Genomic DNA, 110,716 nt, shown 5'->3' on the forward strand with positions numbered 1-110,716 from the left:
CAGCGCTTCTTCGGCGTCACCGCGCCTTCCGTCCATCAGATGGTGCTCACCCTCGAGCGCGCCGGATTGATCCGCAAGCAACCGGGCCTCGCGCGCAGCATCGAACTGCTCGTCGAACCCGACAGCCTACCCAGGCTACAACCCATCGAAACCGTCAAATCCTCTGTGCAGAGGTACTAGAGCAATTCCAGGAAAAGTGCGGAACGGTTTTCCGTCCGGAATTGCGTCAAAACAAAGAGATAGAGCCTGTCAGCGCATCGGAAGCGGTTTCTTCAGGGTCTTGAGCAGCGCGCGCTGGATGAGCTCGTTGCCGGCGACGACCGAGCCGCGTTCCAACATTTCCTGTCCGCCCTCGAAGTCGGAGACGAAGCCGCCCGCCTCCCGGATCAGCAGCAGGCCGGCGGCGATATCCCAGGCGGAGAGGCCCACTTCCCAAAACCCGTCCATGCGGCCGGCGGCGACATAGGCGAGATCGAGGGAGGCTGAGCCCATGCGGCGAACGCCGGAGACTTCGGCCATGACGTTGCGGAGTTCGATCAGGAAGTTGCCGTGCTGGCCGCGTCCGAGATGCGGCACGCCGCAGCCGATCACGGCATCGGTGAGCTTGGTGCGGCCGGCAACGCGCAGCCGGCGGTCGTTCATGAAGGCGCCGCCGCCGCGCTCGGCGGTGTAGAGCTCGTCCATCGCCGGATTATAGACGACGCCGGCGACGATCTGGCCCTGGCGCTCGAGCGCGATCGACACCGCGAAAAGCGGGATGCCGTGCAGGAAGTTGGTGGTGCCGTCGAGCGGGTCGACGATCCAGCGATGCTGGTCGTCCTCGCCAGCGACGGCGCCGCGCTCCTCCATCAGGAAGGCGTAGCCCGGCCGCGCCTTGGACAATTCGGTGAAGACGATCTCTTCCGCCTTACGGTCGGCCTGGCTGACATAGTCGCCCGGCCCCTTCATCGAGACCTGCAGGTTCTGCACCTCGCCGAAATCGCGCGACAGCGACCGGCCGGCCTTCATAGCGGCCTGGACCATGACATTGAGGATCGCGGAGCGTGCCATTTCTTTTTTCTTCCTGCTGTTGGTCGTCTACTCGGCGCGGCGCACGTAAGTGATCTCGTTGGTGTCGACGACGATGCGCTCGCCGGCCGAAATGAAGGGCGGCACCAGGACGCGGACGCCGTTTTCCAGCACCGCCGGCTTGTAGGAGGAGGCCGCCGTCTGGCCTTTCACCACCGGATCGGCCTCGGTGATGGTCAGCGTCACCTGGTCGGGCAGCGAGATGCCGATCGGCCGTTCCTCATAGAGCTGAACCGTCACCATCATCCCGTCCTGCAGGAAGGCTGCGCGCTCGCCGACAAAATCCTTGTTCAATTCGAGCTGCTCGTAGCTTTCGGTGTCCATGAACACCAGCGCGTCGCCCTGCTCGTAGAGGAAAGAGAAATCCTTCATCTCCAGTCTGATCTGCTCGACGGTCTCGGCCGAGCGGAAGCGTTCGTTGAGCTTGGTGCCGTTGATCAGGTTCTTCAGTTCGACCTGGTTGTAGGCGCCGCCCTTGCCCGGCTTGACGGTGTTGGTCTTGACCGCCACCCACAGGCCGCCATCATGCTCGATGACATAGCCGGGACGGATTTCGCTGCCACTGATCTTGGCCATGATGAACTGATCCGGAATGAGATTTTTCCGCGCGGAGCGCGCTTTGGCGCCTCCAAGACCACAAATTGCACCGAGTGGCAAGGGAGCGAGGCAAGGGAGCGTCACGGAGCCGGCCGCCGCGGCCAAGCGCCTTCAGGGCAGCCGGTTTGCCTTCTGCAGCGCCTGCTTGGTCTGGTCGTCGTCGAGGCCTTGCAGGAAATCGTCCATCTCAGGGTCGATCAACCCGGCGCGGCGGGCGAGAATGTACCAGGCTCCGGCCATGATCAGGTCCGGCTCGGTGCCGATACCGCCCATATAGAGCCTGGCGAGGCGGTTCTGGGCGGCGACATTGCCGCCCTCGGCCGCGCGCTTCATCCAGGCGAAGCCCGATTTCAGGTCGCGCCCGCCGCCACGGCCCTCGATCATCCAGCTGGCCAGATCGATCTGCGCGGTGTCGTAGTTCTGGCGGGCGGCCTGCGCCAAGAGGATGCGCGCCTTGGCATCGTCGCGCGGTCGGCCGCCGGCGCCGTTGGCGTAGATTTGCGCCATCGCGTATTCGGCGTCGGCAAGGCCGGTATTGGCGGCGCGCTCATAGTAGACCGAGGCCTTGCCGATACCGACATCGCCCGGATCCTGCTGGACGAGCAATTGCGCGAAGTTGAACTGCGCCAGGCGGTTGCCGGCCTCGGCGGCGGCCTGCATCAGGGCATAGGCTTCCCTGTCGTCCTTCTTCACGTAGCGGCCGTCGAGCAGCATCAGCGCATACTGGAACTGCGCTTCCGGCACGCCCTGCTCGGCAGCGAGTGCATACCATTTCGCCGCCTCGGCCGCGTTCAGCGGCACGCCGAGCCCGCGCGACAGGATTTCGGCGACCAGCGTCTGGGCCGCGGGGTCGCCGTTCTTGGCCCGGGCCATGGCGAGGTTATAGGCGGTCTTATAGAGCCCGCGCTGAAATGCGCCGTAGGCGGCGTCCGGCGGCTTGGCGCCGAAGCGGTCGGGATTGACGGTATCGGCCGATGGCGGTTGCAGCGTCGCCGGCTGGGGCAGCGGTGTCTCGATCGGCTTGTTTGTATGCGCTGCGTCCAGAGTCGGGACGCCTGTATTTGGAGCGCCAGTGCTCGGGGCACTTGCACCCGGCGCGGTCGTGTCGGGTGTGCTCGTGTCCGGTCTGGGCTGCGGCACCGGCACGGTCTCGGCGGCCGTAGCCGCGGCCGCCTGGATCGTCAAGGCAGCGGCCAGCGCCGCAAGGGGAAGCCGAGGCCAGCGCATGTCAGTCCTCGAAACGCGGCGCGGTTTCGTCGAGCAGGGCGTTGGCTGCGGCGACCGCGACGCGCGGGTCGAGCCTGTTGGCAAAGACTGCGCTGGAGAGCGCCACGAACTCGGCCCCGGTGGCCGCCACCGTCTCCACCGAGGCGAGATCGGACCCAGCCATGACGATGCAAGGGATCTGGATCATCTGCGCCCACCACTCGCCGAGCGAGAGATTGCGCGGATGCGGCTCCGGCTTGTTGTCGTAACCGAAACGGCCGAAGAACATATAGTCGGGCCGCTCCTCGCCGAGCTCCAGCGCCTCGTCGCGGGTCTTGGCGCCGCCGGCGCCGACCATCATCTTGCCTGCCAGGCGCTCGATCGTCTCGGCGAGGTCTTTCCGGCCGGCTTCGACATGGATGCCGTCGGCGTGAACGCGGCCGGCGATGCGGCTGTCGCCGGCAATGATGACGGCAATGCCGCAACCTTGCGCGACTGGCACGATCTTCTCGGCGAAGGCCTGGAAGGCGGCATCATCCATACCGTTGTCGGGCAGGATCAGCGAGGCGATGTCGCCACCGTCGAAGGCCGCGCAGATGTGGTCCGCCGACGCAAGCGGCGGCGCGATCAGCACGATACGGCAGCGGTTGGGCGGCGTTAAATCGTTCATTGGCCTTCGATCCCGGTTTTCGCCTATGCCGGGCGAAGATGGTTGCATTGCGGCATAGAGCAAAGCGTCCGGCTTGAACAGGAGGGCGAAGCAGGATCGTTGGGCTCCGGGGCCGCCGCCGGGGTCCCCCCTGGTCTAGACTTAGGGGTCACGCGTCCGGTAGGCCGAAGACGGCGCACGATCTGGCGATTCCGCGCAATTGATGTTCGCCCAAAGGGACCAAGGGCGTTGATGTTTCCGCCGCGACAGCCCCCGAGATCAGCACACTCCGTCCAAGCGGCCGGCACAGGCCTTCGAGCCTGCTGACGAGATTCACGGCCGGGCCGATCGCGGTGAAATCCAGCCGGTCGGCTGTGCCGACATTGCCCCACACCATGTCGCCCAGATGCAGCGCCATGCCGAACTGCAGCTGGGGCATGCCCTGTCTGGTACGGACCTGGTTGAGCTGCGCCATTCCCGCCCGCGCTGCTGCGATCGCGCGCAACGCTGCCTCGCAAGCCTCTGAAGCCGAGCGCTCGCCGACAGGAAAGATCGCCAGCACCCCGTCGCCGATGAATTTCAGCACCTCGCCGCCAAAAGCGTGAACGGCGCCGGCGATGCGGTCGAAGCTAGCGTTGAGCGCCGCCACGACCTGTTCGGCGTCCGTCTCCTCCGACAGGGCGGTAAAGTCGCGCAAATCGCTGTAGAGCAGGACGGCGCGGATCGTCTCGCCAACCTCGCGCCGAGAACGGCCGGCCAATACCTGCGCCGCGCTTCGCTGCCCGAGATAGGCCTGAAGCAGGGCCGACAGCGCCGACCTGGCGGCGAGAGCGGCAAGTGGCGGCGGCGAAGCGCGCCACATGGTCCAGTGTGTTCGTTTCGTGCTCCGCGAGAGGACGGGCCGCGACCCAATTCAGCTTTGGATTCTCGGATTGCGCATCCTCACGCTCAGGCCCAACCGTGTAATCGTACACAACACCGGTTCCCAGTCGCGCCAGCCATTCGCGTCCGAGATCGCCCTCCCCGGCTCCAGGCATCGTGCCGGCACCAAAACCCAGCGCCTCCATGACGACGCCTGTCTCGGCCCGCCACAGCCAGGCGCGGCGCGTTATGATCGGATGCGGCGCGGCGAGCGTCAGGGCTCCACCGGCGAGCGGCAGCCCATCGTCAACCAGCCGCGCGCCGAGGGTAGCCAGAAAATCATCCGGTTGGACGGCGCCGCCGGCGCAGTCGACCAGCCAGGCGAGAGTTGAGGAAAGCCGCATCGACACGATCATGCTTCGGCGTTCCGTTGCTGTCACCAGCGCGAATCAACCCAAGGAGATTTTTGTTGAACGGAAGGGCGATTTAGCTTCGAATCGAAAGCGCTGGTCAGGCGCCGCCTGTCGGGCGAGCCATGTTGCTGCACGCATACTCGGGAGATTTCGATGGCTGAACCCTTGATCGTTCGTCGTGAGGTGCAGATCGCGGCGCCGCCGGCGACTGTCTTCGCCTTCCTGACAGATCCCGACAAGATCGTGCGCTGGATGGGAACGGAGGCAACGGCAGAGCCCAACCCCGGCGGTCTTTACTTGTTGAATTTGGCGGGAAGAGCCGCGGCACGCGGCCAATTCACCGAGGTCGTACCCGTCCACCGCCTTGCCTACAGCTTCGGCTGGGAGGGCAACGACCGGACACCGCCCGGTTCGAGCCTTGTTGAAATCGATCTGGTCGAAGAGTCCGGCGGAACGCGGGTCAAGCTCACCCATAGCGGCCTTGCCAACCGAGAGATTTGCGACAGCCATGAGAAGGGCTGGACGCACTATCTGAGCCGGCTCGCAATCACCGCCGCCGGTGGCGACCCGGGACCGGACAAGATGTAGGGCTGCGGCCGCGATTGCCGACAGCCAACGACACCAACCGCTAGAGCTGCAGCTTGTAGCCGATATGACTGGCCTTGAAGCCGAGCCGTTCGTAGAAGCGGTGCGCGTCGAGCCGGCTCTTGTTGGTGGTCAGTTGGACGACCCTGCAGCCGCGCTCGCGGCATTTGCCGATCGCCCATTCCAGCAGGCGCTGCCCGAGCCTTTCGCCGCGCCGGTTCACGGCGATGCGCACCGCCTCGATCTGGCCGCGCCAGGCGCCCTGCGACGACAGCCCGGCGAGAAAGCTGATCTGCAGCGTGCCGATGATATCGGCGCCGTCCGTCATCACCGCGAGCAACTGATTCGGGTCGCTGTCGAGCGCCGCGAAGGCATCCAGATAGGCCTGCGCCAACGGCATGTTGGTGTCCTCGCGGGCGCGGCCAAGCATGTCATCAGCCAGCATTGCGACGATTGCCGAGAGATCGGCTGCTTCCGCGCGGCGGATATGGACTTCGCTCATCGTCAAACCTCATGCTGCGCCGGCGACCCCTTATGCATAGCCCTGGCCTTGCTGCAAATCGGAAAGGCCAGGTTACGGACAGTTGATCGTGCCGATCGGCTGGCGCGGCGCATTGGCTATCGCGGTGTTCCGCTTTGTGGTCTATTGCAGGTCTCCCGCCATCCCCAGCCGTTCTCAGCCATTCCAATGTCAGGTCTGCTCAGCGATCCCTGGTTCTATACCGCCGCGATACCGGCGGTCATCCTCGTCGGCCTGTCGAAAGGCGGCTTCGGCGGCGCCGTCGGCTTCGTCGGTGTGCCTTTGATGGCGCTGACCATTCCGCCGGTGCAGGCCGCAGCCATCCTGCTGCCGATCCTCTGCCTGATGGACATCGTTTCGGTTTGGACCTGGTGGGGCGTCTATGACCGCAAGATGCTGGTCGACATGATGCCAGGCGCCGTCATCGGCATTGGCCTCGGCTGGCTGACGGCGGCCCTGGTGACCGAGGAGATGGTGCGGCTGATCGTCGGCGTGGTCGCGCTGATCTTCGTCTTGCGCTGGATCTATCTGCAGTTCCGCCACGGCGCCGACCACGCGGCGGAGCCGAACCGGATCGCGGCCGCCTTCTGGGGCACGGTTGCCGGCTTCACCAGCTTCGTCGCCCATGTCGGTGGCCCGCCCTTCCAAGTCTACGCGCTGCCGATCCGGCTCGACCCGAAGGTGCTGTCGGGGACGGCGGCGATCTTCTTCGCCGTCACCAACGCGCTGAAGCTCGTTCCCTATTTCGCACTCGGCCAGTTCGACAGCACCAATCTCACCGCCTCGTTTGCGCTGATGCCGTTGGCGCCGCTCGCCACCATCGCCGGCGCCTGGCTGGTGCGCCGCATGCGGCCGGAAGTCTTTTATCCATTCACCTATGCGACAGTGGCGGTGGTGGCGGTCAAGCTGCTCTGGGACGGTCTTGCTGGCCTGATGTAAACGGCTGGGCGGCGCGACGGCCGCCCGGACCATTCGATGTCAAGCGGCGCTCGGCACCATCTGGCGGCTGCCGCCAAAGCCAAGCGCGGCGCCGGCCGCAACAACCAGCGCCATGACGGCCAGGATGCCGATATCGTGCACGGTGGGCTTCAGCACCATGTCGGCGATGATCACCAGCATCACCGCATAGTCGAGGCGCGCCCAACGCATCATGCGCTGGCCAATGGCGAGAGCGGCGGGCGTCACGCCCTCCTTAGCGATCATGGCGCCGATGCGCTCGCCGGTCGGCTTGAAGACCAGCATGCCGATCGAGAAGGTCGTGGCGTAGCCGGCGAGGCCGATGATGATCCACAGTTCCGAGAAGCCGACCCAGAAGCTGCACATGATGAGGCCGAAGGTCAAAGTGAGCATCGACATCGGCGCGAAGTAGCGGCCGCCAAGCTGGCCGCTGGCGCGCATCGCCTGCAGCTTGTCCTCGATGTTGCCGGCGCGCTCGGCAAGCACGCCGAGCAGGAACAGGACGAAGCCGCCGCCGACCCACAGAATGGCCGAGACGACGTGAAGGAATTTGACGATCGAGTACCAGTCCATGGTGTGCTCCTGAATGTCTTTCATGATCTGCGGCGCCGGTTTGCGCCGGCCGCTGCCAGGAGCGGCGTTTTGCGCGGAGCGTGTTTCGGAACGATGTCGCGAAGGACAGGTCTCTGTTTCATGTGGAACCTGGAGCGGCTGGCCGCGACCTCATCCTGAGCATTGCCTGGTCATCGACGCCGGGACCGGCGTGGAATCGCCTGACGATCGAGCCGGTTCAGCACCGCAACAGCCATTGCTGTTCGCCTTCATCGCCTTGCCCGCGGTCTGGAGGAGTTGAGGCGATCCGGGATCGCAAGGGCTGTCCTGTTCCGGCACAGGAAAGTCCGTTCGATCGAAAATTCCGCCCGGCGTTAAGACTTCATTAAGCTTTACAGGCGTTTACTGAGGCCATCCAGTTTTGCTGGATTCTTACCGAGTGGTTGGAGCCACTTTGTTTGACGCCTCCCTGTTAAACTCCTGAGAGCCGCCTTATCCGCGGCTCTTTTTTTGGCCCCTTGGCGGCCGGCAGGAGCGCCTCCCGGCGTTAACCGTTTGTTAAACATGCGCTTGCCTTCGTGGGCATCGAAGCGCATTTTCAAGCCTCAGTCGTTTAAGGGTGCAGGACGTATCGGCAAGGATGCCGAATCGGCTTGCGGCAGTGCAGGGGCGTATCGATGAACGAGCCTTCGAAGGGCAGCGCGAAAACCATCAAACTGGCGGAGCGCCGGGTTTTCTCCCAATCCTTCAAGCCGCTCTACCAGGAGGGCATGGGTCTGGTCGAGCAGGCGGCCGAATATCTCGACGGCAAGGGCAGGCTCGAAGCCAAGAAGCTGTCGCGCACAGCGGCGACGCTCTATGCGGCCGAATCGATGCGGCTGACAACCAGGCTGATGCAGGTCGCCTCGTGGCTGCTGCTGCAGCGGGCGGCGAACTCCGGCGAGATGACCCGCGACCAGGTGGCTTCCGAAAAATCCAAGGTCCGGCTCGACACCGCTTCCGCGCATGACGAAGCGCTGGGCTGGAGCGAGCTGCCGGCGGAATTCCTGGACCTTGTCAAACGCTCGCTCCGCCTGCAGGCGCTTGTGCGGCGCATGGACGAGGAAATCTATGGCGCCGCCACCAACGATAACCCGGCCGCCGGCCGCCGCGCCAACCCGGTCTCCGACCAGATCAGCCTGCTGAACACAGCCTTCGCCCGCGGCTGACAGGCCGCTTGATAACTCTGTTCCAATCGGCCGCGTAGGTCGCCCTGCGCAGGCCGTTTCTGGTTTGTTCACATTTCGCTGGCATCCCCGTGCGTCGAAGCTAGACTTGGCGCATGGGGGAAACGATTCGCATCATCGGCATCGATCCGGGACTGAGGCGCACCGGCTGGGGCATCGTCGATAGCCTCGGCAATTCGCTGCGCTTTGTCGCTTCCGGCACCGTGCGCTCCGACGACAAGGCGCCGCTCGCGGCAAGGCTCTGCCAATTGCATGACGGGCTGGCCGAGGTGCTGCATCAGGCGATGCCGCAGGAGGCGGCGGTCGAGCAGACCTTTGTCAACAAGGACGCGACGGCGACGCTGAAGCTCGGCCAGGCGCGCGGCATCGCCATGCTGGTACCGGCGCGCGCCGGGCTGGTGGTCGCCGAATACGCCCCCAACGCGGTCAAGAAAGCGGTGATCGGCGTCGGCCACGGCGAGAAGAAGCAGATCCACATGATGGTGAAGGTGCTGATGCCAAAAGCGGTCTTCGAAACCGACGACGCCGCCGACGCCTTGGCCATCGCCATCTGTCACGCGCATCACCGCCAGAGCGTCGCCTACCGGATGGCGATTGCCGGATAGGTATGTTCTTGACTTGTTCCGGTTGTTGGAATATTTCTTACTTGTAAGAAAGGATTATTCCATGCGTGTAACCAGCAAGGGCCAAGTGACCATTCCGCGCGATCTGCGCGAGACATTCGGCATTGTTGCCAACAGCGAAGTGATCTTCGGCATAGAAGGCGGAAAGATCACAATCACGCCCCGCCACGACAAGGGACGGCAGGCAGATCGCGAACGGCTCGCCCGTTTTCTCGCCGCGCTTGATCGGCTGGAGGGCAGCGGCGATCAGACGATGAATGCCGATGACGTCATGGCCATGACGCGGGATCGCTGATCTTGGCCACGCTTGTCGACAGCAATGTTCTTATCGATGTCGCCGTTCGCGATCCTGTCTGGCTGAAATGGTCGCGGCCGAAAATAGAGACTGCGCGCAAGCGAGGCAGCCTGATCATCAACCAGATCATCTATGCCGAGTTTTCGATGCGCTACGATACGATCGAGGAAGTCGACGACGTGTTGCCCGAGGATGAGTACCGACGTGAAGGGTTACCCTTCGAAGCGGCCTTCGCCGCGTCGAGAGCATTCTTGATCTATCGCCGGCAAGGGGGACCGCGGGAGAAGGTCATGCCCGATTTTTTGATCGGGGCGCATGCCGTCATCCGAGGCTATCCCATCCTTACGCGCGATCCGGTAGGTTTCAGAAAATACTTTCCGGATGTCGAACTTATCGCGCCTGACACCCATCCCTAAGAAAGCCCTCGGACATGATCGGTAAGCTGAAAGGCACGCTGGACGAGATCGACGAAGACTCCTGCCTCGTCGACGTGCACGGCGTCGGCTATGTCGCCTACTGCTCGGCGCGCACGCTGGCTTCCCTGCCGGGGCCCGGCGAAGCGGTGGTGCTGTTCATCGAGACCTATGTGCGCGAGGACATGATCCGGCTCTACGGCTTCCAGACCACGCTCGAGCGCGAATGGTTCCGGCTCCTGATGAACAATGTGCAGGGCGTCGGCGCCAAGGTGGCGCTGGCGGTGCTGTCGACGCTGGCGCCGGCCGATCTCGCCAATGCGATCGCGCTGCGCGACATCGCCATGGTTTCCCGCGCTCCTGGCGTCGGCAAGAAAGTGGCCGAGCGCATCGTGACAGAGCTGAAGAACAAGGCGCCGGCCTATGCCGGCTCCGCCAACGGCACGATCGCCCTCAAGCAGGAGCTTGGCGAAGGCGTGGCGGCGGCGCCCATCACGGACGCGGTCTCGGCTCTGGTCAATCTCGGCTATTCGCGCGACATCGCCGCCAATGCGGTGGCGGCCGCGCTGAAGTCGGCCGGCGAAGGGGCGGATGCCTCGAAACTGATCCGCTTCGGCTTGAAGGAGCTGGCGCGGTGAGCCAGCGCTTGTCCCGCCATCAGCCATATGCAAGGAAGGCCGCATGAGCCTTTCGCCCCGCCTCATTGCCCCCGACAAGCGCGGCGAGGATGCCGACCAGACCTTGCGTCCGCAGTCGCTCGACGAGTTCGTCGGCCAGGCGGCGGTGCGCGCCAATCTCAAGGTCTTCGTCGATGCCGCCAAGAGCCGCGGCGAGGCTCTAGACCATGTGCTGTTCGTCGGCCCGCCCGGCCTCGGCAAGACGACGCTGGCGCAGATCATGGCGCGCGAGCTCGGCGTCAATTTCCGCTCGACCTCGGGGCCGGTCATCGCCAAGGCCGGAGATCTCGCGGCGCTGCTCACCAATCTCGAGGAGCGCGACGTGCTGTTCATCGACGAGATCCACCGGCTCAATCCGGCGGTCGAGGAGATCCTCTATCCGGCGATGGAGGATTTCCAGCTCGATCTCATCATCGGCGAGGGGCCGGCGGCGCGTTCGGTCAAGATCGACCTTGCGCGTTTTACTCTCGTTGCGGCCACGACCCGGCTAGGGCTCCTGACCAATCCGTTGCGCGACCGTTTCGGCATTCCGGTCAGGCTCAATTTCTATACCGTCGACGAGCTGGAGCAGATCGTGCGCCGCGGCGCCCGGATTCTCTCGATGCCGCTCGGCGACGACGGCGCTCTGGAGATCGCGCGCCGCGCTCGCGGCACGCCGCGTATCGCCGGCCGGCTGTTGCGCCGGGTGCGCGATTTCGCCTCGGTCGCCGGCAACGGCCATGTCGACAAACACATTGCCGACGAAGCGCTGACCCGACTGGAAGTCGACGGGCTCGGCCTCGACGCGCTCGACCGCCGCTATCTTTCGATGATCGCCCGCAATTTCGGCGGCGGGCCGGTCGGCATCGAGACGATCGCCGCCGGGCTCTCGGAGCCGCGCGACGCGATCGAGGACATCATCGAGCCCTATCTCATCCAGCAAGGCTTCATCCAGCGCACGCCACGCGGCCGCGTGCTCACTGCCAATGCCTGGCGGCATCTCGGCCTCGATGCGCCGAAGGACCTCGCGCAGCAGCAGATCAGCCTGTTCCAGGAAGAGTAACGGATATTTGTTCTCCGGATGCGCGGGGAATAGCCCGTCTGCGCGAAAATTGCTTGCGTCCGCCAAGGTGAAGGCACAATTGCCGCGTCTAAGGCAAGTTGCTTGATGGAATCCCAAGGGGCTTGGGCTGACCGATGATCACCAGACGTGGCTTTCTGCGCCTTATCGGCGGCTCGTTCCTGTCGATGGTATCGCTCAGCGCCTATGCAATCGGCATCGAGCCGATGCTGCTCACCCATGTGAAGCGCTATTCCCTGACGCCGCCGCACTGGCCGGCGGGCCTCAAGCTGCGCATCGCTGCACTTGCCGACATCCATGCCTGCCGCCCCTGGATGACGCCCGAGCGGATCGGCTCGCTCGTCGAGCAGGCAAACGCGTTGCAGCCGGATCTTGTCGTGCTGCTTGGCGACTACGTCGACGGCATGCAGATGGTGACGGCCGACGTGCCTGCGCCGGAGTGGGCCTCCGCCTTGTCGGGGCTGAAGGCGCCGCTCGGCGTGCACTCGATCCTCGGCAATCACGACTGGTGGCACGATCATGCCGCGCAACTGGCCGAGGCCGGACCGACGGTCGCACGCCAGGCACTGGAGAGCGCCGGCATCCCGGTGCTGGAAAACGACGTCGTGCGACTGGAGAAAGACGGGCATGGCTTCTGGATTGCCGGACTTGCGGACCAGCTGGCAATCCGGCCGAGCAAAGCCTTGGGCCGCCACGGCTTCAGGGGCCTCGACGATCTCGACGGCACGCTCGCCAAGGCGAACGATGGCTCGCCCGTCATCCTGCTCGCGCATGAGCCCGATATCTTCCCGAAAGTGCCCTCACGGGTTTCGCTGACGCTTTCGGGCCACACCCACGGCGGACAGGTTCGGCTCTTCGGCTATTCGCCGGTGGTGCCGTCCGACTTCGGCAACCGCTACGCCTATGGCCATGTCGTCGAGGACGACCGCAACCTGATCGTTTCCGGCGGACTTGGCTTCAGCATCATGCCGGTGCGTTTCGGCATGCCGCCGGAGATCCTGCAGATCGATCTCGGGTAGTTCCAGGTATTTCTTACACGATTGCGGACGGAAGACCGCCGAGCACTTTTCCCGGATTTGCTCAGTGAAGTGACCTGATCGCGTCCATCACGTTGGGCTCGGCCTTGTCGCCGCCGAAGGCATCGACGATGCCGAAGGCGCCGCCATAGCTCCAGACCGACCAGGAAAAGCCATGCGCCTCGGCGCGCGCGATCATGTCCTTGACATAGGCGGCGCGGTATTCGGCGGGCATCACATAGGCGCTGCCGTATTCCTGGCGGATCATGCCAAACTCGCCGAGGGTGATGTCTTCCGGCTTCACTCCGTTGGCCTTGCCCCAATCCTCGACGGTCTTGAAAGGCGCATCCATCAGGCCGACGAGCTTATCGGGTGTGTCCATGTTGACGACCTGCTCATCGAGATAGGCAAGCATGCCGCTGCGGCGCGTCCATGGCGCCTCGGCCCTGATCCTGTCGCGGATCGTGTCCAGCACCACGTCGAGCCGGGCGCGCGGCACAGCGGTCAGCGGATAGGGCAGGCCGGTGACGTAGCGGATGAAATCGCCGGCCCAGGTCGCGCCCTGATGTGTCAGCAGAAACGGATCGTAGGAATGGAAGGCCCAGATGATGTTGTCGTCGGGGATCGCCTTCGGATCGATCTTGGCCAGCGAATCCGCATTCGAATAGCAGCCTCCGGTGAGGATCAAAGTCAGCCTGGTGGCGGAAGACCGCGCGGCCGCGAACAATTTCTTCTGGCGGTCCGGCCACAGGTTCGTGCCGGTCTCGTCGCAATCGACGATCGGCTCGTTCATCAGCTCGAAAGCAACCTGGCTTGGATCTTCTCCCGATAGCGTATGCGCCATCTTGCGCACGACCTCGACATAGGCGTCGAAGGTGGCGGGGTCGTCCATCACCTCGCTCATGCCGATCTTGCGGTTGCCGCCGGTCGGGATGAGATGCAGGTCGACGATCACTTTCAGGCCCGCGCGATTGATCATGCGCGCGGAATCCAGCACTGTTGTGTAGAGCTCGTCGCGCAACGCAAGCGTCTCGTCGGACAGGAAGGGCGAGGGGTCGACCGGCATGCGCAGGAAATCGAAGCCGGCATTCTTCAGCGCCTTGAGGTCAGCCTCCGTGAGGAACTTGCGCCATTCCGGATAGGGTAGGATGGCCTTCGGGTCGTTCCATTTCTCCTCGCCGGTCCAGGTCGTCCACTGGTCGAGATTGAGGCCGCGCTTCATCGAGAAGGTCGCCGCCTTGGCCGGCAAGGCCAGGGCGGCAAGCGCCAGCAGCGCCGCCGTCAGGGTCTTGATCATCGCGCCCAACAATGCCATCCGATTCCCGCGCCACGCGCGCACCGCATTGTTCTGTTCAGCGGTCTGGGAGCGCGCGCGAACGAACAGGTGCCCGTTCGGGCCTGAAAAGGAAAGCGCGATGGACGATCATGGTGAATCGGCGGCACTCGGCGCCGGGCTTTCCGGGACGCTGACGGAATTCGGCCATCGCCTGATGGCGCGGGTCTACTATGCCGACACCGACTTCTCCGGCGTCGTCTACCATGCGCGCTATCTCGAATTCTTCGAGCGCGGCCGTTCGGACTATCTGAGGCTCGCCGGCGTCCATCACACTGAGCTCGCCGAGGGCAAGCATGGCGAGCGCATCGTCTGGGTGGTGCGGCGCATGGAGATCGACTTCCGCTCGCCGGCCCGCATGGACGATATCCTCACCATCGACACGCGCACGCAGGACATTTCGGGCGCCCGCATCTTCATGGCGCAGCAGCTGAAGCGCGGCGGCGAGGTGCTGGTCGAGGCTAAGGTCGAGGCGGCGATCATCGGCGAGAACGGCCGGCCGCGCAGATTTCCGAAGGAATGGATCGCTGCCTTCATGCCGAAGGCGGGCGATTGATTTCATCTCGCGCCGGCTTCGGCTTAGGGCGTTAACCGGCTGCGTCCAGGCATGGCGCCGGCCGGGTGGGCGCGGCAATGCGCCGCGCTTCATATCCTAACCCATCCTTAACCATAACGGTTCATGAAGGAATTGGTGAAGATCGGCGCAATTCGTGCGCCTTCCTTTCACCAATATTTGCCCTGAAAAGGCCGCGAAACGGTGCATTCGGGGCTTGTGCCGCAAGCTTCAAGCTTCGCGCGATCGGACCAAAGGGATGCCCATGGGCCAGCCGCCAGCGATGCCCGGAAAATTCTTAAGGACGTAACCATGGAAAACATCGCACTCGCCGACCCGGGCGCGCATTTGTCGATATGGGGCCTGTTCATGCAGGCCAGTTGGGTGGTCAAGCTGGTGATGATCGGCTTGCTCTGCGCCTCGATCTGGACCTGGGCGATCATCATCGACAAGCTGGTCGCCTACAGCCGCATGCGGCTGGCGCTCAACCGCTTCGAGCAGGTGTTCTGGTCGGGGCAGTCGCTCGAAGATCTCTACCGCACGCTGTCGGATCGCAAGACCACCGGCATGGGCGCGATCTTCGTCGCGGCCATGCGCGAATGGAAAAAGAGCTTCGAGAAGGGCGCGAAATCGCCGCTGGCGCTGCAAACCCGCATCGACAAGGCGATGGACCTGGCGCTCACCCGGGAGATGGAAAGGCTGGAAGGCCGCCTCGGCTTCCTCGCCACGACGGGTTCGGCTGCCCCCTTCATCGGCCTGTTCGGCACCGTCATCGGCATCATGACCTCATTCCAGGCGATCGCGGCCTCGAAGAACACCAGCCTCTCGGTTGTGGCGCCCGGTATCGCGGAGGCGCTTCTCGCGACGGCCATAGGCCTGCTCGCGGCGATCCCCGCCGTCATCGCCTACAACAAGCTGTCATCGGATGCGAACAAACTCGCGGTGCGCATGGAAGGGTTCTCGGACGAGTTCTCCGCCATACTCTCGCGCCAAATCGATGAAAAAGTCGCGCAGAAGGCCTGAGGAACGATCATGGGTATGTCTGCTGCTAGTGCAGGTGGCATAGGGCGGGGCGGACGCGGCCACAGGCGGCGTGGCCGCCATCATGGCCTGATGTCGGAAATCAACGTCACGCCGATGGTCGACGTGATGCTGGTGCTGCTGATCATCTTCATGGTCGCGGCGCCGCTCTTGACCGTCGGCGTTCCGATCGATCTGCCGGACACGCAGGCCAAGGCGCTGAACGTCGACACGCAGCCGATCACCGTGTCGATCAACGCCACTGGCCAGATCTATCTGCAGGAAACCGAGATTCCGATCGAGGAGCTGGTGGCCAAGCTGCAGGCGATCTCGAAGACCGGCTATGACGAGCGCATCTTCATCCGCGGCGACAAGTCGACGGACTATGGCACCGCCATGAAGGTCATGGCCCGCATTTCGGCGGCCGGCTACAAGAATATCGGCCTGGTCTCGCTGCAGGAACAGGATCAGTAGACGCCAAATGCGGACCGGCCTCACCTCCTCGGTGATCTTGCATGCGGTGGCGCTGGCCTTCGGGCTGTTCACGCTGTCCTCGCCGCCTGCGATGCCGGCGACCGACGTGGAGTCGGTGGCGGTCGACATCGTGCCGATGGAGGCTGTGGCGCAGTCGCTGCAGGGCGACAAGAAGGCCGTCATGCATGAGAAGCCGGCGCCTGTTCCGACGAAGCGCCCGGATATCGTTCCCAATGCTCAGAAGGTCGGCGAAAACAGCGTCGACACCGACAAGCCGGTGACGGACGAGGCCAAGCCGAAGCCGGTCGAGAAGACATCGGCGCCGCCGCCGGCGCCGACGCCGACCGAGAAGCCGGCCGCCGAGGACGTGCCGAAGCCGCAGGAAAAGCCGAAGCCGGTGCCGGCAACCGAGGTCGCGCCGACGCCTGCGCCGAAGGAAGAGGTGAAGCCCGAGCCGGTCAAGCAGACGGATCCCAAGCCGACGCCGGCCAAGGAGCCGGCTCCGACACCGCCGAAGGACACGACCGCGGCCATCCAGCCGAAGGAAGAGGTCAAGCCGGACGCTGTCGCCCAGGCGATCGCCAAGGAGCAGCCGACCGAGGAAGCCAAGCTTCCTGACTCCGCTCCGGCGCCGGAGGCGCGGCCAAAACCGCAGCCTGCCCAGGCCGAGAGCGCCAAGGCGCCGGACCGCAAGGATGCGGAAAAGCCCGTCAAGGAGGCCTCCTCGAAGCCGAAGTCGGACGAGAAGCAGTTCAACGCCGACGAGATTTCAGCATTGCTCGACAAGCAGAAGCCGTCGGGCGGCGGCGCCAAGCGCTCGACGCAGCAGGCATCGCTCGGTGGCAACAAGGATCAGGGCCAGAAGCTTTCCAAGTCGGAGCAGGGAGCTCTCGAAGCTCAGCTCGGCGGCTGCTGGACCTTGCCTGTCGGGCTGGAAGGCTCGGAGAACTTCGTCGTCGTCGTCCGGTTCAATCTCGACACCAACGGCAAACTCGACGGCCGGCCATCGGTCGAGCAGTCGAGCGGCAACCGGCAGTTCGACGAAAGCGCCGTGCGCGCGGTTCAAAAATGCGACGTGGCCGGCCTGCAGGTTCCCGCCGGCAAGCAGGACATCTGGAACGATATCCGGGTCACCTTCGATCCACGGGAGATGCTTGGCCTCTAAGGCCGGTATCTGAACCATCAAAGAAGAAAAGCGAGAAGACATGAGATCTTTCCTCAAGCCGCTCCTGACGATCGCAGCCATGGCGCTGGGCATGACGGCCGTCGCCACCCTGCCGGCCCAGGCCCTCGTCGAGCTCAACGTCAACAAGGGCAATGTCGAGCCGCTGCCGATCGCCATTACGGATTTCCAGTCCAACGATGCGCTGGGCGCCCAGATCACGGAAATCGTTACGGCCGATCTCAAGCGGTCCGGCCTGTTCGCCCCGATCGACAAGAGCGCCTTCATCGAAAAGATCTCGAGCCCCGACGCCACGCCGCGCTTCGATGACTGGAAGGTGATCAATGCGCAGGCGCTGGTCACCGGCAGCGTCGGCAAGGAAGCCGACGGCCGCATCCGCGCCCAGTACCGCCTGTGGGACACATTTGCCGGCCAGCAGATGGCCGGCGAGCAGTTCTTCGCCAACGATGCCAACACCAGGCGGGTCGCCCATATCATCGCCGACGCCATCTATGAGCGGCTGACCGGCGAGAAGGGCTATTTCGACACCCGCGTCGTCTTCGTCGACGAGTCCGGCGCCAAGAACGCGCGCAAGAAGCGCCTCGCTATCATGGACCAGGACGGCGCCAATGTGCGCTACCTGTCGGACGGCCGCTCGATCGTGCTGACGCCGCGCTTCTCGCCGAACCGGCAGGAAATCACTTATATGTCGTACGAGAGCGGACAGCCGAAGGTCTATCTCCTGCAGATCGAGACCGGGCAGCGCGAGCTGGTGGGCAACTTCCCCGGCATGACGTTCGCGCCGCGCTTTTCGCCCGACGGGCAGAAAGTGATCATGAGCCTGCTGCGCGACGACGGCAATTCCAACATCTTCGCCATGGATCTGAGGAGCCGCTCGACCACCCGGCTCACCAATTCGACCGCCATCGACACCTCTCCGTCCTATTCGCCCGACGGCAGCAAGATCGTCTTCACTTCGGACCGCGGCGGCCGCGCACAGATCTATGTGATGGGCGCCGACGGCTCGGGCCAGACCCGCATCTCCTTCGGCGACGGCGTCTATTCGACGCCCGTGTGGTCGCCGCGCGGCGACCTCATCGCCTTCACCAAGCAGACCGGCGGCGAGTTCCAGATCGGCGTCATGAAGACCGACGGCTCGGGCGAGCGCATCCTTTCTTCCGGCTTCCAGCAGGAAGGGCCGACCTGGGCGCCGAACGGCCGCGTGCTGATGTTCTTCCGCGATTCGGCCGGCGGGCCGAAGCTGGTCACGGTCGATCTCACCGGCCGCAACGAACAGCAGATCTCGACCTCGAACTTCGCCTCGGATCCGGCCTGGTCGCCGTTGCTGGAGTGAGCTGGGGAACTGAGGAATTGAAGAACTGGGGAATTGAAGAATTGAAGAATGGAGAAAGCCGGAAGCTATATTAGGCGCGCGAAGGATCTAGAGGTCTATAAGCGCGCTTATGCGGTTTCTCTTGAGCTCCACAGGGCTACGCTCGCTTTCCCAAAAGTGGAGCAATACGCACTCGCAGATCAATTGCGTCGTTCCAGCAAGGCGATCTGCGCCAATTTGGCTGAGGGATTTGCAAAGCAGAGCCACTCAAAGCCAGAATTCGCGCGCTTCATTTCGATGGCGATGGGGTCATGCAGTGAAGTCGAGACATGGATTTCGTATGCGTTCGACCTTGATTACATCACGCAAGCGCAACGCGACGAATGGCTGCAATCCTACGTCCATATCTATGGACGTAGGATTGCAGCCATATCTATGGGATGCTGGTGAATCTGAGGGAGAAGTTGAAGTGACCCTTTTCTCCAATTCTTCAATTCTTCAATTCCCTCTTTTCCAACGCTTCGTCGCGTTTTGGCCGTATTTCCGCCTACGGTCCGCGCCCAATGTTCCGGGCAAAGATAGCCGAGGACGGCGGCTCGAAACGAAAAATTAACCGTGTTTCTTGAATGGCGGTTAACCCAAACGTGGTTACTGGGTGATCAACGAAATCACTCGAATGCTAAGGAGAGGGCGGCATGGGCCGTATCGCAGCACTTACCAGAAACCCGGCGATGATCGCGTTGGTGGCGGCTCTGGCCATCACCGGTTGCGCCTCCAAGAAGACCCCGAACAGCGCGGCCGATCTCGGCCTCAATGGCGCCGGCGCCGCCACGCCCGGCTCGGCGCAGGACTTCACCGTCAACATCGGCGACCGCATCTTCTTCGACACCGACTCCTCGTCGATCCGCGCCGACGCGCAGACCACGCTGGGGCGCCAGGCGCAGTGGCTCAACCAGTACAAGCAGTATGCCATCGTCATCGAAGGCCACGCCGACGAGCGCGGCACGCGTGAATACAATCTGGCGCTGGGCGCCCGCCGCGCCGCCGCCACCCGCGACTTCCTGGTCTCCAAGGGCGTTGCGGCCAACCGCCTGAAGACCATCTCCTACGGCAAGGAACGCCCGGTCGCGGTCTGCGACGACATCTCGTGCTGGTCGCAGAACCGCCGCGCCGTCACCACGCTTTCCGGCGCTGGCTCCTGACGCTCCGCCCGGCGGCAAAAATACAACATTGCGGAATGAAAGGCGGCCTCAGGGCCGCCTTTTTCGCATGCGACAGGTTGAAACAAAATTTGGCCGAAGTCTCGCGTCCTGCTAAGAGCGCGAGGGCGCTTCCTCCCATTCCGATTTGGAAAGGCGCATCAGGCCAACAGATTCACGGCGAGAGACATAATGCATTTCAGAACGGTCCTGAGCGGCACGCTTGCGCTGCTGCTCGTGTCAAGCATCCCGAGCGTCGCCGCCCCGGCAGGCAGCACCGGGCAGTCCTCGGACAGCGGGTTCACCTTCCACCTGCCGACGCTCGGCATCTTCGGCGACAAGAAGATGCCGGAGCAGTCCCAGATGGCGCAGCAGGACAGCGCCGGCGCGACCGGTCTGGAAGATCAGCTCCGCCAGATGAACGGCAAGATCGAGGAGCTCAATTTCCAGATCCTGCAAATGCAGGAGCAGATGCGCAAGCAGCAGGAAGACAACGAGTTCCGCTTCCAGCAGCTCGAAGGCGGCTCGCAGGGTACGAAACCGGCCGGCCAGAAGAAGTCCGAGGCTGCGCCTGCGAACGGCGATGCAAACAACGGCGGCACGAATATGGGCGCCGCGGGCACCGGCAATGCCGGCGCCGACACTAGCGTCGCCGATGCTCCGGCGACGCAAGGTCCGGCCGATACGGGGGCGCAGGGCGGCGGCGGCAAGAGCGTCGGCGAGGTCATCGTGGAGTCGCAGACCGGCGATCCGGGCAAGGTGATCCCCGGCGCGCCGCCGAAGACCTTCGGCACCATCACGGTCGACAAGAACGGCAATGTCGTCAATGCCGAGTCCAATCCGCAGGCGAGCGCGCCGACGCAAGCTCCTGCGGCCACGGCAAACGCGCCTTCCGCGGAGACCGGCAGCAACAGCGGCAAGGGCAAGTCCGGCGGTACGGTGATGGCTTCACTGCCTTCGACCAATAATCCCGACGAGCTTTACCGCAACTCCTATCAGTTCATCCTGTCGGGCGACTATCCCACCGCCGAGCAGGGTTTTCGCGATCATATCTCCCGCTTCCCCAAGGACGCCAAGGCGCCGGATGCTCACTACTGGCTTGGCGAGTCGCTGCTTGGCCAGCAGAAATACCGCGATGCCGCGGAGGTTTTCCTTGCCGCCAGCAAGGAGTATCCGAAGGCCAAGAAGGCGCCCGACATGCTCCTCAAGCTCGGCGTGTCGCTGGTTGGCCTCAAGCAGAACGACGTGGCCTGCGCCACCTTCAACGAGATCGGCAAGCGCTATCCGGATGTTTCCGGCACGCTGAAGGAACGCATCAAGCAGGAAAAGGCGCTGGCCTCGTGCTAGCCTGCATGCGTTGTCCCAAGACCGGGACCGCTTTTGGACGACATGCAGTGATGCTCGACGCCGAGGGTGACCTTTCGGATTGCCTTTTCGCAGACTTCGACTTCTCCCACGGCGCCGTTGCGGCCGTGTCCGGCGGCAGCGACTCGACCGCACTTCTCTTTCTCCTCAAAGATCATCTCGACCTGATTGCACCCGCGGCAAAGCTGCTTGCGGTGACGATCGATCACGGCCTGAGACCGAATTCGGCAGCGGAAGCGCGAACCGTGGCAAGCGTCTGCGCCGAGCACGGCATCACGCACCGCACGCTCGCCTGGTCCGGCCCCAAGCCGTCGACCGGGCTACCCGCCGCCGCGCGCGAGGCGCGCTACCGGCTGCTGGCCGAGGCGGCAGAAGAAGAAGGCATTCGCCTGATCCTGACTGGCCACACCGCCGACGACCAGGCCGAGACCGTGCTGATGCGGCAAGCACGCGACGAGGGGGTCCGCGACGCGGAGGTTCTCGAAGGCGGGCGCGGCCTCGCCGGCATGGCGCCGGCCACGCTCTACGACTGGCGGGTATGGATCGCCAGACCGTTCCTCGGCACGCGCCGGGCGGCATTGCGCGAGATGCTGAAGCGCCGCGGCATCGGCTGGATCGAGGATCCGACCAATGTCGACCAGCGCTTCGAACGGCCGCGCGTGCGGGCATCCCTTGCAGGCGCCGATGGCGAACGCCGTTTCGAGGAGGCGATCGCGCGAACCAGGCAGGCAGCCGCCGAGCGTGAAGCGCTCGGCCGCCGGGCGGCCGCGCTGATCGGCGCCTTCGCCAGCCGGCCGGCTTCCGGGCTCATCCGCCTCGACCGCGATTTCGTCGCCAGCGAAGACAGCGCCGCCGCCATCTATGCGCTGCGCATCCTGCTCGCCACGGTCGGCGGTGTTTCCTTCCTTGCGGATGAGGCGCGCTGCCGGGCGCTGTTTCAGCGTCTGCGGTCCGGGACGCTTTGCGCCACATTGTCGCGGACGGTGGTCGACGCGCGCCGGGCCGGCATCTTCCTTTACCGCGAGGCGCGCAATCTGCCCGTCGTTCCGGCAGAGGATCAGGCCATTTGGGATGGCCGGCGCCGGATCACATTGAGCGACAGATCGGCCGGCTTGGTGATCGGGCCCCTGGGGTCCGCCGCCGCCAAACGTCTTGTCGTAGAGGGCGGCGCGCCGGCAGCCATGCTGCGCAAGGCGCTTGCCGCCGAGCCCGCGGCGTGGCGCGGCGGCGAAGGCCTTGATTTTGCTGGCGCGGATGCCAGGCCCCGGCCAATGGCAGTCGCACCTGTTGTGTCACCGTTCGCCTGCTTCCTGCCATCCTTCGATTTACTGCCCGCGGCGGCCGTCGCGACGCTGATCGGCGCGCCGGCGCTGCCGGCTCTGCCTTGTCGCGGCCATGATCGCAGCGGAGCATGGGCGAAAGCTTAACCGAGGCGTGCTGTTATGCTTGGCAAGGGGAGCCGCTCTCCCTATGTTAGGCCAAGCCTCCATCATCATCGTGGGTCCGCGTGCGGACGCCAACAGGACAATAGATGAATCCGAATTATCGCAATCTCGCGCTCTGGGCGATCATAGCGGTCCTGCTCATCGCCCTCTTCAATCTTTTCCAGACGCCGCAGACGCGCGGCGCTTCCAGCGAGATTGCCTATTCGCAGTTCCTGCAGGATGTCGCCTCCGGCCGGGTCAAGAGCGTGACCATCGCCGGCGCCCGCATCTCAGGCAACTACACCGACAACGCCAACGGCTTCCAGACCTATTCGCCCGGCGATCCGTCGCTGGTCTCCAGGCTGCAGGACAAGAACGTCACCATCAACGCGCGGCCTGAGACCGACGGCTCCAACTCGCTATTCGGCTACCTGATCTCGTGGCTGCCGATGATCCTGATCCTCGGCGTGTGGATATTCTTCATGCGTCAGATGCAGTCCGGCTCCGGCCGCGCCATGGGCTTCGGCAAGTCGAAGGCCAAGTTGCTCACCGAGGCGCATGGCCGCGTCACCTTCCAGGACGTTGCCGGCGTCGACGAGGCCAAGGAGGATCTCGAGGAGATCGTCGAGTTCCTGCGCGATCCGCAGAAGTTCCAGCGGCTCGGCGGCAAGATCCCGCGCGGCGTGCTGCTCGTCGGCCCTCCCGGAACCGGCAAGACGCTGCTCGCCCGTTCGGTCGCCGGCGAAGCCAATGTGCCGTTCTTCACCATCTCCGGCTCGGACTTCGTCGAGATGTTCGTCGGCGTCGGCGCATCCCGTGTGCGCGACATGTTCGACCAGGCCAAGAAGAACGCGCCCTGCATCATCTTCATCGATGAAATCGACGCGGTCGGCCGTCATCGCGGCGCCGGCCTCGGCGGCGGCAATGACGAGCGCGAGCAGACGCTGAACCAGCTGCTGGTCGAGATGGACGGCTTCGAGTCCAACGAAAGCATCATCCTGATCGCCGCCACCAACCGGCCCGACGTGCTTGACCCGGCGCTGCTCAGGCCCGGCCGCTTCGACCGCCAGGTGGTGGTGCCGAACCCCGACATCGTCGGCCGCGAGAAGATCCTCAAGGTGCATGTGCGCAACGTGCCGCTGGCGCCCAATGTCGACCTCAAGGTCATCGCGCGCGGCACGCCCGGCTTCTCCGGCGCCGACCTGATGAACCTCGTCAACGAATCCGCGCTGATGGCGGCGCGCCGCAACAAGCGGCTCGTCACCATGGCCGAGTTCGAGGACGCCAAGGACAAGATCATGATGGGCGCCGAGCGCCGCTCGTCGGCGATGACGCAGGCCGAGAAGGAGCTGACCGCTTATCACGAGGCCGGCCACGCCATCCTGGCGCTCAACGTGCCGACGGCCGACCCGCTGCACAAGGCGACCATCATCCCGCGCGGCCGCGCGCTCGGCATGGTCATGCAGCTGCCGGAAGGCGATCGCTATTCGATGAGCTACAAATACATGATCTCGCGGCTCGCGATCATGATGGGCGGCCGCGTCGCCGAGGAGTTCAAGTTCGGCAAGGAGAACATCACCTCCGGCGCTTCCTCCGACATCGAGCAGGCGACCAAGCTGGCGCGCGCCATGGTCACGCGCTGGGGTTTCTCCGACAAGCTCGGCCATGTCGCCTATGGCGACAACCAGGAAGAGGTCTTCCTCGGCCATTCGGTGGCGCGCCAGCAGAACATCTCGGAAGAGACGGCGCAGATCATCGACGCCGAGGTGCGCCGGCTGATCGACGACGCCTATTCGACCGCAAAGACGGTGCTCACCAAGAAGAAGAAGGACTGGATCGCGCTCGCCGAAGGGCTGCTCGAATACGAGACGCTGACCGGCGACGAGATCAAGCAGCTGATCGCCGGCCACAAGCCCGCCCGCGACCTTGGCGACGACACCCCGCCCAGTCGCGGCTCGGCGGTGCCGAAGGCCGGCACCGGCGGCCGCCGCAAGAAGGGCCCCGAGCCCGAAGGCGGCATGGAGCCGCAGCCGCAGGGGTGACCTCGGGATAGATACGATTCGAGCAAAAACGCCGCGGCTCTGCCGCGGCGTTTTTGCTTGAGAGGTCGCAGAGGATTGTCGAGTCATTCGCGAATTGCACCTGCGGTGTTGGCGATTTGCGAGAGCCGGCAGGATGGCCAATCTCCCCCCTTGTGGGGGAGATGCCCGGTAGGGCAGAGGGGGGCGCTGTCCCGCCGGCATGTCAATGGTAAGCCTTGCGCCGACGGCTTTGCCCAGACTACCGAGCATATTTTCCTCTTCACAGTCACGGTTTTCGCCGAACCACCTTTCTCGCCGGCGTGAAGGCGAACCCAAGCTGGGGCCTTCGCGCCCCCCTCTGTCCTGCCGGACATCTCCCCCACAAAGGCCCACAAGGGGGAGATTGGCAGCGTCGGCGATCGCGCTTCCACTTTGAGCCGCAAACAAAAAGCCCGCGCACCTTGCGATGCGCGGGCTTTTCTTGAACCGCTGCTGCTAAGAGATCAGCCCTTCAGCTTGGCATTGCAGAGGCTGTAGAAGCCGCCGCCCTTCTGGATCCACTTCAGGCCGTTGAGCGTGTTGGCGTCCTTGTTGGCGTAGTACTGCTCGAGGCAGGTGTGCATGCGGCCCTTGGCTGGGGTCTCGGTGGCGAATTTCGGCGAGATGGCGGTCGGGAAGGTCACGCCCTTCGGCGCATCGACCGTCGGCTTCGCCGGTTCCTTGGTGAAAGTCGCTTCCGTCGGAGCCGGCACGGTGTCGTCGTCGGCAGCGGCCGCGCCGCACTCGGCCTTGCGGAAGTCGTTCCACTTCATGCCGTTCAGCTTGTTGGCGGTCTTGGCAGCCTGATATTTGGTGCTGCATTCGGCCATGGACAGGCCCTTGCCGGCGGCTGCCGCCGGCGCCGTGGTAGTGGTCGCCGTCTTGGTCGTCGTCGTGGAACCGGCGGCGGCAGCGGCGCTGGCGCCGGCCGCGCATTCGCTCTTGCGGAAGTCGTTCCACTTCATGCCGTTCAGCGTCCCGGCCGCCTTCGCGGCCTGGTACTTGGCGCTGCATTCCTTGGCGGTCAGGCCCTTGGCGGAGCTGTCGGCGGCCGCGGCGGTGGTCTCCTTGGCCTTCTTGGCGGGCTTGGTTTCGGCAGCCTTGGTTTCGGTCGCCGCCTTGGTGTCGGTCGTAGCCTTGGTGCCGGTCGCGGCCGAAGCGTCGCTGCCGCACTGCGCCTTGCGGAATTGGTTCCAGGTCTGGCCGTTCAGCGTCCCGGCGTCCTTGGCGGCGTTGTACTTGGTGCTGCACTCGGCCATGGTCAGCGCGTTGGCCGGCGCCGCCACGAAAAAGGCTGCGACGGCGAGGCCCGTCAATGTTGCAAGTCTATGAATAAGCATGGCGTTTTTCTCCCTTGCTGCCGCCAGGTGGTGTCCCTATACCGAATCAATAGCTCTCAACTTCAAACTGCGCCAGATGCTTCCGCGGCGGATGCCCTCACAAAGTGTGTTTCTCCCGATAAGGTGATGAATTGCTTGCGCCGGTTGCGCGAACAAGGTTTTTCCACGCCGCATTGAGCGGAAAAGCTCGCCTCGGCTGGTATATTGCCGCTAGAGTGAGAGGTCGTGGTAGGCTGTCGAATCACTTGACCCGCCCGCGACAATGATTTTCTAAGGAATGGTAATATATAATTACGAAATGTGATGATCGGGTGCGGCCCAATTGTGGCAATACGGGCGGCTGAAACCGACGGGGACATTGGCAGGCATGGCAGGGCAGTATTTCGGCACCGACGGCATCCGCGGACGCGCCAACAAGTTTCCGATGACGGCCGAGGTGGCCATGAGGGTCGGGATGGCCGCCGGACTCTCGTTCCAGCGCGGCAATCATCGGCACCGCGTCGTGCTCGGCAAGGACACGCGGCTTTCCGGCTACATGATCGAGAACGCGATGGTGGCGGGCCTGTGCGCCGCCGGCATGGATGTGTTCCTGCTCGGTCCCATCCCGACGCCGGCGGTCGCCATGCTGGTGCGCTCGCTTCGCGCCGACATCGGCGTGATGATCTCGGCCTCGCACAACCCCTATTACGACAACGGCATCAAGCTGTTCGGCCCCGACGGCTACAAGCTCTCCGACGAGATCGAGCAGCGCATCGAAGGCATGCTCGATAAGGACATCGAGCTTGCGCTTGCCGATTCCGACGGGCTTGGCCGCGCCAAGCGCGTCGACGGCGTCCATGACCGCTATATCGAATTCGCCAAGCGCACGCTGCCGCGCTCGATGTCGCTTTCCGGACTTCGGATCGTCGTCGACTGCGCAAACGGCGCTTCCTACAAGGTTGCGCCCGAGGCGCTGTGGGAACTCGGCGCCGAAGTGGTGGCCATCAATGTCGAGCCGAACGGCTTCAACATCAACAAGGAATGCGGCTCGACCCATCCGGCCGGCCTGCAGAAGAAGGTGCACGAGGTGCGCGCCGATATCGGCATCGCGCTCGATGGCGACGCCGACCGCGTGGTCATCGTCGACGAGAACGGCGACATCGTCGACGGCGACCAGATCATGGCGCTGATCGCCGAATCCTGGCACCAGAGCGGGCGGCTGGCCGGCGGCGGCGTGGTCTCGACCGTGATGTCCAATCTCGGCCTCGAGCGTTTCCTCGGCGACATGAAGCTGCATCTGCATCGAACCAAGGTCGGCGACCGCTATGTCGTCGAGCATATGCGCGCGCACGGCCTCAACGTCGGTGGCGAGCAGTCCGGCCACATCGTGCTCTCCGATTTCTCGACCACCGGCGACGGCCTGGTTTCGGCGCTGCAGGTTCTGGCCTGCATCAAGCGGCAGAACCGGCCGGTCAGCGAGCTGTCGAAGAAGTTCGAGCCGGTGCCGCAGCTTCTGAAGAATGTCCGCATCTCCGGCGGCAAGCCGCTGGAGGAGGCGCCGGTCAAGGCAGCCATCGAGGAAGGGCGCAACCGCCTGGGCAAGGCCGGCCGTCTCGTCATCCGGCCCTCCGGCACCGAGCCGCTCATCCGCGTCATGGCCGAAGGCGACGATCCGCAGCTGGTCGAGGCCGTCGTCAACGACATTGTCGGCATCATCTCGGAAACCCGCAGCGCCGCCTGACGGCCGCAGCGAACCGAGCCTCACCGCATCCCAAAAAGCCCGCCGCCCGGTTGGCTTTTTTCATGCGCTCACGGCCCGGACAAACGCCGTTCCATCTAAAATTGTAGAGATTCGTGGTTAATCGGTACGGTTAAACGGCCTTTAACCTTTGCGATTCATTATCCACGCCCGAGGCAACCATCTTCGGGCAGCGTCGTCCCGAGGCTTCTTAGGGGTGACAGCATGTTCAAAGCAAGAATGGCATTGTTTGCCGCGCTGTTCGCGGGGGTGGCCGGACCGGCGCTTGCCGCCGACCTCGCGGAACCGGCACCGGTCGAGGAGGCGCCGCCGCCGGTCGTCGAGGCACAGCCGGTCGATGTCGGTGGCTGGTACATCCGCGGCGACATTGACTATCACAAGTCGAGTTTGCGTGGCATCGACTACATCACATACGGCCCACCGCCCGGCACCAATAGTTTCGATTTCGGCAAGCTTAAGGGCGGCTTCTCGCTCGGCGGCGGCGTCGGCTACAAGGTCAACGACTACTTCCGCACCGACCTCACCGCCGACTACTGGTTCAAGTCGAACTTCAATGGCCAGACCTCGGATTCCAGCGGCGCGATATCGACCGAGGTGTCGAAGATGAGCGCCCTGCTGTTGCTCGCCAATGCCTATGTCGATATCGGCACCTATCACGGCATCACGCCTTATGTCGGCGCCGGCATCGGCGGCGCGCACGTCAAGTGGGACACGGTCCACGATCCGAACACTACCGAGACCAATCCGGGGTCGTCCAACTGGCGCTTCGCCTATGCGCTCATGGCCGGCGCTTCCTACTGCTTGACCGACAAGCTCATCCTCGACGCGGGCTACCGCTTCACCCATATCGAGGGCGGGCGCATGTTCGAGTTCGACACGAGCAGCTCCGGGCCGGGGTTCGACCACGGCATCAACACGCATGAGGTGCGCGGCGGCCTGCGCTACCAGTTCGGCGGCAACAACGGCTGCGCCGCTCCGGTGGTGGCCTATCAGCCGGAACCGATCTACACCAAGTAAAACTCTGCATTCGACAGTTCGACCGCCCGGCGTCAGCCGGGCGGTCTTTTCGTGTGTGCGCGGCCGGTAAAATAGTATCGAAATCAATTCGGTAACCGGCTGTTATCCTTAACCGGCACTTAACCACTATGGTTAACAATGCTCCTTGAAACGGCAGCTGTGCTCGCGTTCGCGACTGGCGCCAACTTCAGGAGCCGGGGACCATGACATCAAAATCGCGTATCGCACTGGCGCTCGCCGCAATCGTGCTGATGCCGGCGACACAGGCGGTGTCGGCCGACTACAATCCGCCGATCTACGTCGACCAGGCGCCGGATTATCAGCCGGTCGAGGTCGGCTCAGGCTGGTACCTGCGCGGCGACATCGGCTACGCCTTCAACAAGCCTTACGATTTCTCCGAGACGCCGGCCGGGGTCGTTACCGATGTCAGCGCGCTCTCGGGATCCATCGGTATGGGTTATCACTTCAACGACTATTTACGCGGCGAGCTCAATTTTGGCCTGCTGCCGACCAGTAAGTACGACAACAAATACGTCACCACCTGCGAAGGCACCGAAACCACGACAGTGACCGACAATATCTCGGGCACGATCACCAGCCAGGTATCAGGCCCGAGCACCCGCGCCTGCGACGGCTCGGACTATACACGGAACAAAGCGTATGACGTCATGGCAAGCGCCTTCGTCGATCTCGGCACCTATGTCGGCTTCACGCCCTATGTCGGCGGTGGTGTGGGTCTTGCCTACAGCACTTATACGCTGGCTCAGAGCGCCAGGAACTGCCAGGACGACACCGTCACGACGGTCGGCGGCGGCAACACGACGACGACGAGTTTCAGCTGCTTTGATTCGAGCGTCTATGAGGGCACGATCACGCGTGAAAGACAGTACAATCTGGCCTATATGCTGGGCGCCGGGTTTGCCTACCAGGTCAGCAAGAATGTCGCGGTCGATCTTGGCTACGAATTTGTATCGGTGCCGTCCTTGAAATACGCCACCATCGACGGTTCAGGCACGCCTTCGATCCACAAGGGTATCGACTATCACCAGGTCAAGGTCGGGTTGCGCTACGATCTCTGGTGAATGGCGCAACGCCCGAAAATGAAAACCGCGGATCCGGCGATCCGCCGTTTTCGATTTGCGCCACGTGGTCGCATGAGGCCGGTATCCCGGCAGCGACAAAAACTTTCCTCTTGACGCCGGAAGCCTGAGCGCATATCGCCGTCCGTGGGCCACCCCTCCCCAACGAGGGGCCACTATCTGGAAGGATAGAACCACGATGACGACGCTTACCAAGCCCGGACTCCGTCCGGCAAATCCCAATTTCTCCTCAGGTCCCTGCGCAAAACGTCCCGGCTGGTCGGCCGAGGCGCTGAAAGCCGCCGCGCTGGGGCGCTCCCATCGCGCCAAGATCGGTAAAGCCAAGCTCGAACAGGCAATCGAGCTGACGCGCGAAATCCTCAAGGTTCCCGCCGACTACCGCATCGGCATCGTGCCGGCGTCCGATACGGGCGCTGTCGAGATGGCGCTGTGGTCGCTGCTCGGCGAGCGCGGCGTCGACATGGTCGCCTGGGAAAGTTTCGGTTCCGGCTGGGTGACCGATGTCGTCAAGCAGCTCAGGCTCGCCGACGTGCGCCGCTTCGAGGCCGGCTACGGCGAACTGCCCGACCTGACGCAGATCGATTTCGACCGCGACGTGGTCTTCACCTGGAACGGCACGACCTCGGGCGTGCGCGTGCCGAACGGCGATTTCATTCCGGCTGATCGCAAGGGTCTCACCATCTGCGACGCCACCTCGGCGGCGTTCGCCCAGAGGCTCGACTTCGAAAAACTCGATGTCGTGACCTTCTCCTGGCAGAAGGTGCTGGGCGGCGAAGGCGCGCATGGCATGCTGATCCTCAGCCCCCGCGCCGTCGAGCGACTGGAAACCTACAAGCCGGCCTGGCCGCTGCCGAAGATCTTCCGCCTGACCTCGGGCGGCAAGCTGATCGAAGGCATCTTCAAGGGCGAGACCATCAATACGCCGTCGATGCTGTGCGTCGAGGATTATCTCGATGCGCTTCAATGGGCGAAGTCGATCGGCGGCCTGGAAGCGCTGATTGCCCGCGCCGACGCCAATGCCGCGGTGCTCGACCGGTTCGTGGAGAAGTCGTCGTGGCTCGGCCATCTGACGGTCGATCCGGCGACGCGCTCGAACACTTCCGTGTGTCTCTCTTTCACCGACGGCCAAGTCGCGGCGCTCGACGCCGACGGCCAGGCGGCTTTCGCCAAGGGCATCGTCTCGGCGCTCGACAAGGAAGGCGTCGCCTACGACATCGGCTCCTACCGCGATGCCCCGCCCGGCCTGCGCATCTGGTGCGGCGGAACCGTCGAGACCTCCGATCTCGAAGCGCTGTTGCCCTGGCTCGACTGGGCTTTTGCCACGCAGAAGGCGTCGCTGAAAGCAGCGGCCTGAGTTTCATGGCGGCCTGCGGGCCGCCATTTCCCGACACATCCATTTCCACGTCAAGGAGGCCGCAATGGCGCCCCGCGTTCTCGTCTCGGATAAACTTTCAACCACCGCCGTGCAGATATTCAAGAATCACGGCATCGAGGTCGACTACCTGCCCGATCTCGGCAAAGACAAGGAAAAGCTTCTCGAAGTGATCGGCCAGTATGACGGTCTCGCCATCCGCTCGGCGACCAAGGTCACCGAGAAGCTGATCAATGCCGCCACCAGGCTCAAGGTCGTCGGACGCGCCGGCATCGGCGTCGACAATGTCGATATCCCGGCGGCGAGCCGCAGGGGTATCATCGTGATGAACACGCCCTTCGGCAATTCGATCACCACGGCCGAGCATGCCGTCGCCATGATCTTTGCGCTGGCCCGCCAGATCCCGGAGGCCAACGCCTCCACGCACGCGGGAAAATGGGAAAAGAACCGCTTCATGGGCATCGAGATCACCGGCAAGACGCTGGGCGTGATCGGCTGCGGCAATATCGGCTCGATCGTCGCGACGCGCGGCGTCGGGCTGAAGATGCATGTCGTGGCCTTCGATCCGTTCCTGTCGGACAGCCGCGCCGAGGAACTCGGGGTCGAGAAGGTCGAGCTCGACGAGCTTTTCGCACGCGCCGACTTCATCACCTTGCATACGCCGCTGACCGACAAGACGCGCAACATCATCGACGCGGCTGCGATCGCCAAGATGAAGGACGGCGTGCGCATCATCAATTGCGCGCGCGGCGGGCTGGTCGTGGAGGCCGATCTGGTCGCTGCGCTGAAGAGCGGCAAGGTGGCCGGAGCCGGCGTCGACGTGTTCGAGGTCGAGCCGGCGGAGAACAACCCGCTGTTCGGCATGGAAAATGTCGTGGCGACCCCGCATCTCGGCGCCTCGACCACCGAGGCGCAGGAGAACGTCGCGCTGCAGGTTGCCGAGCAGATGTCTGACTACCTGATCAAGGGCGCCGTCTCCAACGCCATCAACATGCCTTCGATCACCGCCGAAGAGGCGCCGCGGCTAAAACCCTTCGTCAAGCTCGCCGAGGTGCTCGGCGCCTTTGTCGGCCAGGTCACCGAGGATCCGATCAAGGAGGTCGAGATCCTGTTCGACGGCTCGACCGCGACGATGAACACGCGGGCGCTGGTGAGTGCCGCCCTTGCCGGCCTCATCCGTCCGCAGGTCTCGGACGTCAACATGGTGTCGGCGCCGATCATGGTGAAGGAGCGCGGCATCATCGTCGCCGAGGTCAAGCGCGACAAGTCGGGCGTCTTCGACGGCTATATCAAGCTCACCGTCACCACCGAGCACATGACGCGTTCGATCGCCGGCACCTGCTTCTCGGACCACAAGCCGCGCTTCATTCAGATCAAGGGCATCAACCTCGACGCCGAAGTCGGGCAGCATATGCTCTACACGACCAATGCCGACGCGCCCGGCATCATCGGCCTGCTCGGCACCGTCTGCGGTGAGAACGGCGTCAACATCGCCAACTTCCAGCTCGGCCGTAACCGGCCGGGCGGCGATGCGATCGCGCTGCTCTATCTCGATGCGCCGTTCCCGGAGAAGGTGCTGGATCAGCTGCGGTCGCACAAGTCGATCGACTCGGCCAAGCGGCTGCGGTTCGACGTCGGCAACGATTGATGAGTCATCAAAAGGCCTCGTATGCCGCGGCATGCGAGGCCCTAATCTTAAGTCAATACCTGACCGGCAAGCGAAGCCGAGTTCGATCTCCCATTGCCATCGTCAATCGCTGCCCTGCGTATTCAGCAAAGGCCGTCGCGATGTCTGCAGGGTTGCCCTTCTGCCGCTGTATTCGGCTAGCGTGATGCCTCCGAGCACGAGCGCGAGCGCCAGGCCCTGATAGAGCTCAAACTGCTCGCCGACGATCAGCACCGAAAGCAGCGTGCCGAAGATCGGTACCAGATTGATGAACAGCCCGGCCCGGTTAGCGCCGATCAGCTCATTGCCCCTGATATAGAATATCTGCGAGACGACGGATGCGCCGAGCGCAGTGTAGAATGCGACCGCCCATCCGCGCGCATCCGGGACGATGACCCGGCCCGCCGCCACCTCCCAGACGAAGAAGGGCACCGAGGTCAGAAGCGCGGCGAGCGACAAAGCCAGCATGAGGCTTTGCCAGCGGATCGCCGGCTTCAGGCGAAGCCCCACCGAATAGAGGCTGTAGCAGACAACCGCGACCAGCATGATCGCGTCGCCGAAATTGAGCTCGAGCTTCAGCAACTGGCTGAGATCGCCATGGCTCGCGGTGAGGGCAACGCCGATAATCGTCATCGCCACGCCGACGATCTGCAGGCGCTGCACGTGCAGGCGGAACAGCACGAAATTGGCAAGAATGATGACGATCGGAATGGCGGCCTGCTCGATCGAGACATTGATGGCGGTCGTGTAGTTCAGCGCCGTGTAGAAGATGACGTTGAAGATCGTGAAGCCGCAGGCGCCGAGGCCGGCGAGCAGCAGCCAATGCCGGCGCAGCTCGGGCCAATCCTCGCGAAACGCCCGCGAGCCGACGGGCAGCAGGATCAGCACCGCCAACACCCAGCGCAGGAAGACCAGCGTCATCGGCGACACGTGATCGACAGCAAGCTTGCCGGCCACGGAATTGCCGCCCCACAGCAGCGTGGTGGAGAGAAGGAACAGATAGGCGGCTCGATGCATTGCTCAATCCGGTGCGGGGCGCGTTCGAGGATCGAAGTCGGCCTATTGTAGCGGCCAGGCCAAGTAAATGATGCGAAGGCCGGAATTTGTTGTGCCTGGATCAGGATGGCGCTTGGTCCGGGGCATGATCTCTTCCGAAAACCGGTTTCCACTTTTCACGTACGCGGTGCTTCGGTTCGGGATCATGCTCTGAGGTTTCGGCGGCAAAGAAAGGGTCGCATCGGCCGGCGCATGAGTCTATAGAGGCCTGTCGTTTCAAGCCGCCAGGGCGGCATCTCAAGGGAAAAGAACATGGCCAATGTGGTGGTCGTCGGCTCGCAGTGGGGCGACGAAGGCAAGGGCAAGATCGTCGACTGGCTGTCGGAACGCGCCGACGTGGTCGTGCGCTTCCAGGGCGGCCACAATGCCGGTCATACGCTGGTCGTCGACGGCAAGATCTACAAGCTGTCGCTCCTGCCGTCCGGCGTGGTCCGGCAGGGCAAGTTGTCGATCATCGGCAACGGCGTGGTCTTCGACCCGCATGCCTTCGTCGCGGAGGTCAAGAAGCTCAAGGAGCAGGGCGTTGATGTGACGCCCGAGCGCCTGAAAATAGCCGAAAACACCGCGCTTATCCTGTCGCTGCACCGGGAGCTGGACGGATTCCGCGAAGACGCCGCCTCGAATTCCGGAACCAAGATTGGCACGACCCGGCGCGGCATCGGCCCCGCCTATGAGGACAAGGTGGGCCGGCGCGCGGTGCGGGTGATGGATTTGGCGGATTTGGAAACGCTTCCCCTGAAGGTCGACAGGCTGCTGACGCATCACAATGCATTGCGCCGCGGGCTCGGCCATGCCGAGGCGACGCATGAGGCAATCATGCAGGAGCTGACCTCCGTGGCCGGCGAGATCCTGCCTTACATGGACCGTGTCTGGAAAGTGCTCGACGACAAGCGGCGCGCCGGCGAGCGCATCCTGTTCGAGGGCGCGCAGGGCACGCTGCTCGACATCGACCACGGCACCTACCCCTTCGTCACCTCCTCCAACACGGTGGCGGGACAGGCGGCCGCCGGCTCCGGAACCGGCCCAGGCGCGATCGGCTATGTGCTCGGCATCACCAAGGCTTACACGACACGGGTCGGCGAAGGCCCGTTCCCGACCGAGCAGAAGAACGAGATCGGCGAGTTCCTCGGCACGCGCGGCCACGAATTCGGCGTCGTCACCGGCCGCAAGCGCCGCTGCGGCTGGTTCGACGCCGTGCTGGTGCGCCAGGCCGTCGCCGTCAACGGCATCAAGGGCATCGCACTCACCAAGCTCGACGTGCTCGACGGGCTGGACGAGATCAAGGTCTGCACCGGCTACCGCCTCGATGGCGAGCCGATCGATTATCTGCCGGCCAGCCAGGGTGCGCAGGCGCGCGTCGAGCCGGTCTATGAAACGCTCGAAGGCTGGAAGGGGACGACGGCGGGCGCCAGGAGCTGGAACGATCTGCCGGCGCAAGCGGTCAAATATGTCCGCTACATCGAGGAGCTGATCGGCGCCCCGGTTGCGCTGCTTTCCACCAGCCCGGAGCGGGAGGACACGATACTTGTGACCGACCCGTTTCAAGACTAGTTTCACAGCCCTTCCCGGCGCTACGACTGATTTGCAGGCCCCGGGGAAAGAATGCAGGTCGACTGACGCATGGCGGATTTCGTTAGTGTTCTGAAAAAGCAGCTTGCGAAGCACGGCGAGCCCTCGCCCGAGCTGCGCAAGCGGATCTACGAGAACGCTCGCGAGATGCTGGCGAAGAAGCTTGCCGACTATTCCCCGCCACTCTCTGCCGACGTCATCAGCAAGCAGAAGCGTTCGCTCGAAGATGCCGTTGCCAGCGTCGAGCGGGAGTATGCCAAACCCGCTCCGGCCAAGCTCGCTCCGGCGGAAGATCCGCTGGCGGAACTCGAACACATCTTCTCGTCGATCGACCGCAACAGGAACCAGCCGAGCCATGTCCGGCAACCGGCGGTGACGAAGCCCGAGCCCGCCAAACCCGAGCCTGCCAAGCCTGAGCCCTTCAAGCCGGCGCCGGCACCGGCCAAGACGGAACCAAGCTGGCAAGGCGCTTCAAAAACCGAGCCAACCTGGCAGGGCGCAACGAAGACTGAGCCCGCCGGCTGGCACAAAGTGCCTTCGGCACCACCGCCGATGCCCTCGCCGCGCGAGGACGATGTCGGCCTGCCTGGCATGGACGCCGGCGATCCAGAGGATAGCAGCGATGTTTTCGCCAATGACGAGCAGCCCGCGGGCGAGACCTTCCAGCGGCTGCGGCCGCCGCCGCGCAGACGCAGCTATGGCAGTTTGATCGCGACCGTCATTGCGCTCTTGGTGCTGGCCGGCGGCGGTTACGGCATCTGGCTGAACAAGGATGCTTTCAGCTCGATGCTCGGCTTGAAGGGCGGCGGCAGCAAGACGGTCTCGACCGAGCCCTTGGTCAAGCCCGCCCCGGCAAAACCGGCTACCGAGACGGCGGCCGCCCCGCCCGCAGGGGCGGGCGCGAACGCAGCCGCCGCCAACGAGCCGGCTGAAGCAAAGTTCACCCAGCGCCTGACGCCCGAAGGCAAGGAGATAGATGCTGGCCCCGCCGGCGGGCAGGGCACCATTGGCGAAGGCGAGTCCGTCGCTGCATTGACCACGCCGCCGCCGGCTGCACCCGCGACGGCTGCTCCGCCGGCCGCCACCGGCACGCCGCCCGCCGCGGCCACCACTGGCACGCCGCCCGCCGCGGCCACGCCGGGCACGACCCCGCCTGCCGCCGGAGCAACGCCGCCGGCGCCCGCCGGTGCTGCAGCCAATCCGCCTGCGCCCGCTGCCGGGGCCACACCGCCAGCAGCGACGACGACACCGCCTGCGGCCGGCACAACGCCGCCTGCAGCAGGGACTGCGCCAGCGGCGGCGCAAGCGACCGTGCCGGTCGGCCAGAAGGCGATCTTTTATGAGGAGCGCACCAGCACGCAGCAGGGCACGGCCGAGCCCGGCAGCATTGTCTGGTCGCTGGTGCAGGAATCGCCCGGCGGCGACTTGCCGCCGGAGCCGGCAATCCGCGCCGAGGCGACGATACCGGGCAAGGACATCCAGCTGCGCATGACGATCCGGCGCAACACCGACCAGACGCTCCCGGCCAGCCATATCATCGAGATGATCTTTCTGACGCCGGAAGGGTTTGAGGGCGGCGGTGTCGACAACATCCTGCGCATCGCCATGAAGAGCTCTGAGCAGGATGCCGGCAGCCCGCTGATCGGCATCCCGGCCAAGATCGCCGACGGCTTCTTCCTCGTCGCGCTCAACGACACAAAGGCCGATCAGGACGCCAATCTGACGCTGCTCAGGGGACAGGACTGGATCGACGTGCCGGTGGTCTACAAGACCGGGCGGCGGGCGCTGCTCACGATGGAAAAGGGCATCCCCGGAGAGAAGGTCTTCGACGAGGCGCTGAAGGCCTGGGCGACGAAGACGTCGGGGTGAGGAAGCGGCGGTTCAAAAGCCCTGGAACAGCATATCAAGGGCGGCGACGATGTCGTCGTGATGCTTGGCGAGATTCCCTTCTGCCGCCCGCAATTCGGAACCCGTCAAAGCCGACATGAATTGAGTGACCATTACATGGTCCTCGCCATCAATCCTAAAGATTGGATTCAGCCTGCGAGCCGGCAACGGTGCCATGTTGGGCGGCAGAAGCGGAACGACGATCTTGGTGTCGAGGTGCTCCAACAGGTCGGACTGGACGTCGAGGAGATAACCGCCGCTTCCCGCATTTCGGTAGAAGTCATATCGGGCCATCAAAATAGCCGGTATTTGGCTAAAGGCAGACCGTTGCGCTTAACATAGTCGTTGGAGCTCTCGAGCGCTTGCTTGTTCTCCTCCTGCCAACGGCGGGTCTTTTCGGCAGAAATTGCCTTGGCGATTCCTTGCTCGGCAGCACGGGACATGTTGATGCCCAATGCCTTGGCCTCCTCGATCAATCTGGAATCGATCGAGGTGTTAACGGATTTACGCTGTGGCTTTGCAGTCGATTGGAGCATGGCCTACCTCTTATGCGCATAGAATAGGCGCATATGTGTGTGCAGGCAAGCTTGTCAGCCCTCCATCTCCTCCCGCATCATCTCCAGCTCGAGCCACTCTTCCTCAAGTGCGGCCAGCGTCGTGCGCTCCTTGTCGAGAGCGGCGATGGTCTTCTGAAACGAGACCGGGTCGCGTTCGTAGAAGGATGGATCGGCAATGTTGTTCTCCAGCCGTGAGATGGAGGCCGTCACCGCCTCGATCTTCTTCGGCAGGGCTTCCAGCGCGAATTTCTGCTTGAACGAGAGTTTCTTCGCCGGGCCTTTCGGCGCCGTTTGCTCGGCCTTGGCCGCTGCTTCGCCTGCTTCGGCCTTCGGCCTTGCCTTGCGCTCCTCCAGCCTCGAGCCGCCACGTTGCGCCAGCATGTCGGAATAGCCGCCGGCATATTCGATCCAGCGTCCGCCGCCGTCCGGCGCGATCACGCTGGTGACGGTGCGGTCGAGGAAGTCGCGATCGTGACTGACCAGGATCACCGTCCCGGCAAAGCTGGCGACCAGTTCCTGCAGCAATTCCAGCGTCTCCATGTCGAGATCGTTGGTCGGCTCGTCGAGCACCAAAAGGTTCGCCGGCCTAGCCAGCACGCGGGCAAGCAGCAGCCGCGCCCGCTCGCCGCCCGACAGCTCGCGCACCGGCGTGCGCGCCTGCTCCGGCTTGAACAGAAAATCCTTCATGTAGGAGACGACGTGCCGCTGTTCGCCATTGACCAGCAGGTTCTCGCCGCGCCCGTCGGTGAGATAATGCGCCAGCGTCTCCTGCGGATCGACGGCCTCGCGCTTCTGGTCGAGCGTTGCGATTTCCAGATTGACGCCCAGCCGCACCGTGCCGGCATCCGGCGCCAGCTCGCCGGTAAGCATCTTCAGAAGAGTCGTCTTGCCGGCGCCGTTCGGGCCGACCAGGCCGACGCGGTCGCCGCGCTGGATGCGGGTCGAAAAACCCTTGACCACGGTGAGATCGCCAAAATTCTTCTCGATGTTCTTGGCTTCAATCACCAGCTTGCCGGATTCGGCAGCGTCGCTCGCCACCATGGTCGCCGTGCCTTCGGCGCCGCGATGGCTGCGGAAGCGCTGGCGCATGGCCTGCAGCTCGCCGAGGCGGCGCATGTTGCGCTTGCGCCTGGCCGTCACGCCATAGCGCAGCCAGTGCTCCTCGCGCACGATCTGCCGGCCGAGCTTGTGCTGCTCGCGCTCTTCCTCTTCCAGCACCTGGTCGCGCCATTCCTCGAAATGCGCGAAGCCCCTGTCCAGCCGCCGCGTCTGGCCGCGGTCGAGCCAGACGGTGGCGCGCGAGACGCGTTCGAGAAAGCGGCGGTCGTGCGAGATCAGGATCACAGCCGAGGAGGTGCGGGCAAGCTCCTCTTCCAGCCATTCGATGACCGACAGGTCGAGATGATTGGTCGGTTCGTCGAGCAGCAGAATGTCGGGTTCCGGTGCCATGACGCGGGCAAGCGCGGCGCGGCGCGCCTCGCCACCGGAAAGGTCGCTTGGCCATTCCTCGCCGGTCAGGCCGAGATGCTCCATCAGATAGGTGGCGCGATGTGGGTCGTCGGCGGGCCCAAGGCCTGCCTCGACGTAGGCGCGCACACTGGCAAAGCCGTCCATGTCGGGCATTTGCGGCAGGTAGCGAACGGTCGCGGAAGGCTGGCGGAACACCTCGCCGTCCTGCGGCTCGATCAGCCCGGCGGCGATCTTGAGCAGCGTCGACTTGCCCGAGCCGTTGCGGCCGACCAGCGCGATCTTCTCGCCGGCGGAGGCACTGAGTGCCGCGCCATCGAGCAGCGGCGTGTCGCCAAAGGTCAGTTTTATGCCGTCGAGATTGAGAAGTGGCGGAGCCATGTCAGCTTTCGGGAAGAGGATAGGGATGGGCAAGCAGCAGCGCCCGGCCACGCTTGAGCGCGATCTCGAGCCGGCCCTTGACCTCGTTTGATATAGTGAGCGAGGAGCCGAACGCCACGTCGACGCGGTCGAGCGGCCATTTGGCGCCCGTGACCGTCAGGCCGGTGAGATCGGAGAAGCCGAGCACCGAGAACAGCATGCCATCGGCATAGTCGAAGCCGGCTTTGCCGGGCAGGATGGGCACGCCCTCCTGCGCGCCGCTGGATAACAGGACCGTCGTGCCTGCCTCGGCCAGCCGAAGCCCAAGCGCCAGGTGCAGGAAGGCATGGTCGGCGCGCTTACCGCCGAAGGCGCCGGCCAGCACCAGGCTGGTGGCGCCGCGCGCGAGCGCCTCGGCAATGGCCAGCTCGCCGTCGGTCATGTCCTTCTCGGCCGGGAAGATCTTTCGCGGCACGGCGGCCAGATGGTCAGGCAGGTCCGGCGGCACCGAATCGAAGTCGCCGACCCAGAGCTCGGGAACCAGGCCCAGCATGCGGGCATGGCCGATGCCGGCATCGGCGGCGATGACGCGGGAGCCTTCGATCTGGCGCTCGAGCCGAGGCGTGCGGACGAGCTCGCCGCCAAGCAGGATGGTGAATGTGCCCATGGGCGTCGCCCTTACCAGCCTCGCCCGCGAAACGGAAGCCGGGCCGCATCCAAACGGAACGGCGCTGCGTTCCAGAACAAGCCGCGATGCATCGGATGCCCGGCAACTTCCGCTTGCGCGCCGCTTCGGCCGGGCCTATGTCTCGAGACGCTCTAACGGGGTGCCGGACGCTGACTTTCGCGAACCGGCTGAGAGGCAGCAAAAGCCAACCCGCTGAACCTGATCCGGTTTGTACCGGCGGAGGGATTAGACGTTTCGGACCATCCGGCGCCTCAATTCCTTTAACATGAACGAAGGAGGCGCCGATGCGCTCGTTGTTGTCCCAGCTCATTTTAGCAACCGGCCTGGTTTCGCTTCTGGCAGGCGTCGGGCCAGCCGAGGCGAAGGACAAGCTCACCGTCTACACCTATGAAAGCTTCACCGCCGACTGGGGTCCTGGACCCGCGGTGAAGAAGGAATTCGAAGCCGAATGCGGCTGCGATCTCGAATTCGTCTCGGTGGCCGACGGTGTGGCGCTGCTCAATCGCGTCAAGCTGGAGGGCGCCGGCACCAAGGCTGACATCGTGCTCGGCCTCGACACCAACCTGACCGCGGACGCCAAGGCGAGCGGCCTGTTCGCGCCGCACGACGCGGTGTCCGGCATCAACGTGCCCGGCGGTTGGAACGACGACATTTTCGTGCCCTTCGATTACGGCTATTTCGCCGTCGTCTACGACACTGAAAAGCTGAAGAGCCCGCCAAAAAGCCTGAAGGCGCTGGTCGAGGGCAGTGCTGCCGACAAGATCGTCATCCAGGATCCGCGCACCTCGACGCCGGGCCTCGGCCTGCTGCTCTGGGTGAAGTCGGTCTATGGCGACAAGGCGCCGGAAGCCTGGGCCAAGCTCAAATCGAAAGTGCTCACCGTGACGCCGGGCTGGAGCGAGGCTTATGGCCTGTTCACCAAGGGCGAAGCGCCGATGGTGCTCTCCTACACCACCTCGCCGGCCTACCACATGGTGGCCGAGAACACCGAGCGCTACCAGGCCGCCTCCTTCGAGGAGGGCGAGTATCTGCAGATCGAGGTCGCCGGCGTCACCAAAACCGGCGCCAAGAACCCGTTGGCGGAAAAATTCATCGCCTTCATGACCGGACCGAAATTCCAGGATGTCATCCCGGAGACCAACTGGATGTTCCCGGCCGGCAAGACCGACAAGCCGCTCAACCCGGCCTTCGACAAGCTGGTGAAGCCGGCCAAGACCCTGCTGTTCAGCCCCGAGGAGGTCGCCGCCAATCGCAAGGCCTGGGTGGATGAGTGGCTGGCGGCGATGAGCAAGTAGCCGGATTTAGCTATCTATCGAAGATGATCGCTCTACGGCGCCCCCCTCTGTCCTGCCGGACATCTCCCCCACAAGGGGGGAGATCGGCAGCTTTGGCGCCCCGCACCGTCCTGCGACCTTGGAGATTGGCGAAAGCCGCGATGACAGCCAATTTCCCCCCTAGTGGGGGAGATGTCCGGCAGGACAGAGGGGGGCGCGAAGGAACACGGCGTTCGCTAGTTTCCGACCCTGCCCCGGCGGTGCAGCGTGCAGTCCGCGCCGCGCTCTGACTCCCGTATCACCGCCGGCATCATCGCCCTTGCGGCAATCGTCGTGCTCATCGGCGGCGCCTTTGCCGGCCTCGTCCTCGAAGGCGCGCGCGATCCGTCAGGTGCTTTCGCCGCCTTCGACGGCTATCTCTTGCGCGTCGCCCGCTTCACGCTCTGGCAGGCGCTGCTGTCGACACTGCTGTCGGTCGGGCCGGCGCTATTGGTGGCGCGCGCCTTGTCCAGGCATCCGGGCTTTCCCGGTCGTCGCCTGATCCTGCAGCTCTTCACCGTGCCGCTGGCGCTGCCGGCGATCGTCGCGGCGCTGGGCGTGTTGGCGCTCTATGGCCATGCCGGCTATTTCGCGGGTGTCCTCGGTGCGCTCGGCGGCGGGGAATGGCCGGGCGTCTACGGGCTTTCCGGCATCCTGGTCGCCCATGTCTTCTTCAACCTGCCGCTTGCCACGCGGCTGTTTCTGGAGGCGCTCGGCGCCGTGCCGACCGACCAGTGGCGGCTGGCGAGCCAGCTCGGCATGGGCGCCTGGCCGGCGTTGCGGCTGATCGAATGGCCGGCGCTGCGCGCGGCCTTGCCGGGCGTCGCCGGGCTGGTATTCATGCTCTGCATCACCTCCTTCACCATCGTGCTGACGCTCGGCGGCGGGCCGGCTGCCACGACTTTGGAGGTCGCGATCTACCAGGCGCTGCGCTTCGATTTCGATCCGGCCCGGGCGGTGGTGCTGACGCTGCTGCAGATCGGCCTGACCTTCGTCGTGGTCACGGCATTGATGCGGCTTGGCGCCAATACGGTCGGCGACGCCAATCTGCCGGTAGCGCCGCGCCGCTACCTTACGACGGGCAAGATCGAGGCCGCGCTGAACGCCGGCCTGATCGCGCTTGCCTTGCTGTTCGTTGCCGGGCCGATCGCGGCGACCGTGCTCGCCGGGCTGGATGCCGATCTTGGTAGGCTGGCCGGCGAGGAGACAGTGCGCCGGGCGACGCTCACCAGCGCCGGGCTCTCTTTCTTCTCGGCGGTGCTTTGCGTGATGCTGTCGCTCTCGCTGATCGCCGCCAGGCGCGCGCTGGCCTTGCGGCGCCGCCTGGGTAGCGCCATGTCGCTGCTTGAACATGCCACCGACACCGGTGCCGGTTTCGTCCTGGTCGTGCCGCCGATTGTGGTCGGCGCCGGCTGGTTTCTGCTCCTGCGCGGCGTCACGGATGTCTTTGCCGTCGCGCCCGTTATGGTCGTCACCGTCAATGCGGTGATGGCGATGCCCTTCGCCATCCGCGCCGTTCGTCCGGCCTATGATGCTGCGAGCGAGCGCCATGAGCGGCTCTGCCTGGCGCTCGGCATTTCCGGCTGGAACCGGCTGCGCCTGGTCGACTTGCCGTCGCTCAGGCGGCCTTTAGCCACCGGCTTCGCCTTCGCCATGGCGCTGTCGCTCGGCGATCTCGGCGTGATCGCGCTGTTCGGCAGCGATTCGGTGCAGACCCTGCCTTATCTTCTGCTTGCGCGCATGAGCAGCTACCGGACCGCCGACGCTGCAGGGCTCGCCTTGCTGCTCGGCCTTGTCTGCTTGATGCTGGTTGTCGTCGCCGACTGGCTGGGGCGGGAAGCAAAGGCATGACGACAACGAACAATGGCATGGCGGAGAAGGGGTTGGCCGTTACGCTGGACGATGTTTCGTTCAGCTATGGCGAGGCCTCGTTCTGCTTCGACGCCGAATTCGCCGCCGCCAGGATCACCGCCATCATGGGGCCGAGCGGATCGGGGAAGTCGACCCTGCTCAATCTGGTCGCCGGCTTCGAATCGCCCGGCGCGGGCAAGGTGCTGATCGGCGGCGTCGATGTCGGCACCACGCCGCCTTCCGCGCGGCCGGTGTCGATGGTGTTCCAAGAAAACAATCTGTTCGCCCACCTTTCCGTCGAGGGCAATGTCGGGCTCGGCCGCTCGCCAACGCTCAAGCTCACCGCCGCCGACCGCCATGCGGTCGCGCAAGCGTTGGCACGCGTCGGCCTTGCCGGCAAGGAGAAGCGGCTGCCTCGCGAGCTTTCCGGCGGCGAGCGGCAGCGCGTCGCGCTGGCGCGGGTGCTCTTGCGCGACCGGCCCGTGCTTCTGCTCGACGAGCCTTTCGCCTCGCTCGGTCCGGCGCTGCGCGACGACATGCTCGATCTCGTGGCCGGCATCCATGCCGAGCGGCGCATGACGGTGCTTTTCGTCACGCACCAGCCGGAGGACGCGCGCCGAATCGGGCAAGACCTGGCATTTCTGGATGAAGGGAGGATCGCGGCGATGGGGTCGGCCGCCGAATTCTTCAACCAGTCTGGACCGGATGCCTTCCGGCGCTATATCGGCGATCGAGGCGGCAGCGTTGCCGGATCACAACACATTGCCCGGAAGCGGACATAATTTACGCCCAAACCGGCAACGGGTGATCCGGCGTTTTGCTTGCCTTGTCCGGGGGAGTGTGGCTAGGTCCGGCCATGCTGGTCCAGGTGGGCCGTGATTTGCCGAAAGATTTCGAAAGGAGCCGATCTGACGACCGGCATCGAGAGAGTATGGACGAGGCCGCTGGCGCGATTTTTCGCGATGGCCGGCTTTGCCGTGGCGCTGGCGAGCTGCCAGATGTTCACGCCGCCGGACGTGCAGGAGTCCGGCTTCCAGCCCTCGGACAAGCCGATCACGGTCGACAATGTCGTCGCCAACGCCAAGCTCGCGGACATGGCGAAGGCGCAGCATCCGCGAATTCTCGCCACCTATGGCGGCGAATATTCCGATCCGAAGCTCGAGCGCATGGTGGCCAAGGTCGTCGGCAATCTGACGGTGGTCTCGGCCAACCCGACGCAGACCTATCGCATCACCATCCTCAATTCGCCCAACGTCAACGCCTTCGCCTTGCCCGGCGGCTATCTCTATGTCACGCGCGGGCTGCTGGCTCTGGCCAACGATTCGTCGGAGCTTGCCGCCGTCATCGCGCATGAGATGGGCCACGTCACCGCCAATCACGGCCTGCAGCGCCAGCAGTTGGAGGCCGAGGAGGGGCTTGCCACCAAGGTCGTCTCGGACGTGCTCGGCGACAATCCGACCGCCAAGGCGGCGCTGATCCGCGGCAAGCTGAGGCTCGCGCAATTCTCGCGCAACCAGGAACTGCAGGCCGACGCCATCGGCATCAAATCCATCGGCGAGGCGGGCTATGATCCGTACGCGGCCGGCCGCTTCCTGCAGTCGATGTCGGCCTATACCGATTTCCGCTCGGTCAGCGGCGCCACCGATGCCAGTCTCGACTTCCTGGCCACGCATCCTAACACACCGCAGCGCATCGAGTTGGCGCAGCGGCTCGCCCGTAACTTCGGCCCGCCGGGCGTCGGCACGCGCGACCGCGACGCCTTCCTCGCCGGCATAGACGGCCTGCTGTACGGCGATACGCCGCAAGAGGGCTATGTGCGCGGTCAGACCTTCCTGCATCCCGGGCTTGGCGTGTCGTTCTCGGTGCCGGACGGCTTCGTCATCGATAATTCGGCGGCCGCGGTGACCGCGACCGGGCCGGGCGACATCGCCATCCGCTTCGACGGCGTGGCGATCGACAAGTCGGTTTCGCTGACCGATTATATCCGCAGCGGTTGGGTCGCCGGACTGGATGACACCAGCGTGCGCCAGGAAACCATCAACGGAAATGACGCCGCTGTGGCGCATGCCGTCGCTCAAGGCTGGCAATTCGACATCGCGGTGATCCGTGCCGGCGGGCAGGTCTATCGGCTGCTGACCGCGGCACCTTCGGCAAGCGCCGCGCTGGAGCCGGTCGCGCGCTCGGTCAGCGGTTCCTTCCGCACGTTGAGCGCGGCCGAGAAAGCGGCGCTCAAGCCGCTGCACATCCGGGTGGTCACCGTGCAGCCAGGCCAGACCATGGGCTCGCTCGCCGCCCAGATGGTCGGCGTCGACCGCAAGCTCGATCTGTTCCGGGTGCTCAACGCAATGTCGCCCGGCGCCACCGTTTCGGCCGGCGACAAGGTCAAGATCGTCACCGACAAATAGGGTCGGCGTCCGCGTTCAGGCGGCTTCCACCAGGAAACGCTCGACGCTGCCTACTCGGTACCTCGCGCATGCCGTTGTTGCTGCCATCCGTCAGAACAACCCGGAGCTGACGCTATCGAAGCCGCCGGTGCTGCCCGTGTCAGTGCTGCCGATGCTGCCGCCGTCAGTGCTGCCGCCGTCAGGGCCGCCGCTGCCGCCGCCGCGGGGCTCGGGATGATCGCCGCTACTGCCGCGCCAGGGCGCCGGTCCGGTATCGTTCTGTACCGGCTTGACGGTGATCGGTGGCGTCGTTGGCGTTGGTATTTGGACCACCTTCACCTTCGTGATTACTTTCCGCACGATCTTGGGCTTGCATACCGCGACCGTCAGGGCGCTGCGCGCAGGAAGACCGAGAATGCTCATCGAGTACACGCCTTGCCGCTCGATGCCGGCCTTGAGGAAAGCCAAGGCGCGAGCCGGATCGGCGGGTACCCCATTGCGACCTTCCTGGAAGATCACCGCCAGATCGTTCATGGCATTGATCTGGCCCATCGCCGCTGCCTTGAGCAGCAGGTCCAACCCCTTGCGGGTATCACGCTGGACGCCGAGACCATTGAACACGGCGCGTCCCCAGGCGGCCATGGCGTAGGGATCTCCCTTGTTGGACGCTTCTGAATAGAAGCCGTTCGCTTTCGTGAAATCCACGGCCGTCCCTATTCCGGACGAGGCGACGTAGCCGAGCTCGAAGACGGCCCGGACATGTCCCTTGTCGGCGGCATCCTGGATGGCCTTCCTTGCCTCGTCGACCTTGCCGGCCGCCAGCAGCGCCCGCCCGAGCTCGTAGCGGAAACGGGCGACATCGGGGTAGGCCTTCACCGCTGCCTCGCAGGCGTCCGTTGCCTCGCCGCCGATCTCGTTCGGCAGCCGGCCGGGGGCGACGCCCTGCAGGTCGAGCGGCGCGCCCGCCGCCTGGTCGCAGGGATCGACGCTTGGCGACAGCTTCATCGTTGCCTGCTTGGATGCGTTGCCGGCGCGGATTTGGAAGCCAATCTCGACAGGAGCGGCCGAACCGATCTGCGGCTCGTAACGCAAATTGTCGACTTCACCGGCCATCAGGCTGGAATCCGGAGACAAGGTCCGGTCCGGCAGCGACAGCGTTCCCGTTGCCGGATAGCTGGCGAGCTTTAGGCTGACCGCGGGGTCCTTGGTCGGGAAATCGAGCTTCAGCGGAACCGGGCCGACGCCGACCGGGACGCTGACGTCGCGCTTCTCGATCGCCTCGGCGGCGCCGGTGATGTGGATGCCACTCTCCGGCTGCTTCTGCTCGGCCATGACCTGCTGATCCTCGGCGCCATCGTGGCGCATCAGCACCACCTCGTCGATCAGCGATGAGTTCTCCCACGGAACCTGCTTGCCGTTGGTGGCCTTGACCACATCGCGGCGAACCGCGGCCATAACCGTGCGTATCTCCTGGTTCGGCGCCAGCGCGCGGCGGGAAAAGGCGGACGAGAATGGGCTGAGGGCGCCGGTGCCGTCATAGGCGACCGCGCCCGGCTCGGTGGCGAAGGCAATCAGCGTGTTCAGCGAGCTTGTCACCTGGGCGAGGCCGGCGCCGCCGGTGACGATCAGCTGGTCTCGGAGCCAGTAATCCTTGCGCGGGAACGGATTGTTGCGGCAGGCATCGAGGATGATCACCTGGATCTTCGATTTGGCGCGCAATTGCTGCAGCACGTCGTCGAGCTTGATCGCCTGGACCTCGATGTCGGCAGCGTCCTTCAGCGAAGCATCGACGGGAATCAGGAAATTCTCGCCGCCGATCTGGAAGCCATGCCCCGAATAATAGACGACGGCGAGATCGGCGCCGTCCGCCGCGGCGAGATAGTTGCGGAATCGCTCCTCGAACTGAAGCTTGGTCAAGTCCTTGGCGAGGAACACGTCGAAGCCCGCGACCCGGAACGTGTTCGCCACATCCTGAGCATCCTTGTCCGGGTTCTTGAGAGCCGGAATATCTCGGTATTCGGAATTGCCGATGACAAAGGCAACCCTGCGATCGGCATGGGCTTCGAACGTCGTGAAGCCCACGAGGACCAAGGCTGCAAAGAACGCGTAGCACCGCAGCATGGCAAGCCCCCATCCGCTCTGATCTGGTGCATTTAAGAAGGACAGTTTACGACGCGAGGGTCTGTTAAAGAATTCACAATCCATAGATACGGATGAAGAAAAGCCGCCGGGATGGCTGACCGACGGCTTATCGGCGACGTCGAGTCGCTGCGTCAGCTCTCAGGCGGCTTCCGCCAGGAATTCCGGGTTCTGCTTGACCAGCGCCGCCCGCAGCTTCTCCATGGCGCGCGCTTCGATCTGGCGCACGCGTTCCTTGGAGATGCCGAGCGCCTCGCCAAGCGATTCCAGGGTGGCGCCGTCGTCGCTCAGCCGGCGCTCCTCGATGATCCTGAGCTCGCGGGCATTGAGCGCGCGGAGCGCGCTCTTCAGCCAGACCGCGCGGCGCTCGACATCGATCGTCTCGCCGACCACTTCGTCGGGAAGCGGATCCTCCGAGACCAGGAAATCCATCCGCTCGGCGGCGCCGTTCTCGTCGGCAAGCGGGGTGTTGAGCGAGCTATCCGGAGCCGAAAGGCGCGAGTCCATCATCGCTACATCGGCTTCCGGCACACCGAGCGCGGCCGAGACCTCGCGGTAGAGCGAGGCGTTGGACATCGGCTCGGCGCCGTTGGCCAGCCGCGCGCGCAAGCGTCTCAGGTTGAAGAACAAGGCCTTCTGCGCCGAGCTTGTGCCGCCGCGCACGATCGACCAGTTGCGCAGGATGTAATCCTGCATGGAGGCGCGGATCCACCAGGTGGCGTAAGTCGAGAAACGCACCTCGCGGGCGGGCTCGAAGCGGGCCGCCGCTTCCAGCAGACCGACATGACCTTCCTGGATCAGATCGCCGAGCGGCAGGCCGTAGTGGCGGAATTTCGAGGCCATGGAAATCACCAGGCGCATATGGGCAACCGTGATCCTGTGCAGCGCGTTGTGGTCATTCTCCTCCTTCCAGCGCAAGGCCAGAATGTGTTCCTCGTCGCGCTCGAGATAGGGTGCCTTCATTGCCGCCCGGACCAGTGTCCGTCCTGCCGCGTCTTCAATCATGCCGGCTCCTCTTGGCGGTCGTTTCGCTGATGACCCGTTGAAAATACGTCATCGCGCCCTACAACAGCCTGCAACGTGCCAGGAGCATGGATGGTTCCGTTACGGCAGAGACGCACAGCAAGTGCGCGGGGCATGGTGTTGTTATCGAACCGGGAAGCCGCGTGCCGGGATTCGGAGTGATTTCGAGAATCGGATTTCTGGCTGGGCCGATTTTTGAAATCTGGTTCCTTATTTCGCCGAGATCTATCTGTCAGTTTGCGGCTCTTCACGATGCGCCGGGGTACCGGCCAATACGGGATCACAGAAAAATGAAATGGCTCAAATCGCTCCTTGTCGCCGGAACGCTGCAGGTTCTGGCGGTCGCCACCGGCCACGCCGGCGCCAATCTCGACCAGATCAAGCAAGCCGGCATCCTGAAGGTCGGCACGGAAGGGACCTACGCGCCCTTCACCTATCATGACCAGTCCGGAGCGCTGGTCGGCTTCGATGTCGAGATCGCCAAGGCGATCGCCGCGAAGCTCGGCGTCAAGGTCCAGTTCCTCGAAGGCAAGTGGGACGGCCTGATCGCCGGTCTCGACGCCAACCGCTATGACGCCGTCATCAACGAGGTCGGCATCACCGATGCCCGCAAGGCCAAGTATGATTTCTCCGATCCCTACATCGCGTCCAAGGCGGTGCTGATCGTTCGCGGCGATGACGCCGACATCAAGACCTTCGCCGATCTCAAGGGCAAGAAGGCGGCGCAGTCGCTGACCTCGAATTTCGGCAAGCTCGCCGAGAAGAACGGCGCCGAGCTGGTCGGCACCGACGGTTTCGACCAGTCGATCCAGCTGCTGCTCACCGGCCGCGCCGACGCCACCATCAACGACAGCCTGTCCTTCCTCGACTTCAAGAAGCACAAGCCCGACGCCAATGTGAAGATCGCCGCGCAGGAAGAGAACGCCGACTATTCCGGCGTCATCGTGCGCAAGGGCGATCCGGAACTGGTCGCCGAGATCAACAAGGCGCTGGCCGACATCAAGGCCGACGGCACCTACAAGAAGATCGCCGACACCTATTTCGGCCAGGACGTTTCGCAGTAAGCCGCATCGTCTTGCATTTCGATGCCGGCGGGCCGTTTTGACGGCCCGCCGGTTTTTGCTTGATAGTCATCCGGCATTCCCGGCCTAGATTCGGCCGCGTCCGGGAAGGAGGAGGGCTCCGTGGGGCACTGGCTGCAACTGATGCTGGAATCCTTGCCGACGCTGTTGTGGGCGGCGCTGATCTTCACCGTGCCGCTGACGCTGCTGTCCTTCGCTCTCGGGCTCCTGGCCGGGCTGGTCACGGCGCTGCTCAGGCTGTTCGGCCCGAAGCCGCTGGTCGCGCTCGTGCGCTTCTATGTCTGGATCTTCCGCGGCACGCCACTGCTGGTCCAGCTCTTCCTGATCTTCTACGGCCTGCCGTCGGTCGGCATCCTGCTCGATGCCTTCCCAGCCGCGCTGATCGGCTTCACGCTCAATATCGGCGCCTACACGTCGGAGATCATCCGCGCCGTCATCGGCTCGGTGCCGAAGGGGCAGTGGGAGGCCTCCTATTCGATCGGCATGACCTGGAGCCAGGCGATGCGGCGCACGATTCTGCCGCAAGCAGGCCGCGTCGCGGTGCCGCCGCTTTCCAACACCTTCATCTCGCTGGTTAAGGACACCTCGCTCGCGGCGGCGATCACGGTGCCGGAGATGTTCCAGGCGGCGCAGCGCATCGTCGCCACCACCTATGAGCCGCTGATCCTCTATGTCGAGGCGGCCGCCCTTTACCTGGTGATGAGCTCGGTGCTGTCGGCGCTGCAGGCGCGGCTGGAAGTGCGGCTCAACCGCTATGGCGGCTTCCTGGAGGCCAATGCATGATCGGCCTCACCAATATCGAGAAGCGCTTCGGCGACAATCTTGTCCTGAAGGGTGTCACCGTCAGCATCGACGAAGGCAGCGTCACGGCGCTGGTCGGCCCCTCGGGCGGGGGAAAGAGCACGCTTTTGCGGTGCATCAACCTCTTGGAAATCCCGACCTCCGGTACCCTGCGCATCGGCGACGAGACGCTTGCGTTCTACCCAGGCGGCAAGGTGCCGGCAAGGGATGTCCAGCGCGTGCGCCTGCAGACGGGCATGGTGTTCCAGAATTTCCAGCTCTTTCCGCATCGCACGGCGATCGAGAATGTCATGGAGGGGTTGGTGACGGTGCTGAAATGGCCACAGGCGCGAGCGCGCGAGCGGGCGATGGCGCTGCTCGAGAAGGTCGGCATGGCGCACAAGGCCGATGCTTGGCCATCAACACTGTCAGGCGGCCAGCAGCAGCGCGTGGCGATTGCCCGGGCGCTGGCGCCGTCGCCGCGCGTGCTGCTTTGCGACGAGCCGACCTCGGCGCTCGATCCGGAACTGGCGCAGGAGGTGGTCGACGTGCTGGGGCAGCTTGCCCGAGAGGGCACGACCATGGTGATGGCCACCCATGATCTCAGGCTCGCCTCCAAGATCGCGCAGGAGGTGGTGTTCCTCGATGCCGGCGCGATCGTCGAGAAGGGCCCGGCTGCGGTCGTGTTCGACAATCCCGAGCGCGAGCGGACCAAGCGCTTCATCGCCTCGCTGCGGCAGGAGGAAGCGCGGAAAGAAGCTGGGGGCCCGTAGACGCTCGCTTCTACAGCAACAAAAAACCCGGCGCGGTGCCGGGTCTTTCGCTATTCGGTAGGCGGGAAAGCTCAGGCAGCTTCTTCCTGCTCGGCTTCCTCGTTGTCGGCCTTGGCACCGCGCTTCGGGCCCTTGTTGAGGTTGACCTCGATGAGGCGCACGGCTTCCGTCTCCGACATGCGGTTGACGGCAGCGATCTCGCGGGCCATGCGGTCGAGCGCGGCCTCGTAAAGCTGGCGCTCGGAATAGGACTGCTCCGGCTGGTTGTCGGCGCGGTAGAGATCGCGCACCACTTCCGAGATCGAGATCAGGTCGCCGGAATTGATCTTGGCATCATATTCCTGCGCGCGGCGCGACCACATGGTGCGCTTGATGCGGGCACGGCCCTGCACGACCTTCAGCGCGCGATCGACGTAATCCTCTTCCGACAGCTTGCGCATGCCGATCGAGGTCGCCTTGGCGACCGGCACCTTGAGCCGCATCTTGTCCTTCTGGAAATCGATGACGAACAGCTCCAGCTTGTGACCCGCAACTTCCTGCTCGTCGATCGCCACGATCTGGCCGACGCCATGCGCCGGGTAGACGATGAACTCGCCGGTCTTGAACCCGTGACGGGCCGCGGTCGACTTCTTCTGCGGGGTGATCGTTGCCATTACGCCCTGAACTCCTTAGTTGTGCCGCCGGCATCATGCCGGCCCAAACTCGTGCGATCGGCGAAAGCCGACCGTCAGCCGCGCAACATGATGAACCCACCGGATAGGCCGAGGCTGGCTAACCGCACAAATGCGACAGCCTGCCCCAGATCACTCTGGTCCGGATTGAGAAGCTCACCTTTCAGTGATTTGGGGCGTTAGCGCCATAAATCGACGTTGTGTCACCGGCATGTTGCGCTCATATAACACAAAAAGTCGGAAGAATCAAGGTTTTGCTGCATTCGCTAAGGCTGAACTCCATCGCTGCCTGTCAAGACAGCAATTGTATCGGCCCCGTTACGTTGCGTCATGCCGGCGTTGCCGGCCCAGACGTCAGTCGCCTTCGCCAGGCTCCGGCGAGAAATATTTCTCGAACTTGCCGGTCTCGCCGTCGAAGGTCTTGGCGTCAGCCGGCGGCTCTTTCTTGGCGGTGATATTGGGCCATTTCTCGGCGTATTCGGAATTGACCTGCAACCATTTGTCGAGGCCTGGTTCGGTGTCCGGCTTGATCGCGTCGGCCGGGCATTCAGGCTCGCAGACGCCGCAGTCAATGCACTCGTCCGGGTGGATGACCAGCATGTTCTCGCCTTCGTAGAAACAGTCGACCGGACAGACCTCGATGCAGTCCATGTATTTGCATTTTATGCAATTGTCGGTCACGACATAGGTCATTGCAGGCTCCGGGACGTCCCGTTTTTGCTGAGTTTTGAAGGTGAGGTAACGCCTTTGGCCGCCGCTGGCAAGGGCAGGGCTTGCCACCTGATCCGGCGTCGCGGAATGGAACTTCAGCCGCTTGCCGCAACAGGGTCCGGTCGCATCGTCAGTCTTCGTCGAGCAGACGGTCGGTTTGCCGGCGCTCCCGCTTGGTCGGACGGCCGCTGCCGGCCTCGCGTAAAGCCGGAATGGCGTCGGGAATGGCCTCGCCCTTGGGCGTCGGCGGCGGCGACATGTCCTCGTAGAGCAGCCGCGCCTCTTCGGCAGGGCCGCGCCGGGTTCCGGACCCAAGCACCTTCCAGACCAGGATGCGTCGATCGAGAGTGATGGTCAGCACGTCGCCGGGCTTCACCAGATCCGAGGCCTGCGCTGCTTTGTCGCGATTGATGCGGACGCGTCCGGCGACGACAAGCTTCGCCGCCAGCGACCGCGATTTCACCGCGCGTGAGAAGAACAGCCATTTGTCGATGCGCTGGCGGCCTTCTCCAACCATTGCAACCGGCCGGGCTACTTCTTCAGCTGGTCGCGCAACGCGGCGAGCTTGGCGAAGGGCGAATCCGGGTCGAAGCGCTGCGGGCGCTCCTCGCGCGGCTTGCTTTGGAAGGCCGGCTTGCCGGCTGAAGCATTGCCCTTGCCGTCCGGCCTGTTGCCTTTCCAGCCAGACCGGCCCTCGCGGCGGTCGGGGCGCTCGCCCTGCGGCCTGCCTTCGCGCCGTTCGCCGGTTTCCGGCCTCGGCTTGAACTTGTTGCGATCGAAGCGCGGCTTGCCGGCGCCGTCGCGCTGCTCGCGGCGGCCCTCATGAGCCGGCCGATCTCCAGCCTGGCCGCCCGGCTGGCCATCGCGCGCGGCCTGGGCGTTGCGCGGACGGCTGTCGCGGCGGTGGCGCGGACGCTGATGGTCGAAGCGCGCCTGCCGCCACAGCAGGATCGGCTTCGGCTCTTCCTCGGCGGGGGCTTCGCCGGCGGCTTCGGGCGCTGCCGCTGCAGCCGGCTCGGCTTCGTTTGCCGCCGAAGTCTCCGGCGGGGTCTCGCCGACTGGCGCGTCGCTTTGTTCCTCCGGCTCGCCCGCCGCAGCGGCCTGCGCATGCGGTTCCGCTTCGATTGCGTCCTGCTCGACTGTTTCGGCAACGGGCTCCACGCTTTCGGCCGGGGGTTGCTCCGTATGCGCTTCGGCCTCCGAGCTCTCAGCCGGCGCTTCGGCCGCGGCGTCGGCGGCCGTTGCCCCGGCCGCCTGCGCGGCGCGCGCGGCCTCTTCCGCCGCTGCCTTAGCGGCAGCGGCTTCGCGGGCGGCGTTGTCCAGCGCATCGAGCTTGGCCTTCACCTCGGCGGCCGGCTTCGGCTCGGCGCGATAGCCGAGACCTTTGAGGATCTCCTCCATGTCGTCGGCGGTGGCGCCGAGGATCGACATCATCGGCGGCGTCACCATGAAGGCATGGCCGTCATAGGCGCCGTCCGGCCGCTGGCCGAGGCCGGGCTTCCAGTTGGTCGCCGGGCGGATGAGGTCGGCCAGCCGCTCGAGGATGTCGACGCGCACGGCGCGGCGGCCGAGATTGCGGTAGCCGGCGAGCTTGTAGAAGGTTTTGTCGAAGGACGGGTCGATGACCACCGAGGTGCGGCCCGAGGCCAGCGCGTGGACGACGTCGCCGAAGCCGGGCTTCTCCTTGCCGTCGTTGTTCAGCGCCCAGAGCAGCGTCACCAGCCCGGCGGGGGCCGGCTTGATCAACGCCGGCACGAAGACGTGGTAGGCACCGAAGCGTACGCCCAGGCGACGCAGCGCAGCGCGGCCCTCCTGGTCGAGCGACTTCATTTCCTCCGCGATGTCGCGGCGGTTGATGAGGCCGAAATGCTCGACGAGCTGGAAGGCGATGCCGCGGGCGATGCCAGCAAGCTGCTCGGCGTTCTTCAGGTCAACCAGCGGCTTCAGCAGCGTTTCGATCTGGAAGTTGACGAAACGCTCGGCGCGCGCCGCGACCTTGTCGCGGGCAGGGCCGGTCAGCTGCTCGTCGGCAAGCAGCACAAGCCGCGGCTTCAGCGCCTCGTCGCCGGCGACCAGCGTGCCGATCGGCGCGCCGATCCAGCGCAGGACGCCGTCCGAGCCCAGGGCGAGATCGCCATTGGCGCAGGCGGCAAAGCGTTCGGCGCGCGCTTCGAACTCCGTGCTAAGCGCCTTCTGGGCGGCGGTCCGCACCGCCTTGGCATCCTCGCCGCCGGCGCTCTGGTCGGCGGTGAAGCGGAACCCCTGCAACTCGCCGACATGATGGCCTTCGACGAGGACGGTTCCGGATGGGCTGATTTCGGCTTCAGGCATGGTATTTTCTCTAAGGCGCCGCATGAGCACGGAAGTCCTGCGATCTACGAAGCGTTTCGTCAACCGCTCATGCAGCGCATCGGACAATCTGTCTTCGATTTCGCGCGTCTTTTCCTGCCAGTGTGCCTGATCGGCCAGCCAGCCCGGTCGGTTGGAGACGAAGGTCCAGGTGCGAATCTGGGCGATCCGGTGCGACAGCGTGTCGATATCGCCATCTGTCGTGTCGGCTCGCCGCACCTGCTCGGCCATGTAATTCTCGTCGACATGGCCATGGCGCGCAAGGTCCATATAGATCGAGGCGATGAGGTCGGCATGCTGGGCGGGCGCGATCTTGCGGTAGTCCGGCAGCGCGCAGGCTTCCCACAAGAGCGCCACACGCTCCGCGCCGGAGGCGAGCGCGCGGATATCCTCGTCGCGCGACAGATGTTCCAACGCCTGCGCGTCCACCGCCGGCAGCGCGCGCGTCAATCCTTCGACCGGCGCGTTGGTCTCGATCGAGCGCTTGAGCGCATCGAGGCTGGTAAAATCGAAATCGGCGGTGCGCCACTGCAGAACCTTCACGGCGTCGAAATCGTGCCCCTCGATCTTCTGGACCAGATCCTCGTCGAACGGATCGACCTGGCCGGTGACGCCGAAGGTGCCGTCACGCAGGTGCCGTCCGGCGCGGCCGGCGATCTGGCCGAGCTCGGCGGCAGTCAGGTTGCGGTACTGGTAGCCGTCGAACTTGCGGTTCTGGGCGAAGGCGACGTGGTCGAGGTCGAGATTCAACCCCATGCCGATGGCGTCGGTGGCGACGAGATAGTCGACATCGCCAGACTGGAAGATTTCCACCTGGGCGTTGCGGGTGCGTGGCGAGAGCGCCCCGAGCACGACCGCTGCGCCACCCTGCTGGCGGCGGATCAGTTCGGCGATAGCGTAGACCTCGTCGGCGGAGAAGGCGACGATCGCCGTGCGCCGCGGCAGGCGGGTGAGCTTCTTGGAACCGGCATAGGCAAGGTGCGACAGCCTCGGCCGCGTCACCACCGACACGCCCTTCAAGAGGCGCTGGAGGATGCCGTGCATAGTGGCGGCGCCCAGAAGCAGGGTTTCCTGGCGGCCGCGCAGGTGCAGGATGCGGTCGGTGAAGATGTGGCCGCGTTCGAGGTCGCCGGCAAGCTGCACCTCGTCGATGGCGACGAAGGCCGCGTCGGTCTCGCGCGGCATCGCCTCCACGGTGCAGACCGAATATTTGGCGCTCGCCGGAACGATCTTCTCCTCACCGGTGACCAGCGCCACCTTGTGGGCGCCGACCTTCTCGCAGACGCGGGTATAAACTTCGCGGGCGAGCAGCCTCAGCGGCAGGCCGATAACGCCGCTCTCATGCGCCACCATGCGCTCGATGGCGAGATGGGTCTTGCCGGTATTGGTCGGCCCAAGCACGGCCGTCACGTCGCGGCCCGTAAGGATCAGCGGATGGGTGTGTTTCGGCTGAATGTTCATCGGCCCGGAAATTAAGGTCTTTCTGCCGCTTGTTTGTCGGAACGCGGCGGTGCCGCCGCGTGTGACAGGCGACACATAGGGATTTAGAGCGCGAAGCGAAAGCGGAATGTTCCTACGAAGGACGGCGACGCAGGTTGGCACCCGTCAAAATGCGCTGTCGTTAACTGCTGGAACGAGTCTGGAACGAATCGGCGACGAATCACTGACTCGTTCTGATTCAGGTTTTGTTCACGGCTATATGTGGATTTTTTGACGCTGAGTCTCACCACATGCTGAATCTGTGGATTGGCCCGTTTCATGCTTGGCTGAGGCAAGCCCCGATGGGCCGTTAACCTTTGCCGGTGAACGATCGCGACGGATGCGAGCGCAGCCACCAAGATTATGAAATGGTTGACCTTTCCTAAACCGCCGTTAATCATTTCGGCGCCATTTCCGGCTCTTTGCGTTAACGTTCTGGCCAAAGACGGAACGAATCGGCGACGAATCAGCGATCCGTAATGTTTCCTGTTTTGTTCACCCCTAGATATGGTGTCGTCCACAGCTTGCGTACCGAAAATTCACAGCTTGTGAACCGTCTTTTGCACCGGGAGCGGGGAGGCCGTTAACTTTTGCGTGCCGTATTGAGGCAGGCGCTGGGCGGCCCGCTTGGAGTCGCAGACAAAAAACAGGCGATCCAGTTGCCCGGACCGCCTGCCGTCGGTGTCAAAAAAATCAGGCGAAGTACTGGCCGCCATTGGCGGTGATGGTCGAGCCGGTGATGAAGCCGGCATCGTCCGACGCCAGGAAGACGACGCAGCGCGCGACCTCTTCCGGCTCGCCGAGGCGGCCGACCGGAATTTGCGGGATGATGCGCTCGTTGAGCACCTTCTCGTCGATGGCCTTGACCATGTCGGTGGCGATGTAGCCGGGGCAGATGACGTTGACGGTGATGCCCGCGCGGGCGCCCTCCTGGGCCAGCGCCTTCGAGAAGCCGATATCGCCGGCCTTCGAGGCCGAATAATTGACCTGGCCGGCCTGACCCTTCTGGCCGTTGATCGAGGAGATGGTGATGATGCGGCCGAACTTGCGGTCGCGCATGCCGCTCCACAGCGGGTGCGTCATGTTGAAGACGCCGGAGAGGTTGGTGTCGACGACCTCTTTCCACTGCTCGCGAGTCATCTTGTGAAACATGGCGTCGCGGGTGATGCCGGCATTGTTGACCAAAACCGAAACCGGGCCGAGATCGGCCTCGACCTGCTTGATGCCGGCGGTGCAGGCGTCGTAGTCGGCGACCGACCATTTGTAGACCGGGATGCCGGTCTCGGCCTTGAATTTCTGGGCCGCTTCGTCGTTGCCGGCATAGTTCGCGGCAACCGAATAACCGGCATTCTTCAAGGCGACCGATATCGCCGCGCCGATGCCGCGCGATCCGCCCGTGACGATTGCTACCTTGGTCATGTGCTCCTCCCTTGGTCGGGGGAACGAATAGGGAGTAGCGAATAGCGAGTAGGGGTCCGATGTCCCGTCGCGCAAACGCTGTTTTCCCCTATTCGCTACTCCCTATTCGCTATTCGCTCGTTCGCTATTGCCTCAGTTCAACGCTTCCACACACATCGCAACGCCCATGCCGCCGCCGATGCAAAGCGTCGCGAGACCCTTCTTGGCGCCGCGGCGGCGCATCTCGTAGACCAGCGTGTTGAAGACGCGGGCGCCGGAGGCGCCGATCGGATGGCCGATGGCGATGGCGCCGCCGTTGACGTTGACGATCGCAGGATCCCAGCCCATGCCCTTGTTGACGGCGCAGGCCTGCGCGGCGAAGGCCTCATTGGCCTCCACAAGGTCGAGGTCCTTGACCGACCAGCCGGCCTTCTCCAGCGCTCTCTTCGAGGCCGGGATCGGGCCGGTTCCCATGATCGCCGGATCGACGCCGGCGGTGGCCCAGGAAGCGATGCGGACCAGCGGCGTGATGCCGCGCCGGACGGCTTCGGCTTCGGTCATCAGCAGCGCGCCGGCGGCGCCGTCATTGATGCCGGAAGCGTTGCCGGCGGTGACCGTGCCTTCCTTGTCGAAGGCCGGCTTCAGCTTGGTCATCGCATCCATCGTCGCGCCATGGCGGATATATTCGTCCTGATCGACGATGGTGTCGCCCTTCTTGCCCGAAATGGTGAACGCAACGATCTCGTCCTTGAACTTGCCGGCCTTCTGCGCAGCTTCGGCCTTGTTCTGCGAGGCCAGCGCGAACTGGTCCTGGTCTTCGCGGGTGATCTGGAACTGGCGGGCAACGTTCTCGGCGGTGTTGCCCATATGGTAGCCGTTGAAGGCATCCCACAGGCCGTCCTTGATCATGGTGTCGATCATCTTGTAGTCGCCCATCTTGACGCCGGCGCGCAGGTGCTCAGCGTGCGGCGAAAGCGACATCGATTCCTGGCCGCCGGCGACGATCACCTTGGCGTCGCCCGTGGCGATCTGTTGCATGCCGAGCGCGATTGCCCTGAGGCCCGAGCCGCAGACCTGATTGAGGCCCCAGGCGGTGGTCTCCTTAGGCAGGCCGGCCTTGATCGAGGCCTGGCGGGCAGGGTTCTGTCCCTGCGCGGCGGTCAGCACCTGGCCGAGGATGACTTCGTCCACTTCCGCCGGGTCGACTTTGGCCCGCGACAGCAATTCCTTGATGACCACGGCGCCGAGCTCATGTGCCGGCGTGGCGGCGAAACTGCCATTGAAGGAGCCGACCGCGGTACGGGCGGCGCTGGCGACGACGATTGAATTGGAAGCGGGCATTTTCTTCTCCAGACTTCGGGGTGTCGTTCTCTAGACGGTCATTGAAGACTTTTCTTGCCCGTTAGGGAACCCGAGTCAAACCGGAAATGGGCATGGCCGCCATGCGCGGCAAGCAGAGCGAAGGCGGATCGTCACGGCATCGAGCTTCGCCGCCGGCACAATTTGCCCGGGGCCACCATGCATTAAATGATACCGCACTGCACAAAGCACTTGGAATTGTGATGCTTTTGCGCATATCCTCGACAAATGGCGCAATCGTTACCGGCCGCTTACTGTGAACGCGCCGGTATCCTGGGGAGGATACGAATGGCCGCGAAAGACGACCCGATCGTCATCAAGAAATATGCCAACCGCCGGCTCTACAACACCGGCACCAGCACCTATGTGACGCTCGAGGATCTGGCCGACATGGTCAAGAAGGGCGAGGAATTCACCGTCCAGGACGCCAAGACCGGCGACGACATCACGCATCCGGTGCTCACCCAGATCATTTTCGAGCTGGAGAACAAGGACGGGCAGAACATGCTGCCTATCCCCTTCCTGCGCCAGCTCATCGCCTTCTACGGCGACCAGATGCAGATGATCGTCCCGAGCTTCCTCGAACAGTCGATGATCGCCTTCTCCAAGGAACAGGAGCGCTTTCGCGAGCAGTTGAAGGGCGCCTTCGGCAAGACGCCGATGGACATGATGAAGACGCCGATGAAGGCTCTGGAGGAGCAGACGCGCCGGAACGTCGAGATGTTCCAGAACGCCATGCGCATGTTCACGCCGTTCCCGTCGGCGAACAGCAATTCCTCCACCCCGGCCGAGCCGCCGAAGAAGGAAGCGTCCGAGAAGGCCGACGATCTGCAGGAACTGAAGGCGCAGATCGCGGCGATGCAGCGCAAGCTCGACACCATGTCGTGAGCGCTTTCGCCATCGTCTGATGGCGGTCGAAAGATTTTGAGGTTGGCCGGAGGGCCCGTCCGTCGTCTAGCTCGGGCATGACCCCGGGGCTGATCCGAGGATTCATACTGTGACCTTTGCCGAAGCGTGCGGCAGCGCAGACCTGCACCGTTGCACGGCTCGAAGTCACGACTTGTGTCCTATGGTCTGCGCGGCGCCGCTTCGCGCCTTGCTCAGCTTCAGGATGACGACGGGCACGGCATCATCTCCTCTTTCGTTGCACCGTCGGCGGTAAGCGAGGAGTTCGCCTCTTCGTCGTCCGGGGGCGAAGTTCGGCGGCATCGCCCAAAAAACCACGCTCCCGCCTTGCACTGGTCATGTCTTCGCCCCACTCTGCCGTAAAGCGGGAGGAACGCGGATTTGAGGGGCAATTCTGGATGGATAACGCGATCTATCTCGTGACGCTGGTCGGCACCGGCCTTGTCGTTGCCGCTGCGTTTTCGAGCTTGATCGCCTTCCGCTTCGGCGCACCGCTCCTGCTTCTCTTCCTCTGCATCGGGCTTGCAACCGGGGTCGACGGCCTCGGCATCGAATTCGACAACGCACGCTTGGCTTATTTTGCCGGCTCATTGGCGCTGGCCATCATCCTGTTCGATTCCGGCTTTGGCACGCCGCTCAATGCGCTCCGCCAGGCAGCCGGGCCGGCGCTGTCGCTGGCCACTATCGGCGTCATCATCACCACCGGCATCTTCGGCGTCGCCGCCTTCTACCTGCTCAACCTCAGCTGGCTCGAATCCGCGCTTCTCGGCGCCGCCGTCGCCTCGACTGACGCGGCCGCCGTGTTCTTCCTGCTGCGCGCCGGCGAGATCCATCTGCGTGAGCGCGTGCGCTCGACCCTCGAAGTGGAATCCGGCACCAACGACCCGATCGCCATCTTCCTCACCATCACCTTGGTCGAGATCATCGCCGCGCACACGAACCCCAAGGCGGACGCGCTCGCCGCCAACCTGGCGGTCGGCTTCCTCATCAATATGGGGCTCGGCGCCGTTATCGGCGTGCTCGGCGGCCTGGCCATCGTGCGCCTCGTCGAGCGGCTCAACCTCGACCACGGCCTGCTGCCGATCTTCGTGCTGACGCTGTCGCTGATGGTGTTCGCCGCCGCCGGCGCGGTCGGCGGCTCCGGTTTCCTGGCGGTCTATCTCGCCGGCCTCGTCGCCGGCAATTCCGACATTCGCGCCGTCACCATCCTGAAGCGCTTCCAGGACGGCATGTCGTGGCTGGCGCAGATCATCATGTTCCTGATCCTTGGCCTGTTCGCCACGCCGTCGCAATTCCCGGCGATCCTGCTGCCTGCGATCCTGCTCGGTCTGTTCCTGATCTTCGTGGCGCGGCCTTTAGCCGTCTGGCTCTGCCTGATCCCATTCCGCCTGCCGCGTCCCGAGGTTGCCTTCGTCTCCTGGGTCGGCCTGCGCGGCGCCGTCTCGATCCTGCTGGCCATCACGCCTTTGCTCGGCGGCCTGGCGAACGGCCGGCTGATCTTCAACGTCGCCTTCATCATCGTTCTGGTGTCGCTGGTGGTGCAGGGCTGGACCGTCGGCCCGCTGGCGCGCCGCCTCGGCCTGATCGTGCCGGCGCGCCTCGGCCCTCTCGACAAGGTCGAGCTCGAACTGCCGGGCTCGGCGCATCACGAACTGCTCGCCTATCGTGTGGCGCCCGGCAGCCCGGTGGCCCGCGGCGAGCGCATTCCACGCTGGGCAAGGCCCTCGCTGGTGCTGCGCGACGGCCGCTCCATGCGCTTCCAGGACATGGGCAGGCTGACTGCAGGCGACCAGGTCTACATCTTCGTGCCAGACCGCTATCCGCGCCTGCTCGACAAGCTGTTCGCCAGCCGCGCCATGGTCGACCCCGAGGATGCCGATTTCTTCGGCGCCTTTGCTATCGACCCGGCCCGCCCCGCAGCCGAATTGGAAGCCGCCTACGCGCCGGGTCTCACCGAGGCCGAGCAGAAGCTCACGGTCGCGGCACTTGTCACGGAGCGGCTCGGCGGCCACGCCGAATATGCCGACCGCGTGATGATCGGCCCGATCGAATTGATCGTGCGCGATGTCGACGAGAAGGGCCGGATCACCCGGCTCGGCCTGTCCTTCGAGCCGACGGCGCCGGTGGCGCGTGTGCCGGTCTTCCTAAGCGCCGGCGAGATCGCCGATCGCATTGCGGCCATCATCCGCAACTGGCGCAAGCCGGCGCAAACGCAAGCTACCGAAACCAAGCCGGACGAAACGGCGCCCGAGCCTACGGCGCAAAAAGCAGCAAGCGAAAGCTGATGTCTCACAGCGACATCATTTTTGCGCGCGTGCCGTAACGCAGCCCTTGCATCGTCCCCGGCGCCGGGTAAGGTCGCCGCGTTTTTCGCGGAAAGGGAACGACCATGGCCGGCTTCAAGACACTCGACGATATCGGCGCCGTCAGCGGCAAGCGCGTCTTGGTGCGCGTCGACCTCAACGTGCCGGTAGCGGACGGCAAGGTGACGGACTCCACCCGCATCGAACGCATCGCGCCGACCATTTCCGAGCTTTCCGGCAAGGGCGCCAAGGTGATCATGCTCGCGCATTTCGGCCGTCCGAAGGACGGTCCGTCGGCCGAGTTCTCGCTGGAGCCGATCGCCCGGGCAACGGCCGAAGTACTGGGCCGCCCGGTCGGCTTCGCCGCCGACTGCATCGGCGAGAAAGCCGCCGACGCCGTTGCCGCCATGAAGGACGGCGACGTCCTGCTTCTGGAGAACACCCGCTTCTACAAAGCCGAGGAGAAGAACGAGGCCGCCTTCACCGAAAAGCTCGCCGCCAATGGCGACATCTATGTCAACGACGCCTTTTCCGCCGCGCATCGCGCGCATGCATCGACCGAGGGCCTGGCGCATCGCCTGCCAGCCTATGCCGGCCGCACCATGCAGGCCGAGCTCGACGCGCTGGAAAAAGGCCTCGGCAATCCGGTGCGGCCGGTGGTCGCCATCGTCGGCGGCGCCAAGGTCTCGACCAAGATCGACCTTCTGATGAACCTGGTGAAGAAGGTCGACGCGCTGGTCATCGGCGGCGGCATGGCCAACACCTTCCTCGCCGCGCGCGGCACCGATGTCGGCAAATCGCTTTGCGAACATGATCTCGCCGGCACCGCCAAGCAGATCATGATCGAGGCGGCCGAGGCCGGCTGCGCCATCATCCTGCCAGCCGATGGGGTCGTCGCGAAGGAATTCAAGGCGGGTGCTGCGAGCGAAACCGTCGCCGTCGAGGCCGTTCCGGCCGACGGCATGATCCTCGATGTCGGCGCAAAGACGGTGAAGACCGTCACCGACTGGATCGACCGCGCCGCGACGCTTGTGTGGAACGGTCCGCTCGGCGCCTTCGAGATCGAGCCCTTCGATCGCGCGACCGTCGCGGCGGCGAAACATGCGGCGGAGCGCACCAAGGAAGGCAAGCTGGTTTCGGTTGCCGGCGGCGGCGACACGGTGGCGGCGCTCAACCATGCCGGGGTCGCCGACGATTTCACCTATGTCTCGACCGCCGGCGGCGCCTTCCTGGAATGGATGGAGGGCAAGCCTCTGCCCGGCGTCGAGGTGCTGAAGCGCTGATATTGTCAACACTTGGCGAGTCGGCTCGGATCGCGAATACTTTCAATCGATTCGAGCTTTCCGCCTTCATTCCTTTGGCGGTAGTGTTCTGCTAGGCGGAATATTACCGTCAGGGAGAAGCACTATGAGCGAACGTCTCGAAGACATTGCCGCCGCGATCGTGGCCGATGGCAAGGGCCTTTTGGCCGCCGATGAGAGCTCCGGCACCATCAAGAAGCGTTTCGACGTCATCGGCGTCGAATCCACCGCCGACAACCGGCGCGACTACCGCGAGATGATGTTCCGCGCCAAGGAGGCGATGACCAAGTACATTTCCGGCGTCATCCTCTATGACGAGACCATCCGCCAGAAGGCTGCCGACGGCACGCCGCTGGTCGACATCATCAAGGCCTCGGGCGCCATTCCGGGCATCAAGGTCGACCTCGGCGCCAAGCCTCTCGCCGGCTTTCCCGGCGACACCATCACCGAGGGTCTCGACGGCCTGCGTGAGCGGCTGGCCGACTATCACAAGCTCGGCGCCCGTTTCGCCAAATGGCGCGCGGTGATCGACATCGACACTGCCAAGGGCGTGCCGTCGGCCACCTCGATCGGCTCCAACGCCCATGCGCTGGCCCGTTATGCCGCGCTCTGCCAGGAGGCCGGCATCGTGCCGATCGTCGAGCCGGAGGTGCTGATGGACGGCGCCCACTCGATCGACACCTGCTACGAGGTGAGCAAGGCGACCCTGCTCAAGCTTTATGGCGAGCTCTACGCAGCGCGTGTGGTGCTCGAAGGCACCATCCTCAAGCCGAACATGGTCATCTCCGGCAAGAAATCAGGCAGGAAGGATAGTCCCGAGGAGGTTGCCGAGAAGACGATCAAGCTGTTCCGCGAAACTGTGCCGGTGGCGGTGCCAGGCATCGCCTTCCTGTCCGGCGGTCAGGACGACGAGCAAGCGACTGCCAACCTCAATGCCATCAACGTCATCGGCCCGCATCCGTGGAAGCTTAGCTTCTCATACGGCCGCGCCCTGCAGGCGGCCGCGCAGAAGGCCTGGAGCGGCAAGGCCTCGAACGTCGCCGCCGGCCAGGCTGCCTTCATCCATCGCGCCCATATGAACCACCTCGCGGCGCTCGGGAAATGGCGGCCGGCGCTGGAGGAAAAAGCCGCCTGATACCTGGCTTCCCCAAAGCGCTGAAAACCCGGGCCTTGTGCCCGGGTTTTGTTTTTTGCCGGCCGCATTCCTACCTGATCCACCGAAACAGCGGCGGCTGTGTCGGATCGCGCCGATGTCGAACGTCCTTGGCAGGAGAGGACAGGAGATAGTCATGGATCGCAATGCCGTGGTTTCGCGGGAGGACTGGTTCGAGGCGCACAGGAAGCACCTCGAGCGCGAGAAGGAGCTGACGCGGTTCCGCGACCGCATCGCCGCCGAGCGACGGCAACTGCCATGGCTCAAGCTGCGCAAGGACTATGTCTTCGAAAGCGAGCAGGGGCCGAAGCGTCTCGCCGAGCTGTTCGCAGGCAGAAGCCAGTTGATCGTCTACCATTTCATGATGACCCCGGGGTCCGACCATCGCTGCGAGGGCTGCTCGTTCCTCGCGGATCATATCGACGGCGCCAACCGGCATCTCAAGCACCATGACGTGTCGCTGGTCGTCGTCTCGCGGGCGCCGCTGGCCGAGCTCCTGCCCTACAAGCAGCGCATGGGCTGGAAATTCGAGTGGGTGTCGTCCTACGCGTCGGACTTCAATTTCGACATGCAGGTCTCCTTCACCGACAGGCAGATCGCGGCGGGCGAGACCGTCTACAATTTCCAGAAGCGCCCGCTGAGATCGAAGGACCTGCCGGGCACCAGCGTCTTCTATCGCGACGAATGCGGCGACATCTTCCTCACCTTCCTGTCGCGCGCACGCGGCGGCGATGCTCTGATCGGCGCCTACCACTATCTCGACATGACGCCGAAGGGCCGCGACGAGACCGGCCCCTATCACGGCCTGATGGACTGGGTGCGGCTGCACGACGAATATCAGGCCAAGGGCAAGGACAGGCCGGACTGCTGCGAGTGACGGGCCCGTTCATCAGAGGCGCAGGAGCCGCCGTTCGCAGGCCGTCCTCACCTGAATATCGGCGTCAGGCCCAGCGCCCAAGCACGGCCGCGAGCGAGATTGCCGCCATGGCAAGCAGCGCAAGCTTCCAGAAATCGCTGCGGCGCTTCAGCCCCGGCCAGCCGAGTGGCTTGATGATCTGGATCAGCATGATGCCGATGATGACAAGGGCAAGCAGTTTCGTCATGCCGCCTTTGACCAGCATCTTCGGCGGCTGTCAAAGCGGTTCCTGCAGCCGTATCTCTCCTGACAAATGGCCGGTTATCCTGCGCTTCGCGAACCTTCCCGGCGCTCGCTTCGGCAAGCGGCCAGGTTCCTGACAGACTGCTGTCAGCAGGGGTGTGAGATACTCTTCTCATTGAAAACGAGGAGCCTGGTCATGAACGGTTTTACGATACTGCGCAGTGTGCAGCACTATGTCGGCAGGATCCGCACGGTGCGGAACGAGATCCGCACCCAGCGTTTCCTCAACACTTTGCCGGCGGACATCCGCAAGGACATCGGCTGGCCGGACCTCTATGACGGCCGCGTGCGTGAAAACTGAAATTTTTCGAAGCCGCGACTTGGATAGAGGCCATGCCGCGCCCAGATGTAACGTCGGTTGAAATGTCGGGTGTCAGGAAAGACACTGCTGTTGCCGACCGGATTCGTTGCAGCCTCCTGACAGTATGTTGTCAGGAGGTCTACGTTATTGAAGCAGTCTCGAACCTGCGGGAACCGGTTTGGGGACCGCGGCATGCGTAGAACCGAAACCAAGGGGTCAGACGATGCGCCGCGCCGACAGGCTTTTCCAGATCGTGCAGCACCTGCGCGGCGGCCGGCTGGTCACCGCGCAGAAGCTCGGCACATGGCTCGAGGTTTCCGAGCGAACCATCTATCGCGACATAGCCGACCTGCAGTCGACCGGGGTGCCGATCGACGGCGAGGCGGGTGTCGGCTACATGATGAGGGAGGGGTTCGACCTTCCGCCGCTCATGTTCACGCGTGACGAGATCGTGGCGCTGGTTGCCGGCGCCCGCATGGTGCGCGCCTTCGGCGGCGCGGCGATGGCAAGGGCGGCCGACGAAGCGCTGGTCAAGATCGGCGCCGTGCTGCCCGACGCCGAAAAGGACCGCATCGCCCGCACCGAGATCCATACGCCGATGTGGGTGGTGAGCGACGCCGCGCGCGAGGCGATCGACCTGATCGAGCGCGCCATCGAGAAGCGCCAGGTGCTGACCATCGATTATTCGGACGAGGCCGGCCGCAGCACCGCCCGCGACATCAGGCCGTTGGGACTGTGGTTCTGGGGCAAGGTCTGGACCCTGGTCGCCTGGTGCGAGATGCGCGACGATTTCCGCGCCTTCCGCATCGACCGCATTGCCTCAGTGGTCATTGCCGGCCGCATCTACAAGCCGGAGCGCGGCAAGCAACTTGCCGACTTCTATCGCGCCGTGGAACGCAGCGAGGATTACGGCATGGCGCCCGACCGCGCGGCGCGGAGCTAGGCGCCTTTTCCTTCTCCCCTTGTGGGAGAAGGTGACCGAGCGAAGCTCGGCCGGATGAGGGGTGTTCCAGGGAACACCAACGCCTCATTTCTTCCAACACCCCTCATCCGTCTCGGCGCTGCGCGCCGATCTACCTTCTCCCACAACAAGGGGAGAAGGAGAGGGCCGCTTATTCCTCGTCTTCTTTCTTGTCCTTCGACTTCAAAGCCGAAAGCTTGGCGAAGACGGCATTCGGATCGAGTTCCTGTTCCTCGTCCTTCGGCTTTTCCGGAGCCGGCGTCAGGCGCTCGGTCAGCGCCGCCGGCAGCAGCGTGTCGCCGGCAACCGGCTGTGCCTGCTCGCGGCCGCGCGAGGCGCGGTTGACTTCCATGTCGAGGTCGATCTGCGAGGTCAGGCCGAGTGTCACCGGATCCATCGGCTGCAGATTGGCCGAGTTCCAGTGCCGGCGCTCGCGGATCTGCTCGATCGTCGACTTGGTGGTGCCGACGAGGCGGGCGATCTGGGCGTCCTTGAGCTCGGGATGGTTGCGCACCAGCCAGAGGATGGCGTTCGGACGATCCTGGCGCTTCGACAGCGGCGTGTAGCGCGGACCCTTGCGCTTCGATTCCGGCACCCGCACCTTGGGGTCGGACAGTTTCAGGCGATGGTTCGGATCCTTCTCGCCGCGCGCGATCTCGTCGCGAGTGAGCTGGCCGGTCATGATCGGGTCCATGCCCTTGATGCCCTGCGCCGACTCGCCGTCCGCGATCGCCTTGACCTCCAGCGGATGCAGCCCGCAGAACTGCGCGATCTGCTCGAAGGAGAGCGCGGTGTTGTCGACCAGCCAGACGGCGGTCGCCTTAGGCATCAGCAGCGTATTGGCCATATCAAAAATCCTTCTCGTTCGCCCGCGTTCCCGCGCGGGCGGTGGTTTTAGAGCCACCAAAATGGGAAATTCGCGGCGTATATAAACGTTCTGCCACGATTTCGCAATGTTTTTGGGAAGAAGCGAACCGGCGGTCCCAAAAAGACAAAACCCGCTGGACGGGGTCCAGCGGGTTCGGAACCGGAGACGAGCAAGCGTCTGCGACGGCTCTGGCTTCAGGGCACGGGCCCGGCCGGGTGACCGGGTCGCGCTTGAAATCAAAGAGCCCGGCGGGCGATCTTCTCGATATCGGCGCGGTTGATGCCGAGGTCGTTCAGCTGACGGGCGTTGAGGCGGTTCAGCTCACGCACGGTCTCGTTGTACAGGCGCCAGTTGCGGAAAGCGCGGATCGGGTTCATTTCAGTCCTCCATTCGTGGGGTCAATCGTTTCGATGCCGCGTAAATAGGCATCGCTGCCCAGAAAATGAACGGACGCTTTTGCATAACGGCAATGCATTTGTTGCAATGCAGCATTAAGTATTATTGAACCTGTCGCCTACCCAGGGTGTGGCGAGATCAAGGTCAGGCCGGTATCACCCGAATCTCGGCGCGTCCTAGCCGACGTCGAGCACGATCTTGCCGATATGCTCGCCTTCTTCCATCCGCTCATGCGCCCGCCAGGCTTCGGTCAGCGGGAAGATCATGTCCATGACCGGCGCGACCTTCCGGGTGCCAAGCAACGGCCACACCTGGGCCTCGAGGGCCGCCGCGATGGCCGCCTTGAACTCGACCGTGCGCGGGCGCAGCGTCGAGCCGGTATGGACAAGGCGTTTGACCATGAGCTTTGCGAAGTCGGCGCTTGCGACGGCGCCGGCCTGCACAGCGATCTGGACGATGCGGCCCTCGATCGCCGCGGCATCGTAGTTGCGCGCCACATAGTCGCCGCCCACCATGTCGAGGATGACGTCGGCGCCCCGGCCGCCGGTCGCGTCCTTGACCTCGGCGACAAAATCCTGCTCGCGATAATTGATCGCCCGGTCGGCGCCGAGCTTCAGGCAGGCGTCGCATTTCTCCTTGCTGCCGGCCGTGGTGACGACATAGGCGCCGAACGTCGACGCCAGCTGTATGGCGGTGGTGCCGATGCCGGATGAGCCGCCATGGACGAGCAGCGTCTCACCTTTCTTCAGCCCGCCGCGCTCGAAGACATTGTGCCACACGGTGAAATAGTTCTCCGGCACGGCAGCGGCCTCCGAATAGGTGAAGCCGGCCGGGATCGGCAGCACGCTGCCGGCATGGACCTTGACATATTCGGCATAGCCGCCGCCGGGCGTCAGGGCGCAGACCCGGTCGCCGATGCGCCAGCGCGATATCTCGTCGCCGAGCGCCGCGACTTCGCCGGCCGCCTCGAGGCCCGGCAGGTCCGAGGCGCCCGGCGGCGGCGGATAGACGCCCTTGCGCTGCTGCACGTCCGGCCGGTTGACGCCGGCGGCGTGCACGCGGATGAGGATCTCGCCGGGACCGGGCGCGGGAACGTCGCGCGTCTCCGGCTTCAGCACCCTGGGACCGCCGGGCTGCGAGATTGCGATGGCCGTCATCTTTGCCGGAATCGTCTGTCCGCTTGCCATGATAGTCTCGTCTCCCTGTGCCGGTGGTAGCCGGCCGTTTGCATCGGCGCCCTTGCCCTATGTATGCTGATTGCCAAATCAGGCAAATGGCCAAAAAAGGGAGAAGCGACGATGGCGATCTTCGACGACGAACCCAGGAAAAAGCCGCGCCAGCATGAGATCGGCCAGGATCTGTCGCTGCTGTCCGTCGACGAATTGTCCGAGCGCATTGCCCTGCTGCGCGAAGAGATCGCCAGGCTGGAAGCCGAGCGGGCAGCCAAGGGCGCCACCAAATCCGCCGCCGAGGCGCTGTTTCGCAGAGGATAATCCTGGCGGCGTGCCTGCTCGCCCCGGAAAAGCCTGAATGCGGCTGCCAGAGCTGCGCCCGAAATTTCCAGCCGGATCAGCCCATGTTCGCAACCTACCGACCGATCCTCTCGCTGCTGCGCGGCACCGCATTCCTGCTGGCGGCGTCGGGCCTGCATGGCCTGCTGCTCCCGCTGCGCGGACAGGTGGAAGGGTTCTCGACCGCATCGCTCGGCCTGATGGGCACCGCCTGGGCCGGCGGCTTCGTCACCGGCTGCTTCTTCGCGCCGCGCCTCGTGCGCCGCGCCGGCCATGTCCGGGCCTTCGGCGCCTTCGCCGCGTCGGGCGCGATCATCGCGCTGCTCACCGGCCTCATCATCGATCAGTATTTCTGGATCCTGCTGCGCGCCTTCACCGGCTTCACCATGGCCGGCGCCTTCATGGTCATCGAAAGCTGGCTGAACGAGAAGGCCACCAACGAGAATCGCGGCACCGTCTTCGGCCTCTATATGATGGTCACCTATGCCTCGATCATGGGCGGCCAGATGATCGTCGCCGGCGGCGACGTGAGATCGGCCTCGCTGTTCATGATCACCGGCATCCTGTTCTGCCTGTCGCTCATTCCGACCGCCGTCTCGACGCAGTCGAGCCCCAAGCCGCTGCAGGACGTGAAGCTTGACGTCAAAGGCCTCTATGTGAATTCACCGGTGTCGGCGGTGGCGTGCGTTCTGATCGGCATCGCCAATGGCGCCTGGGGCACGCTCGGCGCCGTCTACGGTGCGCGCATCGGCATCTCCACCGCCGAGATCGCGCTGATGATGAGCCTTGTGGTCGTCGCCGGCGCGGCCATGCAGCTTCCCGCGGGGCGGCTTTCCGATACCACCGACCGCCGCTTCGTGCTCGCCGGCGCCGCCTTCGGCGCGGCGCTGTTCGCCGTGCTGATCTTCCTGTTCGCGCCGCATTCGGGCGTCTTCGTCATCGTGCTGACGGCCGCCTATGGCGCTTTCGCCTACACGCTCTATTCGATCGCCGTCGCGCACGCCAACGACCACGCCCGCGCGGAGGATTTCGTCAAGGTCTCCGGCGGCCTGCTTCTGCTCTACGGCTTCGGTACCATGATCGGGCCGCTGCTTGCGGCCGCCTTGATGGGCTGGATGCGTCCCGAAGGGCTCTTCCTGGCAACGGCGTTCGCGCATCTCAGCCTCGCCGGGTACACGCTGGTGCGCATCCAGGCCCGCGCGCCGGTGCCGATCGAAAGCCGCGAGGCCTTCAAGACGCAGCCGGCCGACCGTGCCGTCACGCCGGAAGCCTTGCGGCTCGATCCGCGCAGAAAGGTTGAAACCGATAGTTGAGATTTGGAGAACTTTGCCTCACAAATAAGGCATGATGTTTTCCGACGCCTTCATGGCGATTGCCGATCCCAACCGGCGCTATCTCTTGGAAGAGCTCCGGCGCGGCCCAAAGACGGTGAATGAATTGGCCGCCGGTTTGCCCGTTTCGCGCCCGGCCGTTTCCCAGCACCTGAAAGTTCTGCTCGACGCCGGACTGGTCAACGCCAAGGCCGAAGGCACCAAGCGCGTCTACACCGTCAGCACGGCTGGCTTTCTCAGGCTCAACATCTGGCTCGACCAGTTCTGGGAAATGTCGCCTGGGGAATAATCGCTGCAGGTGATCGCGCTCAGGCGCATTCGCGCAAGATCGGCTCGTGCGCGTCCGTTTCTGGAGTTTGCTCGACGGAACGGTCTCGATCTCCCGTTTTGCTCGCCTATCGCTATGCCCTGGACTTCAGGGGGCCACCACCGTCGTGATCGGACCCAAGTCGGTAGCCGAGCTAGACACCGCCATCGAGGCCGAAGAGGCGAGGCCTCTCGACGCTGGCGAGATGGCCGAGATCGACCGGTTGGTCGCAGAGGCAAGATCGTGACATCCGACCTCGGAATTGCTTTTTGCGATTGCATAGGTTCTTTAGGGATCGAATGTCCCGATGGAGAAATTGTGGACCAACTGGGAGAAGCTACTGCAATCAGTATTGCAGGCCCAGGCGATCTCCACACCGCAAGAGCAGGGGCCATGCTCGGTGGCAATGCCCCCTGCGTACCGCCGCATCGACGAAAGCCGTGCGGCACGGATGTCTGGAAAGATGCGCGCCTTTCAATTCCTTCCGATCGATGTTCTGGCTCCCTACGTCGACAGGATTTGGGGGTGGGAAAGTGTTGGCGGCGAGCGGGTCGACTTGCCTGTGCTGCTTCCCGGAACCGGGGCCGAACTGTATTTCCACTACCGTACACCGTTCAGGCGATCGGTCGGCGGTGGCACGCCGGAAACCTGTTCCGTCAGCCATTTATTCTATATTCGCCGCCGGCCGTTGGAACTGTTGCCATCAGACGACGTAGGTTTCGTCGCGGTGCGCTTCCGGGCCGGCATGATACATCGATTTGTCGACATGCCGGGCAGAGACATGATGGATCGTGCGCTTTCCGCGGAGGACCTGTGGGGTGCGACGGGCCAAGAGTTGGCCTGGCGTGTAGCCGGCGCGGAGGCGCCGTCCACCCGGCTCCAGTTGATCCAACGCTTCCTTGCACAACGCCTGTCCAGCGCGGCGCCGGATATCGTCTTCGAACACGCTATGGGCATGCTGTATGGCGATCCAGCCAACCTTGCGATCGACCGGTTGACAGCCTGCGTCGGACTCGGGCGCCGTCAGTTGGAACGCCGTTTCGCTAGCATTGCCGGGCAAACACCAGTCGAGATTCGTAGTCTGGGACGCTTCCAGAAGACGGTTCGCGCCCTGATGCTGGACGATAGCGCAAGGGCCACAGACGCAGCGCTAGCATACGGCTATTATGATCAGGCTCACTTTATCCGCCACTTCCGCGAGTTGGTTGCGGAGTCTCCGCAGCGCTACCTCAAAGAGGCTCGCGCCAGGACGCATTTTTACAATACTTCCCGCTGTGCTGGAGCGATGATGACGGCTCCTTCATAACTCTAGGAGATTGTCCTCATGCATCTTTTGCTGGCGGAACTGAGTGCCCGGCCGGCCTGTGCCGGCGAAGTCGAAGAGATTCTGCGTAAGCTGGTGGATATCGCAAGCGGCGAAGAAGGCAATGTGCACTATGCCGTGCATCGGCAGACGAAGGATCCCAATGCCTTCGTCATCTACGAGCTCTATCGAGACGCGGGGGCGTGTGACGCGCACCTCGCATCGCCGCCGGTGAAGCAGGCGTTGGAGCGCTTCGAGACGCTGTTGAGTGCGCCGCCGCGGCTCGTTTTCTGTGATTTGGTGGCCGCGGCGGAGTAGGACTGCTTAACTGGACCGGCTTTCACCACGCAGCGACGATACACGAAGTATTGACAGGTAGAGAGCGACTCGCCGCCTGGAACATCAAATCGAGCTGGGCGGGATCGTGCAGCATCTCGCTCTAGCAGGGTGTTGAAAAACTGTTTTGTTCACGGAACGTATCAGAATCAGACTGAGCACAAATCAGATTCAAAACGGGTATCTCCGAGCCTTTTTCAACAGCCTGCTAGCCCTTGTCGTAGGGGAAGAGCTTGAAATAGGGCTGTGCTTCCGCGACGACGCGGGCGAAGGACCGACGCGCGAGCAGCCGGTCGTGGTAGCGTCTCACCGCCGGGAATTTCTCGCCGAACGGCTCGACCTTGTTGGCATAGAACAGCGCCGGTGAGGCGGCGCAGTCGGCCATGGTGAAGGTCTCGCCCACCGCCCAGGTCTTTCCCTGCATCTCCTTTTCGATGACGGCGTAGGAATTGCGAAGCTGCTCGCGCGCCTGCTCGACCCCGAACGGATCGGTCCTGTCCTTTGGCCGTAGCCGGTCGCCGACGATCTTCTGCATCGGCTCCTGCACGTAGAAGTCGTAGAAACGATCGGCCTGGCGAACCATGATGGCGAGGTCGATATCGGCGGGGATGAGCTCGACCGGTCCGGGGTAATAGGCGGCGAGATATTCGATGACGATGGTCGATTCCAGCACCGTGCGGTCCCGTGCGTCGTCGTGCAAAGCAGGCATCTTGCCGGTCGGCGCTATTTCGAGGAAGGCCGCGTGCGACCGCTCGTCGCCAAGGTCGACGATGACCGGCACGAAAGGCGTAGCGTTTTCGTAGAGCGCAATCAGTGGCTTCCAGCAGAAGGAGGCCAAGGGATGGAAATGCAGGGTCAGGGACATTCTTCGCTCTCTTTCGTCTGTGCCGTCGCGGCACCGAAGTGATTTTCGCCAGCCGTTGGAGTCAAGGCTGGGCCTGGCGATGTGTGGCGATGGCGTCGATAATCAGCGGCCAGTCGTTGCGGTGCAACTCGTGGCCGCCGCCTTCGATCCGCACCAGCCTGGCACCGGGAACGGCAGCGGCAAGCGCCTCGCCGTGCTCGACCGGGAAGATCGGATCGGCCGTGCCGTGGATGACGAGCAGCGGCACCGTCAGGTCCGTAATCCGCCGCTGCGGACCGCCACCCTTGAGCAGGAAGTGATTGGTGGCGCTCGCGAGACCGCCGGCTCGGTCGTAGTCTTCTTCGATCATCGCGCGTGTCCGTTCGCTGTCGAACGGATGAAGGGTGCTGGCCAGCGCTTGTGCGCCCTTCACCGTGTAGCCAAGCACCTGACTCCGGTCCGACCAAACGACATTGGCGCCTTCTGCGGAATGCTCCTCGTAGGCTTGGCTTGTGCCGGGCAGACCAGATGTATCGACGCCGAGCGGCGAACTGGAGATCACGGTGAGCGCGCTGACGCGCGTCGGATATTTCAGCGACACGGTCTGGGCAATCATGCCGCCCATCGACATGCCGGCCACATGCGCTTTGCGGATGCCGTGGTCGTCGAGCACGCGGATGGCGTCGTCCACCATGTCCTCGAATGTGTAGGGCGGCGCGCCTGGCGTGTATTTGGTCGAGAGACCGGTATCGCGATTGTCGTAGCGAATGACGAAGCGACCGCGTTCGGCGAGCTGCCGGCAGAAGGCCTCGGGCCACCACAGCATCGATCCCATGGCGCCCATGATCAGAAGGATCGCCGGGGCGGCCGTGCTGCCGAAACTCTCCGAGACGATTTCAGGGCGCGGCAAGGCGGCCATCGCTTCCTCCTTCAATCTGATTGCATTTAACAATCAGTTGCACGATAATCAGACTGATATCATAATGCAACCGGTTTTTTGGAGACTGTCATGAAAACCGAGCACCGGTCCGGCTGCCCGATCAATCTGTCGCTCGAGGTTTTTGGCGACCGCTGGAGCCTGATCATCCTGCGCGACATGATCTTCGGCGGCAGGCGCCATTTCCGCGAATTGCTCAACGGATCGCTGGAGGGCATCGCCTCCAACATCCTGGCCGACCGGCTGAAGCGGCTGATGGAACTCGGCCTGCTGACCAAGGCCGACGACCCCAGCCACAAGCAGAAAGCAATCTACAGCCTGACCGAAATGGCGATCACGCTGGTGCCGATCATGGCGCATCTCGGCGCCTGGGGGAGGGTGTGGCTTCCGGTCAGCGAGGAGCTGTCGATCCGCGCCGAGCTTCTCGAAAAGGGCGGCCCGCCGCTATGGGAGCAATTCATGGACGAATTGCGCCACGAACATCTCGGCGCGCCGGCAAAGACGCCGCCGGGCACGCCTGGCGTGCGCGCACAGCTGCAGGCAGCCTACGAAGCTGTGGTCGCCCGCAAGGCCGAGGCAGCCACGGCGTGAAGCTGGAGGCCTAAGGCGCGTCGCGATCTTTCAGATTCGCTCCATGCGCTTTTTTTAACGCATGTATTTATCCCGAAATCGGTTCCCACTTTCGGGAGACATGCTTTAATTCACATTGATGTCGCGGCTGGCCGACCGCATCGACACCGAGAAGCCGGCCAGCACATCGAACAGCGCTATGATCAGCAGGGTGAAAAACACCGAGTGCGCCGCGCCCTTCACCAGCAGGAACTCGACCAGGAAGGCGATGAAGACAAGCGTCGACAACAGGTGATCCATGATCGACGCGGTGGTGGTGCGCGCCGACTTCACCATCTCGACAAACAGGAAGACCAGCCCGATCAGCACCATCAGGTCGCCGAGCGTCATTGAGAAGACGCCGCCCGACATCATGCGGAACGAGAAGATCACGCCCGCCCACGGATCGTCGCCGCTGCCGAACAGCCCGAGCAGTCCGAGATTATAGAGAACGAAGGGCACGATCAGCAGCGGGATGGCACCGAACATCTGGGCGTCTCCAATGAGGCACCCTTTTGTAAAATCCGCGGCAACCACGCCGTCAAGGCTTTTCGGCGATGGCACCGAACACGCTGTAAGACCTAATGAAACAACGATGTCAGCCCGTTGTCCGGGCTTTTCTGCTCGACCCGGCCCGAAATTCACCAACCATGGGCACATGCAAAAAGACCGGCCATTGGGCCGGTCTTTCGAAACGTCGCAAACCGTGGGAGCTTCTCAGCTTTCCTTCGGCTCCAGAACCTGGCGGCCGCGATACATGCCGGTCTTCAGGTCGATGTGATGCGGGCGGCGCATTTCGCCGGAATTCTTGTCCTCGACATAGGTCGGGGCCTTGAGGGCGTCGGCCGAGCGGCGCATGCCGCGCTTCGACGGAGAGGTTTTTCTTTTTGGAACGGCCATGGATATGCTCCACTACATGGTCAAAATGCCCCGGCAACCCTCGCGAAAGGGCCGCATCGAGGCCATAATCTGAGAAAGTCGGGTGCCTATACACGCCTTGCGCCGTTTTGGCCAGCACTGCGGCGAATTTTTTTGAGCCGGTGCCGGCTAGGCTAATCCAGACAACCGACATAGGCGCCCGACCTGCCTGCGCGGCGTTCTATCAGATTGGCGAGCCGCCTCAAACCCGGGCCAGGCTTGGCCGGGTTGCGCGCGATCGGGTTGGGCAGGGTGACGGCGAGAAGTGCAGCCTGCCGGCGCGACAATTGCCTGGCCGAGACGCCGAAATGATGCCGCGCGGCGGCTTCGATGCCGTAGATGCCCGGGCCCCATTCGGCGATGTTGAGATAGATCTCCATGATGCGCCGCTTCGACATCACAGCGTCGAAATAGACGGCCAAAGGCAGCTCGACCACCTTGCGCACGCTGCCCAGCGGCCGCGACCATAAGAACAGGTTCTTCACCGTCTGCATGGTGATTGTGGAAGCGCCGCGCGTCGCTTCACCGGCGAGCGCATCGTCGACCACGCCGCGCAATTCGCCGAGATCGACGCCGCGATGAAAGCAGAACTGCCCGTCCTCCGACATGATCACCGAATGCGCCAGGACCGGCGCCAGATCGTCGATCGACACCCAGCGCCGGTCGTAGCCGGAGAAGGTCGCGAGATCCTTCAGCATCAGCGTCGAGACAGGATGCACGAAGGGCGGCAGATAGAGGAAGGTGAGCACGACCGGGATCGCCGCCAGAACGATCGCCGCGATCAGGCAGCGCCGGGCAAGGCGCTTGAGACCGGCGCGGTTCAGGCGCCGCGGTCGCGCCATGTCCAGCCCTTCGGTTTCATGTTCGACGATCGGTTCCGACAAGCCGCCCCACCCGTGCCACGCGCCCAATCGGCATAAAGGTGCCGGGCTTCTTGCGCAATGTCTGAGTGTCGGCTACCGGTCCCGGCCATGATGAAAGACGACCAGATCGCCTTCGAAGCCGCGCTTTTCGCGCGCGCCGCCGCAGTCGAGGTGCTGCTGCGGCAGGTTCTCGATGCGCGTCCGCTTTCCGGCGAGATCGCCCGGCCGGAGCGCCTGATGGCGGCGATGCGCCATGGCGTGCTCAACGGCGGCAAGCGGCTCCGCCCCTTTCTGGTCATGGAAAGCGCGGCCCTTTTTGCCGCCGACGGCGAGGCGGCGCTGCGCATCGCTGCGGCGCTCGAGTGCGTGCATTGCTATTCGCTGATCCATGACGATCTGCCAGCGATGGACGACGACGATCTTCGCCGCGGCCAGCCGACCGTGCACAAGGCTTTTGACGAGGCGACCGCGATCCTTGCCGGCGATGCGCTGCTGACTTTAGCCTTCGACATCATCGCCGACGAGGCGACCGCGCTGCCGGCCGAGCGCCGGGCGGCGCTCGTGCTGGCGCTGGCGCGGGCTGCCGGAACCGGCGGCATGGTCGGGGGCCAGACGCTCGATCTTGAAGCCGAGCGCAAGCGGCCTGACGAAGCCGGCATCATCCGGCTGCAAGCGATGAAGACGGGCGCGCTGATCCGCTTCGCCTGCGAGGCCGGCGCCATCGTCGCCGGCGCGCCGCCCGCTGATCGCGAAAGGCTGGCCGAGTTCGGCTCGGCCATCGGCCTTGCCTTCCAGCTCGCCGACGACCTGCTCGACCTTACCGCCGACGCACAGCAGATGGGCAAGGCGACAAAGAAGGACGCCGCCGCCGGGAAGGCGACGCTTGCCGCGCTGCACGGTCCCGACTGGGCGCGCGAGCAGCTCCACGGCCTGATCGAGCAGGCACATGCGCTGCTCGATCCCTATGGCGAGAAGGCGGCCCTGCTCAAGGCCGCGGCGACTTTCGTGGCGACGCGCAACAGCTGAACTGCGGCGCAGGCAGACGACGCCAGCCCGGTACCGATGCAATCGTCACAGCCTTGCCTGGGCGAAAATGCGGATGCCCACTCGATGCCCGACTTCAGTGAAAGCACGTAGCCACGGAGGGAGCTGCCTGATCTGCAGATAGAGCGCCGACTGCGGCTCGGATTGTTCGCGCTGTCCGAATACTGCTGTCAGCAGCGGGGTGATTATCCTGCATCCGCAGCAATCTATATCCGCTCCAGGACAACGAACGGAGATCGATCCGTCCGATGACGGCCTCGCCGACTTTCGTCCAGTGCCGCTAAATCCAACCCGAAAGGAACCTGGAAATGCCCTTTGCCAACTTCAAGATGCCCGAAGCCGCCCTCACAAAAGCGCAGAAGGAGGATCTCGTTCACAAGACCACGGAGATGTTCGTCGAGTATTTCGGCGAGGGTGTGCGTCCCCACACCATGGTGCTGATCGAAGAAGTTCCCGATGGAGGCTACGGCCGCGCCGACGAAGTCTTCATTCTTCCCGACGCCTACCGAGCCAAGGATACTGCGTGATTTGAACCAGCGAGCCGCTTGCCGAGTGACTCGCCCTTGATTGATCGATACCCGGTCATCATGCCGCGCCAACGAAATCTTAATGTAAATCGAGCGTAATCCCGACCGTTAAAATTGTGCGTATGGGTTGGGGTTGCGCATGCCGGAGTATTCCTCCTTCATCCGGTCGATCCGGGTTCGCTACTTTTCGGGATTGCTCGTCTTCGCGCTGGCCTCGGCCGCCGTCATGTTCGCGCTCAACCGCGTCAATTCATATCGCCATGAGGTCGATGCCCTCAGCGGCAATTTCGTCATCTTCTCGCGCGACCTGCGCAACGCCACCAATTTCGCCGAGACGACCGGAACAGCCTGGCGGGCCGAGACCCGCGATGCGCTGACCAGCGCCGCGCGCGGTCATTCCGAACGGCTGATGGGCGAGATCGAGGTCCTCAACGCGCAGCTCGCCGCGATCAGGCCGCGGCTTTCGACCAACACGCTCAACAAGCTCGAATCCGCTTCGGTGAATGGCGATCTGTTCTGGTCGGCGCGCGACATGGTGCGCAACTTCAACCTGATGTCTGTGGCCCAGAAAGTCGACGAATGGAGCTATCGCGAGATCCGCAACCAGAACGATCTTTTCGCCCAGCCGATGCTGGTGCGCGTGCGCACCGCGCTCGACGACGAACGGCATCTCGCAGACGCTTCCAGCGACCGGCTGCTCTTATGGGCGAGCGGCCTGCTGATCGCCGTGATCGCCATCGCCGCGGTTCTGATCTTCCGGCCGATGGAGAATGCGATCCGCCGCGCCTTCGCCGAAACCGCGGCGTCGCTGTTCAAGGCGGAGGCCGCCGACCGCGCCAAATCCGAATTCCTCGCCAATATGAGCCATGAGATCCGCACGCCGATGAACGGCGTCCTCGGCATGGCCGAGCTTCTGGCCAAGACCGAGCTCACGCCACGCCAGAAGACCTTCACCGACGTCATCGTCAAGTCCGGCAACGCGCTGCTCACCATCATCAATGACATCCTCGATTTCTCCAAGATCAATGCCGGCCAGCTGACGCTCGACCCCGCCCCCTTCCGCCTGGCCGAGGCGGTCGAGGACGTGGCCACCCTGGTTTCGGCCCGTGTTGCCGAAAAGAACCTCGAGCTTATCGTGCGCGTCGATCCGCGCCTGCCGAGCTTCGTCGTCGGCGATGCCGGGCGCTTCCGCCAGATCGTCACCAACCTGCTCGGCAATGCCGTGAAGTTCACCGAGAAAGGGCATGTGCTGATCGACGTCGGCGGCGATGTCGTCGACGGCATGGTCCAGCTCAAGGTCCGTGTCGAGGACACCGGCATCGGCATACCGGCCGAGAAGTTGCAGAGCGTGTTCGAGAAATTCGCCCAGGTCGACGGATCGTCGACGCGCCGTCACGAAGGTACCGGCCTCGGGCTGGCCATCTCGGCCCGCCTCGTCGACCTGATGGGCGGCAAGATCGGCGTCGAAAGCGAGATCGGCCGCGGCTCGGTCTTCTGGTTTGCCGTGCCGCTGCCGGTGCACAGGCAGGATGCGCGCGACGACATCGTGCCGGTTGATGTCACCGGCGCGCGGGTGCTGGTCATCGACGACAACCCGGTCAATCGCGAGATCCTTTTGGAGCAGTTGCGGAGCTGGAGCTTCGATTGCGCGGCCGCCGAAAGCGGCGCCGTCGGCCTTGCCTTCCTCGACCGTGCCTGCCAGCTCGGAGCATCGGTCGACTGCATCATCCTCGACTATCAGATGCCCGGCATGAACGGCGCCGACGTCGCCAAGGCGATTGCTGCCGACAGCCGTCTGTCCTCCATTCCGGTCGTGCTGCTCACCTCGGTCGACCAGGTCGATTTCGGTAGGATGGTGATCGATTTCGGCATCGTCGCGCATCTCACAAAGCCGGCGCGCTCGGCGGTGCTGCTCGGCACGGTGATTTCGGCCATCCAGAAGGCGCGCATGCAAGCCGGCAAGTCGCATTTCGTGCGCGAGCCGGTCGTCGCCCAGGCGGCGCCGGCCTTCACGGTCATCCGCGGCCCGGCGGTTCCCGTGCCCGCCGCACCGGAATCGGCGGCTCCGCCGAGCGGCCCGATCGATATCCTGATCGCCGAGGACAATGACGTGAACCAGCTGGTCTTCGGCCAGATCCTCAACGGCCTCGGCCTCAGCTACCGCATCGCCGGCAATGGCCGCACCGCGGTCGAGATGTACCGATCGCTGCGGCCGCGGCTGGTGCTGATGGACGTCTCCATGCCGGAAATGAACGGCTACGAGGCGACGCGCGCCATCCGCGCGATCGAGCAGCAGAACGGCAGCCACACGCCGATCATCGGCGTCACCGCGCACGCACTCAAGGGCGATCGCGAAAAATGCATCGAGGCCGGCATGGACGACTATCTGCCGAAGCCGGTCTCGCCCGACCGCCTCGGCGCCAAGATCGGCACCTGGCTCAGTGAAACGGTGGCGGCGAAGACGGCTTGAGCTAGCGGTTTCGCATAACCACGCATGCCCCGCCGACGCTGTGCAGCTTGCCGCAGATACCGTCGGCCTCGGCGCGCGAGTCGGCGCCGATCCTGACTGCATAGATGCCGCGCCGGCCGATCGGCGTGCGCATGCGGCTGACCACCGGATCGTGGCTGGCGAGCAGGGCAGGGAACCGGCCGCGCACCCTCAGCCATTGGCCGATCGCCGCCGAGCGGCGGAAGTTGCCGGCCACCTGCACGCCCCACGGCTTGACGTTGATCGAGGCCATGGCGACAGTCGCGGACATGATCACCGGAAGCCGGCGGCAGGCGACCGCGAAGCTCGTCTTCGAATCGAGCGGCTGGATGGTGCCGGCGTATGCGGCGTCCTCGAACTTGTCGACCGGCTCACCCAGGATGTCGAAGACGTAGCTTTCGGTTTCCATCGGCAGGAAGCCGCCGGAATCCAGCCAGCGCGACACGCGGTTCTCACCGGCATTGTAGGCAGCCGCCGCCAGGCCGAGATTGCCGTAGCCTGCCTTCATCTCGGCAAGATATTTCGCCGAGGCGGGGATGGCCTGCTCGATGTCGAAGGGATCGGCGAGTCCGCGCAGCTTGGCAGTGCCCGGCATGAACTGCGCGATGCCTTCGGCGCCCACCGGGCTCACCGCATTGGGGTCGAAGCGGCTCTCCTTCCAGATCAACCGGGCGAAGAAATCCTTGGGCAGACCGTTTTGCTCGGCCTCGGTCTCGATCAGGTCGCAGACGCGGCCGATCCGACGCTTGGCGGCCGACTGCGGCGGATCGGCCAGCGCTTGACCGGTCCAGCCCAGAGCACAAAACAACAGCAGCGTCGCCTTCAGGAAACGCTGCATCGGCTCATTCCGCGGCGGCTTTGCCGTGTCCGTATCTCTGCTCGATATAGTCGGCGACCATCTTCTCGAAATCCCGCGCGATCGAGGGGCCGCGCAGCGTCGCTGCCTTCTTGCCGTCGATGAACACCGGCGCCGTTGGCGTCTCGCCGGTGCCCGGCAAAGATATGCCGATATCGGCATGCTTGGACTCGCCGGGGCCGTTGACGATGCAGCCCATCACCGCCACCTTGAGGTTCTCGACGCCCGGATATTTCTCGCGCCACACCGGCATGTTCTTGCGAATGTCGGCCTGGATGCTCTGGGCGAGTTCCTGGAAAACAGTGGATGTCGTGCGGCCGCAGCCGGGGCAGGCGGCGACGATCGGCACGAACTGCCGGAACCCCATCGTCTGCAAGAGCTCCTGCGACACCTGCACCTCGCGCGTGCGGTCGCCGTTCGGCTCCGGCGTCAGCGAGATGCGGATCGTGTCGCCGATGCCCTGCTGCAGGAGGATGCCCATGGCCGCGGAAGAAGCGACGATGCCCTTGGTGCCCATGCCGGCCTCGGTCAGGCCGAGATGCAGCGCATGGTTGGAGCGCGTCGCGAGTTCGGTGTAGACGGCGATCAAATCCTGCACGCCGCTCACCTTGGCCGACAGGATGATCTTGTCGCGGCCAAGCCCGATCTCTTCCGCCATCTCGGCCGACAGGATCGCCGATTGCACGATCGCCTCGCGGGTGACTTCCTGCGCGGTAAGCGGCGAGCCCTGGGCCTGGTTCTCGTCCATCAGCCGGGTCAGCAGCTCCTGGTCGAGCGAACCCCAGTTGACGCCGATGCGCACCGGCTTGTCGTATCTGATCGCCATTTCGACGATCGCCGCGAACTGGCGGTCCTTCTTCTCCTTGAAGCCGACATTGCCGGGATTGATGCGGTATTTCGCCAGCGCCTCGGCGCAGGCCGGGTGATCGGCGAGCAGCTTGTGGCCGATATAGTGGAAATCGCCGACGAGCGGCACGTTGACGCCGAGCCTCGACAGCTTTTCCTGGATGCGCGGCACCGCGGCGGCGCTTTCGTCGCGGTCGACAGTGATGCGCACGATCTCCGAGCCGGCGCGATGCAGTGCCGCGACCTGGGCGACGGTCTGGTCGACATCGGCGGTGTCGGTGTTGGTCATCGATTGCACGACGACCGGCGCGCCGCCGCCGACCATCACGCCGCCGACATCGACGCCGACCGATACGCGGCGTGGGAAAGGAGAAGAAAAATATCCGATCATGCCGGCCGCCTTTAGCTCGAAGCAAGGGGACGCTCAAGCGTCCGGGCATGAGGTGGCGGAGCAAAGATGGCTTGTCAATGGCCAGTGACGGCCCCGATCCGCAAATCGGCTGCCCTTGATTGGCGGCCGTGCGGCTCAAACGGACACATCGGGCTTGCGGGATACGGCCCGAAAATGGTCCGGCAATTTCAGTGCAAAGCACCAAGCCGGTGGCATTCTTGCCACCGGTGGGGTTGCACCACGACGGGTGCGGTGATGTTGCCTAGAGGAGCTTCAGTGTGCTGTCGGTTTCGCCTTCAGCTTTTCAATCTCGTCCTTGATTGCCAACTTGCGCCGCTTGAGCGTGGCGATCTCGAGGTCGTCTACCGACGGATGGTTCATCGCGTCGGTCAGTTCGCGCTCGATGTCGCCGTGCTTCCTCTGCAGCTCATCAAGATGGGACGCAAGAGACATGATTGGTTCTCCCTTTCATGGTTTCCTCGATTGCAACCGTCGCAGGCGCGTTCCACCGCAGGTCGCAACTGTGACGGCCAAATGACAGTTTGCCACCAACCAATCTCGATGTCGAATGCCGCGTGGTAGCATTCCACGACAATGTGAAATGTGATATCAGCGGCGCGCCGGTCACAAACCCCACCGGCCCCGCCCAGTCCCATCCCTGGGCGATGCATGCGCAGACGGTAGATAATGTCCGAACAGGAACAGGCTGAGATACGCCTAGAATATTCCCGGCTCAAACAGGAACACGCCGATTTTGACGCCGCCATCAATGCGATGGTCGCCATGGGTTGCGACCCGCTTCAGATCCAGCGCATGAAGAAGAAGAAGCTGATGCTGAAGGACCGGCTGATGGCGCTGGAAGACCGCATCATCCCCGACATCATCGCCTGAACGAAGCTTCCCCGCTTCGATCCTACGAGATCGAAAGCCGCGCCGCGCGCTCGCGCAGCAGCGCGACCAGTTCGCCGGTACGCTCTTCCGACGTATCGATCGGAACCACCAGGCACATCGTCGCCTCGACCTTGCCGGGCGCCGAGAACACCGGCGCCGCCAGGCATTTGGTATAGGCGTCGACGAGGCCTGAGGTCACGCAATAGCCGGTGACGCGGGCTTTTCCGATGTCGTCGATGAAATCGTCGAGCTCGATCTTGCGGCCGTCCGGCAGCACGAGGTCGTCTTGCGAGATCATGGCTTCGATCCGGCTCCGATCGAGACCGGCGAGCAGCAGCCTTCCGGAGGCAGTCCAGGGAAGCGGGATCTGCAGGCCGGTGGCCGAGCTGATGCGGAACGGCCGGGTGCCGGGGCTCGAGTGGACGATCGTGTAACGGCCGCTCTGCAGCATGCACAGTTCCGAGGTCTCGCCGGTTTCGCGCGACAGCGTGTCGACCTCCTGTCGCCCGCGCCTGAGCAGGTCGTTGCCGCGCATATAGGCCATTCCATAAAGATAGAGCTTCTTGCCGAAATAGACGCGGTTGCCGTCGCCGGCCATCTCCAGGAGTCCGGCGTCGACCAGCTCGCGCACCAGCGTGTAGGTTGTCGAGCGCGGGGCGTTGAGCGCCTTGGCCAGGTCGCCGATGCCGATCGCGCGCTGCGTGGCATGCAGGAACTCCAGGATGTGCAGCACGCGGTTGAGACCCTTCTCGCGCGAGTTCGAGGGTCTCTCCTCATCCGGACCTGCGGCCTGCCACTCGGCCAGCGCTTTGCCATCTTGCATTGTCGATTCCTGATGCTAGTATCTGTCTTGTACAGGATACACGCGTCTCTTGTAAGAGACAACTGCTTTATCGATTACCGGCGCGTGTATTCACAGGGGAACACAACACCAAAGGAGGTCGCCGTGAACGACACATCCGGCAGACGTGATTTTCTGAAATTGGGAATGGCGGGACTTGCCACCGCCGGCGCGCTCACCGCGATCAGCGCCGAGAAGGCGGCCGCGCAGGCCGCGCCCGACAGCGTGCTGCGCACGGCGCTCGATCGCGGCAAGCTGATCGTCGGCACCGGCAGCACCAACGCGCCCTGGCATTTCGAGAGCGATGCCGGCGAGCTGGTCGGCATGGACATCACCATGGGCCGCATCCTCGCCAAAGGCCTCTTCGACGATCCGACCAAGGTCGAGTTCGTCATGCAGGACCCGGCGCAGCGCATTCCGAACGTGACCACCAACAAGGTCGACATCACCATCCAGTTCATGACCATGACCGCGCAGCGTTCGCAGCTCATCCATTTCTCGCGGCCCTATTATGTCGAAGGCGTCGCGCTGCTGACGCTGCCCGGCTCCGAGAACAAGACCTTCGACAAGCTGCTGGCGAACGGTTCCGCCACGCGCGTCTCGATCCTGCAGAATGTCGATGCCGAAAGCTCGGTGCACTTTGCCCTACCGCAGGCGCAGGTGATGCAGATCGACACCCAGGCCAATGTGCTGCAGGCGCTGGAATCGAAGCGCGTCGACGCCGCCGCGGTCGACCTCTCCACCGTGCGCTGGCTCGCCTCGCGCAACCCGGACAAATATTTCGATGCCGGCAAGAGCTGGTATTCGATGCTCTACGGCGCGGCCGTCAGGCAAGGCGATCTCGACTGGCTGACCTATGTCAACCAGACTTTCACCATCGCCATGTTCGGCCATGAAACGGCGCTCTACGACTCCGCCTTCAAGGAATATTTTGGGCAGGAACCGCCGCCGCGCCACCCGGGCTTCCCGGTCATCTGACGAAGCCCATCTGACAAGCCGGCCGAAGGAAACGTCCTTCCGCCTGTTTTCCCTCGACACGGGCCTGGCGGGTGGCGGATGCTTGATCCGTCACCGCTGGCCATTGAGACGGACGCATGGGCTATACGCTCAATTTCAACCTGATCTGGCGGCATTTTGACAAGCTCTCGGGCGGCCTGCTGCTCAGCCTGGAGCTTGCCGTGATCTCGATCGCCATCGGCATCGTCATCGGGCTGGTGCTGGCGGTCTGGTACGTCTCGGCCGGGCGCGTCGTGCGCGGCGTCATCGCGGCCTATGTCGAATTCATCCGCAACGTGCCGCTGATCCTTTTGGTCTATCTGGTCTTCTACGGCCTGCCGACCGTCGTCGACCTCGTCTACAGCGCGCAGACCTCCTTCGTTGCGACGCTTGCGCTCTATAGCGGCGCCTATCTGGTCGAGGTGTTCCGCTCCGGCCTTGAGGCCGTGCCGCGCGGCCAGATCGACGCCGGCAAGGCGATCGGGCTCACGCCCTGGCAGAGGCTTATCCATGTGCGCCTGCCGACGATGATGCGCATCACTCTGCCGGCGCTCTCCAACACCTTCATCTCGTTGTTCAAGGATACTTCCGTCGCGTCCGTCATCTCGGTGCCGGAGCTGACCTATGGCGCGCAGTGGATCAACTTCAACACCTTCCGCATCGTCGAGGTCTATCTGGTCGTGACGGCGATGTATCTGCTGACGGGCTACGCCCTTCTCTTCGCGCTCCGGCTTGTCGAGCGCTGGTACAGGACGGCGCGCTGATGCTCGGCCAGATCGCCTATGCGCTGCCGTTCCTTGCCCAAGGCTTCGCCCTGACACTCTGGGTATCGCTGCTCGTCGTGGTGCTGTCGCTGATTGCCGGCGTCATCCTCGGCGTCGGCCTCGTCTACGGGCCGGCGCCGCTGCGCTGGGCGGTGCGCATCTTCAGCGACACCATTCGCGGCATCCCGATCCTGGTGCTGATCTTCTTCGTCTATTATGGCCTGCCGGCAGTCGGCGTTCACCTGCAGTCCTTCTGGGCCGCGGTGCTGGCGCTGACCTTGTTCAAGACAGCCCAGGTCGTCGAATATCTGCGCGGCGCCGTCGCCTCGATTCCGAAAGGCCAGTCGGAAGCGGCGATGGCGATCGGGCTGACCTTCCGCCAGCGGCTCGCCTATGTGATCTTCCCGCAGGCCTTCCGCCGTTTCCTGCCGCCCTGGATCAACGGTGTCACCGACGCGGTGAAGGGCAGCGCGCTGGTCTCGCTGCTCGGCATCACCGATCTGATGCAGGCCGTCAACCAGGTCATCGGCCGCACCTACGAGGCGATGCCGCTGTATATCCTCGGCGCTCTTCTCTATTTCGCCGTCAACTACGCGCTATCGCTCGCCAGCCGCAGGCTCGAGCAGCACTTCGCCTTCATCCGGGAATAGCACGATGGCCATCAGTTCGAACAACAGCCCAGCGCTTCTCGATATCGCCGAAGTCTCGAAATCCTTCGGTTCCATCGAGGTGCTGCGCTCCGTTAGCCTCAAGGTGGCGAAGGGCGAGGTGGTCACCATCATCGGCCCATCCGGCAGCGGCAAGACCACGCTGCTGCGCTGCGTCAACTTCCTTGAAAGCTACGACAGCGGCTCGATCCGCATCGACGGTAAGGAGGTGGGGTTTCGCGACGGCGGCGCGCGGCAAAGGCGCAGCGAACGCGACTTGGCCGGTATGCGCGCCGAGACCGGCATGGTGTTCCAGGGCTTCAACCTGTTCCCGCATCTGACGGCGGCAGGCAACATCATGCTCGGCCTCACCAAGGTACGCGGCAAGAGCAAGGCGGAGGCGCGTTCAATTGCCGAGCATTGGCTGGGCCGCGTCGGCCTCGCCCACAAGGCCGACAGCCTGCCGGCGGAGCTTTCCGGCGGCCAGCAGCAGCGCGTCGGCATTGCGCGAGCGGTCGCCATGGAGCCCAAGATCCTGCTGCTGGACGAGATCACCTCGGCGCTCGATCCCGAGCTCGTCGGCGAGGTGCTGGCCGTGGTGAAGAGCCTCGCCGAGGACGGCATGACGATGGTGATGGTGACTCATGAGATAGCCTTTGCCCGCGATGCGTCCAGCCGCATCGTCTTCATGGCCGACGGCGGCGTCAGCGCCGTCGGTCCGCCGAAAGAGGTCCTCGCCGCGGAAACCACCAACGAGCGCCTCCGCACTTTCCTGGCGCGCTTCCGCGCCTCGCAGTTCTGATATCGGATGGCCAAGGGCTATCCAATGTTGACATCGGATGGCTGGGGCCATCGAAGGGAGCCTTCCTCCATGACGCCTTACACCCGGCTCGCAGAACTCGGCCTGACGCTGCCCGAGCCGCCGACGCCCATCGCCAATTTCGTCACCCATGCGGAAAGCGGCCGGCTGATCTTCCTCTCCGGCCAGGGACCGCTGCGCGCCGACGGCACGCTCTGCACCGGCAAGGTCGGCGAGGACGTGACAGTCGAAGAAGCCTATGAGCATGCCCGCCTCACCGGCCTCAACCTGCTCGCCGTCATGCATGCCGCGGCGGGCGACCTCGGCCGCATCGTGCGCGTCGTGAAACTGCTCGGCTTCGTCAATGCCACGCCGACCTTCAGCGACCATCCCAAGGTGGTCAATGGCTGCTCCGACCTCTTCGCCGATGTCTTCGACAAGATCGGCGGCCATGCGCGCTCGGCGATCGGCGTCGGCTCGCTGCCTGGCAACATCACGGTCGAAATCGAAGCGGTCGTCGAGATCGCGGCCTGATATGGAGTCCACTGCAATGAAAACCTATTCCGACACCGGATCCAATTCCACGATCCGCGAAAGGCTGGGGCTCAGGCCCATCATCAACGTCTCCGGCACAATGACGACGTTAGGGGCCTCGATCATCGTTCCGGAGGCGATCAGCGCCATGGCGGAGATCGCCTCGCAATGGGTGGAGATGGACGATTTGCAGCGCGCCGCGAGCACGGTCGTCGCACGCCTCACCGGCGGCGAGACCGGCTTCATCACCGCCTGCTGCGCCAGCGGCATCACCATGGCGATCGCCGGGGCGATGACCGGGACGAATCTCTTGGCGATCGAAAGGCTGCCGGACGACACCGAGGGGTTGAAGTCCGAGGTCGTCATCCAGCTCGGCCACATCGTCAATTACGGCGCGCCGATCGATCAGTCGATCCGGTTGGCGGGCGCCAAGGTCGTGCCGGCGGGCACCGTCAGCGTCACGCAGGATTTTCACGTGCGCGAGGCGATCAACGAGCGCACGGCGGCGGCGCTCTACGTCGTCGCGCACCACACCGTGCAATACGGCATGCTCTCGCTGGAGGAATTCTGCGAGATCTGCCACGCCAAGGGCGTGCCGGTGATCGTCGACGCGGCTTCCGAATACGACCTGCGCGGCTTTCTCGCGCGCGGCGCCGACGTCGTCGTCTATAGCGGCCACAAATTCCTGAGTGGGCCTACCAGCGGCATCGTCACCGGCCGCAAGGACCTGGTCCGTGCGGCCTATCTTCAGAACCGCGGCGTCGCACGGGCCATGAAAGTCGGTAAGGAAAGCATCGCCGGCACCATGGCGGCGCTCGAAGCCTGGGAGAAGCGCGACCATGCGGGCATCCGCCGGCGCGAGGAGGCGGCGCTCAACCTGTGGAAGGAGGCGCTGCAGGGCATTCCGGGCATCGGCGCGCAGATCGTTCCCGATCCGACCGCCAATCCGCTCGACCGCCTGCAGGTGTTCGTGCGCCCGGAAAGCCGCTTCACCGCCGCCGGCCTCGCGTCGGCTTTAGCCGCCGGCTCGCCGCCGGTCATCGTGCGCAACCACGAGGTCGAACGCGGCCATTTCTTCCTCGATCCGTGCAACCTTCATCCCGGTGAAGCCGAGATCGTCGCAGAGCAGTTGCGCGCCGTGCTGACCGCGAAGGAGCGTCCTGCGCATGCGATGAAAGCGGCGCGCAAGGATTCGGCCGGCGCGCTGCGCTGGCCGGATTGACGCAAGTTCGCAGGGAGAACTTGGAAGCACCATCCTGATCGACGAGTGCTGCCCTCAAATATCTCGCTGCGCCCTCGTCAGTGCAGCCATCTGCTTCGACAGGAAGTCGACAAACAGTCGGGCGCGGACCGGCACCTGCCGACCGAATGCATGGACGACATGGACAGGTATGGCGGGCATGCTCACTTGCCCCAGAACGCGGACCAGTCTGCCGGAGTTGAGATCGTCCTGCACCACAAATTGCATGAGGTGTGCAATTCCCGCACCGGCAAGCGCCGCTTGTCGGATGGCGCCGGCATCGTCGGTACCGAGACGTCCGTTCGGCACCACGCGACGACCGCCGGTGAGGGTAACGGGATAGGGCCGGCCCAACATCTGATGACAAACAAAGTCGTGATTTGACAGGTCTTCGACCGAGCTCGGGCTGCCCTTCCGCTCGATATAGGCAGGGGAAGCCACTAGCACGACCGGCAGATCGGCAATCTTTCGCGCGAGCAAGCCGACGTCCGACAGTTCTCCCATCCTCACTGCAATGTCGTAGCCTTCTCGGATCAAGTCGGCATGACGATCTGTAATGCTGAGTTCAAGCCGCACTTCGCTGTGCTGCGCCAGGAACATTTGCACCCACGAAGCAATCAAGGTGCGGCCTAGTTCGACTGGCGTGGTAACACGCAATAAGCCCCTTGCTTTGTCTGCCATGCGGACGGTGTCTTCTGCGTCATCGAGCGCCCTCAAGAGAGGGGCGACGCGTTCGTAATAGGCAGCGCCTTCGCTCGTCAGCCCAAGCTGACGTGTCGAACGTCGGATCAGCCGTACCCCAAGCCGTCGCTCGAGCCGCGCCACGCTCTTCGAAACCGCTGATGGACTTGACCCAAGCACGCGGCTCGCGGCTTGGAACGATCCCGCATCGACGGTCCTCACGAAGGCCACGAGGCCGGCGGTCTTTTCAAGGATGGTTGTCATTCCAGAATTCCGGGCAAGAAAGAACGAACCAAATCGAGACTAATACGCCAATCGATCATCTCCAAATGTCGCTCATCATCAGCGCAGGAGAGATTTGATGAGCAGACTGGTCAACAAGGTCGCGATCGTCACCGGCGGCTCCAAAGGTATCGGCGCAGCCATAGCCAAGGGACTTGCCGCAGCCGGCGCTGCCGTAGTCGTCAACTTCACCTCATCCAAGAAGGATGCCGATCAGGTGGTGAACCAGATCGAGGCCGTGGGGGGCAAAGCCATATCCGTCCAGGGCGACGTATCGGTAGCTGTCGATGTGCGCCGCCTTTTCGAGGTCACAAACTCCTCGTTCGGTCCCCCCGACATTCTGGTGAACAACGCCGGAATATTCGAATTTGAACCGCTGGAAGGGGTGACCGAGGCCCAGTTCCACCGTCAGTTCGACGTCAATGTGCTCGGGCCGATTCTGACCATCCAGGAAGCGGCCAGGTATTTTGGTCCCGCTGGTGGCAGCATCATCAACATCAGTTCGATTGCCAGCTCAAATCCTCAGCCGAATTCGCTTGTATACGCCGCAACAAAAGGTGCCGTGGACACGATCACCGTTTCGACGTCGAGGGAACTCGGCCACCGCAACATTCGCGTCAATGCCATTGCCCCAGGCGTTATTGACACCGAAGGATTGAGGCGTGTCGGCATCATGGGCAGCGAACTTGAGAAGCAGATCGTTGAGCGGACTCCCCTTGGTCGTTTTGGCCTACCGGAGGACATCGCTCGCGTGGCGGTCTTTCTTGCCTCCGACGAGGCGGCCTGGCTCACCGGTGAGCGCATCGCCGTATCGGGGGGCTGGCAATAGCAGGCGCCGTGCTATCGACGCACCCTGATCCTTGCGGCTGCCGGCGAATTCCGCTAAGGCGCGCCTTTGCCGCCGGAGAGCGAAACCTTGACCGATCAGCGTGCCGACGTCGCCATCATCATGGGCAGCCAGTCCGACTGGGCGACGATGCGCCAGGCGGCGGAAACGCTGGATGCACTGGGCATTCCCCACAAAAGGCTGATCGTCTCGGCGCACCGCACCCCCGACCGCCTCTATGAATTCGCCAAGGGCGCCAAGGCGGCCGGCTACAAGGTGATCATCGCCGGAGCCGGCGGCGCGGCGCATCTGCCGGGCATGACGGCGGCGATGACGCCGCTGCCCGTCTTCGGCGTGCCGGTCGAATCCAAGGCATTGTCCGGCCAGGATTCGCTGCTTTCCATCGTGCAGATGCCGGCCGGCATTCCGGTGGGCACGCTGGCGATCGGCAAGGCGGGTGCGGCCAACGCGGCGCTTCTCGCTGCGGCCGTGCTGGCGCTGAGCGACGACAAGCTTGCCGCCCGGCTTGACGCCTGGCGTGCCGCCCAGACCGCCAAGGTCGCCACCGTGCCGGCGGATACGCCGTGAGTCTCGCTCCGGGATCGACCATCGGCATCATTGGCGGCGGCCAGCTCGGCCGTATGCTGGCGATGGCCGCGGCCCGCCTTGGCTATCGCACGATCGTGCTGGAGCCGCAGGACGATTGCCCGGCGGCGCAGATGGCCAACCGGCAGATCGTCGCGGCCTATGACGACCCGGCGGCGCTTGCCGAACTGGCTAGCGCCGGCGCCGTTGTCACCTATGAATTCGAGAATGTCCCGGTTGCAGCGGCAGAAATGCTCGCCGCGCGCGCGCCCGTCTATCCGCCGGCGCGCGCCCTCGAAGTCGCGCAGGATCGCGTGACTGAGAAGAATTTCCTCAACGGCATCGGCATTCCGACGGCGGAATTCTGTCCGGTCGACAATGACGAACAGCTGACGGTTGCGCTGAAAAAGTTCAGCGGCAGCGGCGTGCTGAAGACGCGCCGCCTGGGCTATGACGGCAAGGGCCAGCGCGTCTTCCGCAACATGGAGACAGGCGGCTTTGCTGGCACCTGCGAGGCGATGGGCAATGTGCCGCTTATCCTTGAATCGCTCGTCGCTTTCGAGCACGAGATTTCGGTGATCGCCGCGCGCGGACTGGATGGGAAAGTCGCTGCCTACGATCCGGCCGAGAATGTCCATCGCGAGGGCATTCTGCGCAGCTCGACCGTTCCGGCCGCGATCGGGCCGGAAACCGCTTCGGCAGCCAAGGCGGCGGCGGCGAAAATCCTCACGGCGCTCGACTATGTCGGCGTTATCGGCGTCGAGTTCTTCGTGCTTGCCGACGGCTCGCTGCTAGCCAACGAGCTGGCGCCGCGCGTCCACAATTCCGGCCACTGGACGGAGGCCGCTTGCATGGTCTCGCAGTTCGAGCAGCATATCCGCGCCGTCGCCGGCCTGCCGCTGGGCTCGCCCGCCCGTCATTCCGATTGCGTGATGGAAAACCTGATCGGCGACGACATGCTGAAGGTGCCGGCGCTGCTCGCCGAGCCCGACGTGATGCTGCATCTCTACGGCAAAGCCGAGTCACGGCCTGGCCGCAAGATGGGTCATTTCACGCGAGTTCGTCGCTGAGGCAATTCCAGGAAAGTGCGTAGCGGTTTTCCGTCCGGAATTGCGCCATACAGGCACGCATTCCGCGACTACTGAATATCTTCGTCCTCGTCCGGGCTGGCGCAGCTCGGATCGCCTTCCTGGCAATTGGGGCCTGAGGTGAGCTGCTTGATGCGCTCGTTGGTCAGCTCCGTCAGGCATTGCGAAACTTCCATCGGATGGATGGAGCCGCCCTCGCTGCCGGCGGTCGAATAGGCGCACTCGGCGTCCCGGAAGGCGATCCAGGCGCGCTGCGCCGTCTGCAGCAATTTGTTGGCCTTCTCGTCATTGCGGCCGACAATATCCTTGTAGGTGGCATTGAGCTTGGCATCGGCTGCCTGGTAGTCGGCATCGGCGCAGATATTCATCATCGACTGGCTGTCGTCGTTGCGGTCACAGTCCTCGGCCCAAGCGGCAGGAGCCGACGCCAGGACGACGAGACAGGCGGCCAGAAAGAGATGGCGCATGGCGGAACTCCGTTTCGCTTAGAGCATTTTGCAGCCAAGTGAATCACTTGGGGTCGCAGAAATGCGGCTAAAACAAATAGACCTAGCCAGAGCGGGACTTGTTTCCTCTGGCGTGGCCCGCAACATTCCAGCCCATCTTGAGTCGCGCAATGCCGCGCGCTGCGGATGGCGAATATTTGATCACCGCGCCATTTGCGGCATAAGAGCCGCCCGCTTGCGGTTGACACGGGCAAGGCTCCTCGTTTATGAGCCACGCAAGTTCAAGGCGCGCTTTTTCCGGGCGCGCCTTTAAAATTCGGCCCGGGACCGGGCCCCGACCGAACAGGCAAGACCATGAAGATCAAGAATTCGCTCAAGGCGCTCAAGGCGCGTCACCGCGACAACCGGCTGGTTCGCCGCAAGGGACGCATCTACATCATCAACAAGACCGCTCCGCGCTACAAGGCGCGCCAGGGCTGAGACTTGCGCGCGGCGCAACCAAGCGCCGCGCCCGCTGATGTCGATTGCCGGTTCGCCGGCCCTCTCACGCTAAAATCATTTTGACGATCCGCCGTCCGGGACTAGATTCCGGTGATGCGGATTCTTTTTGCATTCTTCGCCGCCCTCGTCCTTTCCGGTACGGCCTTGCCCGCCTCGGCGGAGGATCAGGCCACGCCATCAGCCAATTCGCCGCCACCCGCAATCACACCGCCGCCGGTCGCCCCGACCAGGCAAGGCCGCCTCGACCGGCTCTTTGCCGATCTCAAACGCGAGCGCAACGAAAAGGCCGCCGAACGCATTGCCGGGCGCATCTGGAATGAGTGGAACCAGTCCGGCAGCGCTTCGATCGATCTGATGATGCAGTGGGCGCAAAAGGCGACGGAAGACCAGAAATATGACGTCGCCCTCGATTTCCTCGACCAGGTGGTGACCTTGCAGCCTAACTATGCCGAAGGCTGGAACCGCCGCGCCACCGTGCATTTCCTGATGAAGAACTACGGGAAGTCGATGTCGGACATCGACCACACGCTGCATCTCGAGCCTCGCCATTTCGGCGCGCTTTCGGGTCTCGCGCAGATCATGGCCGAGACCGGCCACAAGCAGTCGGCGCTCGAAGCCTGGCAGAAGGTACTTGCCATCTATCCGATGATGCGCAGCGCCCAGGACCAGGTCTCGACGCTGTCGGAAGAGCTGGCCGGCGAGGGTATTTGATTCTTTTAAGGGAGTAAGGGAGTAAGGCAAGCAGTAGGGCAGTCGCTTCTCAGCCAGCCTCTACCTTACTGCCCTACTCCCTTACTCCCCTAAACTAAGTTCCCTCCGCTTCCGTATTCCTCCGCATGAGCCTCATCTGCGCCGCGCTCCTCCTCATCGTGTTCCTCTTCGCGCTTGCCGGCTTCACCCGCGCCGGCGCCTGGCTGATCGAGCGCCGCAACCCGCCGGTCGGTGAATTCGCCGACATCGACGGCACCCGCATCCACTATGTCCACGTGCCTGCGCCCCCCGACGCCGATCTCCCGCCTATCATCTTCATCCATGGCGCCAGCGCCAACCTGAAGGACCAGATGCTGCCGCTGAGGCCTCTGCTCGAGGGCCGGGCCGAAATGCTCTTCCTCGACCGGCCCGGCTTCGGCTGGTCGGAGCGCGGCAACAGCGAAACGCTGGCGGCGCAGGCCGACACCATCGCAGCGTTAATGGATCGCCTCGGCATCGAAAAGGCCATCATCGTCGGTCATTCCTTCGGCGGCGCGATCATCACCGCCTTTGCCCGCGAGCATCCCGAAAGGACGCTCGGTCTCGTCTTCCTGGCGCCCGTCTGCCATCCCTGGCCTGGCGGCGCGATCGCCTGGTATTACAAGCTGACGGCCGTTCCGGTGGTTGGCTGGCTGTTTTCCGAGACGGTTGCGTACTCCGCCGGCATGCTGCGGATCGGCAATGCCACGGCCTGCGTGTTTTCACCGAACGATGTGCCGAAGGGCTATATCGGTAAGGCTTCGATCCCGCTTGTGCTGAGGCCGCCCGCCTTCCGTGCCAACGCCCGCGACGTGGCCCAACTCTACGACTATGTATGCGCAGCCTCGCCGGGCTACCGCGAGATCAAGGCGCCGACCGTCGTTATCTCCGGCGATCGCGACAAGGTGGTCTATGCCACGGTTCATTCCGTTGGCCTGGAGCGCGATGTTCCCAGTGCAGAACTCATCTGGGTCCGCAACCTCGGACACAAGCCCGACTGGATCGCGCCCGACCTCGTCGTCGGCGCCATCGAAAGGGCAGCCGGCGCGCCGGTCGACCTGCAGGCGATGGCGAGTATCGTGGAGAGCCGCATTGCCGGTGACACGCAAGGCGTCGGCAGGTACCCGGAACTCAAAGTGCCGGACGCGGAACTCGCGCCAGGCTGAACTCAAAGGCGCCTCAGAGCAATTCCAGGAAAAGTGCGCAGCGGTTTTCCGTCCGGAATTGCGTAAAGACAAATACTTAGAGCGGGTCGGCGATTCTAGCTGAACCGCTCTAGGATGCTGAGATTCGAGTCAGGCCAGCCCCACCTAAACCCGGCGCGCCCTCAGTGCGTTTCCGACCCGACATAAGCAATGCGCAACATGTTGGTCGAGCCGGGCGTCCGCAGCGGCACGCCGGCGGTGATGATGACGCGGTCGCCCGGCTTGCCGAAGCCTTCGTCGAGCGCGATGCGGCAGGCGCGATCAACCATGTCATCAAGGTCGATGGCGTCCTCCGAAACCACGCAATGCGTGCCCCACAACAGCGACAGTCGCCGCGCCGTGTTGACGATCGGCGACAGCGCTACGATCGGCACCTGCGGGCGCTCGCGCGCGGCGCGCAGGCCGGTGGTGCCCGAAGCGGTGTAGGAGATGATCGCCGACAGTTTCAGCGTCTCGGCGATCTCGCGCGCGGCGAGCGAAATCGCATCCGCCCCGGTCGCTTCCGGCTCCGAGCGCTGCGCATTAATGATGCCGGCATAGGTCGGGTCGGCTTCGACCTTGGTGGCGATGCGGTTCATCATGGCGACCGCCTCGACAGGATAGGCGCCGGCCGCGGACTCGGCAGAAAGCATGATCGCGTCCGCGCCCTCGAACACGGCGATCGACACGTCCGACACTTCGGCGCGGGTCGGCACAGGTGCTGTGATCATCGATTCCAGCATCTGGGTGGCGATCACCACCGGCTTGCCGGCGCGGCGCGCGGCGCGCGTGATCTGCTTCTGGATGCCTGGCACGGCTTCCAGCGGCATCTCGACGCCGAGATCGCCGCGCGCGACCATCAGCGCGTCGGAGAGCTCGATGATCTCGGCCAGGCGGGCCACCGCCTGCGGCTTTTCGATCTTGGCCATGATCAGTGCCCGGCCGCGCGCGATCTTGCGCGCTTCGGCCAAATCCTCCGGCCGCTGCACGAAGGACAGCGCCACCCAGTCGACGCTTGCCGCCAGCACCGCGTCGAGGTCGGCGCGGTCTTTCTCGGTCAGCGCGCCGACCGGCAGGTCGGTGTCGGGCAGGCTGACTCCCTTCTTGTCGGAGATGCCGGTGCCGGCGACGACCGTGCAGGTGATCGACCTGCCGTCGCTCTTCACCGCCTTGAGCTCCAGCTTGCCGTCGTCGATCAAAAGACGATGACCGGCCTCCACCGAGCTCAGGATTTCCGGATGCGGCAGGTAGACACGGCTGGACGTTCCGGGCTCCGGATTGTCGTCGAGCGTGAAGGTCTGGCCGACGGTCAGCGCTTCCTTGCCGTTGGCGAACTTGCCGACCCTGAGCTTTGGCCCCTGCAGGTCGGCGAGGATGCCGATCGGCCGGCCGACGGCCGCCTCGACGGCGCGGATGCGACCGACGAGCGTGCGCATCAGCTCGTGGTCGGTGTGGCTCATATTGATGCGGAAGACATCGGCGCCCGCTTTGAACAGCTTCTTGAGCATCTCCTCGGACGAGGAAGCCGGACCGATGGTGGCGAGGATCTTGACCTTGCGGTTACGTCTCATTGATTGTTTGTTCCCGGAGCAGGGGCCGCTGGTGCGCCTCCCGTTGCGGGCTCGTCGGTCAGCTGGACCATCCAGCTTGCCTGCTCGCCCGTGTCATATTCCTGAAATCCGGCGCGCTGGAAGCCCCGGGCGACGCAATCATTCACGCCGGCGATCTTGAACTCTTTCTCGGCGACGCACATGTTGATCGGGCCGTCCCAACGCCCGCCGCGCTCGGCGTCTTCTGCATAAAGATAGTAAAACCTTGATGAAAGAGGACCCTCGATCAGCGTCTTGCAGGTCGAACCTTCGATGTGCCACCAGCCTTCGGTGATCCAGCCGGCCTTGGCGCGATAGCCGATGCCGACACCCACCAGATTTTGCGTCGCGTTGCAGACGCGGAAGTCGGCGCGAGCCGGCGAGGCCGCGCAAAGCGCGCCCAGGCCCGCGCCCAAGATCAGGAGCGGCAGGGCGAGGCGCTTGCGCAACCTGCCGGCGAAACCCATTCCAAATCCCTTCGCGAACCACATCTGCATCTCTCGAAGCCCCTTTTCAGCAAACTCCGGGCGCATGTCAACGCGCCGTTTTGTTCAATTCCAATCGATTTAGAAGGGCCCAGCGCGCGGTAAGTCGTCCCATCAGGGATTCTTTTGCAGAAACCGTGGCCAAACAACGGCATTGCGCCTGCGTCCTCTTCGTGGAATGACGATACCACCCCGCCTGGAAGCCCGCGAACAGACCGTTTTTCAGCCGATGACCCGATCCACAGTTTTCGCGCCTTTCGACATCGTCGAGGGCGACCGCAAGAAAGGCATCGTGCTTCTGGCCGATCATGCCCGCCGTGACCTGCCGGAAGAGTATGGCAGCCTCGGCCTGCCGGCGGCTGAGTTCGAGCGCCACATCGCCTATGACATCGGTGTCGAGACGGTGACGCGTGAGCTGGCGGCGGCGCTCGACGCGCCGGCGGTGCTCGCCGGCTTCTCTCGGCTTCTGATCGACCCCAACCGGGGCGAGGACGACCCGACGCTGATACGCCAGCTCTATGACGGCACCATCGTGCCGGGGAACTATCCGATGGCCGCCGAGGAACGGGAGAAGCGGCTCGACCGCTTCTACCGGCCCTATCACGACGCGGTTGCCGCCATGATCGCCTCGGTGGCGCACGCCTCGGGGAAGGCGCCGTTCATCTTCTCGGTGCATTCCTTCACCCCCAGCATGCAAGGCTTCATCCGCCCCTGGCACGTCGGCATCCTGTGGGATCGCGACGACCGCGTGGCGCGGCCGCTGATCGACATGCTGGCCGAAGATAGGGCGCTCATCGTCGGCGACAACGAGCCCTATGACGGCGCGCTACGCGGCGACACCATGTTCCGGCACGCCATCGTCAACGGCTACGCCCATGCGCTGATCGAGATTCGCCAGGACCTGATTGCCGACCGCGCCGGCGCTGTTGCCTGGGTGGAGCGTCTGGCCCCGATCGTTGACGCCATCGACCGCCGTGCCGATATACACGAGGTCAAGATGTTCGGCTCGCGCACCGAGCCGGTGTGACGGGCCGCAAGCCCACGGAGTTCCAAGAGATGGCCGAACTCAGCGACGAACAGAAACGCGATTTCGAGGCCGCCGCCTTCCGCCGGCTGGTCGAGCACCTGCGCGAGCGCGGCGACGTCCAGAACATCGACCTCATGAACCTCGCCGGCTTCTGCCGTAACTGCCTGTCGAATTGGTATCGCGAAGCCGCCGAGGCCGACGGCGTCGCGCTGACGAAGGACGAGTCGCGCGAGATCATCTACGGCATGCCTTATGCCGAATGGCAGGCGCTCAACCAGACCGAAGCCTCCGAGGCCAAGAAGGCCGAGTTCGAGGCGAGGCGGCCTAGGGATCATTAGCGAATCGGCCCTAGGCGACCCTCGGCTTCGTCATCCTAGGCGAAGCAGTCGCGAAGCGACGTCGACGCGCCTTCGTCATCCTCGGGCTTGACCCACTGCTGTCCGGTTAAGCGGAGTGGACATAGCGCATGACATTGATTCTACTCGATTTCAGACGTTTCGCGGCGTTTGAGACACGAGCAGGAGATCAATGTCATGCGGCATCACAATAGCGTTTTCCATGCGCTTCTGAAGCACGTTCCATGGGGCGTATTCGATCGGCTTGTGGACAAGCACCAAGCCGATCATCGGGTGCGGCAGCTGACGAGCAAGAGCCAGTTCCTGGCGCTGTTGTTCGGACAACTGTCGGGAGCAACGAGCCTGCGTGAGATCGAGGCGGGGCTGATGAGCCACTCGGCCCGGCTTTATCATGTGGGCGGGCACCCCGTTGCGCGCTCGACGCTGGCCGATGCCAATGCCAAGCGGCCGGCAGGCCTGTTCGCGGAGTTGTTCGCCCACATGGCCGCTGTGGCCGGTCGTCCCGCGCGCCGACAGTTGGCCGATGCCGTGCGCATCCTTGATGCCACGCGGGTACAGCTGTCCTCTCTCAGCAGCGGATGGGTGGACACGGTCAAAGGCGCACGCGCCATCAAGCTGCACATCGTCTTCGATCCCCGCGTTGACGCCCCACTCGCGGCGGCCTTCACAGGCCAAAGGACCAACGACATCACTCCGGCCAAGGCGATGCCCGTCGAACCGGGTATGACCTATGTCTTTGATCTGGCCTACTATGACTTTGCCTGGTGGGCCGAACTCGACGCCAAGGGCTGCCGCGTTGTCTCGCGCCTGAAGAGCCACACCCATCTTGAGGTGACAGCCGAGCAGCCCATATCCGAGGGCGGCAGCATCCTGAGCGACCGCATCGGCCTCCTACCGCAGCGCATGGCCCGCTCGCGCCGCAATCCCTTCGCCGATCCGGTGCGCGAGATCACCGTGCGCATTGCCACCGGCAAGCTCATTCGCCTTCTCACCAACGATCTCGATGCGCCCGCCCAGGAGATCGCGGAGCTCTATAAGGAGCGCTGGCAGATCGAACTGTTCTTCAAGTGGATCAAGCAAAACCTCAAGATCCGCCACTTCCTCGGCACTTCGGAGAACGCAGTGCGCATCCAGGTCTTCGTCGCTCTGATCGCCTACCTGCTCCTGCGCGCCGCTCAGGCGACACAGAAAACCATCAAACAGCCGCTCGCCTTTGCCCGCCTTGTGCGGCTCAACATCATGCACAGGCGCTCAATCGACACCCTCAAAACTCCGCCGCCGCCAAAATATGACGACAGACAGATGATCCTAAGCCTGTGCCCAGCTTAACCGGACAGCAGTGGGCTTGACCCGAGGATCCATGCCGTGACGGTTGCCTGAAAATGCAGAGTGTCAGAATTCTGCACCGCAGCGGCGCCCGAAGGTAACGGCATGGATCCTGGGGTCTGTGCGCGTCGCTTCGCTCCTTGCTCCGCCCCAGGATTACGACGCGAAGATCGTCTCCGCTAACCACCAAAGTAGCAGGCTGCCGCAAACCGGCCCCGCGCGCCTCTTGGTCCAAGCACTTCCCGAATGCGGTCCTTGACTGCAAATTGAATCGATCTAATTTGCCGCGAAATCCACGGGCGCACCGGATTTCAGAGCATGAGCGTGCAAACCAAAATGCAGGCCGCGACGCGTGGCCGCTGGGCTGTGGCCGGCATCTTTCTTGTCAATGGTTTCCTCACCGGCAGCTGGGCGCCGCAGATCCCGGTGTTCCTCACCCGTCTCGACATTTCGAAATTCACGCTCGGCCTGCTGATCCTGCTGTTCGGCGTCGGTGCGGTGATGGCGATGACCTGGTGCGGGCATCTCATCTCCAGGCACGGCTCGCGCAGTGTGCTGCGCTGGTTCGGCGTCTGCGGCAGTTTCGGCCTGCTGGTCGTGGCGCTCGCGCCCAACGTGCCGCTCGCGGCCGTCGCCATGCTGCTCTTCGGCGGCTTGATCGGCGGCATGGACGTGGCCATGAACTCCAACGCCGTGGTTGTCGAACGGCGGCTCTCCCGCGCCATCATGTCGTCCTCGCACGGCTTCTGGAGCCTCGGCGGCTTCGCCGGCGGCGCGCTTGGCGGCTACGCCATCCAGAATTACGGCTACCTCGCGCATGCGACCGTGGTGACCGCAATCGCCTTCGCGGTCATCGCTTTTGCTATTGGTTACCTCATCGCGGAGAATAAGCCGCAGATCGCCGGGCACCAGAAATTTGCGCTGCCCAGGCACACGGTGGTCTATCTGGTCGGCCTCATGGCGCTGCTCACCATGGTTTCCGAGGGCGCCGTGCTCGACTGGGCCGCACTTTATCTCCAGCAGGAGCTCGGTGCCGACCTTGCGATCGCCGGCCTCGCCTATGCCGCCTTCTCCGGCGTCATGGCGCTGATGCGCTTCCTGGGCGACGGCGTGCGCAACCGCTTCGGCGCGGTGGCGACGCTGCGCTGCTCGGCGCTCATCGCCGCCGCCGGCATGTTCGTGGCCGGCCTCTCGCCCTCGCCTTATCTTGCGATTGCCGCCTTCGCCCTCTGCGGCTTCGGCATCGCCAATATGGTGCCGATCCTGTTCTCCAGCCGGCGGCAACCAGGAAGGCATGTCGTCCGGCACCGGTATGAGCGTGGTCACCACCGTGGGCTATTCCGGCATCCTGGTAGCGCCATCGGCGATCGGCTTCGTCGCCGAGCGCTCGAGTTTCGGCCCGATCTTCATCGCGCTTTCAGGCCTGCTGGTCATCGTGCTCTTGATGGCGGGGCTGGCTCACCGGGCCGAATTCGCCGCCGAGCCGGCGCCGGCGGAGTAGCGCCTCAGTTCTTCATGCAGGAAATCCGCCACGCGGCGGATGCGCATGCTGGTGCGCACATCGCGATGCATGGCGAGCCAGACCGGCAGATTGGGCAGGGGCACCTCCGGCAGCAGCTTCTCCAGATCGGGATCGCGGTCAGCCAGCGGCTCCTGACCGATGCCGATGCCGTTGCCGGTCCGCACCGCCTGCCACATCACGATCTGGTTGTCGGTCCTGAAACGGAAGTGGCCGCGGCCGACCGGAATGCCGTAGGCGGTGAAGCTGCGGATGATCTCGTCGCTGCGGTCGAAGCCGATCAGGGCATGATCGGCAAGGTCAGTGGGCGTTTCCGGCCAGCCGCGCCGCTCGAGATAGGATTTTGCCGCGCACAGGCAGAGCGCGATATCAGTGACCTTGCGCGCCACCAGCTCGTTCTGCGCCGGCCTCACCATACGGATGGCGATGTCGGCATCGCGGCGCAGCAGGTTCTCGACCTGGTTCGAGGCGACGATCTCGACCTCGATGCCCGGCTCCTCCTCGCCGAGGCGCGCCGTCATTTCCGGCAGCACGCAGGCCGCGACCACCTCCGAGGCGGCGATGCGCACCGTGCCCTCAATCGCCTCGACCGACCCCAGCGCCAGCAGCGAGAAGGCGTTGGCCTGCTCGGCGACCGCGCGCCCGCGCTCATAGAGCGCGCTGCCCGCCTCCGTCAGCTCATATCCGCGCCGCCCGCGCCGAAACAGTGTCACGCCCAGCGCCTGTTCCAGCTCGGCGATGTGGCGGCCGAGGGTCGGCTGGCTGGCCGCAAGCCTGCGAGCGGCGGCCGAAAGGCTGCCGGTCTCGGCGACCGCGACGAAGCCTTTGATCAGGTTCCAGTCGAATTCAGTCATTCATTTTTGAATAACAGATCGCCGATCTCAGTCAATTTCCATTTGTTTGTGGAGAGGCCAGATTAATCGGGCAAACGCAAGCAACGGAGACGAACAATGACCAAGATCGCAATTCTGGGCGCCAATGGCCGGCTCGGCCGCGTGGTGGCCAAGGCGTTCATCGACGCCGGTTTCGACGTCCGCACCGTCACCCGCACCGGCAAGGTGCCGGGCGAGCTCAGGGGCGCCACGGCGGTTACTGGCGATGCGCTGGACCGCGAGTCGCTGATCCGCGCAACGCAAGGCGTCGACATCATCTTCAACGGCCTGAACCCGATCTACACCGACTGGGGCAAGTGCCTGCCGATGGCCGAGAACGTCATGGCCGCCTGCAGCGCGAATGGCGCGCTGCATCTCTTCCCCGGTACCGTCTACAATTACGGCTCGCCGATGCCTGAGCTGATCACCGAGGAAACGCCGTTCCATCCGACCACCGAGAAGGGCCGCATCCGCGTCGCCATGGAAGACCTGTTCCGCCGCGAGGCCGATGCCGGCCGCGTGCGCACCATTCTTCTCAGGGCTGGCGACTTCTTCGGCGGTACCGGCACCGGTTCCTGGTTCGACCTCGTCGTCGCCGCCAAGATGGAGAAGGGCGTCTACACCGCCCCCGGTCCGGCCGACCTCGTGCATGAATGGGCCTATCTGCCGGACTTCGCGGTTGCCTTCGTCGGGCTGGCGCGCAATCTCGACAAGCTGGGTTTTTACGAGGCGTTGAACTTTCCGGGCCACGCCGTCACCGACCTCGAGATCAAGGCCGCCGCCGAGAAGGCGCTTGGCCGCAAGCTGAAGCTCAGCTTCATGCCCTGGTGGGTGCTGCGCGCCGGCAGCCCGTTCGTGGCCATGTGGCGCGAGATCGTGTCGATGTCTTATCTGCGGTTCGAGGCGCACCGGCTGGTCTCGACGCGGCTGGCAGGCATCATCGGCGAAATCCCGCATACCCAACTCGACCGGGCGGTGGCGCAGGCCATGCAGGATATCGGCATCGGAGTCGCGTCCTCGCGTCAGGCCGCCTGATGCAGAACGGCCGGGTTGCGGAGGCCTGACCGTAAATCGATCAAATCCGACCCATCAGCAGCAGGATCAGCAGAACGATCAAAAGAACGCCGACGATCCCGGAGGGTCCGTAGCCCCAGGCGCGCGAATACGGCCAGGCCGGAACCGCGCCAATCAAGATCAGAATCAGGATGATGATGAGAAGTGTAGTGATCGTCATAAAAAAAGCCCTCGCCGTCTGGTTGAAACCAAAAGGACAATGCAAAAGGCCGCTCGGTTGTTCCCGAGCGGCCTTTGTCATAGGCTTCGAAAAGCGCGCTATTCTGCGGCTTTGGGGAAGGCGATCGCCGGTTCGGCGTCGGTCTCCACGGCCGGCTCGTCGCTCGCAACCTCGCCCTTGCCGCGCCGGAACAGGCGGCTGAACAAGCTGCGCCGCGCGCCGGGCTTCACCTTGGCGCGAGTGAACACCATCAGCATCGACGGCGTGACCACCAGCGTCAGTATGGTGGCGAAGGACAGGCCGAAGACGATCGCCGATGACAGCGAAATCCACCATTGCGTCGACGGCGCGTTGATCGTCGTCTCGTGATGGAAGATTTCGAGGCCGAGGCCGAAGGCGATCGGCAGCACGCCGAGGATCGCCGAAACCGCCGTCAGCACCACCGGCCGGGCGCGCTCGCGGCATGTCTGCAGCACCGCATCCATCTTGTCCCAGCCTTCCTCGCGCAGCCGGTCATAGGTGTCGATGAGAACGATGTTGTTGTTCACCACCACGCCGGCGAGCGCGATGACACCGATGCCCGACATGACGATGCCGAAGGCCTCGCCTGTCAGCAGCAGCCCCAGGAACACGCCGATGGTCGCCATGACCACGCAGGACAAGACAAGCCACACGCTGGTGAACTTGTTGAACTGCGCGAGCAGCACCAGGAAGATCAGGAAGATCGCGGCGCCGAAGGCCTTGCTGAGGAAGGCGCTGGCCTGCGCGCTGTCCTCGTTGGAGCCGGCAAGCTTCCAGCGGATGCCGCTGCCGAGGTTCATGTCGGCGACGGCCTTGGTGACCTCCTGCTGCACGGCCGCCACCTGCGCGCCCGCGCTGACATTGGCTTGCACCACCACCGTGCGCGCGCTGTCGATGCGGTTAAGGATGCCGACGCTTGGTTTTGCCTTGCGGATGACGAAGTTCGAGATCGGCACCGCCCCTTGCGAGGTCTGCACCCGGAGCTCGTCGAGCGTCGACAGCGTACGCCGGTCTTCCGGCAGGCGCAGCCGGATATCGACCGCCTTGTCGGCACCGGCCGGCCGGTATTCCGACAACTTAAGGCCGTTCGTCACCAACTGCACCACGGTTCCGACTGAGGTCGGGCTGATGCCGTATTGTGCGGCCTTGGCGCGGTCGACCTCGAGCGCCCAATCGACGCCGGGCGGCGGCAGGCCGTCGGAAATGTCGATGACGTTGGGCACCTTGGCGATCCGCGCCGCCACCGCGCGCGCCTTGTCGTCGAGCCCGGCAGGGTCGGCGGCCGACAGCCTGATCTGGATCGGCTTGCCGGTCGGCGGGCCTGCCTCCGGCACGCGCACCTCGACATCGACGCCGGGAATACCCGCCATGACGCCGCGCAGGTCGTTGAGGATCTGGTTGGCGGATTTGCGCTGGCGCCAGTCGACGAATTCGTACTGGATGACGCCAACCACGTCTTCCGGAACGTCCTGGCCGCCGCCTTGCGTCTTGCCGACGCGCGTATAGACCGACTTCACCCCCGGCCAGCCGAGCAGGCGGCTTTCGGCAGTCTTTGTGGCGGCGTCCATTTCGGCCAGCGAAAGGTTGCCGCGGGCATGCACGTAGAGCAGGCCGTAGTCCGGCTCGACATTGGGGAAGAATTCGACACCGGCGCCATACTTCGAATAGGCGAAGCCGACGCCGACCAGAAGGCCGACGGTGAGCAGGATGACGGTGATCGGGAAGCGCACCGCCTGCTTGACCAGGCCCATGTACCAGCCGTCGCGATGATCCTCCTCGTGATGCGCCGGCGCCTTGGCGAAGATGGCGCCCAGCGTCGGCGCGAAGACCAGCGCATAGAGCATGGAGGCCGACAGCGTCACGATCAGCGTGATCGGCATATACTTCATGAAGTCGCCGATGATGCCAGGCCAGAACAAGAGCGGCGAGAAGGCGGCGATGCGCGTCATCGTCGCCGCGATCACAGGGCCGGCCATGCGCTTGGCAGCGAGGGCGAACGCGTCCGCCTTCGGCATGCCTTCGCTCATGCGCCGCTCCGCGAATTCGGTGACGATGATGGCGTCATCGACCAGCATGCCGACCGCCAGGATGAGGCTGAACAGCACGATCATGTTGATCGTGTAGCCCATCATCGCAAGCAGCAGGATGCCGATCAGGAAGGATGACGGGATGGCAAGGCCGATGAGCAGCGAGGCGCGGCCCGACAGTGCATAGAGGATGACGATGAAAACAAGAATCACCGCGATCATCACGTGGTTCTGCAGGTCGCCCAGCAGCTGGTTGACGAAGACCGACTTGTCCTGCGTGTAGGTGACATGCATGCCTTCGGGCATCGACTTGATGAAGCCGTCGGACACCGCGCGGACCTGGGTCAGCGTGTCGATCAAATTGGCGCCGATGCGCTTCTTCACCTCGATGGCGATCGCCGGCTTGCCGTCGAGGTGAGTAACCGTCTCGGCGTCCTTGAAGGTCGAGCGGATCGTGGCGATGTCCTTCGCCTGCACCACGGCGTTGGGCGTGGCGACCACCGGCAAGTTGGCGACATCCTCCGGCGTCTCGATCAGCGACGGCACCTTGACCGCGTATTTGCCCTCCGAGCCCTCGAGATTGCCGGCGGCGACCAGGCTGTTCGAGGCCCCGACGCCTTGCATCACCTGATCGAGCTGCAGCCCATAGGAGGAAAGCTTCACTGGATCGACGACGACCTCGACCAGGTCGTCGCGCGCGCCCTGCAGCGAGCCTTCCAGCACGCCCGGCACCTCCTCGATGCGGTCGCGCAATTCGCGCGCGGCCGCTGTCAGCACGCGCTCCGGCACGTCGCCGGAGAGCGTCACGACAAGAACCGGGAATTCGGAGACGTTGACTTCGGTGACCGTTGGCTCCTCGGCCGCCTGCGGCAGGTCGGCCTTGGCGTCCTGCACCTTGCTGCGGGTGTCCTGGAGCGCGGTGGCCAGATTGGTCTGCGGCTGGAATTCGACCAGCACGTAGCCGCCGCCCTGGAAGGCGGCCGAGCGCATCTCCTTCAGCCCCTTGAGGCTCTTCAGCTTGCTTTCCATCGGCCGAAGCAGCAGGCGCTCGGAGTCCTCCGGCGAGATGCCCTGGTAGACCAGGCTGACATACATCATCGGAATCGGAACGTCCGGCTCCGCTTCCTTCGGCGTCGATTGATAGGCGACCCAACCCGCGGCGAGCAGGAACATCAGCGCCGATATTGTGAGGCGGGCGTTGCGGATGGCGAGTCTGACGATGTCCATGACTTATGCCTGCTGTTTCTTGGGAGCCGCGACATGGGCCGGCGGCGCCGGGCAACCCGGCGCCGGCGGTCGCGCTACTGCGTGCCGGCGGAGGCTTCGCTGATCAGCTTGCTGATGGTCGCCTGGTCGGCCTCAACGGGCTTCACCACATCGCCCTCCTTCACCAGTTCCTGGCCGGCGACGATGATGCGAGCATCCTGCGGAATGCCGCCAAGCACCAGGCCATGCGGCGTATCGTCGACCAGATCGATCGGGAAGAACGCGACCTTTTTGTCCGTGCCGACGGCGCGGATGCCGAGATCGCCCTTGTCGCCCAGCGTCACCACCGAGCGCGGCAAAAGCACCGCATCGGTCGGCTCGGCGCTGAGCGTGATCTCGGCCGTCATGCCGGCGGGGATGGAGCCGTCCCCATTGGGGATCGCCACCTCGACACGGAAGGTACGGGTTTGCGATGAGGCATCGCGGCTGATATAGCGCACCTTGCCGGTGACCTTCTGGTCGTTGACCAGGCGCACATCAGCCTCGTCGCCGATCTTGATATAGCGCAGGTCGCGCTCGCTGATCTCGCCGCGCGCGATCACCGGATCGAGCTTCAGGATCGTCGCCACCTCGCCGCCCTGCATGACGGAGCTGCCGAGCTCGACCGGCACGCGGTCGATGACGCCGTCGAACGGCGCCTTCACTTCGTTGCGATCGAGTTCGGCCTGCGCCGTCTCCAGCATCGACTGCGCCGCCGTCAGGTTCGAGCGGGCGGTGTCGAGCTGCAGCTTGGGCAGGTTGCCGGTCTTGGCGAGCTGCTCGGCGGCATCGAGCTCGGCCTTGCGCTGCGCCAGCAACTGCCTGGCGTTGTCGACATTCGAGACCTTCTCCTCGGTGGCCAGCATCAGCACCAAATCGCCCGTCTTGACGTGCTGGCCTTGCTTGACCGGCAGCTTGTCGATGACGCCGGCGACGCGCGTGGCAAGCACCGCGCGCTTGTCGGCCTCGGTCAGGCCGGAAATGCGGATGGCGCGCGCATAGGTCTTGCGCGGCGGCGTCACCACCGCGACGGTGCGCGGCGCCGCCTTCGGCTCGGCCTCGGCGGTCTTCGGCTTGGCGGCCCCAGACTGCGTGGCCTTGCCTGCTTCTCCTGCCTTCTGGTGGTCGGCGGCGCTGCCCACGGACGAGAACTCGCCCGTTGCCATCCAGGCAGCAAATCCGATGAGCACAGCAATGGCTGCAAGTTTGTGAAACCTGATTTTCGGCATCGTCATTTTCCGTTGCGGGCTTGGCGAGGTCAGCGCCTTCGACTCCCGGGCGCGCGGCCGATATGGGTGCGCGCGAAGCCATGTTCAATTTGCCGTGATCGGCGAAGCGCGCTTCTACCGCAAAGTTGCGGCGCAATATAGTGAGAAAAATTGCAGCATCATTGCGTCTCCAGCCGCGACGAGCCGGCTTTTTTCCTTTTTTCTGACATCCGACTGCCCGGCTTTTCCCGGCCGGGATAGATTTTCCGCACGTTTGAATGCTCAGTGGCAGTAGATGTCAGTATGATGCGGATTTTTTTCCCGCAATGACTTCTGCAGCAGCACAGACACTGCGTGGAACGCAGCCATCCCGAAATTAAATCCTGTCAGGTGATCAGGTTGAGCAACCGGAACAGCCGCTCGAATGTCCTGCCATAGGGTGGCCTCAGCAGGCCGCCAGCGCTGAGCCTCGATTGGACGAAGATCGGCTTTTCCTTACTGAAGGTGCGAAAACCCCATTCGCCATGATAGGCGCCCATGCCGC

General features: G+C 64.1%; 110 protein-coding genes, 3 pseudogenes and 1 riboswitch (1 of these 114 cut by a window edge). Of the genes and pseudogenes, 69 read left to right on the top strand and 44 right to left on the bottom strand.

Features of this window, described 5'->3' with window-relative positions:
- Positions 1-180: pseudogene (locus RFN28_RS12215) on the top strand (MarR family transcriptional regulator); the annotation flags it as partial.
- Between the two features lie 69 nt (positions 181-249).
- On the opposite strand, the gene RFN28_RS12220 reads toward RFN28_RS12215, so the two are convergent.
- The 5 genes and pseudogenes from RFN28_RS12220 to RFN28_RS12240 form a co-directional block, all read right to left on the bottom strand.
- Positions 250-1,050 carry an inositol monophosphatase family protein gene (locus RFN28_RS12220; RefSeq protein WP_320287596.1) on the bottom strand — a complete coding sequence of 267 codons (801 nt, stop codon included), beginning with the start codon at positions 1,048-1,050 and terminating at the stop codon, positions 250-252.
- 27 nt (positions 1,051-1,077) lie between these two features.
- Positions 1,078-1,644 carry an elongation factor P gene (efp, locus tag RFN28_RS12225; RefSeq protein ID WP_040974387.1) on the bottom strand — a complete coding sequence of 189 codons (567 nt, stop codon included), beginning with the start codon at positions 1,642-1,644 and terminating at the stop codon, positions 1,078-1,080.
- Between the two features lie 132 nt (positions 1,645-1,776).
- On the bottom strand, positions 1,777-2,892 hold the full coding sequence (locus tag RFN28_RS12230) for a tetratricopeptide repeat protein (protein ID WP_320287597.1): 1,116 nt from the start codon (positions 2,890-2,892) through the stop codon (positions 1,777-1,779).
- Between the two features lies 1 nt (position 2,893).
- Positions 2,894-3,541 carry a thiamine phosphate synthase gene (locus tag RFN28_RS12235; RefSeq protein ID WP_320287598.1) on the bottom strand — a complete coding sequence of 216 codons (648 nt, stop codon included), beginning with the start codon at positions 3,539-3,541 and terminating at the stop codon, positions 2,894-2,896.
- Positions 3,542-3,689: 148 nt separating this feature from the next.
- A pseudogene (locus RFN28_RS12240) lies at positions 3,690-4,785 on the bottom strand (adenylate/guanylate cyclase domain-containing protein).
- 162 nt (positions 4,786-4,947) lie between these two features.
- Here RFN28_RS12240 and RFN28_RS12245 point away from each other — a divergent pair.
- The gene (locus RFN28_RS12245) at positions 4,948-5,382 is read left to right on the top strand and encodes an SRPBCC family protein (protein ID WP_320287599.1); all 435 of its coding nucleotides are present in this window, start codon (positions 4,948-4,950) and stop codon (positions 5,380-5,382) included.
- A 40-nt stretch (positions 5,383-5,422) separates the two neighbouring features.
- Here RFN28_RS12245 and RFN28_RS12250 read toward each other — a convergent pair whose 3' ends face one another.
- Positions 5,423-5,881: a GNAT family N-acetyltransferase gene (locus RFN28_RS12250; RefSeq protein WP_320287600.1), complete on the bottom strand. Its 459-nt coding sequence runs from the start codon at positions 5,879-5,881 to the stop codon at positions 5,423-5,425.
- A 186-nt stretch (positions 5,882-6,067) separates the two neighbouring features.
- Here RFN28_RS12250 and RFN28_RS12255 point away from each other — a divergent pair, with 186 nt between their 5' ends.
- Positions 6,068-6,838: a sulfite exporter TauE/SafE family protein gene (locus RFN28_RS12255; protein ID WP_320287601.1), complete on the top strand. Its 771-nt coding sequence runs from the start codon at positions 6,068-6,070 to the stop codon at positions 6,836-6,838.
- Between the two features lie 39 nt (positions 6,839-6,877).
- Here the strand turns inward: RFN28_RS12255 and RFN28_RS12260 are convergent, their stop codons facing one another.
- Positions 6,878-7,429, bottom strand: coding sequence for a DUF2269 family protein (locus RFN28_RS12260; RefSeq protein ID WP_320287728.1), 552 nt, complete (start codon positions 7,427-7,429; stop codon positions 6,878-6,880).
- Between the two features lie 656 nt (positions 7,430-8,085).
- Here RFN28_RS12260 and rcdA point away from each other — a divergent pair.
- From rcdA to RFN28_RS12295, 7 genes are all read left to right on the top strand, one after another.
- Positions 8,086-8,616 (top strand): protease adaptor protein RcdA, encoded by a 531-nt coding sequence (gene rcdA / locus RFN28_RS12265; protein ID WP_320287602.1) that lies wholly within the window; start codon positions 8,086-8,088, stop codon positions 8,614-8,616.
- Positions 8,617-8,729: 113 nt separating this feature from the next.
- Positions 8,730-9,239: a crossover junction endodeoxyribonuclease RuvC gene (ruvC, locus tag RFN28_RS12270; RefSeq protein WP_320287603.1), complete on the top strand. Its 510-nt coding sequence runs from the start codon at positions 8,730-8,732 to the stop codon at positions 9,237-9,239.
- A 61-nt stretch (positions 9,240-9,300) separates the two neighbouring features.
- Complete coding sequence (locus RFN28_RS12275; RefSeq protein ID WP_127299628.1) at positions 9,301-9,552, top strand: AbrB/MazE/SpoVT family DNA-binding domain-containing protein; 252 nt, start codon at positions 9,301-9,303, stop codon at positions 9,550-9,552.
- 2 nt (positions 9,553-9,554) lie between these two features.
- A complete protein-coding gene (locus tag RFN28_RS12280) occupies positions 9,555-9,968 on the top strand; it encodes a type II toxin-antitoxin system VapC family toxin (RefSeq protein WP_320287604.1) in 414 nt (137 codons plus the stop codon).
- A 14-nt stretch (positions 9,969-9,982) separates the two neighbouring features.
- Positions 9,983-10,603, top strand: a complete 621-nt coding sequence (gene ruvA / locus RFN28_RS12285; protein ID WP_320287605.1) for a Holliday junction branch migration protein RuvA — start codon at positions 9,983-9,985, stop codon at positions 10,601-10,603.
- Positions 10,604-10,646: 43 nt separating this feature from the next.
- A complete protein-coding gene (ruvB, locus tag RFN28_RS12290) occupies positions 10,647-11,684 on the top strand; it encodes a Holliday junction branch migration DNA helicase RuvB (protein ID WP_320287606.1) in 1,038 nt (345 codons plus the stop codon).
- A 134-nt stretch (positions 11,685-11,818) separates the two neighbouring features.
- Entirely contained in the window at positions 11,819-12,721 is a 903-nt protein-coding gene (locus tag RFN28_RS12295; RefSeq protein WP_320287607.1) for a metallophosphoesterase, read from the top strand.
- Positions 12,722-12,782: 61 nt separating this feature from the next.
- On the opposite strand, the gene RFN28_RS12300 is transcribed toward RFN28_RS12295, so the two are convergent.
- A complete protein-coding gene (locus tag RFN28_RS12300; RefSeq protein ID WP_320287608.1) occupies positions 12,783-14,033 on the bottom strand; it encodes a glycoside hydrolase family 5 protein in 1,251 nt (416 codons plus the stop codon).
- Positions 14,034-14,133: 100 nt separating this feature from the next.
- On the opposite strand from RFN28_RS12300, the gene ybgC reads away from it, so the two are divergent.
- The 10 genes from ybgC to ftsH all read left to right on the top strand — a co-directional run bounded on the left by ybgC (position 14,134) and on the right by ftsH (position 24,623).
- On the top strand, positions 14,134-14,607 hold the full coding sequence (gene ybgC, locus RFN28_RS12305; RefSeq protein ID WP_320287609.1) for a tol-pal system-associated acyl-CoA thioesterase: 474 nt from the start codon (positions 14,134-14,136) through the stop codon (positions 14,605-14,607).
- 309 nt (positions 14,608-14,916) lie between these two features.
- Positions 14,917-15,627, top strand: a complete 711-nt coding sequence (gene tolQ / locus RFN28_RS12310; RefSeq protein ID WP_320287610.1) for a protein TolQ — start codon at positions 14,917-14,919, stop codon at positions 15,625-15,627.
- Between the two features lie 9 nt (positions 15,628-15,636).
- Positions 15,637-16,098, top strand: coding sequence for a protein TolR (gene tolR / locus RFN28_RS12315; protein ID WP_320287611.1), 462 nt, complete (start codon positions 15,637-15,639; stop codon positions 16,096-16,098).
- 7 nt (positions 16,099-16,105) lie between these two features.
- Entirely contained in the window at positions 16,106-17,263 is a 1,158-nt protein-coding gene (tolA, locus tag RFN28_RS12320; protein ID WP_320287612.1) for a cell envelope integrity protein TolA, read from the top strand.
- A gap of 40 nt (positions 17,264-17,303) precedes the next feature.
- Positions 17,304-18,614, top strand: a complete 1,311-nt coding sequence (tolB, locus tag RFN28_RS12325; RefSeq protein ID WP_320287613.1) for a Tol-Pal system beta propeller repeat protein TolB — start codon at positions 17,304-17,306, stop codon at positions 18,612-18,614.
- Between the two features lie 48 nt (positions 18,615-18,662).
- A complete protein-coding gene (locus tag RFN28_RS12330) occupies positions 18,663-19,043 on the top strand; it encodes a four helix bundle protein (RefSeq protein WP_320287614.1) in 381 nt (126 codons plus the stop codon).
- Positions 19,044-19,288: 245 nt separating this feature from the next.
- Entirely contained in the window at positions 19,289-19,795 is a 507-nt protein-coding gene (gene pal, locus RFN28_RS12335; RefSeq protein ID WP_320287615.1) for a peptidoglycan-associated lipoprotein Pal, read from the top strand.
- A gap of 189 nt (positions 19,796-19,984) precedes the next feature.
- The gene (gene ybgF / locus RFN28_RS12340; protein ID WP_320287616.1) at positions 19,985-21,139 is read left to right on the top strand and encodes a tol-pal system protein YbgF; all 1,155 of its coding nucleotides are present in this window, start codon (positions 19,985-19,987) and stop codon (positions 21,137-21,139) included.
- A gap of 50 nt (positions 21,140-21,189) precedes the next feature.
- Positions 21,190-22,584: a tRNA lysidine(34) synthetase TilS gene (tilS, locus tag RFN28_RS12345; RefSeq protein ID WP_320287617.1), complete on the top strand. Its 1,395-nt coding sequence runs from the start codon at positions 21,190-21,192 to the stop codon at positions 22,582-22,584.
- Positions 22,585-22,688: 104 nt separating this feature from the next.
- The gene (ftsH, locus tag RFN28_RS12350) at positions 22,689-24,623 is read left to right on the top strand and encodes an ATP-dependent zinc metalloprotease FtsH (RefSeq protein WP_320287618.1); all 1,935 of its coding nucleotides are present in this window, start codon (positions 22,689-22,691) and stop codon (positions 24,621-24,623) included.
- A gap of 482 nt (positions 24,624-25,105) precedes the next feature.
- Here ftsH and RFN28_RS12355 read toward each other — a convergent pair whose 3' ends face one another.
- Complete coding sequence (locus RFN28_RS12355) at positions 25,106-25,981, bottom strand: hypothetical protein (RefSeq protein WP_320287619.1); 876 nt, start codon at positions 25,979-25,981, stop codon at positions 25,106-25,108.
- Between the two features lie 367 nt (positions 25,982-26,348).
- On the opposite strand from RFN28_RS12355, the gene glmM reads away from it, so the two are divergent.
- From glmM to serA, 5 genes are all read left to right on the top strand, one after another.
- The gene (gene glmM / locus RFN28_RS12360; RefSeq protein WP_320287620.1) at positions 26,349-27,701 is read left to right on the top strand and encodes a phosphoglucosamine mutase; all 1,353 of its coding nucleotides are present in this window, start codon (positions 26,349-26,351) and stop codon (positions 27,699-27,701) included.
- Positions 27,702-27,923: 222 nt separating this feature from the next.
- Positions 27,924-28,736, top strand: a complete 813-nt coding sequence (locus tag RFN28_RS12365; RefSeq protein ID WP_320287621.1) for an outer membrane protein — start codon at positions 27,924-27,926, stop codon at positions 28,734-28,736.
- A 203-nt stretch (positions 28,737-28,939) separates the two neighbouring features.
- Positions 28,940-29,818, top strand: coding sequence for an outer membrane protein (locus tag RFN28_RS12370; RefSeq protein ID WP_320287622.1), 879 nt, complete (start codon positions 28,940-28,942; stop codon positions 29,816-29,818).
- 196 nt (positions 29,819-30,014) lie between these two features.
- Positions 30,015-31,190, top strand: coding sequence for a phosphoserine transaminase (locus RFN28_RS12375; RefSeq protein WP_320287623.1), 1,176 nt, complete (start codon positions 30,015-30,017; stop codon positions 31,188-31,190).
- A gap of 64 nt (positions 31,191-31,254) precedes the next feature.
- Positions 31,255-32,856 (top strand): phosphoglycerate dehydrogenase, encoded by a 1,602-nt coding sequence (serA, locus tag RFN28_RS12380; protein ID WP_320287624.1) that lies wholly within the window; start codon positions 31,255-31,257, stop codon positions 32,854-32,856.
- A 102-nt stretch (positions 32,857-32,958) separates the two neighbouring features.
- On the opposite strand, the gene RFN28_RS12385 is transcribed toward serA, so the two are convergent.
- Positions 32,959-33,891, bottom strand: a complete 933-nt coding sequence (locus RFN28_RS12385) for a DMT family transporter (protein WP_320287625.1) — start codon at positions 33,889-33,891, stop codon at positions 32,959-32,961.
- A 291-nt stretch (positions 33,892-34,182) separates the two neighbouring features.
- Here RFN28_RS12385 and RFN28_RS12390 point away from each other — a divergent pair, with 291 nt between their 5' ends.
- The gene (locus RFN28_RS12390) at positions 34,183-35,481 is read left to right on the top strand and encodes an adenylosuccinate synthase (protein WP_320287626.1); all 1,299 of its coding nucleotides are present in this window, start codon (positions 34,183-34,185) and stop codon (positions 35,479-35,481) included.
- Between the two features lie 69 nt (positions 35,482-35,550).
- On the top strand, positions 35,551-37,368 hold the full coding sequence (locus tag RFN28_RS12395) for a hypothetical protein (protein WP_320287627.1): 1,818 nt from the start codon (positions 35,551-35,553) through the stop codon (positions 37,366-37,368).
- 12 nt (positions 37,369-37,380) lie between these two features.
- On the opposite strand, the gene RFN28_RS12400 is transcribed toward RFN28_RS12395, so the two are convergent.
- The 4 genes from RFN28_RS12400 to RFN28_RS12415 are packed head-to-tail and all read right to left on the bottom strand — an operon-like array spanning position 37,381 to position 40,437.
- Entirely contained in the window at positions 37,381-37,680 is a 300-nt protein-coding gene (locus tag RFN28_RS12400) for a CcdB family protein (protein WP_320287628.1), read from the bottom strand.
- Positions 37,680-37,922, bottom strand: a complete 243-nt coding sequence (locus RFN28_RS12405) for a type II toxin-antitoxin system CcdA family antitoxin (protein ID WP_127299519.1) — start codon at positions 37,920-37,922, stop codon at positions 37,680-37,682. Before RFN28_RS12405 ends, RFN28_RS12400 begins: the two co-directional genes overlap by 1 nt.
- Before the next feature lie 54 nt (positions 37,923-37,976).
- Entirely contained in the window at positions 37,977-39,791 is a 1,815-nt protein-coding gene (locus tag RFN28_RS12410) for an ABC-F family ATP-binding cassette domain-containing protein (RefSeq protein WP_320287629.1), read from the bottom strand.
- Between the two features lies 1 nt (position 39,792).
- The gene (locus tag RFN28_RS12415) at positions 39,793-40,437 is read right to left on the bottom strand and encodes a thiamine diphosphokinase (RefSeq protein ID WP_320287630.1); all 645 of its coding nucleotides are present in this window, start codon (positions 40,435-40,437) and stop codon (positions 39,793-39,795) included.
- A 146-nt stretch (positions 40,438-40,583) separates the two neighbouring features.
- A riboswitch (TPP riboswitch) is annotated at positions 40,584-40,700 on the top strand.
- Positions 40,701-40,742: 42 nt separating this feature from the next.
- On the opposite strand from RFN28_RS12415, the gene thiB reads away from it, so the two are divergent.
- The 4 genes from thiB (at position 40,743) to RFN28_RS12435 (ending at position 46,027) form a co-directional block, all read left to right on the top strand.
- Positions 40,743-41,753 (top strand): thiamine ABC transporter substrate binding subunit, encoded by a 1,011-nt coding sequence (thiB, locus tag RFN28_RS12420; RefSeq protein WP_320287631.1) that lies wholly within the window; start codon positions 40,743-40,745, stop codon positions 41,751-41,753.
- 246 nt (positions 41,754-41,999) lie between these two features.
- Complete coding sequence (gene thiP / locus RFN28_RS12425; RefSeq protein ID WP_320287632.1) at positions 42,000-43,622, top strand: thiamine/thiamine pyrophosphate ABC transporter permease; 1,623 nt, start codon at positions 42,000-42,002, stop codon at positions 43,620-43,622.
- A complete protein-coding gene (gene thiQ / locus RFN28_RS12430) occupies positions 43,619-44,404 on the top strand; it encodes a thiamine ABC transporter ATP-binding protein (RefSeq protein ID WP_430677866.1) in 786 nt (261 codons plus the stop codon). The genes thiP and thiQ overlap by 4 nt, the downstream gene beginning before the upstream one ends.
- Positions 44,405-44,584: 180 nt before the next feature.
- Positions 44,585-46,027, top strand: coding sequence for a M48 family metalloprotease (locus tag RFN28_RS12435; protein ID WP_320287633.1), 1,443 nt, complete (start codon positions 44,585-44,587; stop codon positions 46,025-46,027).
- A gap of 90 nt (positions 46,028-46,117) precedes the next feature.
- On the opposite strand, the gene RFN28_RS12440 is transcribed toward RFN28_RS12435, so the two are convergent.
- Together RFN28_RS12440 and RFN28_RS12445 are read right to left on the bottom strand one after the other, a co-directional pair.
- Entirely contained in the window at positions 46,118-48,127 is a 2,010-nt protein-coding gene (locus tag RFN28_RS12440; RefSeq protein ID WP_320287634.1) for a caspase family protein, read from the bottom strand.
- 159 nt (positions 48,128-48,286) lie between these two features.
- Entirely contained in the window at positions 48,287-49,150 is an 864-nt protein-coding gene (locus RFN28_RS12445; RefSeq protein ID WP_320287635.1) for an RNA polymerase factor sigma-32, read from the bottom strand.
- 308 nt (positions 49,151-49,458) lie between these two features.
- Between RFN28_RS12445 and RFN28_RS12450 the strand changes: the two genes are divergently transcribed.
- The 3 genes from RFN28_RS12450 (at position 49,459) to RFN28_RS12460 (ending at position 51,803) form a co-directional block, all read left to right on the top strand.
- Complete coding sequence (locus RFN28_RS12450; RefSeq protein WP_320287636.1) at positions 49,459-50,232, top strand: amino acid ABC transporter substrate-binding protein; 774 nt, start codon at positions 49,459-49,461, stop codon at positions 50,230-50,232.
- 120 nt (positions 50,233-50,352) lie between these two features.
- Complete coding sequence (locus RFN28_RS12455; RefSeq protein WP_320287637.1) at positions 50,353-51,033, top strand: ABC transporter permease subunit; 681 nt, start codon at positions 50,353-50,355, stop codon at positions 51,031-51,033.
- Entirely contained in the window at positions 51,030-51,803 is a 774-nt protein-coding gene (locus tag RFN28_RS12460; RefSeq protein WP_320287638.1) for an amino acid ABC transporter ATP-binding protein, read from the top strand. The genes RFN28_RS12455 and RFN28_RS12460 overlap by 4 nt, the downstream gene beginning before the upstream one ends.
- 71 nt (positions 51,804-51,874) lie before the next feature.
- Here RFN28_RS12460 and RFN28_RS12465 read toward each other — a convergent pair whose 3' ends face one another.
- The 6 genes from RFN28_RS12465 to RFN28_RS12490 all read right to left on the bottom strand — a co-directional run bounded on the left by RFN28_RS12465 (position 51,875) and on the right by RFN28_RS12490 (position 59,752).
- Positions 51,875-52,456, bottom strand: a complete 582-nt coding sequence (locus RFN28_RS12465) for a CarD family transcriptional regulator (RefSeq protein WP_040974338.1) — start codon at positions 52,454-52,456, stop codon at positions 51,875-51,877.
- A gap of 372 nt (positions 52,457-52,828) precedes the next feature.
- Positions 52,829-53,167, bottom strand: coding sequence for a ferredoxin FdxA (fdxA, locus tag RFN28_RS12470; RefSeq protein ID WP_292123406.1), 339 nt, complete (start codon positions 53,165-53,167; stop codon positions 52,829-52,831).
- A gap of 148 nt (positions 53,168-53,315) precedes the next feature.
- A complete protein-coding gene (locus RFN28_RS12475) occupies positions 53,316-53,702 on the bottom strand; it encodes an RNA-binding S4 domain-containing protein (RefSeq protein WP_320287639.1) in 387 nt (128 codons plus the stop codon).
- Between the two features lie 14 nt (positions 53,703-53,716).
- On the bottom strand, positions 53,717-56,995 hold the full coding sequence (locus tag RFN28_RS12480) for a helicase-related protein (RefSeq protein ID WP_320287640.1): 3,279 nt from the start codon (positions 56,993-56,995) through the stop codon (positions 53,717-53,719).
- A gap of 711 nt (positions 56,996-57,706) precedes the next feature.
- Entirely contained in the window at positions 57,707-58,432 is a 726-nt protein-coding gene (gene phbB / locus RFN28_RS12485; RefSeq protein ID WP_320287641.1) for an acetoacetyl-CoA reductase, read from the bottom strand.
- A gap of 132 nt (positions 58,433-58,564) precedes the next feature.
- A complete protein-coding gene (locus RFN28_RS12490; protein ID WP_320287642.1) occupies positions 58,565-59,752 on the bottom strand; it encodes an acetyl-CoA C-acetyltransferase in 1,188 nt (395 codons plus the stop codon).
- 92 nt (positions 59,753-59,844) lie between these two features.
- Here RFN28_RS12490 and RFN28_RS12495 point away from each other — a divergent pair, with 92 nt between their 5' ends.
- The 6 genes from RFN28_RS12495 (at position 59,845) to RFN28_RS12520 (ending at position 66,310) form a co-directional block, all read left to right on the top strand.
- Positions 59,845-60,030, top strand: coding sequence for a hypothetical protein (locus RFN28_RS12495; RefSeq protein ID WP_320287643.1), 186 nt, complete (start codon positions 59,845-59,847; stop codon positions 60,028-60,030).
- A 28-nt stretch (positions 60,031-60,058) separates the two neighbouring features.
- Complete coding sequence (gene phaR, locus RFN28_RS12500; protein WP_320287644.1) at positions 60,059-60,658, top strand: polyhydroxyalkanoate synthesis repressor PhaR; 600 nt, start codon at positions 60,059-60,061, stop codon at positions 60,656-60,658.
- 416 nt (positions 60,659-61,074) lie between these two features.
- Complete coding sequence (locus RFN28_RS12505; protein WP_320287645.1) at positions 61,075-62,961, top strand: potassium/proton antiporter; 1,887 nt, start codon at positions 61,075-61,077, stop codon at positions 62,959-62,961.
- Between the two features lie 104 nt (positions 62,962-63,065).
- Positions 63,066-64,262: a phosphoglycerate kinase gene (locus tag RFN28_RS12510; RefSeq protein ID WP_320287646.1), complete on the top strand. Its 1,197-nt coding sequence runs from the start codon at positions 63,066-63,068 to the stop codon at positions 64,260-64,262.
- A 124-nt stretch (positions 64,263-64,386) separates the two neighbouring features.
- On the top strand, positions 64,387-65,415 hold the full coding sequence (locus RFN28_RS12515; RefSeq protein ID WP_320287647.1) for a class I fructose-bisphosphate aldolase: 1,029 nt from the start codon (positions 64,387-64,389) through the stop codon (positions 65,413-65,415).
- A 154-nt stretch (positions 65,416-65,569) separates the two neighbouring features.
- The gene (locus tag RFN28_RS12520; RefSeq protein ID WP_320287648.1) at positions 65,570-66,310 is read left to right on the top strand and encodes a DUF899 domain-containing protein; all 741 of its coding nucleotides are present in this window, start codon (positions 65,570-65,572) and stop codon (positions 66,308-66,310) included.
- A 64-nt stretch (positions 66,311-66,374) separates the two neighbouring features.
- Here the strand turns inward: RFN28_RS12520 and RFN28_RS12525 are convergent, their stop codons facing one another.
- Positions 66,375-66,554, bottom strand: coding sequence for a hypothetical protein (locus RFN28_RS12525; protein WP_320287732.1), 180 nt, complete (start codon positions 66,552-66,554; stop codon positions 66,375-66,377).
- 174 nt (positions 66,555-66,728) lie between these two features.
- Here RFN28_RS12525 and RFN28_RS12530 point away from each other — a divergent pair, with 174 nt between their 5' ends.
- On the top strand, positions 66,729-66,893 hold the full coding sequence (locus RFN28_RS12530) for a hypothetical protein (RefSeq protein ID WP_096874754.1): 165 nt from the start codon (positions 66,729-66,731) through the stop codon (positions 66,891-66,893).
- 223 nt (positions 66,894-67,116) lie between these two features.
- Complete coding sequence (locus RFN28_RS12535; protein WP_040974326.1) at positions 67,117-67,836, top strand: helix-turn-helix transcriptional regulator; 720 nt, start codon at positions 67,117-67,119, stop codon at positions 67,834-67,836.
- A 169-nt stretch (positions 67,837-68,005) separates the two neighbouring features.
- Here RFN28_RS12535 and RFN28_RS12540 read toward each other — a convergent pair whose 3' ends face one another.
- From RFN28_RS12540 to RFN28_RS12550, 3 genes are all read right to left on the bottom strand, one after another.
- Complete coding sequence (locus RFN28_RS12540; protein ID WP_320287649.1) at positions 68,006-68,701, bottom strand: DUF1013 domain-containing protein; 696 nt, start codon at positions 68,699-68,701, stop codon at positions 68,006-68,008.
- A gap of 257 nt (positions 68,702-68,958) precedes the next feature.
- Entirely contained in the window at positions 68,959-69,099 is a 141-nt protein-coding gene (locus tag RFN28_RS12545) for a DUF1127 domain-containing protein (protein ID WP_320287650.1), read from the bottom strand.
- Between the two features lie 195 nt (positions 69,100-69,294).
- A complete protein-coding gene (locus RFN28_RS12550; RefSeq protein WP_320287651.1) occupies positions 69,295-70,305 on the bottom strand; it encodes an NAD(P)H-quinone oxidoreductase in 1,011 nt (336 codons plus the stop codon).
- Positions 70,306-70,416: 111 nt separating this feature from the next.
- Between RFN28_RS12550 and RFN28_RS12555 the strand changes: the two genes are divergently transcribed.
- The 5 genes from RFN28_RS12555 (at position 70,417) to RFN28_RS12575 (ending at position 73,888) form a co-directional block, all read left to right on the top strand.
- The gene (locus RFN28_RS12555) at positions 70,417-70,611 is read left to right on the top strand and encodes a DUF1192 domain-containing protein (protein WP_320287652.1); all 195 of its coding nucleotides are present in this window, start codon (positions 70,417-70,419) and stop codon (positions 70,609-70,611) included.
- Positions 70,612-70,694: 83 nt separating this feature from the next.
- Positions 70,695-71,942, top strand: coding sequence for an MFS transporter (locus RFN28_RS12560; RefSeq protein WP_320287653.1), 1,248 nt, complete (start codon positions 70,695-70,697; stop codon positions 71,940-71,942).
- A 31-nt stretch (positions 71,943-71,973) separates the two neighbouring features.
- Entirely contained in the window at positions 71,974-72,249 is a 276-nt protein-coding gene (locus tag RFN28_RS12565; RefSeq protein WP_320287654.1) for an ArsR/SmtB family transcription factor, read from the top strand.
- A gap of 325 nt (positions 72,250-72,574) precedes the next feature.
- The gene (locus RFN28_RS12570) at positions 72,575-73,573 is read left to right on the top strand and encodes a helix-turn-helix domain-containing protein (protein WP_320287655.1); all 999 of its coding nucleotides are present in this window, start codon (positions 72,575-72,577) and stop codon (positions 73,571-73,573) included.
- A gap of 18 nt (positions 73,574-73,591) precedes the next feature.
- The gene (locus tag RFN28_RS12575; protein WP_320287656.1) at positions 73,592-73,888 is read left to right on the top strand and encodes a putative quinol monooxygenase; all 297 of its coding nucleotides are present in this window, start codon (positions 73,592-73,594) and stop codon (positions 73,886-73,888) included.
- A 226-nt stretch (positions 73,889-74,114) separates the two neighbouring features.
- Here the strand turns inward: RFN28_RS12575 and RFN28_RS12580 are convergent, their stop codons facing one another.
- Together RFN28_RS12580 and RFN28_RS12585 are read right to left on the bottom strand one after the other, a co-directional pair.
- The gene (locus tag RFN28_RS12580; RefSeq protein WP_320287657.1) at positions 74,115-74,771 is read right to left on the bottom strand and encodes a glutathione S-transferase family protein; all 657 of its coding nucleotides are present in this window, start codon (positions 74,769-74,771) and stop codon (positions 74,115-74,117) included.
- Positions 74,772-74,832: 61 nt separating this feature from the next.
- The gene (locus RFN28_RS12585; protein ID WP_320287658.1) at positions 74,833-75,669 is read right to left on the bottom strand and encodes an alpha/beta fold hydrolase; all 837 of its coding nucleotides are present in this window, start codon (positions 75,667-75,669) and stop codon (positions 74,833-74,835) included.
- A gap of 90 nt (positions 75,670-75,759) precedes the next feature.
- On the opposite strand from RFN28_RS12585, the gene RFN28_RS12590 reads away from it, so the two are divergent.
- Entirely contained in the window at positions 75,760-76,278 is a 519-nt protein-coding gene (locus tag RFN28_RS12590; RefSeq protein WP_320287659.1) for a winged helix-turn-helix transcriptional regulator, read from the top strand.
- Between the two features lie 105 nt (positions 76,279-76,383).
- Here RFN28_RS12590 and RFN28_RS12595 read toward each other — a convergent pair whose 3' ends face one another.
- The 3 genes from RFN28_RS12595 to RFN28_RS12605 form a co-directional block, all read right to left on the bottom strand.
- Positions 76,384-76,785: a hypothetical protein gene (locus tag RFN28_RS12595; RefSeq protein ID WP_320287660.1), complete on the bottom strand. Its 402-nt coding sequence runs from the start codon at positions 76,783-76,785 to the stop codon at positions 76,384-76,386.
- 228 nt (positions 76,786-77,013) lie between these two features.
- The gene (rpmF, locus tag RFN28_RS12600; RefSeq protein WP_006203806.1) at positions 77,014-77,196 is read right to left on the bottom strand and encodes a 50S ribosomal protein L32; all 183 of its coding nucleotides are present in this window, start codon (positions 77,194-77,196) and stop codon (positions 77,014-77,016) included.
- Between the two features lie 152 nt (positions 77,197-77,348).
- Entirely contained in the window at positions 77,349-78,056 is a 708-nt protein-coding gene (locus tag RFN28_RS12605; RefSeq protein ID WP_320287730.1) for a transglycosylase domain-containing protein, read from the bottom strand.
- A gap of 129 nt (positions 78,057-78,185) precedes the next feature.
- Here RFN28_RS12605 and RFN28_RS12610 point away from each other — a divergent pair, with 129 nt between their 5' ends.
- The 3 genes from RFN28_RS12610 to RFN28_RS12620 all read left to right on the top strand — a co-directional run bounded on the left by RFN28_RS12610 (position 78,186) and on the right by RFN28_RS12620 (position 82,118).
- Complete coding sequence (locus tag RFN28_RS12610; protein WP_320287661.1) at positions 78,186-79,103, top strand: polyprenyl synthetase family protein; 918 nt, start codon at positions 78,186-78,188, stop codon at positions 79,101-79,103.
- A 326-nt stretch (positions 79,104-79,429) separates the two neighbouring features.
- Complete coding sequence (locus RFN28_RS12615) at positions 79,430-79,648, top strand: tautomerase family protein (protein WP_320287662.1); 219 nt, start codon at positions 79,430-79,432, stop codon at positions 79,646-79,648.
- A 139-nt stretch (positions 79,649-79,787) separates the two neighbouring features.
- Positions 79,788-82,118, top strand: a complete 2,331-nt coding sequence (locus RFN28_RS12620) for a response regulator (protein WP_320287663.1) — start codon at positions 79,788-79,790, stop codon at positions 82,116-82,118.
- A gap of 1 nt (position 82,119) precedes the next feature.
- Here the strand turns inward: RFN28_RS12620 and RFN28_RS12625 are convergent, their stop codons facing one another.
- From RFN28_RS12625 to RFN28_RS12635, 3 genes are all read right to left on the bottom strand, one after another.
- Positions 82,120-82,974, bottom strand: coding sequence for a lytic transglycosylase domain-containing protein (locus RFN28_RS12625; protein WP_320287664.1), 855 nt, complete (start codon positions 82,972-82,974; stop codon positions 82,120-82,122).
- Positions 82,975-82,978: 4 nt separating this feature from the next.
- Complete coding sequence (gene ispG, locus RFN28_RS12630; RefSeq protein ID WP_320287665.1) at positions 82,979-84,229, bottom strand: flavodoxin-dependent (E)-4-hydroxy-3-methylbut-2-enyl-diphosphate synthase; 1,251 nt, start codon at positions 84,227-84,229, stop codon at positions 82,979-82,981.
- Between the two features lie 273 nt (positions 84,230-84,502).
- Positions 84,503-84,682 (bottom strand): YdcH family protein, encoded by a 180-nt coding sequence (locus RFN28_RS12635; protein ID WP_040974305.1) that lies wholly within the window; start codon positions 84,680-84,682, stop codon positions 84,503-84,505.
- A 234-nt stretch (positions 84,683-84,916) separates the two neighbouring features.
- Here RFN28_RS12635 and RFN28_RS12640 point away from each other — a divergent pair, with 234 nt between their 5' ends.
- Positions 84,917-85,120: a YdcH family protein gene (locus RFN28_RS12640; protein ID WP_040974304.1), complete on the top strand. Its 204-nt coding sequence runs from the start codon at positions 84,917-84,919 to the stop codon at positions 85,118-85,120.
- A gap of 22 nt (positions 85,121-85,142) precedes the next feature.
- Here RFN28_RS12640 and RFN28_RS12645 read toward each other — a convergent pair whose 3' ends face one another.
- Entirely contained in the window at positions 85,143-85,943 is an 801-nt protein-coding gene (locus tag RFN28_RS12645) for an IclR family transcriptional regulator (protein ID WP_320287666.1), read from the bottom strand.
- Positions 85,944-86,066: 123 nt separating this feature from the next.
- Here RFN28_RS12645 and RFN28_RS12650 point away from each other — a divergent pair, with 123 nt between their 5' ends.
- From RFN28_RS12650 to RFN28_RS12675, 6 genes are all read left to right on the top strand, one after another.
- Entirely contained in the window at positions 86,067-86,939 is an 873-nt protein-coding gene (locus tag RFN28_RS12650; RefSeq protein WP_320287667.1) for a transporter substrate-binding protein, read from the top strand.
- Positions 86,940-87,055: 116 nt separating this feature from the next.
- Positions 87,056-87,721: an amino acid ABC transporter permease gene (locus tag RFN28_RS12655; RefSeq protein WP_320287668.1), complete on the top strand. Its 666-nt coding sequence runs from the start codon at positions 87,056-87,058 to the stop codon at positions 87,719-87,721.
- Positions 87,721-88,371, top strand: a complete 651-nt coding sequence (locus RFN28_RS12660; protein ID WP_320287669.1) for an amino acid ABC transporter permease — start codon at positions 87,721-87,723, stop codon at positions 88,369-88,371. Before RFN28_RS12655 ends, RFN28_RS12660 begins: the two co-directional genes overlap by 1 nt.
- Before the next feature lie 4 nt (positions 88,372-88,375).
- On the top strand, positions 88,376-89,170 hold the full coding sequence (locus tag RFN28_RS12665) for an amino acid ABC transporter ATP-binding protein (protein WP_320287670.1): 795 nt from the start codon (positions 88,376-88,378) through the stop codon (positions 89,168-89,170).
- A gap of 69 nt (positions 89,171-89,239) precedes the next feature.
- Complete coding sequence (locus tag RFN28_RS12670) at positions 89,240-89,701, top strand: RidA family protein (RefSeq protein ID WP_320287671.1); 462 nt, start codon at positions 89,240-89,242, stop codon at positions 89,699-89,701.
- 16 nt (positions 89,702-89,717) lie between these two features.
- On the top strand, positions 89,718-90,923 hold the full coding sequence (locus RFN28_RS12675; protein WP_320287672.1) for an aminotransferase class V-fold PLP-dependent enzyme: 1,206 nt from the start codon (positions 89,718-89,720) through the stop codon (positions 90,921-90,923).
- A 54-nt stretch (positions 90,924-90,977) separates the two neighbouring features.
- On the opposite strand, the gene RFN28_RS12680 is transcribed toward RFN28_RS12675, so the two are convergent.
- Positions 90,978-91,886 (bottom strand): LysR family transcriptional regulator, encoded by a 909-nt coding sequence (locus tag RFN28_RS12680; protein ID WP_320287673.1) that lies wholly within the window; start codon positions 91,884-91,886, stop codon positions 90,978-90,980.
- Between the two features lie 97 nt (positions 91,887-91,983).
- Between RFN28_RS12680 and RFN28_RS12685 the strand changes: the two genes are divergently transcribed.
- The 3 genes from RFN28_RS12685 to RFN28_RS12695 all read left to right on the top strand — a co-directional run bounded on the left by RFN28_RS12685 (position 91,984) and on the right by RFN28_RS12695 (position 94,385).
- Positions 91,984-92,733, top strand: coding sequence for a glucose 1-dehydrogenase (locus RFN28_RS12685; protein ID WP_320287674.1), 750 nt, complete (start codon positions 91,984-91,986; stop codon positions 92,731-92,733).
- A gap of 87 nt (positions 92,734-92,820) precedes the next feature.
- Positions 92,821-93,318, top strand: a complete 498-nt coding sequence (purE, locus tag RFN28_RS12690; RefSeq protein WP_320287675.1) for a 5-(carboxyamino)imidazole ribonucleotide mutase — start codon at positions 92,821-92,823, stop codon at positions 93,316-93,318.
- Positions 93,315-94,385: a 5-(carboxyamino)imidazole ribonucleotide synthase gene (locus tag RFN28_RS12695; RefSeq protein ID WP_320287676.1), complete on the top strand. Its 1,071-nt coding sequence runs from the start codon at positions 93,315-93,317 to the stop codon at positions 94,383-94,385. The genes purE and RFN28_RS12695 overlap by 4 nt, the downstream gene beginning before the upstream one ends.
- Before the next feature lie 68 nt (positions 94,386-94,453).
- On the opposite strand, the gene RFN28_RS12700 is transcribed toward RFN28_RS12695, so the two are convergent.
- Positions 94,454-94,870, bottom strand: coding sequence for a lysozyme inhibitor LprI family protein (locus tag RFN28_RS12700; protein ID WP_320287677.1), 417 nt, complete (start codon positions 94,868-94,870; stop codon positions 94,454-94,456).
- Between the two features lie 333 nt (positions 94,871-95,203).
- Here RFN28_RS12700 and ykgO point away from each other — a divergent pair, with 333 nt between their 5' ends.
- The 3 genes from ykgO to RFN28_RS12715 all read left to right on the top strand — a co-directional run bounded on the left by ykgO (position 95,204) and on the right by RFN28_RS12715 (position 97,245).
- Positions 95,204-95,329 carry a type B 50S ribosomal protein L36 gene (ykgO, locus tag RFN28_RS12705; RefSeq protein WP_040974291.1) on the top strand — a complete coding sequence of 42 codons (126 nt, stop codon included), beginning with the start codon at positions 95,204-95,206 and terminating at the stop codon, positions 95,327-95,329.
- A 114-nt stretch (positions 95,330-95,443) separates the two neighbouring features.
- Complete coding sequence (locus RFN28_RS12710) at positions 95,444-96,061, top strand: tetratricopeptide repeat protein (RefSeq protein WP_320287678.1); 618 nt, start codon at positions 95,444-95,446, stop codon at positions 96,059-96,061.
- Between the two features lie 125 nt (positions 96,062-96,186).
- The gene (locus tag RFN28_RS12715; RefSeq protein WP_320287679.1) at positions 96,187-97,245 is read left to right on the top strand and encodes an alpha/beta fold hydrolase; all 1,059 of its coding nucleotides are present in this window, start codon (positions 96,187-96,189) and stop codon (positions 97,243-97,245) included.
- A 161-nt stretch (positions 97,246-97,406) separates the two neighbouring features.
- Here the strand turns inward: RFN28_RS12715 and pyk are convergent, their stop codons facing one another.
- Together pyk and RFN28_RS12725 are read right to left on the bottom strand one after the other, a co-directional pair.
- On the bottom strand, positions 97,407-98,834 hold the full coding sequence (gene pyk / locus RFN28_RS12720; RefSeq protein WP_320287680.1) for a pyruvate kinase: 1,428 nt from the start codon (positions 98,832-98,834) through the stop codon (positions 97,407-97,409).
- Positions 98,831-99,319 carry a DUF1036 domain-containing protein gene (locus RFN28_RS12725; RefSeq protein WP_430677941.1) on the bottom strand — a complete coding sequence of 163 codons (489 nt, stop codon included), beginning with the start codon at positions 99,317-99,319 and terminating at the stop codon, positions 98,831-98,833. Before RFN28_RS12725 ends, pyk begins: the two co-directional genes overlap by 4 nt.
- Before the next feature lie 247 nt (positions 99,320-99,566).
- Between RFN28_RS12725 and RFN28_RS12730 the strand changes: the two genes are divergently transcribed.
- From RFN28_RS12730 to RFN28_RS12745, 4 genes and pseudogenes are all read left to right on the top strand, one after another.
- A complete protein-coding gene (locus RFN28_RS12730) occupies positions 99,567-100,364 on the top strand; it encodes an N-formylglutamate amidohydrolase (protein ID WP_320287682.1) in 798 nt (265 codons plus the stop codon).
- A gap of 29 nt (positions 100,365-100,393) precedes the next feature.
- Positions 100,394-100,702, top strand: a complete 309-nt coding sequence (locus RFN28_RS12735; RefSeq protein WP_320287683.1) for a DUF1244 domain-containing protein — start codon at positions 100,394-100,396, stop codon at positions 100,700-100,702.
- Positions 100,703-100,897: 195 nt separating this feature from the next.
- On the top strand, positions 100,898-102,049 hold the full coding sequence (locus RFN28_RS12740; protein WP_320287684.1) for an IS4 family transposase: 1,152 nt from the start codon (positions 100,898-100,900) through the stop codon (positions 102,047-102,049).
- Positions 102,050-102,364: 315 nt separating this feature from the next.
- A pseudogene (locus tag RFN28_RS12745) lies at positions 102,365-103,547 on the top strand (MFS transporter).
- Here the strand turns inward: RFN28_RS12745 and RFN28_RS12750 are convergent.
- A complete protein-coding gene (locus tag RFN28_RS12750) occupies positions 103,505-104,419 on the bottom strand; it encodes a LysR family transcriptional regulator (RefSeq protein ID WP_320287685.1) in 915 nt (304 codons plus the stop codon). The pseudogene RFN28_RS12745 and the gene RFN28_RS12750 overlap by 43 nt on opposite strands.
- Positions 104,420-104,515: 96 nt before the next feature.
- Between RFN28_RS12750 and RFN28_RS12755 the strand changes: the two genes are divergently transcribed.
- The gene (locus tag RFN28_RS12755) at positions 104,516-105,472 is read left to right on the top strand and encodes an NAD-dependent epimerase/dehydratase family protein (RefSeq protein WP_320287686.1); all 957 of its coding nucleotides are present in this window, start codon (positions 104,516-104,518) and stop codon (positions 105,470-105,472) included.
- Between the two features lie 40 nt (positions 105,473-105,512).
- On the opposite strand, the gene RFN28_RS12760 is transcribed toward RFN28_RS12755, so the two are convergent.
- The 4 genes from RFN28_RS12760 to RFN28_RS12775 form a co-directional block, all read right to left on the bottom strand.
- Positions 105,513-105,671, bottom strand: a complete 159-nt coding sequence (locus RFN28_RS12760) for a DUF3309 family protein (RefSeq protein ID WP_320287731.1) — start codon at positions 105,669-105,671, stop codon at positions 105,513-105,515.
- Between the two features lie 98 nt (positions 105,672-105,769).
- Positions 105,770-108,946, bottom strand: a complete 3,177-nt coding sequence (locus RFN28_RS12765) for an efflux RND transporter permease subunit (RefSeq protein WP_320287687.1) — start codon at positions 108,944-108,946, stop codon at positions 105,770-105,772.
- A 74-nt stretch (positions 108,947-109,020) separates the two neighbouring features.
- Positions 109,021-110,193 carry an efflux RND transporter periplasmic adaptor subunit gene (locus RFN28_RS12770; RefSeq protein ID WP_320287688.1) on the bottom strand — a complete coding sequence of 391 codons (1,173 nt, stop codon included), beginning with the start codon at positions 110,191-110,193 and terminating at the stop codon, positions 109,021-109,023.
- Between the two features lie 365 nt (positions 110,194-110,558).
- Positions 110,559-110,716 carry the end of a coniferyl aldehyde dehydrogenase gene (locus RFN28_RS12775; RefSeq protein ID WP_320287689.1) on the bottom strand. The gene runs 1,264 nt beyond the window's last position, so only the last 158 of its 1,422 coding nucleotides appear in the window; its start codon lies off the right edge, out of view; it ends in the stop codon at positions 110,559-110,561.

This window comes from Mesorhizobium album (assembly GCF_033977205.1).
Lineage (GTDB): Bacteria > Pseudomonadota > Alphaproteobacteria > Rhizobiales > Rhizobiaceae > Mesorhizobium > Mesorhizobium album.

Excerpts from the sequence above, each read along its gene's own strand:
- RFN28_RS12220 (WP_320287596.1), bottom strand. The coding sequence starts at position 1,050 with ATGGCACGCTCCGCGATCCTCAATGTCATGGTCCAGGCCGCTATGAAG.
- efp (WP_040974387.1), bottom strand. The coding sequence starts at position 1,644 with ATGGCCAAGATCAGTGGCAGCGAAATCCGTCCCGGCTATGTCATCGAG.
- RFN28_RS12230 (WP_320287597.1), bottom strand. The coding sequence starts at position 2,892 with ATGCGCTGGCCTCGGCTTCCCCTTGCGGCGCTGGCCGCTGCCTTGACG.
- RFN28_RS12235 (WP_320287598.1), bottom strand. The coding sequence starts at position 3,541 with ATGAACGATTTAACGCCGCCCAACCGCTGCCGTATCGTGCTGATCGCG.
- RFN28_RS12245 (WP_320287599.1), top strand. The coding sequence starts at position 4,948 with ATGGCTGAACCCTTGATCGTTCGTCGTGAGGTGCAGATCGCGGCGCCG.
- RFN28_RS12250 (WP_320287600.1), bottom strand. The coding sequence starts at position 5,881 with ATGAGCGAAGTCCATATCCGCCGCGCGGAAGCAGCCGATCTCTCGGCA.
- RFN28_RS12255 (WP_320287601.1), top strand. The coding sequence starts at position 6,068 with ATGTCAGGTCTGCTCAGCGATCCCTGGTTCTATACCGCCGCGATACCG.
- RFN28_RS12260 (WP_320287728.1), bottom strand. The coding sequence starts at position 7,429 with ATGGACTGGTACTCGATCGTCAAATTCCTTCACGTCGTCTCGGCCATT.
- rcdA (WP_320287602.1), top strand. The coding sequence starts at position 8,086 with ATGAACGAGCCTTCGAAGGGCAGCGCGAAAACCATCAAACTGGCGGAG.
- ruvC (WP_320287603.1), top strand. The coding sequence starts at position 8,730 with ATGGGGGAAACGATTCGCATCATCGGCATCGATCCGGGACTGAGGCGC.
- RFN28_RS12275 (WP_127299628.1), top strand. The coding sequence starts at position 9,301 with ATGCGTGTAACCAGCAAGGGCCAAGTGACCATTCCGCGCGATCTGCGC.
- ruvA (WP_320287605.1), top strand. The coding sequence starts at position 9,983 with ATGATCGGTAAGCTGAAAGGCACGCTGGACGAGATCGACGAAGACTCC.
- ruvB (WP_320287606.1), top strand. The coding sequence starts at position 10,647 with ATGAGCCTTTCGCCCCGCCTCATTGCCCCCGACAAGCGCGGCGAGGAT.
- RFN28_RS12295 (WP_320287607.1), top strand. The coding sequence starts at position 11,819 with ATGATCACCAGACGTGGCTTTCTGCGCCTTATCGGCGGCTCGTTCCTG.
- RFN28_RS12300 (WP_320287608.1), bottom strand. The coding sequence starts at position 14,033 with ATGGCATTGTTGGGCGCGATGATCAAGACCCTGACGGCGGCGCTGCTG.
- ybgC (WP_320287609.1), top strand. The coding sequence starts at position 14,134 with ATGGACGATCATGGTGAATCGGCGGCACTCGGCGCCGGGCTTTCCGGG.
- tolQ (WP_320287610.1), top strand. The coding sequence starts at position 14,917 with ATGGAAAACATCGCACTCGCCGACCCGGGCGCGCATTTGTCGATATGG.
- tolR (WP_320287611.1), top strand. The coding sequence starts at position 15,637 with ATGGGTATGTCTGCTGCTAGTGCAGGTGGCATAGGGCGGGGCGGACGC.
- tolA (WP_320287612.1), top strand. The coding sequence starts at position 16,106 with ATGCGGACCGGCCTCACCTCCTCGGTGATCTTGCATGCGGTGGCGCTG.
- tolB (WP_320287613.1), top strand. The coding sequence starts at position 17,304 with ATGAGATCTTTCCTCAAGCCGCTCCTGACGATCGCAGCCATGGCGCTG.
- RFN28_RS12330 (WP_320287614.1), top strand. The coding sequence starts at position 18,663 with ATGGAGAAAGCCGGAAGCTATATTAGGCGCGCGAAGGATCTAGAGGTC.
- pal (WP_320287615.1), top strand. The coding sequence starts at position 19,289 with ATGGGCCGTATCGCAGCACTTACCAGAAACCCGGCGATGATCGCGTTG.
- ybgF (WP_320287616.1), top strand. The coding sequence starts at position 19,985 with ATGCATTTCAGAACGGTCCTGAGCGGCACGCTTGCGCTGCTGCTCGTG.
- tilS (WP_320287617.1), top strand. The coding sequence starts at position 21,190 with ATGCTCGACGCCGAGGGTGACCTTTCGGATTGCCTTTTCGCAGACTTC.
- ftsH (WP_320287618.1), top strand. The coding sequence starts at position 22,689 with ATGAATCCGAATTATCGCAATCTCGCGCTCTGGGCGATCATAGCGGTC.
- RFN28_RS12355 (WP_320287619.1), bottom strand. The coding sequence starts at position 25,981 with ATGCTTATTCATAGACTTGCAACATTGACGGGCCTCGCCGTCGCAGCC.
- glmM (WP_320287620.1), top strand. The coding sequence starts at position 26,349 with ATGGCAGGGCAGTATTTCGGCACCGACGGCATCCGCGGACGCGCCAAC.
- RFN28_RS12365 (WP_320287621.1), top strand. The coding sequence starts at position 27,924 with ATGTTCAAAGCAAGAATGGCATTGTTTGCCGCGCTGTTCGCGGGGGTG.
- RFN28_RS12370 (WP_320287622.1), top strand. The coding sequence starts at position 28,940 with ATGACATCAAAATCGCGTATCGCACTGGCGCTCGCCGCAATCGTGCTG.
- RFN28_RS12375 (WP_320287623.1), top strand. The coding sequence starts at position 30,015 with ATGACGACGCTTACCAAGCCCGGACTCCGTCCGGCAAATCCCAATTTC.
- serA (WP_320287624.1), top strand. The coding sequence starts at position 31,255 with ATGGCGCCCCGCGTTCTCGTCTCGGATAAACTTTCAACCACCGCCGTG.
- RFN28_RS12385 (WP_320287625.1), bottom strand. The coding sequence starts at position 33,891 with ATGCATCGAGCCGCCTATCTGTTCCTTCTCTCCACCACGCTGCTGTGG.
- RFN28_RS12390 (WP_320287626.1), top strand. The coding sequence starts at position 34,183 with ATGGCCAATGTGGTGGTCGTCGGCTCGCAGTGGGGCGACGAAGGCAAG.
- RFN28_RS12395 (WP_320287627.1), top strand. The coding sequence starts at position 35,551 with ATGGCGGATTTCGTTAGTGTTCTGAAAAAGCAGCTTGCGAAGCACGGC.
- RFN28_RS12400 (WP_320287628.1), bottom strand. The coding sequence starts at position 37,680 with ATGGCCCGATATGACTTCTACCGAAATGCGGGAAGCGGCGGTTATCTC.
- RFN28_RS12405 (WP_127299519.1), bottom strand. The coding sequence starts at position 37,922 with ATGCTCCAATCGACTGCAAAGCCACAGCGTAAATCCGTTAACACCTCG.
- RFN28_RS12410 (WP_320287629.1), bottom strand. The coding sequence starts at position 39,791 with ATGGCTCCGCCACTTCTCAATCTCGACGGCATAAAACTGACCTTTGGC.
- RFN28_RS12415 (WP_320287630.1), bottom strand. The coding sequence starts at position 40,437 with ATGGGCACATTCACCATCCTGCTTGGCGGCGAGCTCGTCCGCACGCCT.
- thiB (WP_320287631.1), top strand. The coding sequence starts at position 40,743 with ATGCGCTCGTTGTTGTCCCAGCTCATTTTAGCAACCGGCCTGGTTTCG.
- thiQ (WP_430677866.1), top strand. The coding sequence starts at position 43,619 with ATGACGACAACGAACAATGGCATGGCGGAGAAGGGGTTGGCCGTTACG.
- RFN28_RS12435 (WP_320287633.1), top strand. The coding sequence starts at position 44,585 with ATGGCCGGCTTTGCCGTGGCGCTGGCGAGCTGCCAGATGTTCACGCCG.
- RFN28_RS12440 (WP_320287634.1), bottom strand. The coding sequence starts at position 48,127 with ATGCTGCGGTGCTACGCGTTCTTTGCAGCCTTGGTCCTCGTGGGCTTC.
- RFN28_RS12445 (WP_320287635.1), bottom strand. The coding sequence starts at position 49,150 with ATGATTGAAGACGCGGCAGGACGGACACTGGTCCGGGCGGCAATGAAG.
- RFN28_RS12450 (WP_320287636.1), top strand. The coding sequence starts at position 49,459 with ATGAAATGGCTCAAATCGCTCCTTGTCGCCGGAACGCTGCAGGTTCTG.
- RFN28_RS12460 (WP_320287638.1), top strand. The coding sequence starts at position 51,030 with ATGATCGGCCTCACCAATATCGAGAAGCGCTTCGGCGACAATCTTGTC.
- RFN28_RS12465 (WP_040974338.1), bottom strand. The coding sequence starts at position 52,456 with ATGGCAACGATCACCCCGCAGAAGAAGTCGACCGCGGCCCGTCACGGG.
- fdxA (WP_292123406.1), bottom strand. The coding sequence starts at position 53,167 with ATGACCTATGTCGTGACCGACAATTGCATAAAATGCAAATACATGGAC.
- RFN28_RS12475 (WP_320287639.1), bottom strand. The coding sequence starts at position 53,702 with ATGGTTGGAGAAGGCCGCCAGCGCATCGACAAATGGCTGTTCTTCTCA.
- RFN28_RS12480 (WP_320287640.1), bottom strand. The coding sequence starts at position 56,995 with ATGAACATTCAGCCGAAACACACCCATCCGCTGATCCTTACGGGCCGC.
- phbB (WP_320287641.1), bottom strand. The coding sequence starts at position 58,432 with ATGACCAAGGTAGCAATCGTCACGGGCGGATCGCGCGGCATCGGCGCG.
- RFN28_RS12490 (WP_320287642.1), bottom strand. The coding sequence starts at position 59,752 with ATGCCCGCTTCCAATTCAATCGTCGTCGCCAGCGCCGCCCGTACCGCG.
- RFN28_RS12495 (WP_320287643.1), top strand. The coding sequence starts at position 59,845 with ATGGCCGCCATGCGCGGCAAGCAGAGCGAAGGCGGATCGTCACGGCAT.
- phaR (WP_320287644.1), top strand. The coding sequence starts at position 60,059 with ATGGCCGCGAAAGACGACCCGATCGTCATCAAGAAATATGCCAACCGC.
- RFN28_RS12505 (WP_320287645.1), top strand. The coding sequence starts at position 61,075 with ATGGATAACGCGATCTATCTCGTGACGCTGGTCGGCACCGGCCTTGTC.
- RFN28_RS12510 (WP_320287646.1), top strand. The coding sequence starts at position 63,066 with ATGGCCGGCTTCAAGACACTCGACGATATCGGCGCCGTCAGCGGCAAG.
- RFN28_RS12515 (WP_320287647.1), top strand. The coding sequence starts at position 64,387 with ATGAGCGAACGTCTCGAAGACATTGCCGCCGCGATCGTGGCCGATGGC.
- RFN28_RS12520 (WP_320287648.1), top strand. The coding sequence starts at position 65,570 with ATGGATCGCAATGCCGTGGTTTCGCGGGAGGACTGGTTCGAGGCGCAC.
- RFN28_RS12525 (WP_320287732.1), bottom strand. The coding sequence starts at position 66,554 with ATGCTGGTCAAAGGCGGCATGACGAAACTGCTTGCCCTTGTCATCATC.
- RFN28_RS12530 (WP_096874754.1), top strand. The coding sequence starts at position 66,729 with ATGAACGGTTTTACGATACTGCGCAGTGTGCAGCACTATGTCGGCAGG.
- RFN28_RS12535 (WP_040974326.1), top strand. The coding sequence starts at position 67,117 with ATGCGCCGCGCCGACAGGCTTTTCCAGATCGTGCAGCACCTGCGCGGC.
- RFN28_RS12540 (WP_320287649.1), bottom strand. The coding sequence starts at position 68,701 with ATGGCCAATACGCTGCTGATGCCTAAGGCGACCGCCGTCTGGCTGGTC.
- RFN28_RS12545 (WP_320287650.1), bottom strand. The coding sequence starts at position 69,099 with ATGAACCCGATCCGCGCTTTCCGCAACTGGCGCCTGTACAACGAGACC.
- RFN28_RS12550 (WP_320287651.1), bottom strand. The coding sequence starts at position 70,305 with ATGGCAAGCGGACAGACGATTCCGGCAAAGATGACGGCCATCGCAATC.
- RFN28_RS12555 (WP_320287652.1), top strand. The coding sequence starts at position 70,417 with ATGGCGATCTTCGACGACGAACCCAGGAAAAAGCCGCGCCAGCATGAG.
- RFN28_RS12560 (WP_320287653.1), top strand. The coding sequence starts at position 70,695 with ATGTTCGCAACCTACCGACCGATCCTCTCGCTGCTGCGCGGCACCGCA.
- RFN28_RS12565 (WP_320287654.1), top strand. The coding sequence starts at position 71,974 with ATGATGTTTTCCGACGCCTTCATGGCGATTGCCGATCCCAACCGGCGC.
- RFN28_RS12570 (WP_320287655.1), top strand. The coding sequence starts at position 72,575 with ATGGAGAAATTGTGGACCAACTGGGAGAAGCTACTGCAATCAGTATTG.
- RFN28_RS12575 (WP_320287656.1), top strand. The coding sequence starts at position 73,592 with ATGCATCTTTTGCTGGCGGAACTGAGTGCCCGGCCGGCCTGTGCCGGC.
- RFN28_RS12580 (WP_320287657.1), bottom strand. The coding sequence starts at position 74,771 with ATGTCCCTGACCCTGCATTTCCATCCCTTGGCCTCCTTCTGCTGGAAG.
- RFN28_RS12585 (WP_320287658.1), bottom strand. The coding sequence starts at position 75,669 with ATGGCCGCCTTGCCGCGCCCTGAAATCGTCTCGGAGAGTTTCGGCAGC.
- RFN28_RS12590 (WP_320287659.1), top strand. The coding sequence starts at position 75,760 with ATGAAAACCGAGCACCGGTCCGGCTGCCCGATCAATCTGTCGCTCGAG.
- RFN28_RS12595 (WP_320287660.1), bottom strand. The coding sequence starts at position 76,785 with ATGTTCGGTGCCATCCCGCTGCTGATCGTGCCCTTCGTTCTCTATAAT.
- rpmF (WP_006203806.1), bottom strand. The coding sequence starts at position 77,196 with ATGGCCGTTCCAAAAAGAAAAACCTCTCCGTCGAAGCGCGGCATGCGC.
- RFN28_RS12605 (WP_320287730.1), bottom strand. The coding sequence starts at position 78,056 with ATGGCGCGACCGCGGCGCCTGAACCGCGCCGGTCTCAAGCGCCTTGCC.
- RFN28_RS12610 (WP_320287661.1), top strand. The coding sequence starts at position 78,186 with ATGATGAAAGACGACCAGATCGCCTTCGAAGCCGCGCTTTTCGCGCGC.
- RFN28_RS12615 (WP_320287662.1), top strand. The coding sequence starts at position 79,430 with ATGCCCTTTGCCAACTTCAAGATGCCCGAAGCCGCCCTCACAAAAGCG.
- RFN28_RS12620 (WP_320287663.1), top strand. The coding sequence starts at position 79,788 with ATGCCGGAGTATTCCTCCTTCATCCGGTCGATCCGGGTTCGCTACTTT.
- RFN28_RS12625 (WP_320287664.1), bottom strand. The coding sequence starts at position 82,974 with ATGCAGCGTTTCCTGAAGGCGACGCTGCTGTTGTTTTGTGCTCTGGGC.
- ispG (WP_320287665.1), bottom strand. The coding sequence starts at position 84,229 with ATGATCGGATATTTTTCTTCTCCTTTCCCACGCCGCGTATCGGTCGGC.
- RFN28_RS12635 (WP_040974305.1), bottom strand. The coding sequence starts at position 84,682 with ATGTCTCTTGCGTCCCATCTTGATGAGCTGCAGAGGAAGCACGGCGAC.
- RFN28_RS12640 (WP_040974304.1), top strand. The coding sequence starts at position 84,917 with ATGTCCGAACAGGAACAGGCTGAGATACGCCTAGAATATTCCCGGCTC.
- RFN28_RS12645 (WP_320287666.1), bottom strand. The coding sequence starts at position 85,943 with ATGCAAGATGGCAAAGCGCTGGCCGAGTGGCAGGCCGCAGGTCCGGAT.
- RFN28_RS12655 (WP_320287668.1), top strand. The coding sequence starts at position 87,056 with ATGGGCTATACGCTCAATTTCAACCTGATCTGGCGGCATTTTGACAAG.
- RFN28_RS12660 (WP_320287669.1), top strand. The coding sequence starts at position 87,721 with ATGCTCGGCCAGATCGCCTATGCGCTGCCGTTCCTTGCCCAAGGCTTC.
- RFN28_RS12665 (WP_320287670.1), top strand. The coding sequence starts at position 88,376 with ATGGCCATCAGTTCGAACAACAGCCCAGCGCTTCTCGATATCGCCGAA.
- RFN28_RS12670 (WP_320287671.1), top strand. The coding sequence starts at position 89,240 with ATGACGCCTTACACCCGGCTCGCAGAACTCGGCCTGACGCTGCCCGAG.
- RFN28_RS12675 (WP_320287672.1), top strand. The coding sequence starts at position 89,718 with ATGAAAACCTATTCCGACACCGGATCCAATTCCACGATCCGCGAAAGG.
- RFN28_RS12680 (WP_320287673.1), bottom strand. The coding sequence starts at position 91,886 with ATGACAACCATCCTTGAAAAGACCGCCGGCCTCGTGGCCTTCGTGAGG.
- RFN28_RS12685 (WP_320287674.1), top strand. The coding sequence starts at position 91,984 with ATGAGCAGACTGGTCAACAAGGTCGCGATCGTCACCGGCGGCTCCAAA.
- RFN28_RS12700 (WP_320287677.1), bottom strand. The coding sequence starts at position 94,870 with ATGCGCCATCTCTTTCTGGCCGCCTGTCTCGTCGTCCTGGCGTCGGCT.
- ykgO (WP_040974291.1), top strand. The coding sequence starts at position 95,204 with ATGAAGATCAAGAATTCGCTCAAGGCGCTCAAGGCGCGTCACCGCGAC.
- RFN28_RS12710 (WP_320287678.1), top strand. The coding sequence starts at position 95,444 with ATGCGGATTCTTTTTGCATTCTTCGCCGCCCTCGTCCTTTCCGGTACG.
- RFN28_RS12715 (WP_320287679.1), top strand. The coding sequence starts at position 96,187 with ATGAGCCTCATCTGCGCCGCGCTCCTCCTCATCGTGTTCCTCTTCGCG.
- pyk (WP_320287680.1), bottom strand. The coding sequence starts at position 98,834 with ATGAGACGTAACCGCAAGGTCAAGATCCTCGCCACCATCGGTCCGGCT.
- RFN28_RS12725 (WP_430677941.1), bottom strand. The coding sequence starts at position 99,319 with ATGGGTTTCGCCGGCAGGTTGCGCAAGCGCCTCGCCCTGCCGCTCCTG.
- RFN28_RS12730 (WP_320287682.1), top strand. The coding sequence starts at position 99,567 with ATGACCCGATCCACAGTTTTCGCGCCTTTCGACATCGTCGAGGGCGAC.
- RFN28_RS12735 (WP_320287683.1), top strand. The coding sequence starts at position 100,394 with ATGGCCGAACTCAGCGACGAACAGAAACGCGATTTCGAGGCCGCCGCC.
- RFN28_RS12740 (WP_320287684.1), top strand. The coding sequence starts at position 100,898 with ATGCGGCATCACAATAGCGTTTTCCATGCGCTTCTGAAGCACGTTCCA.
- RFN28_RS12750 (WP_320287685.1), bottom strand. The coding sequence starts at position 104,419 with ATGACTGAATTCGACTGGAACCTGATCAAAGGCTTCGTCGCGGTCGCC.
- RFN28_RS12755 (WP_320287686.1), top strand. The coding sequence starts at position 104,516 with ATGACCAAGATCGCAATTCTGGGCGCCAATGGCCGGCTCGGCCGCGTG.
- RFN28_RS12760 (WP_320287731.1), bottom strand. The coding sequence starts at position 105,671 with ATGACGATCACTACACTTCTCATCATCATCCTGATTCTGATCTTGATT.
- RFN28_RS12765 (WP_320287687.1), bottom strand. The coding sequence starts at position 108,946 with ATGGACATCGTCAGACTCGCCATCCGCAACGCCCGCCTCACAATATCG.
- RFN28_RS12770 (WP_320287688.1), bottom strand. The coding sequence starts at position 110,193 with ATGCCGAAAATCAGGTTTCACAAACTTGCAGCCATTGCTGTGCTCATC.